We start from the raw sequence: 115,343 nt of genomic DNA, 5'->3' as shown, positions 1-115,343 counted from the left end.
ATCGCCGCCGCAGCCGTGTACTTGGCGTAGTCCGCGACGATCGGCTGACCGTAGCTGGCCACCGACTCGGCCTGGGACACGATGTCCAGGTTCCGGCCGGTGACCAGCTGCAGATCGGCCACCATGAACGGCTCGAGGCGGGCACCGAACTTGCTGCTGGTGCGCCGGACGCCCTTCGCCACCGCCCGCACCTGGCCGTGCCGCCGGGTGAGCAGCACGATGATGCGGTCCGCTTCACCCAGCTTGTGGGTGCGGAGGATCACCCCGTGATCGCGGTACTGCCGGGAGGCGAAGGAGGACGACCGGGCCACGGCGTCAGCTCAGTCCTGGTCCCGGACCGCGCGGTTGACGGCGGAGACGACGGCCTTCAGGGAGGCCAGCGTCGTGTTCTCGTTGATGCCGGAGCCCCAGAGCACCCGCTCCCCCACGGCCGCCTCGACGTACGCGGCGGCCTTGGCGTTGCCGCCCTCGGACAGGGCGTGCTCGGTGTAGTCGAGGACCCGGACGTCGATGCCGTCCTCGGCCAGCAGCGTCAGCAGCGCGGACAGCGGTCCGTTGCCGGTCGCGGTGCGGTGCTGCGCGACGCCGGCGACCACCAGGTCGATGTCCAGCGTCGTCGTCTCGTCCTCGGTGCGCGTGCTGAACGAGGAGATCGCGTACCGGCCCCACTCGGGCAGCGGCTCGCCGACGCGCTCGTGCTCGGCGGAGGGCAGGTACTCGTGGATGAACATCTTCCACAGGTCCTTGCCGCTGACCTCGCCGCCGGCGGTGTCGGTCAGGCGCTGGACGACGCCGGAGAACTCGATCTGCATGCGGCGCGGCAGTTCCAGGCTGTGCTCGTTCTTGAGCAGGTAGGCGACGCCGCCCTTGCCGGACTGGGAGTTGACCCGGATGACCGCCTCGTACGAGCGGCCGATGTCCTTCGGGTCGATCGGCAGGTACGGCACGCCCCAGACCATGTCGGCCAGGTCGCTGCCCGCGGACTGCGCGTCGGCGGTCATCGCCTCGAAGCCCTTCTTGATGGCGTCCTGGTGGGAGCCGGAGAAGGCGGTGAAGACCAGGTCCCCGCCGTACGGGGACCGCTCGGGCACGCCCAGCTGGGTGCAGTACTCGGCGGTGCGGCGCACCGCGTCCAGGTCGGAGAAGTCGATCATGGGGTCGATGCCCTGGCTGAACATGTTCAGGCCCAGGGTCACCAGGTCCACGTTGCCGGTGCGCTCCCCGTTGCCGAACAGGCAGCCCTCGATCCGGTCCGCGCCGGCCAGGTAGCCGAGTTCGGCGGCGGCGACGCCGGTGCCGCGGTCGTTGTGCGGGTGCAGGGAGAGGATGATGTTCTCCCGGTTGTACAGGTGCCGGCCCATCCACTCGATCGAGTCGGCGTAGACGTTCGGCGTGGCCATCTCGACGGTGGCCGGCAGGTTGAGGATCACCTGGTTGTCCTCGGAGACCTCGAACACGTCGGTGACGGCGTTGCAGATCCGCGCCGCGAACTCCAGCTCGGTGCCCGTGTAGGACTCCGGCGAGTACTCGTAGGTGATCCGCGTGTCGGTCAGCGTCTCCTCGAACTTCTTGCACAGCCGGGCGCCGGACAGCGCGATGTCCATGATGCCGTCCTCGTCCTGCTTGAAGACGACGCGGCGCTGCAGCACCGAGGTCGAGTTGTACAGGTGGACGATGGCCTGCTTCGCGCCCTGCAGCGACTCGTAGGTGCGCTCGATCAGGTGCTCGCGGGACTGGGTCAGCACCTGGATGGTGACGTCGTCCGGGATCCGGTCCTGCTCGATCAGCTGGCGGACGAAGTCGAAATCGGTCTGAGAGGCGGACGGGAAGCCCACCTCGATCTCCTTGTAGCCCATCTGCACCAGCAGGTCGAACATGCGGTGCTTGCGCTCGGGGCTCATCGGGTCGATCAGCGCCTGGTTGCCGTCCCGCAGGTCGACGGCGCACCAGCGGGGCGCGGTCGTCATCCGCTTCGTGGGCCAGGTGCGGTCGGGCAGGTCCACGGTGATCTGCTCGTGGAACGGAACGTAACGGTGGACCGGCATGCCGGACGGCTTCTGCTGGTTCTGCATCGGGTGTCGCCTCTTCTCCTGTCGCTGACCAGCCGGCGTGGGGCCCAGCGGGTCGGGAATGGGTCTGGCCAGACACAACTACTCCGCACCGGGGCGTCGGCCGTCTTCGAGAGCGTGGAGCTCGACCGAAGACTCAGACCCTGGCGCGGCAGCTAAGAAGGAGAAGTCCCTGAGGCACGTTTTCACCCTACACGCCGTGCGGACGCCCCCGTGAAACGTGACCCGGCAGCCGCGTCCGTGGCAGTCCCGGCACCCCGCCCGCAACCGACCGGGCCCGATCAGCACCGATCGGGAAAGGTTCCGCGGCCGGGATCAGTAGTTGCCGAACGCGGACTGGCACGTCACCTGGTCGGCGGTCTGGCCGTTCAGGTCGCCGAGATCCGAGCTGCTCGTCATCTTCGTGCCGGTGGTGAAGTCCTTGCCGATGTCCACACGGACGCCGGTGAGGTCCGCGGCCGGGACCACCTGGACCCGGCCGATGCCGAGGACGGTGGCGAGGGCGCGCGCCTGGTCCTCGTAGCCGGCGCCGTAGAACACCTGGGTGCCCGGGCGGGTCCCGCTGGCCGTCGCGGTCGTGGCCTGCGTGTACCCGGCCTTCGTCAGCGCCGCGGCGATCGCCGTCTGACGTCCACTGGTGCCCGAGACGTTGCGCACGGTGACGGGCACTTCGGCCCGCGCGGCCGCGGCCTGCTGGGTGTCGGTGGCGGATGCCGTGGCCGGTGCGCCGGCCGAGGGCGTCGCGGTCGCCGTCGGGCGGGCGGACGCGGAGGCGCTGGTACCGGCCGAACCGGAGGCACCGGCCGAGGCGTGGGCGGTGGAGGCGCTGGAGGCGCTCGGGGTGGGCGACGCCGTCCGGGCCGTCAGGTCCTCGTCGGCGCGCAGCCGAGTGAAGAGGGTGTTGGCGGCGCCTGCCTTGAGCTGGAGCCGGTTGGGGTCGGCGGCGTAGGGCTCCACCGGGGCGGTGACGAACGCGACGCGGGACAGGTCGACGTTCTGCAGCCGGGTGGCGAGGTTGATCAGCGCCGGGATCTGCGCGAGCTGGTCGTCGACCGTGAGGTTCTTCGTGATCGTCTCGGCGATCGAGTACAACCGCGGGATGTCGGTCAGCGTGCCTTCCGCCTTGACCTTGCGGACCATGGAGGAGAGGAAGCTCTGCTGGGCGCGGATCCGGCCCTCGTCGCCGCCATTGCCGAAGCCGTGCCGGGTGCGCAGGAACGCGAGGGCCTGGTCCCCCTCGACGGTGCTGACGCCGGCGGGCAGCTTGAGGCCGGAATCGGGGTCGTCGATCGCCTGGTTGACGCACACCTCGACGCCGCCCAGCGTCCGGGAGAGCTCGGTGACGGCGTTGAAGTCGGCCATCATGAAGTGGTCGATGTTCAGGCCGGTGAAGCGGTTGATGGCGGCCACGGTGCAGCCGGGGCCGCCGGAGGCGAGGGCGCTGTTGAGCTGGCCCATCGCCTTGGCGGCGTACTCCTTGCCGGAGTCCGGGTCCTTGCACCGCGGGATGGCGACCATGAGGTCGCGGGGGAAGCTGACCACGGTGACGCGCTTCCGGTCCGCCGAGATCTGCATGAGCATCATGACGTCGGAGTTGCCGGCGCTCGACGAGTCGGACGGGTTGCCGAACCGGGCGTCCGACCCGGTGCGGGTGTCGGTGCCGAGCACGAGGATCTGCATCGGCCGGTGATCGAGATCCTGGTCCGGGCCGGCGCTGGCCTCCGCGTCGAGGTTCAGGGGCTTGGAGAGCAGGTTGCCCTGCAGTCGCATCACCTGCACGCCCGCGAAGGCGACCCCGGCGACCATGAGCAGGGCGACGATGACGGCGGTGATCTTCAGCCCGCGGTGGCGGGGCTCCCGCCCGGCGTGCCGGCCGCGGCCGAGGTGCTTGGGCACGGGATGCCGGGCCTCGGCGCGCGTGGGGCCGGCGCCGTCGACGGGCGGGTGGGTGAGGGATTCGACCGGGTGCTCGTCATCGGCGACGTGGCGTCGGCTCACTACCCCACCTCCTGGCGGTCCGGCGTTCGGCACCAGAGCACGAACGGATCACGGGGACAGCATCGATCGGCCGCGAACGGTGCGGCCGCCCGGGTGCTCCCCACCCCCGGGCTCGCTGTATTGTGGCACACCGATCCGGGTGCGGGCTGATCATCCAGCCCGCCGGCGAGGGCCGTGGCGAGCATCACGGAGCGGCGGTGACCAGGGCGTTCAGAACCCCAACCGGGCCAGCTGCTTGGGGTCGCGCTGCCAGTCCTTGGCGATCTTCACGTGCAGGTCCAGGTACACCGGCGTGCCGAGCAGCGCCTCGATCCCCTTGCGGGCGGCGGTGCCCACGTCCCGCAGCCGCGACCCGCCCCGGCCGATCACGATGGCCTTCTGCGAGGACCGCTCGACGAACAGGTTGACGCGCACGTCGAGCAGCGGTCGGTCCGCCGGCCGGTCCTCGCGCGGCAGGATCTCCTCGACGACCACCGCGAGCGAGTGCGGCAGTTCGTCGCGCACGCCCTCGAGGGCGGCCTCGCGGACGAGTTCGGCGACCATGACGGCCTCGGGCTCGTCGGTCAGCTCCCCGTCCGGGTAGAGGGCCGGCGACGGGGGCATCGCCTCGATCAGCACGTCGGCCACGGTGGCCACCTGGAAGCCGTCGACCGCGCTGACCGGCACGATGCCGGCCCAGCCCTCGTCGCCCAGCGCGTCACGACCGAGCGCCTCGACGGCGACGAGCGCGTTGGCGAGAGCCTCCCGGCTGACCTTGTCAGTCTTGGTCACCAGCGCGTAGACGGGGCGGCGGCGCAGGCCGGCGAGCTTCTCCGCGATGAACCGGTCGCCCGGGCCGATCTTCTCGTCGGCCGGCAGGCAGAACCCGATGGCGTCGACCTCGGCGAGGGTCTCGGTGACGAGGTCGTTGAGGCGCTGTCCGAGCAGCGTGCGCGGCCGGTGCAGGCCCGGGGTGTCGACGAGGATCAGCTGCCCGTCGGTGCGGTGCACGATGCCGCGGATGGTGTGCCGGGTCGTCTGCGGCCGGGACGACGTGATCGCGACCTTCTGTCCCACCAGGGCGTTGGTCAGCGTCGACTTCCCGGCGTTGGGCCGGCCGACAAGGCTGACGAATCCGGCGCGGAAGGGCGCTCCGTCGCCCGTGCCGTCGCCCGCTTCCCGGCGGGGGTGCAGCGCGGACGGGGTCGGCCCGTCCTCGTGCCGGCGAGGCGTGGATCCGGACGGGGATGCGGGTCCGCGGCTCATCCGGCGACCTCCTGCTGGCTGGTGCTGTCGTGTCGGGTGCTGCCGTGACGGGTGCTGCCCGGTCGGGCGGCGTCGTGCGAGGCGTCCACGCGGTGGTGGTGCCCGGACGGGTCCTCGGCGGTCTCGGCCGGGGAAGGCACCGGCTCGGCCAGGCGCGCGATGAGGTGGGAGACCCGGTTGCGGCGTCCCTCGAGTCGTTCGGCGTACAGGTCGATGCCCGCGATCCGCGTCTCGCTGCCGACGATCGGGACCTTGCCGAGGGCCTTGCCGAGCAGGCCGCCCACGGTGTCCACCTCGTCGTCCTCGAGCTCCATGTCGAAGAGCTCGCCCAGGTCCTCGACGGCGAGCTTCGCCGAGATCCGGTACCGGCCGTCGCCGAGGTCCTCGATCTCGGGACGCTCGGAGTCGTACTCGTCGACGATCTCGCCGACGATCTCCTCGATCAGGTCCTCGAGCGTGACCATGCCGGCGGTGCCGCCGTACTCGTCGATGACGATGGCGACGTGCGTGCCCTCGCGCTGCAGTTCGCTCAGCAGGTCGGCGACGGGCTTGGACTCGGGGACGAAGCGGACCGGCCGCGCGACGGTGTCGACCGTCGCGGTGCCCGGGTCCGCCGTCTCCCGCATGCCCGCGCGCTCAGCACCGTAGACCGCGGCGACGACGTCCTTCAGGTACAGCACCCCGCGCGGGTCGTCGGTGCTCTGCCCCATCACCGGGACCCGGGAGTACCCCGAGCGCAGGAACAGGGACAGCGCCTCGCGCAGCGTCGCGCCGGTCTCGATCCCGACGATGTCGGTGCGCGGCACCATGACGGCGCGGACCTTCGTGTCGTTCAGGTCGAACACCGAGTGGATGAGCTCCGCCTCGTTGTCCTCGATCATCTCGGACTCGTTGGCCCGGTAGACCATCTCCCGCAGCTCGTCCTCGGTGAAGAACGCGGCGTCGGCCCGCGGTGCGCCCGGCGTCACGAGACTGCCGACGGAGATCAGCCAGCCGGGGACGGGGCCGAGGATCACGCAGAGGAAGTGGACGAGCGGGGCGGTGGCGGTGACCACGCCCACCGAGTAGGTGCGGCCGAGCTGGCGGGGTGAGACGCCGACCAGCACGAAACCGATCGCGGCCATCACGACCGTGCCGATCAGCCCGGCGACCCAGGGGTTGCCGATCGCGCCGAGCAGCAGCATGGCGACGGCGACCGCCGCGGCCATCTCGAACCAGACCCGCCAGAACCGGGTGGCGTGCATGTGCCGGGCCGGCTCGTCGATGATCTGCCGCAGGGACCGCGCGTTCCGGCCGCCGAGCGCCGCCTCGGCGTCGTGCCGCGGCAGGTAGGTGAAGGCGGCCTCCGCGGCGGCCATGATCGCCGCGCCGACGAGGACGACGACGACGAGGACGAAGAGCAGGGCCACGGTCACGAGTCGGTCTCCCGCGGGGAGGGTCGGCCGAGGTACTCGGTCAGGAGCGCGCGCTGCAGGGCGAACATCTCCGCCTTCTCGTCCGGCTCCTCGTGGTCGTACCCCAGCAGGTGCAGGACGCCGTGCGTGACCAGCAGGAGGATCTCGTCGTCGACGCTGTGGCCGCCGCGCGCCGCCTGCCGCGCGGCGACCTGCGGGCAGACCACGATGTCCCCGAGCAGACCCTCGGCGGACGGCGCGTCCTCGCTGCCGGGCCGCAGCTCGTCCATCGGGAAGGACATGACGTCCGTCGCACCCGGCTCGTCCATCCACTGCTGGTGCAGGGACGCCATCGCCTCCTCGTCCACGAGGACGATGGACAGCTCCGTCTGCGGGTGCAGGTACAGCCGGTCGAACAGGTGGCGGGCGAGGGCGAGGACGGCGTCCTCGTCGGCGGCCCGGGCCGATTCGTTGGAGATCTCGATGCTCACGACGCGGACTCCCGCGGCTCGTCCTGCTCGGTGACCTCGTCGTGCACGGGTTGGTCCGCGCGCGGCCGGTCGGTGCTCCGGCGCTCGCCGCGCGCCCGCTCCTCGTGGCGGCGGTGCTCCCGTCGCTCCCGCCCGCGCTCGTCGTCACGGCGCTGCCGCTCGTCCCAGCGGCTGTAGGCGGTGACGATGTCGCCGACGAGGCGGTGCCGCACGACGTCGGTGGCGTCCAGGGTGGTGAACGCGACGTCGTCGATCCCGTCGAGGATCTCCCGGACGACGCGCAGCCCCGACTGGGTGCCCTGCGGCAGGTCCACCTGGGTCACGTCGCCGGTGACGACGATGCGCGAGCCGAACCCGAGCCGCGTCAGGAACATCTTCATCTGCTCCGGCGTCGTGTTCTGCGCCTCGTCCAGGATGATGAACGCGTCGTTGAGCGTACGGCCGCGCATGTAGGCCAGGGGCGCGACCTCGATGGTCCCGGCCGCCATCAACCGCGGGATCGAGTCGGGATCCATCATGTCGTGCAACGCGTCGTAGAGCGGGCGCAGGTACGGGTCGATCTTGTCGCTCAGCGTGCCGGGCAAGTAGCCGAGCCGCTCCCCCGCCTCGACGGCCGGGCGGGTCAGGATGATCCGGTTGACCTCGCGGTTCTGCAGCGCCTGGACCGCCTTGGCCATGGCCAGATACGTCTTGCCGGTACCGGCCGGGCCGATCCCGAAGATCACGGTGTTCGCGTCGATCGCGTCGACGTACAGCTTCTGGTTCAGCGTCTTCGGGCGGATGGTCCGGCCGCGGCTGGAGAGGATGTTCTGCGTGAGCACCTGGGCGGGACGCGCCTCGCCGGCGGTCTCGAGCATGCTCATCAGCTGGCGCAGGGTCTGCGCCGACATCACGGTGTGCGCGGCGGCCATGTCCTTGACCTCGGCCAGCACCTCGGCGGCGCGGGTGACGGCGGCCGGATCCGGGCCGCTGACCTGCACGGAGTGATCCCGCACGGTCAGGTTGAGGCTGGGGTAGGTGCTCTCGATGATGCGCAGGGCCTCGTCCTGGGCGCCGAGCGCCTGGACCATCTGCTCCGGGGAATCGAAGTCGATGGTGCGCGACTCGGGGCCGGCGGGGCTGGTGACTGCGGGTGCGGTGAACTCGCTCATGGGTGCGGCCGAGGTGGCCTGCCGTCGCTCCTCACGGATGGGATGGGCGTTCGGGGCGGACCGCGGTGTCGATCGGGTCCGCCGCCGGTCCCGGCGGGTCCGCCGTCCACTGCTCCGGCGCACCGGACGCGCGGGTCCCGGCATGCTCGATTCTACGGCACGGGCCTCCGTGCCAGACTGGGGAACGGGGTGCGTACGGCCCGCGTTCGCGCTCGGTGGATTCCGCCGCATCGGTGCAGATCATGCTGCGGGGACCGTGGACGACAGGAGGTGGCTGCGATCGTGCTGCGACACCGCAACCCGCCGATGCTCCCCGCGCGCCTGGAGACACGCCGACGCTTCCGCCGGCACCTCTCGATCCGCGCCGTGATCGGCACGTTCCTCGCCCTCGTCCTGCTGGCGCCGGTGCTCTCGGCCTGCACCGCCATCTCGACCCCGCGCCCCACCGCCGAGGCCGGTGCAGACGGAGGCGTGGCGGAGGACCTGAGCCAGCCGACGGGGGCCGCCGAGTCGTTCGCCAGCACCTCGCAGGTCCCGGTCTACTGGCTGGGCGGCACGAGCGACGGCACCTACCTGTTCCGCGAGTACCGCCTGCTGCCGGCCGCGGGCGACTCGGTCTCCACCGCGGTCTCCGCGATGATGTCGGCGCGGCCGCTGGACCCCGACTACGACACGCCGTGGCGACCGGCGTCCCGCGTCGGCTCGGCGATCGGGGACAACAACACCGTGACCGTCGACGTCTCCTCGGACGCGTTCGGCGCCCAGCTCGGCCCGGAGGAGGCGGAGCTGGCCATCCAGCAGCTCGTGTACACCGCGACCGGGGCCGCGGCCAACGCCGGCCTGATCCCGACGGACCAGCAGAGCCGGGTGATCATCCTCGTCGACGGCCACACGCAGTACCGGGCGTTCGGGCAGATCACGCTGGGCGAGCCGATAAGCCGGCAGCCCGAGCGGGCCGCGCCGGTGTGGGTGATCGATCCGCAGGACGGGACCGTGGTGACCGGTTCGACGGTCCGCGCGGCCGGCCGCGTCACCAGCGTCGTGCACCGCATCAGCTGGGAGATCGGCCGGGCGACCGACGACGGCAAGGACGGCTACCGGCGGTACCGCACCGGAACGTCTCCACTGCAGAGCGACAGCGCCAACGGCGGCACGTTCTCCCTGGAGGAGAAACTCCCGCCCGGCAACTACCGGGTCACGTTCTTCGAGCCCGGCGACGGCGGATCGCAGCGGTGGGCGGACAGCAAGACCTTCACGATGCGCTGATGCCCCACCGGTCGGTGTCCAGCGGGTGGTGTCAGGTGGTGGACCAGCGGCCCAGCTGCACGGACGCGAGGGCGAGAGCGGCGGGGCCGGCTGTGGACGAGCGCAGGACGTGCGGCCCCAGCACCGCGGTGCGGGCGCCGGCCGCGGTCAGGGCGGCCAGCTCGTCCGGGCCGATGCCCCCCTCGGGTCCGACGATGAGCAGCACCCGGTCCGGGCCGGGTGCGGCGATCTCGGCGAGCACTGCGCTCAGCGGTGTCGCCGCGTCCTCGTGCAGGACGATGGCGGCGAGGCTGCCGTCCCGCGTGCCGGCCGCGATCCGGGCGGCCAGGGTGCGGGTGCCGGTCAGCTCGGCCAGCGCGGGGATCCGCGCGCGCCGGGACTGCTGAGCCGCGGCGCGGAGCACGCTCTCCCACTTGGCGGCGGCCTTCGACGCGCGTTCGGCCTTCCAGCGCACGATCGACCGGTCCGCCTGCCAGGGCACCACGACGTCGACGCCGAGCTCGGTGGCCGTCTCGACGGCCTGCAGGTCGCGGTCCTGTTTGGCGAGAGCCTGGACCAGTTCGATGACGGGCGCGGGCGCGGGTTCGACCACGACCGAGCGCACGCTCAGCTCCAGGGCGTCCCTGGCGGTGCCGATGACGACGCAGGTCAGACGGCGGCCGTTCCCGTCGCACACCTCGATCGTCTCCCCCGACCCGATCCGGCGCACGGTCGCCGCGTGCCGGCCCTCCGGCCCGTCCAGCCGCAGCCGGTCACCGGCCCGGACCGCGGTGAGGTCGGCAGCCGGGTAGAACACCGGGGCGCTCATGGTCGATCGGCCTCATTCTCGGTCGGCGGGGTCACGGGATCAGGTGGTCCTGGCGTCAGGGTGCGGGCGGTCGGCTCAGAGCCCGCCGAAGCGCTCCCGCAGCCGGGAGAAGACGCCGCTGCCGGCCGTCGCCGGCTTCGCGGCGGGCTTCTCCTCGTGCCGTAGGCCGGCGAGCCGGCGGAGCAGCTCCTCCTGCTCGTCGTCCAGTCGCGTCGGCGTCTCCACGTGCAGGTGGATGCGCACGTCACCGCGGCCACCCGAGCGCAGGTGCGTGACCCCGAGCCCCTTGAGCGTGATCACCTCACCGGACTGGCTGCCCGCCGCGATGCGCACGGGCTGGGCGCCGTCGAAGGTCTCGAAGTCGAGCACGGTGCCGAGCGCGGCCGCCGTCATCGGCAGCTGCAGCGTGGCGTGCAGATCGTCGCCGTCGCGCACGTAGGCCGGGTCCTTCGCCACCTGGATCTCGACGTACAGGTCGCCCTGCGGACCGCCGGCGACGCCGGCCTCGCCCTGACCGCTCAGCTGGATGCGGGTGCCGGTCGCGACGCCGGCCGGGACCTTGAGCGTGAGGCTGCGACGGCTGCGCACCCGGCCCTGGCCGGCGCACTCGTTGCAGGGATTGCGGATCACGGTGCCGAACCCCTGGCACGTGGGGCACGGCGCCGTCGTCATGACCTGCCCGAGGATGGACCGCACCGCGCGCTGGATCTGGCCGGTGCCGCGGCAGATGTCACACGTCTGCGGGGACGTCCCGGGCTCGCAGCACGAGCCCGAGCAGCGCTCGCACACGACCGCCGTCTCGAGCTCGATGGACGTGTTGGTGCCGAACACCGCGTCCTTCAGGCTCACACCCACGGAGATCAGGGCGTCCTGGCCGCGCCGCATCCGCGACGCGGGACCGGCCGCACCGGCACCCGCGCCGCCGAAGAACGTGTCGAAGATGTCCTGGAACCCGCCGAAGCCGGCGCCGCCGTACCCGCCGCCGCCGAAGCCGTTGGCGCTGCCGTTCTCGTTGCCGGTGGTGTCGTAGATCTGCCGCTTCTGCGGGTCGCTGAGCACCTCGTACGCGTGGCTGACCTTCTTGAACTCGTCGGCGGCCTCGTCCCCGGGGTTCACGTCGGGGTGCAGCTTGCGGGCGAGCTTGCGGTACGCCTTCTTGATCTCTTCGCCGGTGGCGTCCCGGGACACACCCAGGACCTCGTAATGACTGGCCACAACGTCCTTTCACATTCACTTCGTTCGGTGGCGCCGACGAGCGCAGCGTGCGCTCCGACGGCGAGCGTCAGCCCGCGAGGATGCGGGAGAGATAGCGGGCCACCGCGCGCACGGCGGCCATGGAGGTCGGATAGTCCATCCGGGTGGGGCCGACGACCCCGAGCCGGGACGCAGCGGCCGGCCCGTAGCCGGACGCGATGACCGAGGCCTCGCTGAGCGGCTCGTACGGGTTCTCGTGACCGATCCGCACGGTCACGCCCGCCTCGTCCTGTCCCATCTCCGACAACAACCGGAGCATCACGACCTGTTCCTCCAGCGCCTCCAGCACCGGCAGGATGGTCAGCGGGAAGTCCCGGGTGGCGCGGGCGAGATTCGCGGTCCCGGCCATCACGATGCGGTCCTGGCCGGCGAAGCCGACGAGGGAGACGACGGCGGCGGCCAGCCGGTCGAGCAGCAGCGTGTCCGGCCCGGCGTCACCGCTGCGCTCCCCCGTCTCGGCGTCGACGCCGGACGAGCGCAACCGGCCGAGCAGCGTCGGCACCTCGGTGAGCGGGCGCGCGTCGATCAGTCCGAGCAGCCGGGCCCGTGCGTCCGAGAGGTCCTCGACGGTCGCGGGCGCCCCGAGGGGCACCACTCGCTGCTCGACGTGACCGTTGCTCGTGATGAGCACGACGAGGGCACGGTCCTCGGCGAGGGCGACCACGTCGAGGTGGCGGACCCGCGCGCTGCCGATCGTCGGGTACTGGATGAGGGCGACCTGGTGGGTCAGCTGCGCCAGCAGCCGGGCCGTCTTCTCCATCACGTCGTCGAGATCGTTCGCCTCGTCCAGCAGGGTCTGGATGGCGCGGCGCTCGGCCGGGGAGAGCGGCTTGACGTCGGAGATCCGGTCGACGAACAACCGGTAGCCCGCATCGGTGGGCACGCGGCCCGCGCTCGTGTGCGGGGCGACGATGAGGCCCTCCTCCTCGAGCACCGCCATGTCGTTGCGGATCGTCGCCGAGGAGACGCCGAGCCGGTGCCGGTCCACCAGCGCACGCGAGCCCACGGGCTCCCGGAACTGGACGTAGTCCTCCACGATCGCGCGCAGCACGTTCAATCGCCGCGAATCGCTCACTGCCGCACCTCCTGTGGCGGTCTCGACGGTCCTCCTGCGCTCCGGCCGGACGCCGTTCCCGGCCCGCGGGCCGGCACCGGAGGGTTAGCACTCGGGATGCTCAAGTGCCAAGTCTAGTACGCCGACCCCGTTGCTAGTGTGGAGGCGCCCGCGGCCGCCCCGGCCCGGCGTCCGGAGGCTCGACCGCCGGACCGGAGCTGCCAGGAGGATCCGTGCACGACTACGGCTGGGGGCCGCGCGACCTGACGACGGAGAACACCGGACGGCAGTCCGGCCGCATCCGGCGGGACGTGGCCGCCGTGGAGGCGCGCCGGGGGCTCGTGCTCGAGGACAGCGCCAGCGGGTGGGTCGGTGAACTGCTGCGGGTCGAACGGACCGCCGGGATGATCGTCATGGTGCTCGAGGGTCGCGGAGGACGCACCCGCGCCTTCCCGCTCGGCCACGGCTTCCTGCTCGAGGGGAACCCGGTCGAGATCGTGGCGCCGACGCGCCCGGCGGCGACGGCAGCACCGGCCCGCACGGCGTCCGGTTCCGTACGAGCCGCCGCGAGCCGGGCCCGGGTCGCCCGGGCCAGCCGCATCTGGGTCGAGGGCAAGCACGACGCCGAGCTGGTGGAGAAGGTCTGGGGCGACGACCTGCGCGAGGAGGGCATCGTCGTCGAACCGCTCGGCGGCATCGACGACCTCGTCGAGGCGATTCGTGACTTCTCGCCCGGCCCGCAGCGTCGGCTCGGGGTGCTGGTCGACCACCTCGTCCCGGGCAGCAAGGAGTCCCGGATCGCCCGGGACGCGCTTCGCGTGCCGGGTGCGCCGGCGAACGTGCTCGTGGTCGGGCACCCCTATGTGGACGTGTGGCAGGTGATCAAGCCGGCGGTGCTCGGCATCGACGCGTGGCCCGTGATCGCGCGCGGCCAGGACTGGAAGACGGGCATCCTCGCCGGACTTGGCTGGCCGCACGCCGGCCCGATCGACGTCGCACGCGGCTGGCAGCGCCTGCTCGGGTCCGTGCACACCTACACCGACCTCGAACCGGCCATGCTCGGCCGGGTCGAGGAAGTCATCGACTTCCTCACCGCGACGGGCTGACCTGCACCCTCGTCCGCCCGGCGCCCGCATGCGCCCGACGACTACCCCATGGCCGGTGCTGCGCGGCGCGGGACCACGCGCCCGGTACACTGGACGCGGCGCGGACAGCCCCCGTGGCCGCGCCGGCCAACGAACGGGTGGGCCGTCGTCGAGGGCCCGCAGAGAGGCAGTCGTGTCGCAGACCCCCCGGCCGGAGAGCCCCGGTGCCAGCCACGGCCACACAGGCGACTACACCGGCGTCCCCGCCAACGCCCTGCCGCTGACGGCGACCGAGGACCGGCAGTGGGCCACGATGGCGCACTTCGGCGGCATCCTCGGCTGCATCCCCTCCCTGGTCATCTACCTCGTCTTCCGGGAGCGCGGTCCGTTCACCGCGCAGGAGTCGCACGAGGCCCTCAACTTCACCGTCCCGCCCACCGTGGTCGCCGTCGTGTGCAACGTCCTCGCCCTGATCCCCGTGGTCGGCTGGGTATTCGCCCTGATCGCGGCCGCGATCTGGCTCGGGGTGACGGTGTTCTCCGTGATCGCCGGCGTGCACGCCAACCGCGGCCAGCCCTACCGCTACCCGGTCAACCTGCACCTCGTCCGGCACTGACGCAGGCGGCCGGTACCGGCCGCCTCAGGCTCCGTCCCGGGCCGGCACGCCCTCGTCTTCGCCGCTCCGACCGCGCTGCTCCGCCGCCGCCGGCCTCGCGCCGGGTCAGTCCTCCAGCAGGCGCCGGACCACCGCGTCCGCCAGCAGCCGTCCCCGCCCCGTGAGCCGCAGCGTGCCGCTGAAGGCCGCGGCCGGTTCGATCAGTTCCTCGGCGATCAGCGCCGCCACCTGACGGCGGCCGACCGGGCCGAGCGAGTCGATGGGAAGCCCCTCGGCCAGCCGGGTGCGCAGCATGACGTCCTCGACGTGCCGGGTGTCCGGGTCCAGCGTCTCCCGGCCGGCGGCCGGTGACTCCCCCGCCGCCAGGCGCGACGCGTAGGCGGTGGGGTGCTTGACGTTCCACCAGCGCACGCCGCCGACGTGGGAGTGGGCGCCGGGCCCGATGCCCCACCAGTCACCGCTGCGCCAGTAGGCGACGTTGTGCCGGCAGGCGTGATCCGCGCCGCGGGCCCAGTTGCTCACCTCGTACCAGTCCATCCCCGCCTCGCGCAGCCGCGCGTCGGCGAGCTCGTACTTGGCGGCGTGATCGTCGTCGTCGACGTCCGGGACCTGGCCGCGGCGGATCCGCGCGGCCAGCCGGGTGCCCTCCTCGATGATCAGTGCGTACGCCGAGATGTGGTCCGGTTCGCAGGCCAGGGCCGCGTCCAGGGACTGCTCCCAGTCCGCCAGGCTCTCCCCCGGCGTGCCGTAGATGAGGTCGAGGCTGACGTCGAGCCCGGCCTCGCGCGCCCACGCCACCGCCTGCGGCACGTTGGCCGGGTTGTGCGTGCGGTCCAGGACGGCGAGGACGTGCGGGACGGCGGACTGCATGCCGAAGGAGACGCGGGTGACGCCGGCGGCGGCGAGCCGGGACAGGCTCTCCGGGGTGACCGAGTCCGGGTTGGCCTCGGTGGTGATCTCGACGTCGTCGGCGAAGGTCCAGTGGGCCCGGGCGGCGTCGAGGATGCGGATCAGGTCCTCGGCGGGCAGCAGCGTTGGGGTGCCACCGCCGAAGAACACGGTGTGCACGGGTCGGTCCCCGACCCCGGCGTCGGCCAGCACGGACGCCGCGAGGTCCACCTCGGCGACGGCGTGGGCGGCGTACTCGGCCTGGCTCCCGCCGCCCCCGAGCTCGGTCGCGGTGTAGGTGTTGAAGTCGCAGTACCCGCAGCGCACCGCACAGAACGGGATGTGCACGTACAGGCTGAAGGTGCGGTCCGCGGCACCGTCGGCGACGGCGGCGGGCAGCCGTCCGTCGGCGGGTGCCGGATCGGCGAGGGGCAGGGCGCTGGGCATGATCGGTGGTGCTGCTTCCGCTACTTCTTGGCCTTGTCCTTAGCGGCGCCGCCGTCGTCGGAGGAGAGCGCGGCGATGAAGGCCTCCTGGGGCACCTCGACGCGGCCGACCATCTTCATCCGCTTCTTGCCCTCCTTCTGCTTCTCCAGCAGCTTCCGCTTGCGGGTGATGTCACCGCCGTAGCACTTGGCGAGAACGTCCTTGCGGATGGCCCGGATGTTCTCGCGGGCGATGATGCGCGAGCCGATGGCCGCCTGGATGGGCACCTCGAACTGCTGGCGCGGGATCAGCTCACGCAGCTTGCCCGTCATCATGACGCCGTACGAGTAGGCCTTGTCCCGGTGGGTGATGGCGCTGAACGCGTCGACCTGCTCACCCTGCAGGAGGATGTCGACCTTGACCAGGTCGGCGGCCTCCTCGCCGTCGGCCTTCCAGTCCAGGGAGGCGTAGCCGCGGGTCCTCGACTTGAGCTGGTCGAAGAAGTCGAACACGATCTCGGCGAGCGGGAGCCGGTAGCGCAGCTCGACCCGGTCCTCGGAGAGGTAGTCCATGCCGCCGAGCTGGCCACGCTTGCCCTGGCACAGTTCCATGATCGCGCCGACGAAGTCGCTCGGCGCGAGGATCGTGGCGGAGACCATGGGCTCGCGGACCTCCGAGACCTTGCCCCCGGTGGGGAACTCGCTCGGATTGGTGACGACCACCTCCTTGCCGTCCTCGAGCGTCACGTCGTAGGGGACGTTCGGGGCGGTGGAGATCAGGTCGAGGTTGAACTCGCGCTCGAGCCGGTCGCGGGTGATCTCCAGGTGCAGCAGGCCGAGGAACCCGCAGCGGAAGCCGAAGCCCAGCGCCGCGGAGGTCTCCGGCTCGTAGACGAGGGCCGCGTCGTTGAGCTTGAGCTTGTCCAGCGCTTCCCGCAGGTCCGGGTAGTCCGACCCGTCCAGGGGGTACAGCCCCGAGAAGACCATGGGCTTGGGATCCTCGTAACCGCCGAGGGACTCCGTCGCGGGCTTCGCCAGGTCGGTGACCGTGTCGCCGACCTTCGACTGCCGCACGTCCTTCACGCCGGTGATGAGGTAACCGACCTCGCCGACGCCGAGACCCTTCGTGGCGTTCGGCTCCGGGGAGATCACGCCGATCTCGAGCAGCTCGTGGCTGGCCCGGGTGGACATCATCTGGATCCGCTGCCGCGGGGTGAGGGCGCCGTCGACGACGCGGACGTAGGTGACGACGCCGCGGTAGGAGTCGTACACGGAGTCGAAGATCATGGCGCGGGCCGGGGCGTCCGCGACGCCGACCGGTGCGGGGATCTCGGCGACGATCCGGTCCAGCAGTGCCTCGACGCCGACGCCGGTCTTGCCGGAGACGAGGAGGACGTCCTCGGGGTCGCCGCCGATCAGGTTGGCGAGCTCCGCGGCGTACTTCTCCGGCTGCGCGGCGGGCAGGTCGATCTTGTTCAGCACCGGGATGATGGTCAGGTCGTTCTCCATCGCCAGGTACAGGTTGGCCAGCGTCTGCGCCTCGATGCCCTGTGCGGCGTCGACGAGCAGCAGGGCTCCTTCGCACGCGGCCAGGGACCGGGACACCTCGTAGGTGAAGTCGACGTGTCCGGGCGTGTCGATCATGTTCAGGGCGTACGGGGTGCCGTCGACCTCCCACGGCATGCGCACGGCCTGGGACTTGATGGTGATGCCGCGCTCGCGCTCGATGTCCATCCGGTCCAGGTACTGCGCCTTCATGTCACGCGGCTGGACGACGCCGGTGGCCTGCAGCATCCGGTCGGCCAGCGTGGACTTGCCGTGGTCGATGTGCGCGATGATGCAGAAGTTCCGGATGATCTCCGGGGCAGTCTCGGCGGGCACCGGTGCGGTGCGTGCCAGCGGTGACACGAATAGCCCTCACTCAAAACGGATGGCGGACGGGTGGGTGTGGTACCGGGCCGTCGGCGGGACGGCGGTTCACCCTCCAGTCTCCCACGAAGCGCACGGGCCGCCGCCGCCGCGGCACACCGCGCGGCAGCCTCCCGTCCTGCACCGTCGGCTCTGCTAGACTTGACCGCTGTGTGTCCGTTGGTCGACGGGCACGACTCGGGTCGATCCGCCACTACGGTGCCCCACGCCGTTCTCCGTCTTCTCGACCCACTGCCCTCAGACCGCACACCCGTTTCCCGCAGGAAAGAGATCAGCACGTGGCCAACATCAAGTCCCAGAAGAAGCGCATTCTCACCAACGAGAAGGCTCGTCTGCGCAACAACTCCTACAAGTCGGAGCTGCGCACGGCTATCCGCGCCGTCCACACCGCGCTGACCGCCGGTGACAAGGAAGCCGCCACCTCGGCCCTGAAGAACGCCAGCAAGAAGCTGGACAAGGCCGTCAGCAAGGGTGTCATCCACAAGAACAACGCGGCGAACCGCAAGTCCTCGATCGCCAAGCAGGTCTCCAGCCTCTGAGCTGACGCGCCGAGTGTGACCATCGGCAGCGCGACCACACCGCGCCGGTGAGCACTGCTCACGCGAGAACCACGCTCACGCGAGGATGACGCTGTGGCCCGGACCGTCTCGGTCCGGGCCACAGCTGCATCCGGGTCAGTGCTGTCTGTCGGCCTCGGTGCTGGATCCCGGGACGGTGCTGTAGCGGGTCGGTGCTGTCTCTCGGGCCGCCGCTGCATCTCGGGCGGCTGCTGTGTGCCTGATAGGTGCGCCTGCTCGCGGGTCGGTGCTGCGAGCTCGCGAGCGACGCCGCGGCCGCTTCGCCGCCTGCTCCCACCGCGAACGGGGTTCCGCGTTCGGCCTCAGGCCAATGCCGGCCGGGCGGCCTGCGCCGGCCGGGGCCGGCCGGGGCCTCCGGCGAGTCCTGGGGCGGTTCCCTACTGCGGCCGGCCCGCGGCGATCAGCATGACGGCGCTCTCCACGGCGTACTCCGGGTCACGGGACTCGCCCTTGACCTGGGCGTCGGCGGCGGCGAGGGCCGTCAGGGCGGCGGCCAGGTGCTCCTCGGAGAATCGCGACGCCTCCCGCCGGGCCTGGTCGATCTGCCAGGGCGCCATGGACAGTTGACCCGCCAGTGCGGCGGAGGAGCCCCGCAGGCCGTACACCTTGGCCACGGCGCGGACCTTCATCGCGAGGGCGGCGACGAGCGGCACCGGATCGACGCCCGTCGCGAAGGCGTGACGCAGGGTGGCCAGGGCGCGCACGCTGTTGCCGGAGAGCGCCGCGTCGGCGACCTTGAACGCGGTGGCCTCGACCCGGCCGCCGTAGTACCGCTCGACCGTGTCCGCGTCGACCGTCGCCTCCGTGTCGGAGATCAGCTGCTCGCACGCCGAGGCCAGCTCTGGCAGGCTCGACCCGACCGCGCTGACGAGCGCCCGGACGGCCTCCACCTCGATCCGGCGCCGACCGGCTCGGAATTCCGCGGTGACGAAGTCCATCTTGTCGCTGTCCCGTTTGAGCGGCTGACAGTCCACCGTGGGCACCGCGGCCGCGCGCAGGGCGTCGAGAAGTCTCTTGCCCCGGGTCCCGCCGGCGTGCCACAGGACGAGGTAGACCTCCGGCTCGGGGTTCGCGAGGTACGCGAGGGCATCTGTGAGGAAGTCGTCCGTCATGCCGGCCAGGCCCGCCACCTCGATCAGGATGGTCTCCCCGAACAGCGACGGGCTCGCGATCATCGTGAGCTGGCCCGCGGTGTACGCGGTGGCGTCGAGCTGCTGGATCTGCAGGTCGGCCCCGTTCTCGCGCAGTTGCGCCCGGATGCGCTGCCGTGACCGCTGGGCGAGCAGGTCCTCCGCCCCGCTGAGCAGGACGACGGGTGCGGCGGCGGCCTCACGCCACGGGACGAGCGCGGCGGAAGCCTTGCCGCGGGAGGCGGCGGTGGTGCGAGCGGCCACGACGGCAGCCCTCCTCGGGATGAACGGTGCGGAGCGGACGGAGGCGGATCGGTCCGCGCCGGTACGGAACGGTGCGGTGCAGTGCGATGCGGTGCGGGACGGAACGGTGGGACGACGGCGGCGGACCAGGGTGCGGCGGTGACGAGCCACCGGGCTCGATCGCCCGAACGCCGGCGACACCTCGAGCATCCCACGGACCGCCGACATTTCGCTGGCCGGCCCGGTCGGGAGGCCAGGGATGGCCGGACCCTCGACCGTCCGCTGCGGGGACGAGCGTCCCACAGCGCGCCGATACCGTCGAGGCCGGCCAGTCGGGCGGCGACGTCGCCGGGTCCGGCACGTCGGGACCGACGCGTCGGGTCCGGCACGTCGGAGCAGCAACACCGACCGACCGTCTCCGGCCCCGCCCGCCACGCCGGTGGTGGTCCGAGCGCCGACCGCGGCCCGACGGCGCTCACGGCGGGAGCGCGGTGAGGACCAGATGGTCGCCGGTGCGACGCACGGTGACCGCGCCCTGCTGGTCGGTGCGCCAGACGACGGTGCCGAGACCGCGGAGGTGGTCGAGGATGCCGGAGGCCGGGTGCCCGTAGTCGTTGTCCCGGCCGACCGAGACGAGGGCCACGGACGCCCGGACGGCGTCGAGGATCGCGGTGCCCCCGTTGCGTGCACCGTGGTGGGCCACCTTGATCACGTCCACGCCCCGCAGCTCGTCCGTCGTCCCGCGGGCTCGGAGCAGGGCCGCCGTGCCGTCCTCCTCGAGGTCGCCGGTGAGCAGCACACGCAGGGGCGACCCGCCGGAGGTGGCGATGTCGACCCGCAGCACGACGCTGTTGTCGTTCTCGTCCCCGATGGGCCGCGGCGTCCGCGGCCACAGTACCGACCAGGTGATCGCCCCGATGGTCCCGTGGGCGGGTGCCACCAGGTGCTCGACCGGTGCGGGCACCCGGCGGATCAGCGTCGCGACGGCGGGGGCGAGGGTGGCGTCCGCGGCCGAGACGAGGTAACGGTCCACCGTGCGGCCGCGCAGTGCGTCGTCCAGGCCGCCGTAGTGGTCGTCGTGCTGATGGGTGAGCAGCACGGCGGCCAGACGGCGGACACCGAGACGGTCGAGGCAGCGCGCCATCGCCGGTCCGGGCGGCCCACTGTCCACGAGCATCGCCGTCTCCCGGTCCGCCCGCAGCACCAACCCGTCCCCCTGGCCGACGTCGCACATGGCCAGCTGCCACTGCCCCGGCGGTGGAACCGGGACGGCCACGGTGAAGGCCGCCGTCCCGGCCGCGACGACCGCCACGCCAGCGACGACGATCCCGGCGCGGACGAGTGCTCGTCTCATCGACAGATGTTGCCGGCGCCTCCGCTCCCCCGGTACCGACCGGGCGGCGCCGGCATCGTCACGCAGCGGCGGCCACCCATGCCCGCGTCGAGCGACTCCTGCGGCCCAGGAAGGCATACTCTCGCGGCCGTGAGCGGAGCGGCCCTGGATCGAGGGGCGGGGTCCGCGGCGACGGCGACCCAGCAGGAGGAGCGCACCGACGATGCCGGCGTCGGCGACCGCCAGCAGCGCCGCGCCGGGCAGCCCGTCCGGCCACGGCACCATCGCGGCGGGTGCGGCGGCGACCGCGCGGGCGGCGAGGGCGATGGCGTCCGCGCACCGGGCGGCCAACCACAGCGGAAGGAGGGACAAAGGCGCCCACAGCGCCCCGAGAAGCACCGCGATCGATCCCGCGACCGTGACCACCGGCACCAGCGGCGCCACCACGGCGTTCGCCGCGACACCCCAGGTGCTGACCGCCGGCTGGACGAGCACCAGCAGCGGAGCGCACGCCATCTGCGCCGCCAGCGGCACCGCCACCGCCCGGACGACCCCGCCCGGCACGCGAGGCAGCCGCAGCGCCGCCAGCACCACGGTGAGGGCGGCCTCGACCGGTCCGCAGAGGCCGATCAGGGCGCCCGTCGCCACCACCGAGAGGGCGAAGCCGAGGGAGGTGGCGAGGTAGGGGTCGATCAGGAGCAGCACGCCGACCGCGGTGCACAGCATCGCCACCGGCACCCGACCACGACCTGAGACGACGGCCACCGCCCCCACCGCACCCATGACGGCGGCGCGCAGCACGCTCGGATCGGGCCCGACGACCACCACGAACCCGGTCAGCGCCGCCCCGGCAGCCGGGACGAGCGACCAGCGGGGTGCGCGCAGCACGACGCCCAGACCGAGCACACACGCGAGGACAATCGTGCAGTTGGTCCCACTCACGGCCGTCAGGTGGGTCAGGGACGCCACGGCCATCGCCGAGCGCAGGTCCTCGCCCAGCGGCGCGCGGTCGCCGAGAACGAGCCCGGGCACCAGCTGACCGGCATCGGAGGACTGGGCGGCGCTCTGTTCGCGCAGCATCGCGCGGATCCGCGCGATGCCGGCGTCGATCGGCCCCGGAGCGTCAAGCATCCGGGGCGGCGCGCTCGCCCGCAGGAACGCCGCTTCTCGTGCTCCCGGCTCGGTCGGGGTGAGCGCCCCCGCAACGCTGACGCGTTGCCCGGGACGGACGGTGCCCCACCGGCGATCACCGAGGACGAGCACCGGGGTGGCGGCGGAGAACCGGACGCCGCGGGCCGTCGCGGCGGTGATGTTTCCGCGCACCAGGGTGAGCCCCTGCTGACGGCCGCGGTCGCCCGACGCGGCCAGGGCACGCGGTTCATCCGTGACCGCCAGCTCAGCCGTCACCGCGGTCCGACTCTCGATGGCTGCCCCGATGGGTCCGGCACGCGGAAGGTCGTGCGCTGCCCGTCCGGTGGTCAGCGCCGCCGACCCGAGCAGGAGCAGTGCCGCCGCCATCACGAGCAGCCCGGGGCGGCGCGAGAGTCGTCCGACCGGATTCCGGGAGAGCTTCCACGACGGCCCAGCCGCTCGCCTCGGCACACGATGGACCGGCACGCCGCCGCCTGCGTCGGCGACCGGGTGCCGTCGAATCAGCACCGCGGAGAGGACCGTGACGCCGAGCAGCAGGGCGGCGATGGATGCGGCCGAGGCGGCCAGCCAGATCGATGTCGGCGGATGCGTCACGGCAATGGCGGTACCGGCCCACACGACCGCGGCGGGCGCGACCAGTCGCAGGTCCCACCGCCGCTCACGCCGGCCTTGCTCCGGTGGTCGGAGCGGCGCAGGGCGTTCGTCTCGCCGGGTGCGCCATCCGGCGCCGGTGTCACGGGCGGAGGCCGGGCGGGCCGCTGGTCCCGACGACCTGGGCGGCCCGGTGGCCGTCCCGCGGTGCCGCCGCGTGCGCGATCCCGGGCCGCTGACACGGGCGGCGAGCGGGCGGTCCGGGTTTCCCTGCGCCGGCGGGTCGGTCTCCCGGTCCGGCCCGCGGCTGGCGGCCTCCGCCAAGCGCCGCCAGGGCGGTTCTGGGCTCGGTGTCATCCCGTGGTCACCAGCGGTCGCAGCTCGGCCATCATCTTCTCCCCGATGCCGGGCACGGCGTCGAGATCGTCCACACTGCCGAAGGGGCCGTGCTCGGTGCGCCACGCGACGATCCGCTGCGCCATCACCGGACCCACCCGCGGCAGTGCGTCCAGCGCGACGGCGTCGGCGGTGTTGATGTTCACCGGCGCGCTGGAGCTGCCGCTCGGCGCGCCACCGGCTCCCGCACCGGACGTCGCCGGAGGGGCGGCTGAGGTTGCCGCGCCGGCGCCCGGCGGCGGTGACCCGGCGCTCGGCACCTGCTCCCCCGCCGCCGGCACCCGGATCTGGGTGCCGTCCTCCACGCGGGCCGCCAGGTTGACCGCGTCCACCGCTGCCCCGGGCAACGCTCCCCCCGCCGCGGCCACCGCGTCCGCGATCCGGCTGCCCGCCGGTAACCGGACCACGCCCGGTCGGCGCACCGCACCGGCCACGTGCACGAGGACGACACCACCCGACGCCGGCGACGTCGTCCCTGGTGGCTCGGTGGAGGACATTGCCCCCGGACGCGTCGAGTCCTCGGCGGCGATCGAGGTAGCCGGATCGGACGGGACCGGGCTCGACGCGTCGGCTTCCCGCGACCCGGTGCGCGTTCCGGTGGACTGCCGTGCTGCCGCCGCCGAGGCGGCGATGGGCACCGGCTTCACCGTGATCTCCGTGCTGCCCGGCACGGCCAGGGCTCGCACGAGCAGCACCACGGCGATCACCGCGAGCACCACGGCGGCAGCCGACCCGATCCGCCAGGCCACTCGGCTCGTGACCGGACGTGATGCTCGCCGACTCGGCAGCGCGTCGACGTCCGGGTCGACTGCCCGGACCGCCTCGTCGCCGACAGCAGCACCGTCCCGGTGGTCGCCCAGCAGATGGTCGTCGTCATCCTGGTCAGCGTCCAGGTCAGCTTGTTCCGACAACGCTCGGTCCGGCCCGTTCCGATCCGGCCAGTCATCGTTGCGATCAGGTCGCCCCCGCCCGGCTCGATCCGGCCAGTCATCGGCGAGCTCCGCGCGAGCCCGCCGAGCCGGCTCCGGTCCCGACCGCTCCAGCTGCAGACCCAGCCCCGTCCGGCCCTGACCCGCACTGCCCCGCCGCACCGCAGCGTCGAGATCGATCTCGGCGTCGTCGGCGAACGGGACATCGTCGGCGACGGTGTCGCCGCCGACGCGTCTGATCAGTGCGGCTCCACGCACGCCGGGCTCGAGCCCACGCCCTCCCCCGCCCCAGGAAACGCGCCACCCGGCGTCCCGGCGCCGGCGGTGGCCGCTCCGCGCCCCGGCGCGGACGTCCGCACGCGACGGCAGCGGGTCGGACGGGGAGACGGGCATGGACCCACGCTAGGAACGTCGCCGCACCCCGCGGGACGCTCTCGCCCGGTCTGTGGATTCAGCCGATCGCCGGCGGGGCTGTGGAGGAAGAACCGGTGACGACTCCGAGCACCCCGAGGCCGACGTGTGCGGCGAGCACCGACGGCAGTCGCGACACCAGCGGCCGCACCCCGGTCTGCTCCGTGAGCCGCTCCGCCAGCTCCTCCGCCTCCGCGAGGTTGCCGAAGTGGTGGACGGCGCACTGCCGTGCGGACGAGGGCGGAAGGGCGGCGAGGTCGCCTGCCGCCAGCGCCTCCAGCCGCCGGATCGCCCGCACGGCCGAGCGGATCCGCTCGACGGGCACGACGACGCCGGCCTCGATCTGCAGCAGGGGCTTGATCGCGAGCACCCCGCCGATCCAGGCGGCGGCGCCCCCCACCCGGCCGCCGCGGCGCAGGGTGTCCAGATCCGGCACGTAGAACCGGACGCGGTGACGTTCGGATGCGCGTCGCGCAGCTGCGGCGACCGCCCCGGGCGAGGCCCCGGCGGAGGCCGCCACGCACGCGTCCCGGACGGCGAAGCCCAGCGCCATCCCGGCGGTGCCGGAGTCGATGACGGAGACCGGCACCGGGACGCGCCCGGCCGCCCAGCGGGCCGAGTCGACGGTGCCGGACAAGCCGGCGGAGAGGTGGATGGAGACGATGTGGCCGTACCCGGCCTCGGCGAGGCCGCGGTAGACCGCCTCGACCGCACCCGGTGACGGCCGCGACGTGGCGACCGCGCGGCCCGATGCCAGCGCGAGCTCGAGGGCAGCCGGCGGCCCCGGGGCGAGTGGCGAGCCGTCCACGGTGACCGGCAGGTCCAGCACCGTCAGGCCGTGCTCGTCCTCCAGCGTGGCGCGCAGGGCGTCGGGCAGGCCGGCCGCCACGTCGGTGACCACGGCCACCGACGGTCGGAGCTCACGCCCGGCGTCACTCAAGCGAATCGCTCCCGCCGGCTGCCGACCACGTCCGGCGGATCAGGCCGGGACGATGTTGACGAGCTTCGGCGCGCGCACGATCACCGTGCGGACCCCGCGGCCGTCCAGGAACCGGACCACCCCGTCGGCGGCCAGCGCGCGCTCGCGCAGGTCGTCCTCGCTGATGTCGACGGGCACCTCGAGCCGGTCGCGGACCTTGCCGGCGACCTGTACGACGGCGGTCACGGTCTGCTGCACGAGCAGCGACTCGTCCACGACCGGCCACGCGGCCTGGTTGACCGGCCCCTCGTGCCCGAGCCGGTGCCACATGTCCTCGGCGGTGTAGGGGCCGACCAGGCTGAGCAGGATCGCCACGGCCTCGGTCGCCTCGCGCACCGCGGGGTCGCCGGCGCCCGGGCCGGCGTCGATCGCCTTGCGGGTGGCGTTGACCAGTTCCATGGTGCGTGCGACGACGACGTTGAACTTGTGGTCGTCCAGCAGGGCCGCCGCGTCGGCGACGGTCCGGTGGGTGACCGCCCGCAGCGCACGGTCCCCGGCCGCCGGGTCGGTGCCCACGGGCGAGGTGACGTCCGAGGCCAACCGCCACGCCCGGGCCAGGAACTTCGCCGACCCGGCCGGCGAGACGTCCGCCCAGTCCACGTCGTCCTCCGGCGGGGACGCGAACACCATGGTCAGCCGGATGGCGTCGACGCCGTACTTGTCCAGCTGCTGGCTCAGGTCAACGCCGTTGCCCAGCGACTTGCTCATCGCGCGGCCGCCGTTGAGCACCTGCCCCTGGTTCAGCAGGGACGTGAAGGGCTCGACGAAGTCGAGCAGGCCCTCGTCGTGCAGGACCTTGGTGATGAAGCGGCTGTAGAGCAGGTGCAGGATGGCGTGCTCGACGCCGCCGACGTACTGGTCGACGGGGGCCCACCGGCGCACGGCCTCGGGGTCGAACGCCGCCTCGTCGTCGTGCGGGGACGTGTAGCGCAGCACGTACCAGGACGAGTCGACGAAGGTGTCCATCGTGTCGGTGTCGCGGCGCGCCTCACCACCGCAGGACGGGCAGTCGACCCGCACCCACGCCTCGTTGGACGCCAGCGGGGACTGGCCGTGCGGGGCCAGGTCCGCCCCGCGCATGTCGTCGGGCAGCCGCACCGGCAGCTGGTCGTCCGGAACGGGCACCTCGCCGCACCGCTCGCAGTGGATGATCGGGATCGGCGCGCCCCAGAACCGCTGCCGCGAGAGCAGCCAGTCCCGCAGCCGGTAGTTGACGGTCGCCTCACCGGTGCCGGCCCCGGCGACCAGCTCGACCGCGCGGGCGATCGCGTCGGCCTTCCCCAGCCCGTCCAGCGGTCCGGAATTGATCAGGGTGCCGTCGCCGGCGGTCGCGATGCCGGTGACGGCCGGGTCCTCGTCGCCGGTGTCCACCACGGCACGGACCGGCAGGTCGAACGTGCGGGCGAAGTCCAGGTCGCGCTGGTCGTGGGCGGGCACGGCCATGATGGCGCCAGTGCCGTAGTCGGCCAGCACGTAGTCCGCCGCCCACACGGGCAGCCGCTCCCCGCTGAGGGGGTTGACCGCCCAGCGCCCCAGGAACACGCCGGTCTTGGTGCGGTCGGTGGCCTGGCGTTCGATGTCGGAGAGGTGCTTGACCTCCTCGCGGTACGCGATCAGCATCTGGGCGTGCTCGTCCGTGACCAGCTCGGTGGCCAGGTCGGCGTCGGCGGCGACGACGAAGAAGGTGGCCCCGTACAGGGTGTCGGGTCGGGTGGTGAAGACGGGAACGGACCGCTCGGCCTTCGCGTCAGCAGCCTCGATCACGAAGTCGACGTGCGCGCCCGTGGACCGGCCGATCCAGTTCCGCTGCATGGCCAGCACCCGCTCGGGCCAGTGCCCGGTCAGCGCGTCCATGTCGTCGAGCAGCCGGTCCGCGTAGTCGGTGATCCGGAAGTACCACTGGTTCAGGGCCTTCTTCGTCACCGGGGTGCCGCACCGCTCGCAGGCGCCGTTGACGACCTGTTCGTTGGCCAGCACGGTCTGGTCCTTCGGGCACCAGTTCACCGGGGAGTTCTTCCGATAGGCCAGGCCCCGGCGGTACAACTGCAGGAACAGCCACTGGGTCCACCGGTAGTACTCCGGGTCGGAGGTGTGCAGCCGCCGGCTCCAGTCCAGGCTCAGGCCGTACCGCTTGAAGGAGGCCGCCTGGGTCTCGATGTTCGCGTAGGTCCACTCCGCCGGGTGGGCGTTGCGGGCGATCGCCGCGTTCTCCGCGGGCAGCCCGAACGAGTCCCACCCGATCGGGTGCAGCACGTCGTAGCCCTGGAGCCGCCAGTAGCGGGCGACGACGTCGCCCATCGCGAACGCCTCGGCGTGCCCCATGTGCAGGTCACCGGACGGGTACGGGAACATGTCGGCCACGTACCGGCGCTCCCGGGACCCGTCGTCGACCGGGGCGAACACGTCGTGCTGCTCCCACCAGGGCCCCCAGGTCGCCTCGAGGGCGGCGAAGTCCCAGCCGGCGGCCTGCGCGTCGCTGTGCTGCCCAGCGCCGTGCTGGTCTCCGTGCTGGTCTCCGTGCTGCGCACTCGTGTTCACGCTGGTCTCAGTCCTCCGGGGATCGACGGGTGGTTCGACGACTCTGTGCGGGCCCCGTTCCGGGCCCGGACACACAAAAGCCCCTCGCTGAGCAAGGGGCCGCTGTGCCTGACGTGACGGCGCTGCAGTCATGCAGGCCCCGTCGGCACAGCCTCTAGAGAAGTCGGAACGGCATGTCGTCCATGGTAGCGCAGCGGCCCGGCACCGGGGCGTCGAGCCCCGGTGCCGAGCCGCATCACGTCGCTGCTACTGGACGTCGTCGTCGACCCAGTCGAAGGTCTTCGTGACGGCCTTCTTCCACAGCCGCATCTGACGGTCGCGCTCGGAGGCGTCCATCTGCGGCTCCCAGCGCTTGTCCTCGGCCCAGTTGGCGGTCACGTCGTCCGTGCTCTGCCAGAACCCGACCGCCAGGCCCGCCGCGTAGGCGGCACCGAGCGCCGTCGTCTCGACGACCTTCGGCCGGACCACCGGGATGCCGAGGATGTCGGCCTGGAACTGCATCAGGGCGTCGTTGGCGACCATGCCGCCGTCGACCCGCAGGTCCTCCATGTCGACCCCGGCGTCCGCGTTGGCGGCGTCGAGCACCTCGCGGGTCTGGAAGGCCGTGGCCTCCAGCGCCGCACGGGCGATGTGGCCCTTGTTCACGTACCGGGTCAGGCCGACGATGGCGCCGCGCGCGTCACCGCGCCAGTACGGGGCGAACAGGCCCGAGAACGCCGGCACCACGTACACGCCGCCGTTGTCCTCGACCGTGCGGGCGAGCTCCTCCACCTCGGGCGCCGTCTTGATCAGGCCCAGGTTGTCGCGCAGCCACTGGATCAGGGATCCGGTGACGGCGATGGAACCCTCGAGCGCGTAGACCGGCTTGGCGTCGCCGAGCTTGTAGCAGACCGTGGTCAGCAGCCCGTTCTTCGACTTGACGATCTCCTCGCCGGTGTTGACGATCAGGAAGTTGCCGGTGCCGTAGGTGTTCTTGGCGCCGCCCTTCTCGAACGCCGCCTGCCCGAAGGTCGCCGCCTGCTGGTCGCCGAGGATGCCGGCGACCGGCGTCTCGCGCAGCAGCTGCGAGCTGTGCACCGTGCCGTACTCCTCGGAGGAGGACTTGATCTCCGGCAGCATCGAGGCGGGCACCCCGAACGCGTCGAGGATCTCCTGGTCCCAGGACAGGGACGCGAGGTCCATGAACATGGTGCGGGAGGCGTTGGTGACGTCGGTGATGTGCACGCCGCCGTCGGTGCCGCCGGTCAGGTTCCACACCACCCAGCTGTCGGTGTTGCCGAACAGCAGGTCCCCGGCCTCGGCCTTCTCGCGGGCCCCGTCGACGTTGTCGAGGATCCACTTGACCTTGGTGCCGGAGAAGTAGGTGGCCAGCGGGAGGCCGACCTTGTCCTTGAAGCGCTCGACGCCCCCGTCGGCGGCGAGCTCGTCGACGATCTTCTGCGTGCGGGTGTCCTGCCAGACGATCGCGTTGTAGATGGGCTTGCCCGTGTTCTTGTCCCACACCACCGCGGTCTCCCGCTGGTTGGTGATGCCGACGGCGGCGATGTCGTGCCGGGTCAGGTTCGCGCGGCTGAGCGCGATGCCGATGACCTCGCGGACGTTGGTCCAGATCTCCTCCGGGTCGTGCTCGACCCATCCGGCACGGGGGAAGATCTGCTCGTGCTCGAGCTGGCCGGTGGAGACGATGCTACCGGACTTGTCGAACACGATGGCGCGGGAGGACGTGGTGCCCTGGTCGATCGCCAGAACGTAGTCGGCCATGAGTGACTCCTGTCGTGGGTGGTGAACGGTGGGTTGCGGCTCAGGCCGCGGCGACGGCGACGTGGACGAGCGGGGCGATCAGACCGCCGAGGATGCCGCCGATGATCGGGCCGGCGACCGGGATCCACGCGTAGCCCCAGTCGCTGGAGCCCTTGCCCTTGATCGGCAGGAAGGCGTGGGCGATGCGGGGGCCGAGGTCACGGTTCGGGTTGATCGCGTAACCGGTGGGGCCACCGAGGGACGCGCCGATGCCGACGACGAGCAGGGCGACGGCCAGCGGGCCGAGGCCGCTCGGGTTGTTGCCGAAGCTGACGATGACGAGCACGAGCACGAAGGTGCCGATGATCTCGGTGATCAGGTTCCACGCGGTGTTGCGGATGGCCGGCCCGGTGGCGAACACGCCGAGCTTGTTGGCCGGGTCCGGCTCCTCGTCGAAGTGCTGCTTGTAGGCGGCCCAGGTGAGGACGGCGCCGAGGATCGAGCCGATCATCTGCGCGAGCAGGTAGAGCAGGGCGTTGCCGAACGTCTTGTCGATGCCGGGGGCGAAGGTCGCGGTGTCCGGGTTGACCCAGAGCCCGACGGTGACCGCGAAGTTCAGGTGCGCCCCGGAGGCGGCCGCCGCGTACACACCGGCGAACACCGCCAGACCCCAGCCGAAGTTGACCATCAGGAAGCCGCCACCGTTGCCCTTGGTGCGGGCGAGGGCGACGTTCGCGACGACGCCGCAGCCGAGCAGCAGCAGCAGCGTGGTGCCGATCAGCTCGGCCACGAATGCTTGTGGTGACACCGTTGACTCCTTCGTGGAAGCGGGCACGCCGGACGACGTCGTCCGGCGTGCGCGGGGTGGAACGGACATCCCCGTGGTGCCGGTGGGATGAGAAACCGGTGTGGTCCCCACCACATCTTGGAGTCAAGACGACGAGGACGCAACCGCAGCCGCCGTGTCGCAGCGTCCCACGAATACGCCGTCCACGTGCACGGATAGAGTCGTGGCCATGAGTTCAGCCCTCCCTCCGGTCCCCGTGACCCGTGAGATCACCCTGAACAACGGCGTCAGGATGCCCACCGTCGGCTTCGGCACCTTCCAGGTGCCCGCGGAGCACACCGCCGAGCTGGTCGGCTCCGCGTTCGAGGCGGGGTACCGGCACGTCGACACGGCGGCGCTCTACCGGAACGAGGCCGGTGTCGGCGCCGCGGTGCGGGAGGCGACGTCCGAGGTGGGCGACTTCCGGCTCGACCGGGAGGACGTGTTCGTCACGACGAAGCTGTGGAACGACCGGCACGACGACGCCCGGGCCGCCTTGGTCCAGTCGCGGGACGCGCTGGGGCTGACGACCGTCGACCAGTACCTCATCCACTGGCCCGTGCCCTCCGCCGACCGGTACGTGCACGCCTGGCGGCAGCTGGAGAGCCTCTACCACGAGGGTGCGGTGCGCAGCATCGGCGTGAGCAACTTCACCGTTGCCCAGCTGGAGCGGCTGCTCGCCGAGACCGACGTCGTCCCCGCCGTGAACCAGGTGGAACTGCACCCCTATCTGCAGCAGGACGAACTTCTCGCCTTCCACGCCGCGCATCGCATCGCGACCGTCGCCTGGAGCCCGCTCGGCCGGGGCGCCTGCCTGCACGACGCGGAGCTCGCCTCGATCGCGGGGCCGCTCGGCGTCTCCATCGCCCAGCTGATCCTGCGCTGGCACCTGCAGCGCGGCAGCGTCGTCATCCCGAAGGCCAGCAGCCGGGCGCGGATCGAGCAGAACGTCGATCTCTTCTCCTTCCGGCTCGACGACGAGACGATGCAGCGCATCGCCGCCCTGGATCGCAGCGAACGCGGCGGCCCGGATCCGGAGTCGGTCCGATGAGCGGCCGGCGGGAGACCGTGATTCTGCCGGACGGTCGGCGTGCCCCGGTGTGGTGGTACGAGCACCCGGCGGAGCCGGGAAACCCGCACCGCAGCGGTCGCCGTGATCCGTCGCGGACGGTGCTGCTGGTGCACGGCTTTCGCGGCGATCACCACGGTCTCGCCGGCATCGCGGCGGCCCTGGCCGAGGCATCCCCCGGCCTGCGGATCGTCGTGCCGGACCTGCCCGGTTTCGGGGCGGCGGACGCGCTGGCCGGCCGGCACGACGTCGCCTCCTACGCCCGCTTCGTCCGTCTCGTCGCCGAGGCGGTCGGCGACGGGCAAGCCCCGGCCCTGGTCGGCCACTCGTTCGGCTCGATCGTCGCGGCGCACGCCGTCGCCGCCGGACCCGACGCCTTCAGCACCCTGACCCTGATCAACCCGATCGCCGCCCCGGCCCTGGAGGGACCGCAGGCGCTGATGTCCCGGCTGGCCCAGCTGTACTACGCCGCCGGGGCCCGCCTGCCCGAGCCCGTCGGCCAGGCGCTGCTGCGCAACCGGATCATCGTGCGGGTGATGAGCGAGGTGATGGCGACGACGAAGGACCCGGCGCTGCGCCGGTTCATCCATGACCAGCACCGGCGCTACTTCAGCGCGTTCGCCGACCGTCGGGTCGTGCAGGAGGCGTTCACCGCGTCCGTGACCGGCACCGTCACGGAGGTGGCCGACCGGCTGCGCCTGCCCGTCCAGCTGATCGCGGGCGACGCGGACGACATCGCGCCGCTGGACACGCAGCATCGGCTGCACGCCCTGCTGCCCGGTTCCGAGCTGTCGGTGATCGCCGGCGTGGGGCATCTGACCCACTACGAGACGCCGGAGCTGGTGGCGGGGCTGATCGCCGATTTCCTGGACCGGCATCCCGCGGCGGACGCGCCGCCGCGTCCGGGCGGCAGCGCGGAGGCCGGGACATCGTCCGGCAGGACGACGGGGGCGGCATCATGAGGCTGCTGGTCGACGCGCGGTTCACCCGGATCGGGCGGCACGACGGCATCAGCCGCTACGGGGCGAGCCTGATCGCTGCCCTGTCCCGGCACACCGACGTCGTCATGCTCATCCACGACGAGCGGCAGCTCGAGCTGCTGCCGGACGTGCCGTGGGTGAAGGTGAGCAGTCCCCTCTCCCCCGCCGAGCTGCTGATCGCCGGAACGGTCAACCGGCTGAAGCCCGACGTCGTGTTCTGCCCGATGCAGACGATGGGCAGCGCCGGGCGCCGGTACGGGCTGATCCTCACGCTGCACGACACCATCTACTACGAGCACCCCACCCCACCGGGCTTCCTGCCCGCACCGGTGCGGCTGCTGTGGCGGCTCTACCACCGCGCCTACTGGCCGCAGCGGGTGCTGCTGAACCGGGCCGATGCCGTCGCCACGGTCAGCGCGACCACCGCGGACGCCATCGCCCGCCTGCGACTCACCCGGCGCCCGGTCACCGTGATCGGCAACGCCCCGCAGCCGGCGGCGTCGTCGGGTCCGCGTGACCCGGGCACGGCACCGGAGCGCTCGCTCGTCTACATGGGCGCGTTCCTGCCGTACAAGAACGTCGAGACGCTGATCGCGGCCATGGAGCACCTGCCCGGGTACACCCTGCACCTGCTCAGCCGGGTGCCTCCCGTCCGGAAGCGCGAGCTGACCGCGGCGGTGCCGGCGGGGTCGGACGTCGTCTTCCACGACGGGGTCAGCGACGAGGAGTACACGGACCAGCTGCACCGGTGCACGGCGCTGGTCACCCTCTCGCAGGCGGAGGGCTACGGGCTGCCGCTGGTCGAGGCGATGGCCGAGGGCACCCCGGTGATCGCCAGCGACATCCCGATCTTCCGGGAGGTCGGCGCCGACGCCGTGCGGTACGTGCCGCCGACCGACCCCGCCGCGGTCGCGGCCGCCGTCCGTGAGCTCGAGGACCCGCAGGTGTTCGCGGCGGCGTCGTCGCGCGGTGTGGAACGTGCGGCGGACTTCGACTGGGACGCCTCCGCCCGCGCCCTGCTGGCCCTGGCCGAGGACGTGGTGCGGCAGCGGGCCGGGCATCGGCAACGCCGGTCCGTCCTGACGCGACTCGGGCTCGGTCGCCGGGGCTGAACCCACCGGGATTCCCGGAACCACGGCCGACGGACGCCAGGAGCCGAGCTCGCCGACCGAGCGCCATCAGACCAGGTCGAGGCCGTCCAGACGCAGGTGCGCGGGGGCGTCCCGCTTGCCGGCCCACTGCCGGGCCCGGGAGGCCTTGAGTGCGGCGGCGACGACCGCCCCGTGCCGGTAGGAGAAGAAGACGAGCGCTCGCTCCTCGCGCTCCCCCGGCTCGGTTCCGACCGCCGGCGCGGGTCCCGGAGTCGAACCGACGAACGGCACCGGGCCGATCACCCGGCAGTCCTCCGGCAGGTCGGCTCGTTCGACCAGGTCCCGCACCGAGTCCGGGGTGCCGGTGACGGCGGCGACGCGGACGGCCGGGGGCAGTGACAGCTCCCGCCGCAGCGCGTACTCCCGCTCGGCGAACCCGGCCGGATCCCACCGCACCAGCGCGGCGACGGCGGCGGACTCCCCCGCCGTGACCACCACGACACCTCCGTCGGCGGCGCCCCGGACCAGTCCGGCCGCGCCGAACCAGCGCCGCACGGTCTCCTCCGCGGCCCGCAGCGACTCGCGTTCGAGCATCGCGTCACCGTCGAGCAGTAGGGCGGCCGCGTACCCGCCGGCCGCGACCGGTTCCGCGCCCGAGGTCGCGACGACGAGGGCGGGCTCGTCCGGCACTTCCGTGCGGATGTGGTCGCCGGACGAGGAGATGACCGGGACCTGCGGGAACGCACGCCCCAGTTCGTCGGCGGTGCGCAGCGCTCCCACGGCGATCATCCGCAGGGCGGTGGCGCCGCACACGGGGCACGCGTAGGCCGGGGCGCTGCGATGACACCACCGGCACACCGGCGGCGCGTGCCGACCGGCCACCGCGAGCGGGCCCGAGCAGTGGGGGCAGCGCGCCGGCTGGCGGCACCGCTGACAGGACAGCGCGGGAGCGTAGCCGGTCCGCGCCACCTGCACGAGCACGGGGCCCCGGGTCAGTGCGGCGCGTGCCGTCTCGTGGGCGAGCTGCGGGAGCCGGGCAACCCGGGCGAGGGGGTCACGCGCGGACTGGACACTGTCGGCGGTGCTGACGACGCGCGGGGCGGTCCGCCGGCGGGTGGCCCGGTCCGGGCTCAGCGGCTGCGCCCACCCGGTGGCGACCAGACGCTCGGCCTCGGTGCTCCGCCCGGATCCGGCCAGCAGGACGCCGGCACCGGCCCGGTCGGCCCGCAGCAGCAGCACCTCGCGGCTGTGCTGGTACGGCGCCCGCGGTTCGACGTGCAAGTCGTCGCCGTCGTCCCACAGGCACAGCAGGCCGAGATCGCGCACGGGCGCCCAGGCGGCGGACCGGGTGCCGATCGCCACGCGGGCGGTCCCGAAGCGCAGGGCCAGGTAGTTGCGGTACCGGGGCGTCGGGCCGTCGTCGGCGCTGAGCCGGACGACCGCACCGGCGGGCAGCCGGTCGGCCAGGGCGGTCTCCAGTCGGGCAAGGTCACGCAGGTCGGGGACGACGGCCACCGCGCTGCGGCCCGACGCGTGACAGGCGACGATCGCGGCGGCCAGCAGCTCCGGCCAGGCGTGGGGCCCGTGACCGGGGGCGGCGTCCAGGACGGCTCGCGGCGAACCGCCGGCCCGCACATGGTCCAGGAAGGCCGCACCGTGCGGATAGGGCGCGAAGGCCGGGTCCGGTGCGCCGCCGTCGGGCCTCTGCGATGCGACGCCGGGCGCCGTATCGGGCTGCGCGGCGGACTCTGCCGCGTCACCGGCATGTCTGCTGCTCGCGTCCGGGTCCGTCGTCGCGCTCGCGCCGCTGTCGCCGACGCGGCCGAGGGCGCTCTCGTCGCCGCTGGACCAGCGCAGGAGCTCGTCGGGCACGTCCAGGGCCTTCTCGACGGCGGCGACGCGGGACGGGACGGCGGCGCGCAGCACGTCCCAGGTGACCCCGGCGTAGCGGGCGGCGACGTCCCGGGCGAGCTCGAGCACCTCGGTGGTGAGGACGGGGACGGACGAGTCGACCCGCTGCAGCTCGGCGAGCCGTCCGCTCGGGTCGGGCTCGCGGACCCGGTCCACCACGAACCCGGAGCGGACCCGGCCCGAGAAGCGCACGGTGACGCGGCAACCGACGGTGACCGTCTCGCTCATCGCGGCGGGGATGCGGTAGTCGAAGGGTCGGTCCAGGTGCGGCAGCGGGCTGTCCACCACGACGCGGGCGATGTCGACCGGCTCGGCGACCGGTTCCGGCGCCGCCGTCCCGCGGGCGGGAGGAAGGTCGAGCAGCGCCGCCTGGCCGGAGTCCTCCTCCGGCGTGAATGCCGCCATCGAATGCTCCTTCCTGTGCGCCGCCTCGATCCGTGCGGTCCGCGACCGGTCGTCGTCGGACCGCCGCGTCAGTGTGTCGTCGTCAGCCAGTCGTCGTCAGCCAGTCGTCGTCAGCCGATGCACGTCGACGGGACCGATCGGCTCCCGGAACCGACACCGCACGCCCGGCACCGCACGCCCGGCGTCGAACGACGCGTGGACCGATCAGGATCAGTCCAGCATCGACCACCGACAGAACCGCTGGCGAGTCCGGTGCGCCGGACCCGACCGCCACACGCCGATCAGAGGCCGGCGGCGCTCCGCAGCGCGTCGGCGCGGTCGGTCAGCTCCCACGTGAAGCCCGGCTCCTCGCGGCCGAAGTGGCCGTGCGCGGCGGTACGGGCGTAGATCGGCCGCTTGAGGTCGAGGTCGCGGATGATCGCGAGCGGGCGCAGGTCGAACACGTCCTTGATGGCGCGCGTGATCCGGTCCGGGTCCGTCTTCTCGGTGCCGAACGTCTCGACGTACAGACCGACGGGGTGCGCCTGCCCGATCGCGTAGGCGACCTGGATCTCGGCCCGCGCCGCGAGTCCGGCGGCCACGACGTTCTTCGCGACCCAGCGCATGGCGTAGGCGGCGGAGCGGTCGACCTTCGACGGGTCCTTGCCGGAGAACGCGCCGCCGCCGTGGCGGGCCATCCCGCCGTAGGTGTCGACGATGATCTTGCGGCCGGTCAGACCGGCGTCGCCCACCGGGCCGCCGATCACGAACGGGCCGCCGGGGTTGATGATGTGCTTCGTGGCCGAGACGTCCAGCCCGGACGAGGCGAGCACCGGCTCGATGACCGCGGCGGTGATGTCCGCCTTCAGCTGCGCCTGGGAGTAGTCGCCCTCGTGCTGGGTGGAGACGACGACGGTGTCGACGGAGACCGGGGTCAGCCCGTCGTATCCGATGGTCACCTGGGTCTTGCCGTCCGGACGCAGCTGCGGCAGATCGCCGCTGGTGCGCGCGTTCGTGAGCCGCTCGGAGAGCCGGTGCGCGAGCCAGATCGGCATCGGCATCAGGACGGGCGTCTCCTCGCTGGCATAGCCGAACATCAGCCCCTGGTCGCCGGCGCCCTGCCGGTCCAGGTCGTCGACGTCCCGGCCCTCGCGCACCTCGAGCGACGTGGTCACGCCGCCGGAGATGTCCGGGGACTGCTCGCCGATGGAGACGGAGACACCGCAGTTGGCGCCGTCGAACCCCTTGTCGGAGGAGTCGTACCCGATGCGCAGGATGGTGTCGCGCACGATGCGCGGGATCTCCACGTATCCCGACGTGGTCACCTCGCCGGCGACGTGCACGAGGCCCGTGGTGACCATGGTCTCGACGGCGACGCGGGAGTCCGGATCGGCGGCGAGCAGGCCGTCGAGGATCGAGTCGCTGATCTGGTCGCAGATCTTGTCCGGGTGCCCGTTGGTCACGGACTCGGAGGTGAACAGGCGCAGATCGGAGGAGGTCACCTGCCCACTGTACTGGCTGGGATCCTTGCGAAAGTGCCCACGAGGAACACGGCGACATCATCCTTCGTACCGGTCGCCTCGGCCGTGTTCCCGTCCGGGGTGACGACGTGGACGGCGGTGCTGTCCTGCCCGAACACGGCGCCACCGGTGACCTCGTTGAGCACCAGCGCGTCGCACCCCTTGCGGGCCAGTTTGGCTCGGGCGAACTCGAGCGCGGTGTGCGTGTCGTCCCCGGTCTCGGCGGCGAATCCGACGATCACCTGGCCCGGCCGTGCTCGGTTCGCGGAGATCTCGGCGAGGATGTCCGGCGTCCGGGTCAGTTCGATGACGGGGTCGGTCCCGTCGTCGCTCTTCTTGATCTTGTGGGTCGCGAGGCTGCGCGGACGGAAGTCGGCGACGGCGGCGGCCATCACGACGAGGTCGGCGTCCGGCGTGGCGGCCAGCACCGCGTCGTGCAGCTGATCGGTGGTCTCGACCGTGACGAGGTCGACGCCGTCGGGCGCCTCGACCTGCAGGTTCGCACCGATCAGGGTGACGTGGGCACCGGCGTCCCGGGCGGCGCACGCGAGGGCGACGCCCTGCTTGCCGCTGGAGCGGTTGCCGAGGTAGCGGACCGGGTCCAGGGGTTCCCGGGTGCCCCCGGCGGTGATGAGGACGCGCCGGCCGGAGAGGACGCCGTCGGCCACAGCATCGCGGGCGGGCACGGGGCGCTCGGTGGAATCGGGCGCCACGAGGGCGATAGCGGCGGCGTGGATGTCGGGCGGGTCCGGCAGCCGGCCGGGACCGCTGTCGCAGCCGGTCAGCCGGCCCACGGCCGGATCGAGGACGTGCGCCCCCCGCGACCGCAGCGTGGCGACGTTGGCCACCGTGGCGGGGTGCTGCCACATCTGGGTGTGCATCGCGGGCACGAACAGCACCGGACACGTGGCGACCAGCAGCGTGTTGGTCAGCAGGTCGTCGGCCAGGCCGTGGGCGGCCCGGGCGAGCAGGTCCGCGGTGGCGGGGGCGACGACGACGAGGTCCGCCTCGTGCCCGAGGCGGACGTGATTGACCTGCTCGACGTCCTCGAAGACGTCCCGCGGCGCGGGACGGCCGGAGAGAGCCTCCCAGGTGGCGGCGCCGACGAAGTTGAGCGACGCGGTGGTGGGCAGGACGGTGACGTCGTGCCCCTCCTCGGTGAAGAGTCGCAGCAGCAGGGCGCTCTTGTAGGCGGCGACCCCGCCGCCGACGCCGAGGACGACCTTCACGCGCCGCCCCGGGTCACGCGGTGGGGTGGGTGTCGCCGAAGACGTCCGCGTCGTCCAGGGCGGAGGCGGCGTCCTGCACGGCCTCCGGGTCGACGGCCTTGCGCTCGAGCATGCCCCCGTCGATCTCACGCAGCGCGATGGACAGCGGCTTCTCGTTCAGCCGGGTCTCGACCAGCGGGCCGACGTACTCGAAGAGGCCCTCGTGCAGCTGCGCGTAGTAGGCGTTGATCTGGCGGGCACGCTTCGCACCGTAGATGACGAGCGCGTACTTGGAGTCGGTCGTCTCCAGCAGCGAGTCGATCGACGGGGAAATGATGCCTTCGGCGTGAGTGGTCACGGAATTCGTCTCCAGGTGTCGGGGTCACGGTCCGCCGGATGGGCCGGTGGCCGAGGATCGCGGGGCAGAACCGGTGGGCTGGGTCGGCAGGTGACGGTCAGCGGGCGGGCAGCCCCATCAGGCTGACGAGCTCCGCGGCGGCCCGCTCGACCCGGTCGTTGACCACCGTGTGGTCGAACTCGGGTTCTGCAGCGAGCTCCATTCTAGCGGTCTCGAGCCGGTGCTGCTGTTCCTCGGGCGTCTCCGTGCCGCGTCCGATCAGTCGGCGCACCATCTCGTCCCACGTCGGCGGCGCCAGGAAGACGAACGAGGCCTCCGGCATGGCGTCGCGCACCTGCCGGGCGCCCTGCAGGTCGATCTCCAGCAGCACGCTGCGCCCCTCGGCCATGGCCGCCTCGACCGCCGGGCGTGGCGTGCCGTACCGGTGCCGGCCGTGTACCACCGCCCACTCGAGCATCTGGCCGGTGGCGACCAGCTCGTCGAACCGTTCGGGCGTGAGGAAGAAGTAGTGCACGCCGTCCTGCTCGCCGGGCCGCGGTGCCCGGGTGGTGGCCGAGACGGAGAGCCAGACCTGCGGGAAGTGGTCCCGGATGTACGTGGAGACGGTGCCCTTCCCGACGGCGGTCGGACCGGCGAGGACGGTCAGGCGTGGCGTGCCGTCCTCGCCGGTCCCCGCGCGGTACTCGTCCCGGACCGCGGTCCGGTCGGTCCCCGGCGTCGCCGGTTCCGTGCTCGTCGCCGTCGGGAAGTCGTCGCTCACGATGCTGGGGCCCTTGTCCGGGCGCCGCCACCGGAGCAGGCGGAGCCCTGTGCGTCGTGGGACGCCCGCACCGACGGCCGGCGATCCCTAGTGAGTGGTGAGGTAGTCGATCAGGGCCTTGCGCTGGTGGACGCCGAGGCCCCGGATGCGACGGGACGGCGAGATGCCGACCTCGGCCATGATAGCCGCCGACCGTTTCTTGCCGACGCCGGGCAGGGACTCCAGCATCTCGCTGACCTTCATCCGGCCGATCGCCTCGTCGGCGGACCCGGAGTCGATCACGGAGGCGACCGAGGAGTTGCCCGTCTTCAGTCGTGTTTTGGCGTCGGCCCGCACGGTCCTCGCCGCGGTCGCCTTGTCCCGGGCACGCGCCCGCTCGTCGGTGGTCAACGGTTTCAGAGCCACGATTCTCTCCCGTACACGGTCCCGGCCGCCGGGACCGGCCTCGCGGGCCGACCGGCGCGCCTGGTGAATGGTCGAAACTAGCTCCGTGTCCCGGTTCCGCGAGTGCACCGGTCCACGGATGGAAGGCCCCCCATGTCGCGTCGTGCACGTAGTGTAACCCCCGCTCGCAGCCGAGAACAGGAGCAGGCTCAGCACCGTGCCCGCAGGTCAGCGCGGGAACGGCGGGAGTCGGTCGGGCGCGACGGTCAGGGCCGTCCGGCCAGCGTCCGCAGGTCCTCGGCGGTCCGATCGACCGCCGCTCGGACGGCCGTGACGTCCGGTCCCGCGGCGAGGATCTGACGGCTGGAGGACACCAGGGCCGCCGGGACGGCGGACCCGAACGTGGCGGCGACCTCGGCGACGCCCGCACCCTGCGCCCCGTAGCCGGGGACGAGGAAGGGACCGGCGACGGCGGTCAGGTCGATGCCCAGGCGCGCGATGGCCTCCGCGCCGACGGTCGCGCCGACGACGAGCCCCACGGGACCCCACCCGTCGGCGGACCGGCGGGCGGCGTTCTCGTCCGCCGCGGCCACGCAGATCCGCGCGGCCACCGACCCGCCGTCCCCGTCGTCGCCCGCGTGCTGGACGCCGGCGCCCTCCGGGTTCGAGGTCAGCGCGAGCACGAACACGCCGCGGCCGGTCACCGCGGCCAGGTCCAGGGCCGGGCGCATCGACTCGAAGCCCAGGTACGGGGAGAGCGTCACCGCGTCGGCGGCCAGCGGGGAGCCGTCGGCCAGCCAGGCCTGTGCGTACGCGGCCATGGTCGAACCGATGTCCCCGCGCTTGGCGTCGGCGATGGTGAGCACGTCGGCGTCCGCGGCGGCCGCGAGCAGCCGTTCGAGCACGGCCAGGCCGGCGGACCCGTGCCGCTCGAACAGGGCCACCTGGGGCTTGATCGCGGCGCACCGGCCGGCGGCGGCCTCGAGCACGGTGCGGGAGAACCGCTCCAGGCCCGCGGCGTCGTCGTCCAGGTCCCACGCGCTCAGCAACCCCGGGTGGGGGTCGATGCCCACGCACAGCGGACCGCGCAGTGCCATGGCCCGCTGCAGTCGCGGACCGAAGCCCAGCACGGCGGCCGCAACCGGACCCGTGCCGGGCAGCGGCTCGGGGACCGGCTCCGGGATGAGCGGCGACGCCGGCCCGGGGACCGGGTCAGGCACGGGCCGGCTCCTGAGCCGCGGCCGCACCAGAATCGGCACCGCCGGCCGTGGCCCGGGTCTCGGCGTCGCGCGCCGCGGCCAGCCGCGCCGCGTGCTCCTGCAGGCTGGCGACCGACCAGGTGTAGGTGCGCTGCGCCTCGATCGCCTGCACCGCGGCACCGAGCTCGGCCAGGGTCGTGATGACCGGGATCCCGGTGGAGGTGGCGGCGGCGCGGATCTCGTAGCCGTCCTCGCGGGCCGCTCCCCCGGTCGGCGTGTTGACCACGAGGTCGACGCCGCCGGTGGTGATCAGGTCGCCGATGGTCGGGGTGCCGGCCTCATCGGCGCCACCCTCCTTGCCGCCGATCTTCCGCACGGTCTCGGCCTTGATGCCGTTGCGGCGCAGCACCTCCGCGGTCCCCTCCGTCGCGAGCAGGGTGAAGCCGAGGTCCGCGAGCCGCTTGACCGGCATCACCATCGCCCGCTTGTCGCGGTTGGCGATGGACACGAACGCCGTGCCCTCCGACGGCAGCGCGTTGTTGGCCGCGGCCTGGCTCTTGGCGAAGGCGGTGTCGAAGTACGCGTCGATGCCCATCACCTCGCCCGTGGAGCGCATCTCGGGCCCGAGCAGGGAGTCGACGACGGTGCCCTCCGGTGTGCGGAACCGGCTGAACGGCAGCACCGCCTCCTTGACGGCGAACGGCGCGGCGAGCGGCAGCGCGGAGCCGTCGCCCTCGGCCGGCAGCAGCGCCGGACGTCCGGTGTCCGCGGCGCCGGCCCGAAGGTCGGCGATGGTCGCGCCGGTGCCGATCAGGGCCGCGGCCTTGGCCAGCTGCACCCCGGTCGCCTTCGAGACGAACGGCACGGTCCGGGACGCCCGGGGGTTGGCCTCGAGCACGTACAGCACGTCGGAGGCGAGGGCGAACTGGATGTTGATCAGCCCGCGGACGCCGACCCCATCGGCGATCGCCCGGGTCGCGGTGCGCACCCGGTCGATGACGTCGGAGCCCAGGGTGATCGGCGGGAGCACGCACGCGGAGTCGCCGGAGTGGATGCCGGCCTCCTCGATGTGCTCCATGATCCCGCCGACGTACAGGTCGGTGCCGTCGAACAGGGCGTCGACGTCGATCTCGATGGCATCCTCGAGGAACCGGTCGATCAGCGCCGGGTGGTCCTCGGTGATCTCCGTCGCGTGGGCGATGTAGCGGGCCAGGCCGGCCTCGTCGTACACGATCTCCATCCCGCGGCCGCCGAGCACGTACGAGGGCCGGACCAGCACGGGGTAGCCGATCTCGTCGGCGATCGACTTCGCGTCCTCGAAGCTGACGGCCGTGCCGTTCTTCGGGGCGGTCAGCCCGGCCGCGTCGAGCACCCGGGAGAACACGCCGCGGTGCTCGGCCGCCTCGATCGCCTCCGGCGGGGTGCCGAGGATCGGCACGCCCGCGGCCTGCAGCTGCTCGGCGAGCTTGAGCGGGGTCTGCCCGCCCAGCTGCACGAACACGCCGAGCAGGCCGCCGGTGCGGCGCTCGGCCGCGATCACCTCGAGCACGTCCTCGAACGTCAGCGGCTCGAAGTACAGGCGGGAGGAGATGTCGTAGTCCGTGGACACGGTCTCGGGATTGCAGTTGATCATCACCGTGTCGATGCCGGCCTCGCCGAGCACGAGGGAGGCGTGCACGCACGAGTAGTCGAACTCGATGCCCTGCCCGATCCGGTTCGGCCCGGAGCCGAGGATGATGACGGACGGCTTCGCGTGCGGCGCGATCTCGTCCTCCTCGTCGTACGCGGAGTAGTGGTACGGCGTGTAGGCGGCGAACTCGGCGGCGCAGGTGTCCACGGTCTTGAACACCGGACGGATCCCCAGTGCGTGCCGGATGCCACGGATCACGGCCTCCGACTGGTGGGTCAGCGTGCCGAGCTGGGCGTCGGAGAAACCGTGCTGCTTGGCGTGGCGCAACAGCTCCGGCGTCAGGCCGTCCGCCTCGCGGACCTCGGTGGCGACCTCGTTGAGCAACACGATCTGGTCGAGGAACCACGGGTCGATCGCCGTGGTCTGATACAGCTCCTCGATGCTCGCGCCGGCGAGCAGGGCGCGCTGCACCTGGTGGATGCGCGCCGTCGTCGGGCTCGCGGCCCCCGCGAGGGCCGCCTCCTTCTCCCCCGCCGCGGGCGGCCGGAAGTCGAAGGAGGAGCCGGTCTGCTCGAGCGAGCGCATCGCCTTCTGCAGCGCTTCGGTGAAGTTCCGTCCGATCGCCATCGCCTCGCCGACGGACTTCATCGTGGTGGTCAGGGTCGGGTCCGCGGCCGGGAACTTCTCGAACGCGAAACGCGGCACCTTGACGACGACGTAGTCCAGGGTCGGCTCGAACGACGCCGGGGTCTCCCGGGTGATGTCGTTGCGGATCTCGTCCAGGGTGTAGCCGACGGCCAGCTTCGTGGCGATCTTGGCGATCGGGAAGCCGGTGGCCTTGGACGCCAGCGCGGAGGACCGGGACACCCGCGGGTTCATCTCGATCACGACGACGCGGCCGGTGGACGGCTCGATCGCGAACTGGATGTTGCAGCCGCCGGTGTCGACGCCCACCTCGCGGATCACCGCGATGGAGACGTCGCGCAGCTTCTGGTACTCGCGGTCGGTCAGCGTCAGCGCCGGGGCGACGGTGATCGAGTCGCCCGTGTGGACGCCGACGGGGTCGAGATTCTCGATGGAGCAGACCACGACGACGTTGTCGTTGCGGTCGCGCATCATCTCCAGCTCGTACTCCTTCCAGCCGAGGATGGACTCCTCCAGGAGCACCTCGGAGGTCGGGCTGTACTGGATGCCGGCCCCGGCGATGCGGCGCAGGTCCGCCGCGTCGTAGGCGATGCCCGAGCCGAGGCCGCCCATGGTGAAGGAGGGCCGGACGACGACGGGGTACTTCAGGTCCTCGACGGCGGCGAAGGCCTCGTCCAGGCTGTGCACGATCGACGAGCGGGCCGACTCGGCGCCGCAGCGTGCGACGACTCCCTTGAACGCCTCGCGGTCCTCGCCGAGGTTGATCGCCTCGACGTTCGCGCCGATCAGCTCGACGCCGTACTTCTCCAGCACGCCGTTGCCGTCGAGGGCGATCGCGGTGTTCAGCGCGGTCTGCCCGCCCAGGGTCGGCAGCAGCGCGTCGGGCCGCTCCTTGGCGATGATCTTCTCGACCACCTCCGGGGTGATCGGCTCGACGTACGTGGCGTCGGCCAGCTCCGGGTCCGTCATGATCGTCGCCGGGTTGGAGTTGACGAGGATGACCCGCAGGCCCTCCTCCTTGAGCACGCGCAGCGCCTGGGTGCCCGAATAGTCGAATTCGGCCGCCTGCCCGATGACGATCGGCCCGGAGCCGATCACCATGACCGAGGTGAGGTCGTCGCGTCTGGGCATCAGTGGGAGTCCTCCGTGGTGGCGTGGGCGTGGGGCAGATCCGGTTGCGAGTCGCCGGTGCGGGCGGGGTCGTCGGCCGTGTCGGCGCCGGTGACCTCCTGGCCTTCCTTCGACGCCTCCATCAACGCCACGAACCGGTCGAACAGGTACGCGGCGTCGTGCGGGCCGGCGGCGGCCTCGGGGTGGTACTGGACCGAGAACGCGGGGATGTCCAGGCAGCGCAGGCCCTCGACGACGTCGTCGTTGAGGCACACGTGGCTGACCTCGACCCGGCCGTAGTCGCCCGCGGGAGCGGGCACGGGCCCGTCGAGCGGGGCGTCGACGGCGAAGCCGTGGTTCTGGGAGGTGATCTCGACCTTGCCGGTGCTGCGGTCCATCACCGGCTGGTTGATGCCGCGGTGCCCGAACCGGAGCTTGTAGGTGCCGAAGCCGAGCGCCCGGCCGAGCAGCTGGTTGCCGAAGCAGATGCCGAAGAACGGGATCCGGGCGTCCAGCACGCGACGCAGCAGGGCCACCTGGTCGTCCGCGGTGGCGGGATCGCCGGGGCCGTTGGAGTAGAACACCCCGTCCGGGGCCAACTCCTGCAGCTGCTCCCACGTGGTGGTGGCGGGGAGTACGTGCACCCGCACGCCGCGCTCGGCGAACCGGTGCGGGGTCATGGCCTTGATGCCGAGGTCGACGGCGGCGAGGGTGAACCGGACCGGGCCGTCCCAGCCGTGGTCGGCGGGCTCGATGACCTCGGCCTCGCTGACCGAGACGCTCTCGGCCAGGCGGGCGCCGGTCATCCGCGGGCTCTCGGCCACGGCGGCGGCGAGCTCGGCGACGGGCCGCTCGGCGGCCGGGCCGGAGAAAATACCGCCGCGCATCGAGCCGGCGTCGCGCAGGTGGCGGGTCAGGGCGCGGGTGTCGATGCCGGCGATGCCGACGATGCCCTGCCGGACCAGCTCGTCGTCGAGGGAGGACTCGCTGCGCCAGTTGGACGGGCGGCGGGCCGGGTCGCGGACGATGTAGCCGGCGACCTGGATGCGCACGGACTCGGCGTCCTGCCCGTTGACGCCGGTGTTGCCGATGTGCGGTGCGGTCTGCACCACGAGCTGGCCGGCATAGGACGGGTCGGTGATGGTCTCCTGGTAGCCGGTCATGCCGGTGGCGAAGACGGCCTCGCCGAGCGCCTGCCCGACGGCGCCGTACGAGCGGCCCCGGAAGGTGCGCCCGTCCTCGAGGATCAGGATGGCGGGTGTGGTCATGCGGAGGGTCCCCTGGTTCCGTTGGTGGGGTCGGTGGGATCGGTGGGGTGGTCGGCGTCCGGGGTGGTGCCGGCGGTGCCGCTGGAGCCGGCTTCGCCGGCAGTCGGCTCGGCGTCGGGCACGCCCCCGGGCGCCTCGCGTCGTCGCACGCCGGGCAGGGTGAGCAGCGCGTCGATCAGGGCCGTCTGCTCCCCCGCGTGACGGACGCGGAAGCCGGTGTCGACGCGGCGCGGGCCGAGCCGCCAGGTGAGCACGAGCAGTCCGTCACGCTCGACGAACTTGCCCGCCATGCCGGAGGTGGTGGTCACGGACTCGAGGTCGGCGGCGGGGATGACGACGTCGTCGGCACCCCGGCGGGCGATCAGCACGCCCCCGGGGTGGACGGTCAGTTCCCCGGCGGTGCGCACGCCGAGGCCGTGCACGGCGACCCGGTCGAGCCAGTCACCGGCGCTGGTCGTGACCACGTACATGCCCGCCGCCCCGGCCAGCGACGCGCCCAGATCGGCGGTCGTCATCGGCGCGGGTAGGTCGCCCTGCCGGGCCTGCCGGGCGCGCCAGCCGCGGCGCATCAGGGCGAAGACGACGAGCACCAACGCGATCAGCGCGATGACGGCGATGGCGCGGGTCATCGGGTGCCTCCGGCGCTCGCCGGGCTGGTCGACGGGCTGGTCAGCGAGCTGTTCAGCTCGCCGTCGAGCACGGTCGGGTGGCCGGCGAGGAACGTGGCGATCACCCGGCCGGGCAGCTCGCGACCGGCGAAGGGATTGTTCCGGCCCTTGGTGGCCATCGCGGCCGGATCGATCACGCGGCGCGCGGCCGGATCGACGAGGGTCACGTTCGCCCGCTCCCCGACCACGAGGCTGCCGCCCTGCCACGGCAGCTGCCCGATCCGGGCCGGGGTCTGGGACATGATCCGGGCGACGCCGGCCCAGTCCAGCATGCCGGTCTCGACCAGGGCCTCCTGGACGACGGAGAGCGCGGTCTCCAGCCCGGTCATGCCCATCGCGGCCTCCGCCCACTCGCACTCCTTCGCCTGGGCGGGGTGCGGCGCGTGGTCGGTGCCGATGACGTCGATCGTGCCGTCGGCGACCGCCGCCCGCAGCGCGGCCACGTCCTCGGCGGTGCGCAGCGGCGGGTTGACCTTGAAGACGGGGTCGTACCCGGTGACGGCCTCGTCGGTGAGCATGAGGTGGTGCGGGGTGACCTCGGCGGTGACGGCGATGCCCCGCTGCTTGGCCCAGCGGATCAGCTCGACGCTGCCGGCGGTGGAGACGTGACACACGTGCAGCCGGGAGCCGACGTGCTCGGTGAGCAGCACGTCGCGGGCGATGATCGCCTCCTCCGCGACGGCGGGCCAGCCGGTCAGCCCGAGGGTCGCGGAGACGGCGCCCTCGTTCATCTGGGCGCCCTCCGTGAGCCGCGGTTCCTGGGCGTGCTGGGCGACGACGCCGCCGAAGGCCTTGACGTACTCGAGGGCCCGGCGCATCAGCACGGGGTCGTGCACGCACATGCCGTCGTCGGAGAACACCCGGACCCGGGCACGGGAGTCGGCCATCGCGCCGAGCTCCGCGAGCCGGGCACCGCCCAGGCCCACGGTGACCGCGCCGACGGGCCGCACCTCGGTCCAGCCGGCGTCCCGGCCGAGCGTGAACACCTGCTCGACGACGCCGGCGGTGTCCGCCACCGGGTCCGAGTTGGCCATGGCGTGCACCGCGGTGAAACCGCCGGCCGCCGCGGCGCGGGAGCCGGTGAGGACGGTCTCGGCGTCCTCGCGGCCGGGCTCGCGCAGGTGGGTGTGCAGGTCCACGAAGCCGGGCAGCGCGACCAGCCCGTCGGCGTCGATGACGGTGGCACCGGCCGCCGACGGGGTGCCGGTCCCGGTGATGACCCCGTCCTCGATCAGCAGGTCGGTGCGGTCGCGGCCGAGCAGGCGGGCGCCGCGGACGAGATAGCGGCCGGAGCCGGCGGGCAGGGCACTGGCGTCGTTGACGGAGTCGGTCACGGCATCCTCACAGCATCGGAAGCGGAATCGGTGGCCCGGTCGGGAACCGAGCCGAGCGCGGGGTCGGCGGCGCCGGCCGCGCGGGGTCCGGTAGCGGTGTCCGCCCCGGCGGTCGCCCTGTCCGGCCCTCCGGGGGTCGCACTGTCCGGCCCTCCGGGGGTCGCACTGTCCGGCCCGCCGGCGAGCAGGTGGTAGAGCACGGCCATCCGCACGGAGACGCCGTTGCGGACCTGGGCGAGCACGGTGGACCGGGGCGAGTCGGCGGCCTCGGCGGCGATCTCCAGGCCCCGGTTCATCGGACCGGGGTGCATGATGATCGTCTCGGCAGCGGCACTGCCGCCGGCCCGTTCGCCGGCGGCGTCGACCGCGGCCAGCCGCGCGGCGTCGAAGCCCCAGCGGCGGGCGTACTCGCGGGCCGTCGGGAAGAACGCGGCGTGCATCCGCTCGGCCTGGACCCGGAGCATCATGACGGCGTCGACGCCCTCGGCGAGCACCTCGTCCAGGTCGTAGCTGATCCGGGCCGGCCAGCCGACCGCCCCCACGGGCAGCAGCGTCGGCGGCGCGACGAGGGTGACGTCGGCGCCGAGGGTGGTCAGCAGCCACAGGTTGGAGCGGGCGACCCGGGAGTGCAGCACGTCCCCGACGATCGCGACGCGCATCCCGGCCAGATCGGTGCCCGCGGGGTCGGTGCCGGCGACGGCGGCGCGGTGCCGGCGCAGCGTGAACGCGTCCAGCAGCGCCTGCGTGGGGTGTTCGTGGGTGCCGTCCCCGGCGTTGACGACGCCCGCGTCGATCCAGCCGGACCGGGCGAGCTGCTCGGCGGCGCCGGAGGAGGCGTGCCGGATGACGACGGCGTCGGCGCCCATCGCCTCCAGGGTCTGGGCGGTGTCCTTGAGCGATTCGCCCTTGGACACCGAGGAGCCCTTCGCGGCGAAGTTGATGACGTCCGCGCTCAGCCGCTTGGCGGCGGCCTCGAACGAGATCCGCGTGCGGGTCGAGTCCTCGAAGAAGAGGTTGACCACGGTGCGCCCGCGCAGCACGGGCAGCTTCTTGACCTCCCGCTGCTCCACCTCGGACATCCGCTCGGCGGTGTCCAGCAGCGCGATCGCGGTGGCGCGGGACAGGCCCGCGGTGCTCAGCAGGTGCTTCATCCCTCGATCACCACCTCGTCGACCGCGGAGCCGGCGCCGTCGAAGTTCGCTCCCGACGCGCCGTCGGTCTCGGTGAGTCGCACCCGGACCCGCTCGGCGGAGGAGGTGGGCAGGTTCTTGCCCACGTGATCCGCGCGGATGGGCAGTTCGCGGTGCCCGCGGTCGACGAGCACGGCGAGGCGGATGATCCGCGGCCGGCCGAGATCGGCGAGGGCGTCGAGGGCGGCACGGATGGTGCGGCCCGAGTAGAGCACGTCGTCGACGAGGACGACGACCTTGTCGTCGATGCCGGCGGGCGGCAGCGTCGTGGCGTGGGGGGTGCGGGTGGGGTGGCGGCGCAGGTCGTCACGGAACATGGTGACGTCGAGCTGGCCGACGATGGCGTCCGGGTCGACGCCGGGCTCGGTGGCCGCGATGCGCGCGGCGAGCCGGCGGGCCAGGGGGTGACCACGGCGGGGAATGCCGAGGAGGATGAGATCGTCCGCCCCCTTGTTCCCCTCGATGATCTCGTGGGCGATCCGGGTCAACGCCCGGTCGATGTCCGGGGCGGACAGGACCACCCGGGTCCTCGTCCGGCTCCCGTTCGGGGGCACACTCATCCGCTGCCTCCTCCTTCCCCGCCTCACAGGACGGTCATTAAAGGGTGGGTGCGGCGTCAACGCTACCACGGTGGCGCCCCTATTCTGGGGGGATGACGACCCCGGGCGGGCGGCCGGACCGCACCTACGATCCCTACGACCAGCAGCCCTTCGGGACCGGTCCGGGCGCCTCGTCCGGAGCACCCGGCGGCGCTCCGTCCGAGCGGCAGGACCCGGCGTGGACGGCCCCGGCCTGGCGGTCCCCGACGCGTCCGCAGTCCTCCCCCGCCCCCCGTCGGCCCGAGGCGGTCGCGCCCCTGTGGCAGGCCCCCGCGAAGCCCCGCCGCGGAGTGGCCGGCACCGTCGTGCTGGTGCTGCTGTTCGTCTTCCTGGCCGGTGCCGCCGTCGGCGTCTCGATGCTGCTGGTCTCCCGGCTGGGCGCGACGGCGTTCGTGATCTGCTGGGTGCTCGCGCTGGTGCCCCTGTCGATCGTGCTGCTCGCCGTGCGCTGGCTGGACCGCTGGGAGCCGGAGCCGTTCGTGACGAAGGCGTTCGCGTTCCTGTGGGGGGCGGCCGGCTCGATCGTCGTGACGATCACGCTCGGCGAGCCGGTGCGCCGGTATCTGAGCGCCGCGACCGACCCGACGACGTCGGAGGTGCTCGGCACCGTGCTGCAGGCCCCGGTCGTGGAGGAGTTCGCCAAGGGGCTCGGCGTGCTGCTGCTCGTCCTGCTGCGCCGCCGGTACGTGGACGGGCCGGTGGACGGCGTCGTCTACGCGATGCTCGTGGCCGCGGGCTTCGCCTTCACCGAGAACATCCTCTACTTCGGGTCCACCCTCGCGCAGGCGGGAGTGATCGACGGGTCCCTGGCGGCCATCTTCATCGGCCGCGGCCTGCTCTCCCCGTTCGCGCACACGATGTTCACCGCCTGCCTCGGCTTCGCCCTGGGCTGGGCATCCCGCCGTCGCGGCGTCCTGCCGGTGCTGCTGGCGTTCGTCCTCGGCCTGATCCCGGCCGTCGCCCTGCACGCCCTCTGGAACGGCGGGGCGACCCTGGCGGGCAGCTTCATCGGCTTCTACGTCATGATCGAGGTGCCGCTGTTCGTGCTCGGCATCGTCGGCGTCGTGCTGCTGGGCCGCGGCGAGGTGCGGCTGACCCGGGCGCGGCTGGCGGACTACGTGGCGGCCGGGTGGTTCACCCCGGCCGAGGTGCAGATGCTCGCGACGCCGGCCGGCCGTCGTCAGGCGATGGCCTGGGCGGGCGCGCGCGGGGCACGGGCCCCGATGAAGCGGTTCGTCCGGGACGCCACGGCGCTGGCGTTCACCCGGCAGCGGATCGTCGCCGGCGTCGACCGGGGCGGTCAGCAGGACGAGGAGCTCCGCCTCCTGCACGCGGTCACCGCGGCCCGCGGCGAGGTGCTCGCCACGGTCCGGTGACCGGGCGCGGTGCCGATCGTCAGGCGAGCAGCGTCGGCTTGAGCTGCTGCAGCCGGCCGAGCAGGCCGTTGATGAACGACGGCGAGTCGTCCGTCGAGAGTTCCCGCGCCATGGCGACGGCCTCGGCGACGGCCACGTTGTCCGGCACGTCGTCGTTGAAGAGCAGTTCCCAGGCGCCGACCCGCAGGACCACGCGGTCGACGGACGGCATCCGGTCCAGCGACCAGCCCTGCGAGTAGGTCGTGAGGTACTCGTCGATCTCGGCCTGCCGGGTGATCACCCCGTCGATGATCTGCTCGGTGTACTCCCCGTAGGTGGCCTCGGTGTTCCGCCGCCGCAGCGCGAGGATCTCCCCGGTCGGCAGCGACCGCTGCTCGGCCTCGAAGAGGATCTCGAAGGCCCGGCGCCGGGCCTTGCCGCGGGCACTCATCAGTTGACGCGGCCCAGGTAGTCGCCGTTGCGGGTGTCGACCTTGACGCGGGTGCCGGTCTCGAGGAACAGCGGCACCTGGATCTCGTAGCCGGTCTCCACGGTGGCGGGCTTGGTGCCGGCGGAGGACCGGTCGCCCTGCAGGCCCGGCTCGGTGTAGGTGATCTCGAGGACGACCGACGGCGGCAGCTCGATGTACAGGACCTCGCCGTCGTGCAGGGCGATCTGCACGGTCATGCTCTCGAGCATGAAGTTGGCGGCGTCGCCGACGGTCTCGCCGGGCACCGTCAGCTGGTCGTAGTCCGAGGTGTCCATGAAGACGAAGTCGGCGCCGTCCTGGTACAGGTACTGGTAGTCGCGCCGGTCGACGGTCGCGAAGTCCACCTTGGTGCCGGCGTTGAACGTCTTGTCGACGACCTTGCTGGTGCGGATGTTCCGCAGCTTGGTGCGGACGAAGGCACCGCCCTTGCCGGGCTTGACGTGCTGGAACTCGATGACGTTCCACAGGTTGCCCTCGAGGTTGAGGACGCTGCCGTTCTTGATGTCGTTCGTGGTAGCCACAGACCGCTCTTTCGAAGTCGTCTTCGTGATCGCCGACCCGGGGGCACCGGCGCTGCCGGCTTCCGACACGGGCACGGGTCGGCTGAAAAGCCACGGACCATCCTACAGGGCGGTCCGTCCCTCCGTGGTCGGGCCCGTCGTCAGCGGCGGTGGAAGAACGCGTCGACCCGGGTGGCGAACTCGTCGCGGTCGGTCGTCGGCCCCGGCGGTTCGGCCCGGGGCGGTGCGGTCACGGGGGCGAGGCCACGGTCGACGGCGGCCTTCGCCGCCCGCAACGACGCCGCCGAGAGGTGTTCCCAGCTCGCCAGCAGCGCGTCGAGCTCGGCCTCCAGGTCGGCATCGGCGGCCACCGTGGTGACGAGACCGATCCGCTGCGCGTCGGGCGCCGGCAACATCCGCCCGCTGTAGAGCAGGTCCTTGGTCCGGGACGGGCCCACCCGCACCGACATCCGGGTGGCGAACGTGACCGGGATCAGGATGCCGAGCCGGGCGATCGGCATGCCGATCCGGGCGGAGACGGCGGTGAGCTGCAGGTCGCACGCCAGGGCGAGCTGGCAGCCCCCGCCGGCGGCCGCGCCCTCGATCACCGCCACGGTGAGCATCGGCAGGTCCTCGACGGCCCGCAGGGCCCGCTCGACCGCCGCGAAGCTCCGGTCGACCTCGTCGGGACTCGCGCCGTGCCACTCGCGCAGGTCGGACCCGGCGCAGAAGTCCCCGCCACGGCCGCGCAGGACGACGGCGCGCAGCGACCGGCGCTCGGCGAGCCCCGCGACGACCCGCTCGAGGGCGACCCAGTCCTCGGTCCGCAGGGCATTGTGGTGCTGCCCGGATCCGACGGTGACGACAGCGACGGACCCGTCGTCCGTCACGCCGACCACCGCGGAAGCCGGCGTCATCGCGCCGTCATGCGCGGGTCGCCTCGTCGACGGGGTCCGCTCCGACCGCGGTGGCGGGGCGGGCCCGGGGCAGCAGCACGAGGGCGATCACGCTGATCACGGCGCAGATGATGATGTAGACGGAGATGGCGGTCGATCCCCCGGTGCCCTGCAGCAGCGCCGCCGCGATCAGCGGCGCCGGTCCGCCGGCGATCACGCTGGCCAGCTGGTAGCCCAGCCCCGCGCCCGTGTACCGGATGTCCGGGTCGAAGCTCTCCGCGATCAGCGCGGCCTGGGGTCCGTACTGGATGTCGTGCAGGATCAGACTGACGACCACGGCGATGCCGATCATCAGGGCATCCCCGGTGTTGAGCAGACCGAAGTACGGGAACGCGTAGACCGCTGTCGCGACGATGCCGATGCCGTAGACGAGCTTGCGGCCGAACCGGTCCGAGAGCCTGCCGAACACCGGGATGCTGATCAGCCCGATCGCGGCGGCGATGAGCGTGTCCACCAGGATCGCGTCACTGCTGAACTTCAGGTGCTTGGTCGTGTAGGTGATGACGAAGGTGATGAACAGGTAGAACGGGGCCTGCTCGGAGGTGCGGACCAGGGCCGAGAGGAGGATCTGCTTGGGCTGGCGGCGGATCGCCTCGAGGATCGGCGCGGTGACCACGTTGTCCTTCTTGCGCACCGCCTCGAACTCGGGGCTCTCGATGACGCGCATCCGCACGAAGAGGCCGACACCGATGAGGACGATGCTCAGGATGAACGGGATCCGCCAGCCGTAGGTGAGGAAGTCCGACCCGGTGATGCCGGAGACCAGGCGGACGACGCCGGTCGAGAGCACGAGGCCCAGCGGCACGCCCAGCTGGGGCCAGCTCGCCGCGAGACCGCGGCGCTCCTGGTGGCCCCACTCCATGGCGATCAGCACGGATCCGCCCCACTCGCCGCCGACGCCGATGCCCTGGACGATGCGCAGGAGGGTCAGCAGGATCGGCGCCCAGACGCCGATGGCCTGGTAGGTCGGCAGCAGGCCGATCAGCACGGTCCCGACGGCCATCAGGAACAGGGTGACCATCAGGGTGGTCTTGCGGCCGATCCGGTCACCGAAGTGGCCGAAGATCGCGGCGCCGACCGGGCGGGCCACGAAGCCGACGAACTGCGTTCCGAACGCGGCGATCACCCCGTTGAACGAGTCCTGCCCGCCGGGGAAGAACAACTGCGGGAAGACCAGCGCTGCCGCCGTGCCGTAGAGGAAGAAGTCGTACCACTCGATGGTCGTTCCGATGACGCTGGCCTGGGTCGCGCGGCGGGCGGCCTGGGCCCGGGTCACTGTCGGAGCACTCATCGTTCCTCCATCGTCGCGACTGACGTTCGCGAACTCGTATCATGGGTCACTGACCCATGATCTGGGTCACGCGACCCATGTCAACCGATGGCTCGGAGGATCTCCGCCGTCTCCCCGCCGCACGCGGAACGTACCGGCGACGCCGATAGCATGACGGGAACGACGCACCGACGAGGGAAGGTGGGCACGCCGTGCCGAGGGATGCGGGGGGAAACGCGGCGCCGCTGCTCGTGCTGGTGAAGGTGGCCGCGATCCTGCGGTGCTTCACCGTCGACGCGCCCGAGCTGACGCTCCAGGAGATCATCCGCGGTACCGGGCTCCCGGCCAGCACCTGCCAGCGACTCGTGCAGAATCTGCTGCGGGAGGGTTTTCTCGACAAGGACGAGGACACCTACCGGATCGGCATCCAGCTGGTGCGCTGGGCGGCCCCGGGCACCATCGGTCTGGACATCGTCCGGACCGTCCGGCCCATCCTGCACGCGCTGCGCGACGAGACGGGCGAGACGGCCTGCCTGTACGTGCGCGACGGCATCCACCGCACCGTGGTGGCGGTCGCCGAGACCCGGCACGTCGTGATCCGCCCGTTCCACGTCGGTCAGGTGATGCCGCTGCACGCCGGTGCACCGGGCAAGGTGTTCCTCGCCTGGGACCCCGGGGCGCGGGCGGCACTGGCGGACACCGAGCTCATGCGGTACACCGACCACACACCGCTGACGTGGCGCGAGCTGGACGACCAGGTCGCCCTCGCCCGGGAGCAGGGCTTCCTCGCCGCGTTCGGAGAGCGCCACGCCGACGTCGGTTCGATCAGCGCCCCGGTCTTCGACCACACGGGCGACCTCGCGGCGGTCCTCGGTGTCGGCTTCCCGCTGCAGCGCATCGGCCTCGAGGACGTGGCGCGGCTCGGTCCCGCGGTCGCGGACGCCGCGCAGCGGGCCAGCGTCGCGATGGGCTCGGCCACTCCGGCGCGGTGATCCGCGCCGGAGCCGATCAGTCCGCGATCTCCTGGAACGCGGTGAACAGCAGCGAGGTGTCCGGCACCTCGAGGATGCTCGGCCTGCCGAGGCCCTCGAGGACGATGAAGCGCAGCAGGTCACCGCGGGCCTTCTTGTCCCGGCGCATCCCGTCGAGCAGGGTCTTCCACCGGTCGCCGCGGTAGCTGACCGGCAGGCCGAGCAGTTCGAGGATCGTCCGGTGCCGGTCGGCGACGTCATCGGGCGTGCGTCCCACCAGCCGCCCGAGTTCCGCGGCGTACACGAGGCCGACGGAGACGGCGGCGCCGTGCCGCCACTGGTAGCGCTCGGCGAGCTCGATGGCGTGCGCGAGGGTGTGCCCGTAGTTCAGGTACTCGCGCCGGCCCGCTTCCTTCAGGTCGGTCGAGACGATGTCCGCCTTGACCCTGATGGCGCGCTCGATCAGGTCCCGCAGCACGTCCGAGCCGGGATCGGCGACCGCCTCCGGCTGCTGTTCGATGGTGTCGAGGATGACCGGGTCCGCGATGAAGCCGCACTTGACCACCTCGGCCAGGCCCGGCACCAGCTCGTTGCGCGGCAGGGTGGCGAGGGCGTCCAGGTCGGCGAGCACCGCGGCCGGCGGGTGGAACACGCCGACGAGGTTCTTGCCCTCGGAGGTGTTGATGCCGGTCTTGCCGCCGACCGCCGCGTCGACCATGCCGAGCAGGGAGGTCGGCAGGTGCACGACCTTCACGCCGCGCAGCCAGGTCGCGGCGACGAAGCCGGCGACGTCGGTGACGGCGCCACCGCCGACCGAGACGATGGCGTCGGACCGGGTGAAGTCGTTCTGTCCGAGGACCTGCCAGCAGAACGCGGCGACCTGGATGTGCTTGCCCTCCTCGGCGTCCGGGATCTCCGCCAGCAGGGCGGTGTAGCCGGCGTCGAGCAGCTGCTGGCGCACGGTCTCCCCCGTCGCCCGCAGGGCCCGCGGGTGGATGATGAGCACGCGGCGCACCCGCTCGCCGAGGACGCCGGGCAGGACGCCGAGCAGGCCACGGCCCACGTGCACGTCGTAGGTCTCGGCCGGGGTGCTCCCGGTGACCTCGATGGTGGTGGTGGCGGTGCTCACGCGTTCTCCTCCCAGTGCAGCAGGCGGTTGTTCAGTTCGATGGCGATGTCCTGGATGGGCCGTCCCGGCACGTCCAGGGTGATGTCGGCGAGCCGTTCGAAGGTGGGCCGCCGGGCCTCGTACAGCTCGGACCAGCGGCGCTGCGGGTCCGGGCGCAGCATGGGCCGGGTGAAGGTGCCGGTGATCCGGGGCAGCACCGTCTCCAGGTCCGTCTGCAGGTAGACGACGACGGTGTCGGCCAGGGCGTGCGCGACGGCCGGGTTCATCGGGGCACCGCCGCCGACGGAGAGGATCTGGGCGCCGCTGTCGGTCCCGGAGGCGTTGGCGTGCACATCATGGGCGGGCAGCCGGTGCTCGCCGAGCAGGTCGCAGATCACGTCGCGTTCCAGTTCCCGGAACCGCTCCTCGCCCTGCTCGAGGAAGATCTCCTGGATCGACCCGTGCCGGCTGACGATCACCTGGTCCGCGTCGATGAAGGTGTAGCCGAACAGGTCGGCCATCCACATGCCGAGGAAGGACTTGCCCGCGGCCATCGGGCCGATGATGACGACGGGTTTGAGCAGGGCGGCCGGATGACCCGGATGGCCCGTCATCCGGCGGCGCCATCGACGGTCGCGTCGACAGCGTGCGCGTCGTCAGCGTGCGCGTCGAGACCGGTGTCGCCGTGGCCGACGGAGTCCAGCGCGGCGGAAACGGCGTCGAGGAACGCGGTCAGGTTGCGGCGGGTCTCGGCGATCGAGTCGCCGCCGAACTTCTCGGCCACCGCGTCCGCGAGCACGAGGGCCACCATGGCCTCCGCGACGACGCCCGCGGCCGGGACGGCGCACACGTCGGAGCGCTGGTGGTGGGCCTTCGCCTCCTCCCCGGTCGCGACGTCGATGGTGCGCAGCGCGCGGGGCACGGTCGCGATGGGCTTCATCGCGGCGCGGACGCGCAGGGTGTCGCCGATGCTCATGCCGCCCTCGATGCCGCCGGCCCGGTTGGTGGAGCGGACGATGACGCCCCGCTCGTCCCGGACGATCTCGTCGTGGGCGGCCGAGCCACGGCGGGTGGCGGTGGTGAAGCCGTCGCCGACCTCGACGCCCTTGATCGCCTGGATGCCCATCAGGGCGCCGGCGAGGCGGGAGTCCAGTCGGCGGTCCCAGTGCACGTAGCTGCCGAGGCCCGGCGGCAGACCGTAGGCGAGCACCTCGACGACGCCGCCGAGGGTCTCCCCCTCCTTGTGGGCGGCGTCGACCTCGGCGACCATCGCCGCGGAGGTCGCGGGGTCGAAGCAGCGCAGCGGGTCCGCGTCCAGGGTGTCGACGTCACCGGGGGCCGGGACGGGCGCGTCCGCGGGGGCGGCGACCGTGCCGACGGCCACGGTGTGGCTGACCAGTCCGATGCCGAGCTGGTGGAGGAAGTTCGCGGCGACCGTGCCGAGAGCCACGCGGGTGGCGGTCTCCCGCGCGCTGGCTCGTTCGAGCACGGGGCGGGCCTCGTCGAACCCGTACTTCTGCATGCCGGTGAAGTCGGCGTGCCCGGGGCGGGGCCGGGTCAGCGGTGCGTTGCGGGCGAGTCCGGCGACGGCCTCCGGATCGACCGGATCGGACGCCATGATCTGTTCCCACTTGGGCCACTCGGTGTTGGCGACCTCGATCGCGACGGGGCCGCCCTGGGTCAGGCCGTGCCGGACGCCGCCGAGGACGCGCACCGCGTCCTTCTCGAAGCCCATCCGGGCACCCCGCCCGTAGCCGAGCCGGCGTCGGGCCAGCGCCGCCTGGATCTGCGCGGTCGTCACCTCGACACCGGCGGGAACGCCTTCCAGAATGCCGACCACTGCCGGCCCGTGTGATTCTCCCGCGGTCAACCAACGCATGACTGCCATCCTTTCACGCGTCGGAGCGCTCACCCGCGTCGGGGCAGGCCCACCGCGTCACACATGGCATCCACCAGCGTCGTCTCGTCGGTTCCCACCGGTGCCCCGGCCACGAACCGGTCCGGGACGAAGAGACGCACCTGCTCGACCGCCTGGTACAGCAGCATCTCCAGTCCCGGGACGATGACGCCGCCGGCCCGCGCCCAGTGGTCGGCCAGCGCCGAGGGCCACGGATCGTAGGCGGCGTCCAGCAGCACGGCACCGGGACGGACGGGGGTGTGCGCCTGGTCCATGGCGGCGGCGAGGCCGTCCGCCCCGCGCGGGGGCAGGGTGGCGACGACGAGGTCCGCCTCGGTGAGCCGGTCGACGGCGTCGTCCCAGTCGCAGAAGGTCAGCTCGACGCCGAGCCTGCGGCCGACCCGGCGGACGTTCGCGGCGCGGGAGGAGTCGCGGACGAAGACGTCGACCTCGCGGGCGTCCAGATCGGCCATGGCGGCGACGGCCGCGGTGGCGGTGCCGCCCCCGCCGAGGATCGCACCGCGCAGCCCCGAGCCGGCGCCGGCATGGGTGACGGCGTTGACGATCCCGGCGACGTCGGTGTTGTGCCCGGTCAGTTCCCGGGCCCCGGTGGGCCCGGACATCGTCACCGTGTTCACGACGCCGAGCGCCTCGGCCCGGCCGGAGAGCCGGTCGACGCGCTCGGCCGTGCCCGCCTTCAGGGGCATCGTCACGGACAGGCCGGTCCAGCCGTCCTCGGCGCGGACGCGGGCGAGCACGTCGTCGAGCTGCTCGACGGTCGTGTCGATCGCCCGGTAGTCCACGGCGACCTCGAGCACGCGGTACGCGGCCGTGTGCATCGGCGGGGACATCGAGTGCCCGATGGGGTGCCCGAGCACCGCCGCCGTGCGCCGGGACGGCGTCCCCGGCAGCGCTGACGTCGGCGTCGCGGGGCCGGCGGCGTCAGCCGTGCCGGCCCCGGACGGGTCCGGTGCGCTCAGTCGCACTTGCCGGGGTGGGCGCCGCACCAGGCGGTGTACTCGTCCACGTTGCGCTGGTGCTCCTCCAGCGTCGTCGCGTACTTCGTCTCCCCGGTGTCCAGGTTGACGGTCACCCAGTAGAAGTACGGCACCTTCTGCGGGGTCTTCGCGGCGGCGATCGCCTTGGCCCCGGGTGATCCGATGGGCCCGACCGGCAGCCCGGGATTGGCGAAGGTGTTGTACTTGTTGCTCGTGTCCTGCTTCTCCTCGTTGGAGATCTGATAGCTGCGCCGGTTGAGGCCGTAGCTGACCGTGGCGTCCGAGTCGAGGCGACCGGCGGTCTCCTTGTTGTCCGGGCCGAGCCGGTTGTAGATCGCGCCGGAGACCTTGCCGTAGTCGGCCTCGCCGGCCTCCGCCTCGATGATCGACGCGATCGTGAGCAGGCGGTACTGCTCGTTCGCGTCGGTGACGCCGGCGTCGGTGAGCGACTTCTTCGTGCTGGCCACCATCTGGTTGATGATGTCCTTCGGCTTCGCGTCCAGGGCGAACCGGTACTCACCCGGGTGCAGGTACCCCTCGAGGCTGGGCGCCTTCGCCGGCAGCCCGAACTGGCGCGGGTTCTTCGCGAGGGCCTGGAACTGGGCCACCGGGAGGCTCGTCGCCTTGGCCAGGATGGCGAAGACGTCGCTCTGGCGCAGGTTCTGGTTCACGGCCGCGTAGTGCACGGCGCTGGTCTTCGTGTCCAGCATCGCGGCCAGGGCCTCGGAGGCCTTCATCTCCTTCTTCAGCTGGTACTGGCCCGGCTGGATGAACTTGCCCCCGCCCTCGTTCTGGAGCGCCTCGTTGAAGGCCTTGGAGCTGGCGATGACGCCCTGCTGGACGAGGGTGGCACCGATCGCCTGGTTGGTGTCGCCCTTGGCGACCGTGACGATCGCGGAGTCCTTGCCGGGGCCGGGGTAGTCCGGGGTCTGGAACCGGGCCATGAACGGCAGCACGAGCGTCGTGGTGAGCACGACGATGGCCGCCGTCACGAGCGCGACGGCGGCGAGGACGACGACGGTGCGACGACGACGTACGCGTCGCGGCGGCCGGGCACGGCGATCGCGGGGCCGGCTGTCGTCGTCGTCGGGGCCGAAGCCGGGGATGGCGTCCAGGGAACCGGTGCTGGTGTCCTCGGATCGGCCGTGGGAGAGATGGCTCACGAACGGTCTCCATCATCGGGCGGGGTCTCCGCCGGGGTGGTCGGGAGGACGAGTTCACCAGGGTGTCGGCCCGCGCGCAGCCCGTCCAGGGCCTGCTGCAGGATACCGATGGCGGCGACCTGGTCGACCCGGCTGCGGTGCTTCTTCATCGGCAGGCCCGCGGCATGCAGGGAGCGGTGGGCGGACACGGTGGTCAGTCGCTCGTCGATGAGCCGCACCTCCACCGAGGGGGCATCCGGCCCACGCTGATCCGCGAGTCGGTCGGCGAGGCGCTGGGCGTAGTCCCGGGCCATCCGCGCACTCGATCCTTCCTCCCCCGCGAGGGTGCGCGGCAGTCCGACGAACACGCCGACGGCGTCGCGCGCCAGTATCTCGCCCACAATAGTCGCAATGTCGCTCTCGGCACCCGTGTCGCGGGGCACCGTGGCGACCGGTGTCGCGAGGATCAAGTGCGGGTCGCTGGCGGCGACGCCCACGCGCACGGCGCCGACGTCCACGCCGAGCCGCACGCCCGTGACGACGGCGGGCTCATCCGGACCGGTCACGCACGTCCCGCCACGGCGTCGCGGACGGCGGCCAGCGCCGCCGGGATCCTCGCGGCGTCGGATCCGCCGCCCTGCGCGATGTCGTCCTTGCCGCCACCGCCGCCGCCGAGCACGCCCGCCGCGGTGCGCACGAGCGCACCGGCCTTCACGCCGGCGGTGCGCGCGGCCTCGTTGGTCGCGACGAGCACCTGCGGCCGGTCCTTCGCGACGCCGGTGAGGGCGACGACGGCGGGGCCGGACCCGAGCCGGGAGCGCAGGTCCAGCGCGAGGGTGCGCAGGTCGTCGGCACCGGAGACCTGCCCGGCGTCGTGCGCGATCAGGCGCACGCCGTCGACGTCCTGCGCCCTGTCGACCAGGGCCGCGGCGGACGCGGCGAGCGACGCGGCGCGCAGCCGGTCGAGCTCCTTCTCCACGGCCTTGAGCCTGGTCAGGGTCGCGGCGAGCCGCTCGGGCAGCTGCGGGGAGGGCACCTTGAGCATGTCGGAGAGCTCGGTGACCAGGGCCCGCTCGGCGGCCATGTGCCGGAACGCCTCCATGCCGACGAACGCCTCGACGCGGCGGTTGCCGGAGCCGACGGACTGCTCGCCGAGCAGGGTGAGCGAGCCGATCAGGGACGTCGAGTCGACGTGCGTGCCACCGCAGAGCTCGCGGGACCAGGCGCCGTCGATCTCGACGACGCGCACGGTGTCGCCGTAGTTCTCGCCGAAGAGGGCGGTGGCGCCCAGCGCCTTCGCCTCGGCCAGCGGCATCACGCGGGTGATGACGTCGTGATTGCCCCGGATCGCGAGGTTGCTGACCTCCTCGACCTCGCTGCGGGCGGCGGCCGACATCTGCTCGCCCCATGCGAAGTCGAACCGCAGGTAGCCGGCCTTGTTGAAGGAGCCGCGCTGCAGGGCCTCGGGCCCGAGCACCTGGTGCAGGGCCGCGTGGACGAGGTGGGTGCCGGTGTGCGCCTGCTCGCCGGCTCGGCGTCGCTCCCGGTCCACGTCGGCCGTCGCCACCGCACCCGGGTAGACCTCGCCCTCGCGGACGATCGCCTTGTGCACGCTCAGCCCCTTGACCGGGGCCTGCACGTCGGTCACCTCGAGGACCCAGCCGTCACCGGTGATCAGGCCGGTGTCGGCCGCCTGGCCACCGCCCTCGGCGTAGAACGGGGTCTCCTCGAGAACGATCTCGATCTGCTCGCCGGCGCGGGCGCTGCCGCTGAGCACTCCGTCGCTGATCAGGCTGCGCACGCGCGACCCGGTGGTCAGCTCGTCGTAGCCCGTGAAGGTGGTGCCACCCTCGGACAGCAGGTCCCGGTAGACGCTCAGGTCCACGCCGCCGGACTTCTTGCCCTTGGCGTCGGCGCGGGCGCGGTCGCGCTGCTCCGCCATCAGCGTGCGGAATCCGGTCTCGTCGACGCTCAGCCCGGCCTCGGCCGCCATCTCGAGGGTCAGGTCGATCGGGAAACCGTACGTGTCGTGCAGGCTGAACGCGTCCTGGCCGGACAGCGGGGTGCCGGCAGCGCGGGAGGCCGAGACGGCCTCGTCCAGCCGGGCCGTGCCCGAGGCGATGGTGCGCAGGAACGCCTTCTCCTCGGCGTACGCGATGCGGCTGATCCGCGCGAAGTCGGCCTCGACCTCGGGGTAGGTGCCCTTCATGGCGTCCCGGGAGGCGGGCAGCAGCTCGGGCAGGCAGGGCTGCTCGACGCCGAGCAGGCGCATGGCACGCACCGCGCGGCGGATCAGGCGCCGCAGGATGTAGCCGCGGCCCTCGTTGGAGGGCGAGACGCCGTCGGCGATGAGCATCAGGGCGGACCGGACGTGGTCCGCGACCACGCGCAGCCGCACGTCGTCGTCGTACGACGGGTCGTTCCTGTCCTCGGTGGAGGTGTACTCCTTGCCGGACAGGCGGGCGGCGGCGTCGAGCACGGGACGGACCTGGTCCGTCTCGTACATGTTCTCGACGCCCTGCAGGATCATGGCGAGCCGCTCGACGCCGAGACCGGTGTCGATGTTCTTCTTCGGCAGCTCCCCGAGGATCGGGAAGTCGTACCCGCTGCCCTCACCCCGCTGGTACTGCATGAACACGAGGTTCCAGATCTCGATGTACCGGGTGTCGTTGGCCTCCGGGCCGCCGCCGACGCCGTACTGCTCACCGCGGTCGTAGAAGATCTCCGAGTCCGGGCCGGCGGGGCCGGGCTGGCCGGTGTGCCAGTAGTTGTCCTCCATGCCGAGGCGCTGGATCCGCTCGGCGGGAACGCCGATCTTGTCCTGCCAGATGGAGGCCGCCTCGTCGTCGTCCAGGTACACGGTGACCCAGAGCCGCTCGGGGTCCAGCCCGAAGCCGCCGTCGGCCACCGGGGTGGTCAGCAGCTCCCACGCGAACGTGATCGCGCCTTCCTTGAAGTAGTCGCCGAAGGAGAAGTTGCCGGCCATCTGGAAGAAGGTGCCGTGGCGGGCGGTCTTGCCGACCTCGTCGATGTCCAGGGTGCGGATGCACTTCTGCACGCTGGTGGCCCGCGACCAGGGCGGAGTCTGCCGGCCGGTCAGGTACGGGATGAACGGCACCATGCCGGCGATGTTGAACATCACGGTCGGGTCCGACGAGACCAGCGACGCCGAGGGCACCACCTCGTGCCCGCGCGTGGCGAAGAACGACTTCCAGCGATCGGTGATCTCGTGAGTCTTCATGGTCGGAGGGCGGTCCTTCGCGTGGTCGGGATGAGGAGGGGTCAGACGGTGGGCGGCTGCGGCGGCACGGTGCCGCCGGCGCCCTGGCGCGCGTCGCGTGCGGTGCGACGGCGCTGCCCGAGGGCGGCCAGCCGACCGAGGGGCGTGCCGATCAGGGCGGCGACGCTGGCCGAGAGGGCCGAGAGGCTCGCGGCGGTGGCCGCGAGGTGTCGGGAGATGTCGTCGACGCGGCGCAACTGCTCGTGGGTGGTCACGACGGTGCCGGTGACCTCCTGCAGCAGGGGCGTCGTCTCGTCACTGACGCCACGGATGGCGCGCCGCGCCTCGTCGAACACCGCGCCGAGCTTGAGGATCGGGACCGCCAGGAGGATGACGAGCACGGCGAAAACGCCGGCGGCGATCAGCCCGGCGATGTCACCACCAGTCATCGTCTCTCCTCGGGTCGTGCGGACGCCTCTGCCCTGCGCTCTCGTGTGCCGTCCGCTGCGACGGCGACGGCCCCGGTCCACTCTAGATCGTGGGCCGTGGAGCGACGAACAGTGGCGGGTGGCCCGGAGCACGAACAGCCCGCGGCGTGAGCCGCGGGCTGTTCGGGTGCTTCGTGGGAGTGCGGGTCAGCGAGCGTAGTACTCGACGACCAGCTGCTCCTCGCAGGTCACGGGGACCTCGGAGCGCTTCGGGCGCCGCACGAGGCGGGCCTGCAGCTTCTCCAGCGAGACGTCCAGGTATCCCGGCAGCGTCGGCAGCACGTCGCGGTGTGCACCCGCGGCGGCGACCTGGAAGGGGGTCATCGTCTCACTGCGCTCGTGCACGTGGATGGTCTGACCCTCCTTCACGCGGAACGAGGGGATGTCCACGCGACGGCCGTCCACCATGATGTGGCGGTGGGTGACCATCTGGCGGGCCTGAGCCATGGTCCGGGCGAAGCCGGAACGCAGGACGAGGGCGTCCAGACGCATCTCGAGCAGCTCGATGAGGTTTTCACCGGTCAGGCCGCTGGTGCGGCGAGCCTCGACGAAGACCCGCTCCAGCTGCTTCTCGCGGATGCCGTACTGGGCGCGCAGGCGCTGCTTCTCGCGCAGGCGGACCGCGTAGTCGGAGTCCTGCTTGCGGCGGGCACGACCGTGCTCACCCGGCGGGTACGGACGACGCTCGAAGTACTTGGCGGCCTTCGGCGTCAGGGCGATCCCGAGGGCTCGGGACTTGCGCGCCTGGCGGCGCACACGTGCTTGTGCAGTCACGTCTACCTTTCATGGTTGCGGTGGCCGGCCGAGACGCAGAAACTGCGGATCGGTCGACTCATGTCTGTGTGGTCTGGCCTCCGTCGCGGTCCGGTCGGCGCGTCGCCGGCGACCTGGGTCGTCGATGTCGTTCCGTCCGGCCGTGGAGCGGAGAGCGTGGAGCAGCCGCTACCCGTGCTACAACCGCCACGCGCCCATGGATTCGGGCCCGGTTCATCACCGGGTTCGAACGCCAGGAGGTGTGGTGGCTTGCCAGCCAACCGGTCCATCCTACCCCACCGGCCCCGTTCCCTCCGCCGGGGCGGGACGGTCCTGATGACGCGTCAGTTCCGTCCGCGCAGGATCTGCCTCAGCCGGTCCAGGCGGGCCCCGATGTCGCGCTCGACGCCGCGATCGGTCGGCTGGTAGTACTCGCGTCCCACCAGGTCGTCCGGCGCGTACTGCTGGGCGGCCACCCCGTGCGGGGCGTCGTGGCTGTACCGGTAGCCCTTGCCGTGGCCGAGTTGCTTCGCCCCCGGGTAGTGCGCATCGCGCAGGTGCGCCGGCACGGACTGTCCCCGGCCGGCGCGGATGTCGGCGATCGCGGCGTCGATGCCGAGGTAGGCGGCGTTGGACTTCGGCGCGGTCGCGAGGTGGACGACGGCCTCGGCGAGGACGATCCTGCCCTCGGGCATGCCGATCAGCTGCACGGCCTGGGCGGCGGCGACGGCGGTCTGCAGCGCGGAGGGGTCCGCCATGCCGACGTCCTCGGACGCGGAGATCACCAGGCGCCGGGCGATGAACCGGGGGTCCTCCCCCGCCTCGACCATCCGCGCCAGGTAGTGCAGGGCGGCGTCGACGTCGGAGCCGCGGATCGACTTGATCAGCGCGCTGGCGACGTCGTAGTGCCCGTCCCCGGCCCGGTCGTAGCGCACGGACGCCTTGTCGAGGGCCTGCTCGGCGTGGTGGAGGGTGACCGCGATGGGACCGTCCTCGTCCTCCTCGGCCCCACCCGCGCGTGCCTCGACGGCCTCGGCGAAGGCCACGCCGGCCGCCGCCTCGAGCGAGGTCAGCCCCCGCCGCGCGTCGCCGCCGGCCAGGCGCACGAGGTGATCCATCGCGTCGTCGTCGACGGCGACGGTCCCGTCCAGGCCCCGCGGGTCCGCCACCGCGCGGCGCAGCAGGCCGGTGATGTCCTCGTCCGTGAGCGACCGCAGGGTCAGCAGGAGCGAGCGGGACAGCAGCGGGGACACCACGGAGAAGGACGGGTTCTCGGTGGTGGCGGCGACGAGCACGACCCACCGGTTCTCGACGCCGGGCAGCAGCGCATCCTGCTGGGCCTTGTTGAACCGGTGGATCTCGTCGAGGAAGAGCACGGTCGTGGTGCCGTGCAGGTCCCGGTTGGTCAGGGCGTCGTCCATCACCTTCCGCACGTCCTTGACGCCGGCGGTGATGGCGGAGAGTTCGACGAAGCGGCGGCCGCCGGCGCGGGCGATGACGTTCGCGATGGTGGTCTTGCCGGTCCCGGGAGGCCCCCACAGGATCACCGAGGAGGGGCCGGTGGGGCCCGCCTGGCTGCCGGAGAGCACCCGCAGGGGTGAGCCGTCACGGAGCAGGTGCTGCTGCCCGACGATCTCCTCGACGCTGCGCGGGCGCATGCGCACGGCCAGGGGCTGCCGCTCACGGCCGCGTCGCGGGGCGACGACGTCGTCGTCGGACTCGTCGTCGGAGGCGGCGCTGAAGAGATCCTGCACGTCCTTCAGGCTACGTCCCCGCACCGACGGAAGCCGACGCGCCGCCGGCTCATCGGACCGACGACGCACCACGGACCGGCGGAGGGCGATGCCTCCGCCGGCCCGTGGCAGGCCTGCCGGATGTCAGCGGCCGGTGACCGCCTGGACGCCGAGGTCCGGGTTGTCGGTGAACACGTTGTCCAGCCCGGCATCGAGGAAGGTGCGGATCTCGCCGACCAGGTCACCGGGGGACGCCGGGTCGGTCCCGCGCCGGAAGTCGGCCGGCAGGAACTGGTTCTCGCGCCGGAAGGTCCAGCCGGTCACCGTGAGCCCCGCCCGGTGCGCGTCCCGGATCGCCGCGGTCGGCGTCCCGAGGGTGCCGTCGGCGTTGCGCGGGATCATGACGTCCTTGCAGAAGCTGACGTCGTCGGCGTAGCGGGCGATCTGCCGCAGCCCGGCCGCCGTGATCAGTTCCGCATAGCTGCGCGGGGTGCCGGCGGCGGTCAGGTCGAACGGCCCGCCCGAGCAGTCGACGAGCTGGCTCAGCGTCACCGGGGTCTTCCGGTTCAGTGCCTTGAGGTTGCGGGTCTCGAAGCTCTGGATGATCACCGGGGCGTGCGGGCGGTTCAGCTCCGCCGCGGTCAGCTCCGCGACCAGGCGATCCTCGAGCGGCAGCCCGAGGGAGGCGAAGTAGGTCGGGTGCTTCGTCTCCGGTGCGACGCCGACCTGCTTGCCGGCGCAGGTGCGCGAGTGGCGAGCCAGGTCGAGGACCTCGGCGAGGGTCGGCACCCGGTACATCCCGTTGTAGACGGTGTTCTGCGGCCGCACCTTCGGCAGCCGCTCGACCGCGCGCAGGGTGCGCAGCTCGGCGAGCGTGAAGTCCTCGGTGAACCAGCCGGTCAGCTTCGTCCCGTCGACGGTCTTCGTGGTGCGCCGGTCGGCGAACTCGGGGTGGCTCGCGACGTCGGTCGTGCCGCTGATCTCCGGCTCGTGCCGGTCGACGAGGACGCCGTCCTTCGTGGTCACCACGTCGGGCTCGATGACGTCCGCGCACTGCCGGATCGCCAGCTCGTAGGCCGCCAGGGTGTGCTCGGGCCGGTAGCCGCTCGCACCGCGGTGGCCGATCACGGTGGCCGTGTGCGCCGGAACGGAGACCCGGGCGGCCGGGTCGATGACGATCATCTCGGTGTCGTCCGGCGTGCCCGGGTGCCGGGCCGCGTTGCCGGGGTAGTTGTTGTCGTTGGCCAGCATGAGGGTGCCGTTGCGCAGGGGCACGAGGGTCTCGACGGACTGGTAGCTGAAGGCGTAGGTGTCACCGGTCCCCCAGCCGCCACCGGCGCTGATGCCGGCCGGATCGGTGATCCGCAGCAGATCGGCGACGAGGGTCTTGGCCAGGCCGCCCGTGCCGTCGTTCTTGCCGAGCTCGACCCGGTAGATCCGCTTGGTGACGGCCGCATCCCCGTCGAAGTCGTCCCGCTCGAGGATGAGCAGGCTGCCGTCGCGGGTCATCTGGGCGTCGCCGACGAGGTTGTCGTCGGTGTCCACCCGGTAGGTCCACGTGCGTCCCGTGTAGCGGCCGGTGCGGGTGTCGATCTGCGAGATGATGCGGGCCCGGGGATCAGCGGCCGTGGTGGTCGACTTCTCCAGCACCGGGTAGAGGAACCTGCCGTCGGGCGACGCCGCCATGCCCTCGAAACCGCCACTCGCCCTGGTGGCCGGGGCAGTGCCGCCCAGGTGCGGGTTCTGCGGCGAGCCGCCGCCCGGGAAGGACAGGGGTGCCTGCAGCAGCCGGCCGCGCGCGTCGACGTGCAGGACGAAGGGGCCGAACTCCTCCCCGATCCAGAAGCTGCCGTTCGCGCCCTTCTGCAGGGACTCGATGTCGAAGTCGCCGCCCGTGAGCTGCCGCCCGGCGCTGCTCTCGTTGACGATCGGGAAGCCGGCCCGGTGACGCGGGTCGGCGAGGGTGACGGAGCGGAGCACCTCCACCTGGCCGGTCCCTCCGCCGGCCTTCTTCCAGTGGGGCTTGACCAGGTAGATCCGCAGCAGGAAGTCCGCCGAGTTGGTCTTCGCGCCGAACCCGTTGTCCGGCATGGCCCAGAACGTCCCGTCACCGTTGTCCACGGCGGCGGAGAAGCCGGGGATGACCTGGCCGGCGAACGGACCGGTGCGCCCGTTGACCGGGCCGTTCGGAGTGGCCTTCGCGCCGGACGGCGGCCCGGGCTCCAGGTGATCGGCGGACAGGATGGCGCGGGCGAGCAACCGCGGCGCGGTGGCCCTGCCGGTGGGCTGCGGCCGGCGAGAGTCCTGAGAGGCCCTGTCGGCCGTCGCGGGCGCCTTCGCGGCCGGTGCGGCCTGGGCGGGACCGGCGGCGACGCCGGCCAGGGCGGACGCCGCGACGACGGCGGCGAGCGTGCCGCCGGTGACCCGGCGGAGGAGACCGCCGGGATTTCGGCGGGGACGAGCGGGGGTGATCTGATCCATGGTGCGCTCCTGGGGGAATCGCGGATGATGATGACCGTCCGATCCCAGCACCACGGGGTGGCCGCGGGGAAGCCCCGTCGTGACGTCAGGGTGAACGGGGGACGCCGGCATCGCCGCATCGCGATCGAGGTCGCATGCGAGACTGCCGGGATGCGAGCCGTCCTGCAGCGAGTGAATCGGGCCCGGGTGACCGTCGACGGCGCCGTCGTCGGCGCGATCGAGTCACCGGGACTGCTCGTGCTGCTCGGCGTCACGCACGAGGACACGGCGCAGACGGCGGCGACCATGGCCGAGAAGTGCTGGCGGCTGCGCATCCTCGACGGCGAGGTCTCGTGCGCCGACGCCGGCGCCCCCCTGCTGGTCGTCAGTCAGTTCACGCTCTACGGCGACGTCCGCCGGGGTCGGCGCCCGTCCTGGAGCCGCGCGGCCGGGCGTGAGCACAGCGAGCCGATGTACGAGCGGTTCGTGGCCGAGCTGCGGGACCGGGGCGCCCGGGTCGAGACCGGTGTCTTCGGCGCGACGATGGACGTCGAGTCCGTCAACAGCGGCCCGTTCACCGTCCTCGTCGACAGCGCCGAGCTCGCCTGATCGGTCACCACGAGCGTCCTCGCCCGTCGCGTCGGGCTGCGGCCACGCCGAGCGGCGGCCCCCTCGCCTCTTGACGAGCCACCGAGGACGGGTGAGCATCGTGCATCGAGTGACGCGCCGGGGGGCAGCGATCCGGGTCGAGACGTGGGGAGACTGCGTGGCGCGACGGAGCGGCACCATACTGAACGGCGCCCTGCCGAATGGTGCCATGACCGCTGTCCTCGCGGCCGGACTCGCGGTCGCCCTCTCCGGGTGCACGGCCATCACGGAGCAGCCTCGCGTGCAGGATGCCGTCGCGGTCGATGCGGCGGCACCGGCGACCACCTCGGCCTTGAGCGGGAGCTGGGCGACCGGGTACCCGCGACTGACCGACCTGGTCGAGGCCGCCGACGTCGTCGTGATCGGGACGGTGCTGCCGGGAGGCCGCACGACCGTCATCGAGGGCCTGCCCTACCTGGACGTCCGCGTCGCCGTCACCCGCTGGGTCGCCGGTCGCGCCGGGGTGACCGGCACCCTGACGGTCCGGCAGACCGGCGGGGTCATCGGCGGACGGGAGGTCTCCGTCGAGGGTGATCCCGTGATGCATGCCGGTGAGCGGGCGATCTTGTTCCTCGATCGGGCCGTCGACGGCCGGCGGGCGGTGCTCGGCGGCCCCACGGGGCGGCTGGTCATCGACGACGACGAGCGGGTCCGGACCCTCCCCGGCACCAGCCTCACCGAGGCCCTGCCCGACAGGCTCAGCGCCGTCGTCGCCGCCGTCCGAGCCGCACCGCCCTCCCCCACGACGACGCCAGCTCGTCGTTAGATGTCCACCGAGCCCCCTCATCGGGGCCGGATGCTGCATCTCTCGACGAGCTGGCGGGTGGTGGGCTATTTCTCGGTGTTCCCGGAAGGCTCGGTCTTGATGCCGGTGCCGCCCTCGGGCTCGTTCTTCGCCGCCTGCGACTTGGGCTCGGGCTTGGCATCGACGCCGGCCTCCTTGCGCTGCTCCGGGGTGATCGGGGCGGGCGCGGCGGTCAGCGGGTCGTACCCGCCGCCGGTCTTCGGGAACGCGATGACCTCACGGATCGAGTCGTAACCGGCCAGCAGCGCGACGACGCGGTCCCAGCCGAACGCGATACCGCCGTGCGGCGGGGCGCCGAACTTGAAGCCCTCGAGGAGGAAGCCGAACTTCTCCTGCGCCTCGGCCTCGCTCAGACCCATCACCGCGAACACGCGTTCCTGCACGTCGCGGCGGTGGATACGGATGGAGCCGCCGCCGATCTCGTTGCCGTTGCAGACGATGTCGTAGGCGTAGGCCAGGGCCGAACCCGGGTCGGTGTCGAACGTGTCCACGAACTCCGGCTTGGGCGACGTGAAAGCGTGGTGGACGGCGGTCCACGCGCCGTGCCCGACGGCGACGTCACCGGAGGCGACGGCGTCGGCGGCCGGCTCGAACAGCGGCGCGTCGACGACCCACACGAACGCCCAGTCGCCGTCCTTGATGAGCCCCGTGCGGTGGCCGATCTCGACGCGCGCCGCGCCGAGCAGCGCGCGGGAGGACTTGGCGTCGCCCGCGGCGAAGAAGATGCAGTCACCGGCGGAGGCACCGACGGCGTCGGCGAGGCCGGCCCGCTCGTTGTCGGTCAGGTTCTTCGCGACCGGGCCGGTCAGCTCCCCGCCCTCCTGCACGAGCACGTAGGCCAGGCCCTTCGCGCCACGCTGCTTGGCCCACTCCTGCCAGGCGTCGAGCGTGCGCCGCGGCTGGGAGGCGCCACCGGGCATCACCACGGCACCCACGTACGGCGCCTGGAAGACGCGGAAGGTGGTGTCCTTGAAGAAGGTGGTCAGCTCGGTCAGCTCGAGGTCGAACCGCAGGTCCGGCTTGTCCGAGCCGTACTTCGCCATCGCGTCGGCGTAGGTCATCCGCGCGATCGGCAGCGGGATCTCGACGTCGATCAGCTTCCACAGCGCCGAGACGATCTGCTCGCCGAGGGCGATGATGTCGTCCTGCTCGACGAAGGACGCCTCGATGTCCAGCTGCGTGAACTCGGGCTGCCGGTCGGCGCGGAAGTCCTCGTCGCGATAGCAGCGGGCGAGCTGGTAGTACTTCTCGATCCCGCCGACCTGGAGCAGCTGCTTGAACAGCTGCGGCGACTGCGGCAGGGCGTACCAGCTGCCCGGCGCCAGCCGCGCCGGCACCAGGAAGTCGCGGGCACCCTCGGGCGTGGACCGGGTCAGGGTCGGGGTCTCGACCTCGGTGAACCCGTCGTCGTGCAGCAGGTCCCGCGCGACCTTGTTGGCTGCCGAGCGCAGCCGCATCGCCGCGGCGGGGCCGGGGCGGCGCAGGTCGAGGTAGCGGTGGCGCAGGCGCGCCTCCTCGCCGACCTCGACGTGTTCGTCGACCTGGAACGGCAGCGGGGCGGAGGTGTTGAGGACGACGACGTCGTCGGCCATCAGCTCGACCTCGCCGCTGGGCAGCGCCGGGTTCTCGTTGCCCTCGGGCCGGCGCTCGATCACGCCCGTGACCTGCAGGACGAATTCGTTGCGCAGGCCGTGGAAGACGCTCTCGTCACGGACGACCACCTGGACGATGCCGCTCGCGTCCCGCAGATCGACGAACGCGACGCCGCCGTGATCCCGCCGGCGGGCGACCCAGCCGGCGACGGTGACGGTCTGTCCGATCTGCTGGGCCGACAGGGAGCCGGCCTCATGGGTGCGCAGCACAGGGGTCCTTCCGAAGAACGAGGGAAATGTCCGGTCGAGTCTACCGACCGCGGGGTGGAGGGGGTGGGTCAGGCGCCGGGGACGACGCGCGGCAGCAGGTCGTCGGCGGGCGGGGTCCAGATCTGCGGGTCGGCGGCCACCTGCTCGCCGGAGCGGATGTCCTTGACCTCGTGCCGGACCGCGCCGTCGTCGTCCACCGAGGTGAACCAGACGAAGGGGATGCCGCGGCGGTCGGCGTACTTGATCTGCTTGCCGAACTTCGCGGCGGTCGCGGCGACCTCGGTGGGGACACCACGCGCCCGCAGGAGCGTGGCGACGTCGTCGGCGGCGGCCCAGCCGTCCTCGTCGGCGAGGCTGACCAGCACCGCGGTGGGCACCGGTCGGCTCGCGACGGCGAGCTTCTGGGCGAGCACGCGCGCGAGCAGTCGGGTGACACCGACCGAGAGGCCCACGCCGGGGAAGCGGCGGTCGCCCTTGACGGCGAGGGCGTCGTAGCGGCCGCCCGAGCAGATCGAGCCGAGCGACTCGTGGCCCACCAGCACGGTCTCGTAGACGGTGCCGGTGTAGTAATCGAGGCCGCGGGCGATGGACAGGTCGGCGACGACCCGGCCCGGGGCGCGACGGCTGGCGAGCCCGATCACCTCGGCGAGCTCGGACAGGCCCTGCTCGAGCAGCGGGTGCTCGACGCCGAGCGCGCGGACCTGCTCGACGAAACCGGTGTCCGGGGTGCGGATCGCCGCCAGGCGCAGCGCGGCGCGGGCCTGCTCCTCGGTGGCACCGGCCGTCTCGACCAGTTCGGTGACGACGCCGCTCTCGCCGATCTTCTCCAGCTTGTCGACGGCGCGGAGCACGGCGGTGGGATCAGTGAGGCCGAGGCCGCGATAGAAGCCCTCGGCCAGCTTGCGGTTGTTGATGCGGATGACGAAGTCACCGATCGGCAGCGCGTCGAGCGCCTCGGCCGCGATCAGGGCCATCTCGACGTCGTACACGAAGGGCAGGTCGCCGTCGCCGACGACGTCGATGTCCGCCTGGGTGAACTCGCGGGCCCGGCCCTCCTGGGGCCGCTCCCCGCGCCAGCACTTCTGGATCTGGTAGCGGCGGAACGGGAAGGAGAGGTAGCCGGCGTTCTCGACGACGTACCGGGCGAACGGGACGGTCAGGTCGAAGTGCAGGGCCAGCTGCTGCGGGTCGGTGCGGCCGCCGCGCTCGTCGTCGTCGGCCTGCAGCCGGCTGACGGCGTAGACCTCCTTGTCGATCTCGCCCTTCTGCAGCAGCGAGCCGACGGTCTCCACGGCACGGGTCTCGAGCGAGGAGAAGCCGTGCAGTTCGAAGGTGCGGCGCAGGCTGTCGAGCACGTGCAGCTCCACCACCCGTTCGGCCGGAAGGAGTTCCGTGAAGCCGGACAGGGATGCTTGACGGGCCATGGAGCGGCAACACCTTTCGATTCGCGACGTCGGATCCGATGACATGCCGGGGCATGCCATGGCGCGCCTGACAGTCTATTGCGCGCGGCCCATCCGCTCCCAACCGTGCTGCTCTGGGGGCCGACGGACCCGGGGAAATCTCCTTCACGACGCCGATGCGACGCCCGACGCTGTGACGCTAGACTCAGGCTTCTGAGTCATGTCGCCGGTGCCTGTCTTCGGCAGTATCCGCCCGTCCGGGTGCCGGTGCAGATCCGAGAAGGAAGTTTCAGCGGTGACACACAGTCAGCAATCCGACGAACGCAGCGTCCGCCCCGACGAGCAGCACGAGGAACGGTTCGACGCGACCGCGGAGCCCACGGGCTCGTCCGCCGCCGTGGACGGTGCTCAGCCCTCCACCGGCGGCAGCACCCAGCCCCCCAGCGAGGCCGGCGCCCAGCCCTCCGCTTCGGCTGAGGAGCCCACGGCGATCGGCACCTCCCCTGAGCCGGACGCCGGGGAGACCGGGTCCAGCGATCTCCCGGACACCGGTCGCCACGAGAACGACCAGCCGACCACCTTCACGGAGGACACGGACGCCGCGGACGGAGCGGAGCCGCCGGCCGAGTCGGTGCCGGCTCCTGCCGAGCCCGCCGTTCCTGCGCCCTCAGCTCCCGACTCGACGCCGGCCCCCTCGGCTCCGGAGTCGACGCCGGCCCCGGCGTCCGAGCCGACGCCGGAGGCCGCACCGCAGGGCGACGACCAGCCGGTGGATCCGACCGCCGACGGCGAGGGCGAGTCCTCCTCCCTCGAGCAGCCGAGCGCCGACCCCGGCGACCCGTCCGCGGCCGCCGAGCCGGGCGTCGCTGCCGGCAGCGACGCCGGGTCCACGACGGTGAGCGACGCCGAGACCCCTGCCGCCGCCCCAGCGACGGCGGAGACCGATGCGTCCACGGGGTCGGCCGCGGAAGCCGTCGCCCCGGCGTCCGCTGCGGGCCCGAGTGCCGGTCCCGCCGACCACGCCGCGACGCCGACACCGGGTGCGTCCGCGCCCCGGCCGCCGGCACCGAAGCCGGGCGTCCCGCGCCCGGGTCCCCGGGCGACCCCGCGGCCTGGTGCACCCACCCCGGCCGCCGCCGCCGGCTCCCGTCCGGAGACGTCGTCCCTGCCGGTCATCGCGCCCCCGACGCCGTCCATGACGCCCGAGGAGGCCGCTCGCTGGGGTCGCGTCGACGCCGACGGCACCGTGTACCTGATCGTGGACGGGCAGGAGCAGACCGCCGGGCAGTACCCCGGTGCCCCCGCCGAGGAGGCCCTCGCCTACTTCGTGCGCAAGTTCGACGAGGTGCGCGGCAAGGTGGAGCTGCTCGAGCAGCGCGTCTTCGCCCACGCCCCGAGCACCGACATGCGTCGCACCATCGATCACGCCCGCGAGCAGCTCGCCGAGCGGTCCATGGTGGGCGACGTCCGTGACCTGGAGAAGCGCCTCGACGTGCTGGTCGAGAAGGTCGCCGCGCTCGAGGGCGAGGAGAGGAAGGCGCACGACCAGGCCCGGCAGGAAGCGGTGAGCGCCCGCGAGGCGATCGTCACCGAGGCCGAGGATCTGGCGGGCAAGGACCCCTCCACCGTGCAGTGGAAGGCCAGCAGCACGCGGATGAACGAGCTGTTCGACGCGTGGAAGACCGCACAGAAGAGCGGCGTCCGGCTCCCCCGCAGCGCCGAGGACGGCCTGTGGAAGCGGTTCCGCACGGCACGCACCACCTTCGACAAGCATCGCCGGGCGTTCTTCTCGCAGCTCGACGACACGAACGCGACCGCGCGGCGGGAGAAGGAGAAGCTGATCGCCGAGGCGGAATCGCTCGCCGGGTCGACCGACTGGGGTGCCACCGCCGGCGAGTACCGGCGGCTGATGGACCGGTGGAAGGCCTCGCCGCGAGCGAGCCGGAAGGACGACGACGCGCTGTGGGCTCGCTTCCGGGCCGCGCAGGACTCGTTCTTCTCGGCGCGGTCCCAGGCGAACGCGGCCGTCGACGCCGAGTTCGGGGAGAACCTGAAGGTCAAGGAGCAGCTGCTGCGGGAGGCGCAGGGGCTGCTGCCGGTCACCGATCTGGCGGCGGCGCACAAGGCGCTGGGTTCGGTCCAGGAGCGCTGGGAGGCCGCGGGGAAGGTGCCGCGCGGCGACATGCACCGGATGGAGTCGGGCATCCGCGCCGTCGAGGAAGCCGTCCAGAAGGCCGAGCGTGAGCACTGGCGTCGCACCGACCCCGAGACGAAGGCCCGCACGAACAGTGCGCTGAGGCAGCTCGAGTCGACGATCGCTTCCCTGCAGGACGACCTGAACGCCGCCGAGGCCGCCGGCGACGGCAACCGGATCGCTCAGGCGCGGCAGGCGCTGGAGGCCCGCCAGCAGTGGCTCGAGACGCTGCAGCGTTCGGCCCAGGACTTCCGCTGAGCTGACCCGGCGGCCCGACCGGGTCGCACGCGCACCACGGCCGACGGCGCCGGTGCACCCGCTCGCGGATGCACCGGCGCCGTCGTCGTCGGTGGACAGGTTGTCTTCCTCCACAGCCGATCATTCCCAGCCCGTTGTCCACAGCCGGGACGGGCGCCGGCGCTGATCGCCTGCCGCGGGCTGACACTGACGGCATGACCACGGTGCCCCTGCTCCGTCCCGGCCGCCCCTTCCGGGCGGAGGAGCTGACGATCATGACGCGCGACGGCGTGCTGCGCCGCGTCATCCGGGACGTGCACGTGGCCGTCGGGATGCCCGAGACGCTCGCCCTGCGGGCCCTGGCGCTCGACGCCCTGCTGGACCCCGTCTACCGGCGGCGTGCCCTCGTCTGCAGGGCGACCGCGGCCTGGCTGCACGTCGGGGGTCCGCCCCCGCCGGTGCTGGACGTGCTGCTGGATGCACGCCGCCGGGCTCGGCGGGCGCCGCCGGGCATGACGGTGCACGAGACGGTCTGCGCGGGAATCGACGCGGCGGTGATCGCGGGCGTGCTCACCACGTCCCTGCCGCAGACCGTTCTCGACCTCGCGCAGTACGGGCGGGCGGAGGATCTGGCGGCGCTGCAGGCGACGGTGAGGGCGTTGACGCCGGACGGGCGCGTGCAGGTGCGTGAACGCCTGGCGGCCCTGCCGCGACGTCCCGGCCGGACGGTGGCCCAGGGCCGGCTCGACGTGCTGCTTCCCGCGTGAGCCGGTGGCCCGACGATCGGGCCGGGCCGGATCAAGTCAGGCCAGGTCGAGCCGGATCAGGTGAGGCGCGCGCCGCCCGTGGTGCGGTGCACGTCGTACACCCCGTCGATCTTGCGGACCGCCGTCAGCACGTGGTTGAGGTAGCGCGGGTCGCCCATCTCGAACGAGAACCGGCTGATCGCCTGCCGGTTGGAGGAGGTATGCACCGTCGCGGAGAGGATGTTGACGTGGTTCTCGGAGAGCACGCGCGTGACGTCGGAGAGCAGACTCTTCCGGTCGAGCGCCTCGACCTGGATCTCGACGAGGAACACGCTGGACTGGGTGGGCGCCCACTCGACCTCGACGAACCGCTCCTGCTCTGCGCGCATGGGACCGAGGTTGGAGCAGTCCGCCCGGTGCACGGACACGCCGTGCGCCCGGGTGATGAACCCGACCACCGGGTCGGGCGGCACCGGGGTGCAGCAGCGGGCGAGCTTGGCCCACACGTCGCCGACGCCCTTGACGAGGATCCCCGAGTCGGAGAACCGGGGACGCTCGGGAGCGGTCGCCGAGATGGTCTCCGACACGTCCTCCTCCGCACCCTCGTGGCCGCCGATGGACTCGACCAGCCAGTCGACCACACGCCCGGCGGAGACCTGGTTGTCACCGATCGCCGCGTACAGCGCCGAGATGTCGGCGTGGCGCAGCTCGTCGGCGGCGGCCACCAGCAGATCGTGGGTGATCAGTCGCTGCGGCAGGCGGCGCTTGCGCATCGCCTTCGTGAGCTGATCCTTGCCCTTCTCGATGTTCTCCTCGCGCCGTTCCTTCGAGAACCAGGCGCGGATCTTGTTCCGGGCCCGCGGGGACTTGACGAAGTTCTGCCAGTCCTGGCTCGGGGCGGCGCTCTCCGCCTTCGAGGTGAAGATCTCCACCCAGTCGCCGTTCGCGAGCTCGCTGTTCAAGGGCACGAGCTTGTTGTTCACCCGGGCACCGATCGTGCGGTGTCCGACCTCGGTGTGCACCGCGTACGCGAAGTCGACCGGTGTCGATCCGGCGGGCAGCGACATCACCTCCCCCTTCGGGGTGAAGACGAACACCTCCTTCGCGTTGATCTCGAAGCGCAGCGAGTCGAGGAATTCATTGGGATCCGACGTCTCCTGCTGCCAGGCGACCAGGGAGCGCAACCAGTTCATGTCGGAGCTGTCGCGGCCTCCGGAGGCATCGGTGGCGAGCGTGCGGTCCTTGTACTTCCAGTGCGCAGCGATGCCGTACTCGGCGCGCTTGTGCATCTCGTGCGTGCGGATCTGGATCTCCACCGGCTTGCCGCCCGGCCCGATCACCGTCGTGTGCAGCGACTGGTACATGTTGAACTTCGGCATCGCGATGTAGTCCTTGAACCGGCCCGGCAGCGGGCTCCACCGCGCGTGCAGCGCACCGAGGGTGGCGTAGCAGTCCCGGACCGAGTCGACGAGCACACGGACGCCGGTCAGGTCGTAGATGTCGTCGAAGTCGCGACCCTTGACGATCATCTTCTGGTAGATCGAGTAGTAGTGCTTCGGGCGTCCGCTGATCGAGGCGCGGATCCGTACGGAGCGCAGATCCTCGGCGATCTGGGCACTGACGGAGGCCAGGTTCTTCTCCCGCTCCGGGGTGCGGTCCCCCACCAGCCGGACGATCTCCTCGTACACCTTCGGGTACAGGGCGGCGAAGGAGAGGTCCTCCAGCTCCCACTTGATCGTGTTCAGGCCGAGCCGGTGGGCCAGGGGCGCGAAGATCTCCAGCGTCTCCCGCGCCTTCCGGGCCGAGGACTCCGGCGAGACGAACCGCCACGTCCGGGCGTTGTGCAGGCGGTCGGAGAGCTTGATCAGCAGCACGCGGATGTCCTTGGACATCGCCACGATCATCTTGCGCACCGTCTCCGACTGCGCGGACTCACCGAAGGTGACCTTATCGAGCTTGGTGACGCCGTCCACGAGGCGGGCCACCTCCTCGCCGAACTCCCTGGTCAGCTGCTCGATGGTGTACTCGGTGTCCTCCACCGTGTCGTGCAGCAGGGCGGCGGCCAGCGTGGACCCGGTCATGCCGAGTTCGGCCAGGATGGTGGCGACCGCCACCGGGTGGGTGATGTAGGGATCGCCGCTCTTGCGTTTCTGGCCGCGGTGAGCGCGTTCGGCGACCGCGAAGGCTCGCTGGATGAGGTCGAGATCCTCGCGTGGATTGTTCGAGCGGACGGTGCGCATCAGCGGCTCGAGGATCGGCGAGTAGGACGCGTTCGACCGTCCGGTCAGGCGCGCGATGCGGGAGCGGGTGCGCTCACGGCGCCCGGCCACCGGGACGGTCGTGGCGGGCCCGGGATGGGCGCCGGCCGGATCGCGGGGCGGGGCCGTCGGTGTGGTCTCCAGCGTGACGGGCGCGCCGGACTGCACGGACATGGAGCCGGGGGTCTGACTCTTCTCGGACACGGCCACCTCCCTAACTCGGGCAGCGGGGGAACGGCCGCCGACGACGTGGGACGGTCGGGCGCGTCACCGCGCCGACCGTCCGCGAGAACGGTGGTGACAGTTTATGCCCTCGCAACGCAAACGTTTACTCTGCGGCGTTCGGCGCGACTCGCGGCGCCCGGGCGCCCCCCGACCGCCGTGCGTCGTCACGCAGCGGGCCGGACGAGCGAGCAGGTGGGGACGACCCGACGAGCCACGCTGAGCCGCGGACGGCCCGCGACGGCCGGCACCGGGCGAGCCGGTGCCGGCATCGTCAGGCGGTGGCGGTCGTCGCGCGCCGGTCGGCCACGCGCTCGGCCTGGTGCACCAGCTCGGTCTCCCGCGACCGCAGCGCGGCGTAGAGCGGGGCGGCGATGAACAGCGTGGTGAGCGTGCCGAGGATGATGCCGATGAACAGCGAGAGGGACAGGTCCTTCAGCGTGCCGGCGCCGAGCAGGAACGCGCCGATGAAGAGGATCGCCGCGACCGGCAGGATCGCCACCACCGAGGTGTTGATCGACCGGACCAGGGTCTGGTTGATGGCGAGGTTAACCTCCTCGGCGAAGGTGCGCCGGGTGTTCGTGGCGATGTCGTCGGTGTTCTCGCGGATCTTGTCGAACACCACCACGGTGTCGTACAGCGAGTAGCTCAGCACCGTCAGGAAGCCGATGATCGCCGACGGGGTGACCTCGAAACCGCTGAGCGCGTACAGTCCCGCGGTCACCACCATGACGGTCATCAGACCGCCGAGCGCGCCCACGGACATCTTCCACGTGCGGAAGTAGAACGCCATCAGCACGGCCGCGATCACGACGAAGATCACGAGGCCCTGCAACGCCTGCCGGGTGACGTCCGCACCCCAGGTCGGTCCGACGAAGTTGGACGTGACCTGGCCCGCGGGCACCTCGTACGCGCTGCGGAGCGAGTCGCGCACCTGCAGCGTCTGGTCGTCGGTGAGTCGCTCCGTCTGCACGCGCATGGTGCCCGGCGCGATGTTGGTGACCCGCGCGTCCTTGCCGCCGGCGACCGAGTCGACGGCCTTCTCCCCGCGGTCGATGTCGGTGTGCGTGGTCCCGGAGACCGTGAACTCGGAACCCCCACGGAACTCGATGCCGAGGTTGAAACCGCCGCCGATCACCGGCACCAGGATGGAACCGATGATCGCGATCGCCGCGATCAGGAACCAGATCCGGCGCTTGCCGACGAAGTCGAAGGATCGTCGACCGCTGTAGAGGTCGTTGCCGAACCGGGAAAAACTGATCATCACTCGTCCTCTCCGACAGCGGTGCTGCCGGCACGATCCTGGGAGGCGCGGGCCCCGACACTCTGTTCGGCCGCGCGGCGCTCGGCGATGGTCATGCGCCGCTCCGCCTCGCGACCGGCACCGGCATTGCGGCCCTTGCGCGCGACGGTGCTGCTGCCGGCTCCGACCCCGGCCAGCACGGGCTCACGGAACCGGCCGGCACCACGGTAGAACGGCACCGCCCCGAGCCGCTCCGGGTCCAGCCCGGACCAGCGGTGACCGCCGCCGAAGAAGCGGGTGCGTGCGAGCAGCACCATCGTCGGGTGGGTGAACATGAACACGACGATCAGGTCCGCCACCGCGGTCAGGCCCAGGGTGAAGGCGAACCCGCGGACGTTGCCGACCGCCACGAAGTAGAGCACGACCGCGGCCAGCAGGTTGACCGCCTTGGAGGCGAGCACCGTCCGCTTGGCCCGCTTCCAGCCGTGGTCGACGGCGGAGATCACCGATCGGCCCTCGCGCAGCTCGTCACGGATGCGCTCGAAGTAGACGATGAAGGAGTCCGCGGTCTGGCCGATGGCCACGATCAGGCCCGCGACGCCGGCCAGCGAGAGCCGGTAGTTGGCGGTCCAGCCGAGGATCGCGATGGCGAGCCAGGTGAGCACGCCCGCCACCACGAGGGAGGCGATCGTGACGAAGCCCAGCAGCCGGTACTGGAACAGCGAGTAGACGCACACCAGGGCCAGGCCGATCAGGCCCGCGATGATGCCCATCATCAGCTGCTGGCTGCCCAGGGTCGCGGAGATCTGCTGCTCGCTCTGGATCTCGAAGCTGATCGGCAGGGCGCCGTACTTCAGCTGCTCGGAGAGCGCCTTCGCGGACTCCTGGGTGAAGTTGCCGGTGATCTGCGGCTTGCCGTCGGTGATGACCGCCTGCGTGGTCGGCGCGGACAGCACCCGGCCGTCGAGGACGATGGCGAACTGATCCCGCGGCGACGCGTTCTTGAGACCGAACAGACGCTGCGTGACGGTGCGGAACTTGTCGGTGCCGGGACCGTTGAACTGGATGTTGACGGCCCACTGGCCGGTGTTGGCACCGTTCGCGCCCGTCGTCTGGCCGAAGCTGGCCGTCTGGATGTCCGCGCCGGGAACCTCGACGGGGCCGAGGATGTACTTGCCGCCGGTGGCCGCGTCGCACGCGATCGCTGGCTTCGTCGGGTCGGTCGGCGGCTGCTGCTTCGCCGCGGCCTCGGGCCGGCAGTCCTTCGCCTCGAACGCCCGGTAGACCGCCCCGGTGATCCAGTTGGTGTCGCTCGCGTTGGTGGGCTTCGCCTTCGGCTTCGGCAGCGCCGCGTCCTTCGCGCGGTTCGCACCGGTGACCGGGGCGCCGTCGCCGACCTGGAGCACGGGGCGGAACGTCATGTCCGCCGACGCCTGGATGAGTTCGCGGGTCTGCGCGCTCGGCGTACCGGGCATGCTGACCACGACGTTGCGGCCGGACTGGGTGCTGATCTCGGCCTCGGCGACGCCGGAGCCGTCGACGCGCTGGCGGATGATCTCCACCGCCTGGGCGAGCTGTTCCTCGTTGATCTCCGTGCCCGACTGGGTGCGCGGTGCGAGGATCATCTCGGTGCCGCCCTCCAGGTCGAGGGCGAGCTTCGGTGCGGCGCTCGCCTGACCGGTCAGCGCGCCGCCGGTCAGCACCGCGCCGAGCGCGATGAAGAGGACGGCCAGCCAGATGATGGTGCGACGGGCACCGGACACCGTCCGGTTCGTGCCAGCCCGGTTATTTGCCATGGGGGGAGGTTCTCCTGCGGACGCGACACCCACCCGCGGGGTGAGCGCGGTGCGGTGGGTGCCGGCGTGGTGTCAGCGGTTGTTGTTGTCGTTGCGCTCGTTGAGACGGCGCAGCGTCTCCTCGGGCGTCTCCGCGCGGGTGGCGGGCGCACCGTAGCCGACCGAGTCATCGTCAGCATGCGCGTCGGCAGGCGCGTCGACGCGCGGACGCTCCGGATCGATCGAGGCGTCGAACGGCTCGGCGGCGGGGGTCTCACCGGTCTCGACACCGGCGGCGGTCGCCCCGGCGTCGGCACCGGCGGGCGCTGCCGGGTCGAGGATCTTCGTCACGGACTGCAGGTGCACCGTGGCGGTGTTGCCGGGCGAGAGCTCGAGGACGACCTTGTTCTCGGCCGCGTCCACGGACAGGACGGTGCCGAACAGGCCGTAGCTGGTCATGACCTCCTGGCCGGGCGCCATCGACGACTTGCGCTCCTGCGCCTCGGTCTGGGCCTTCTTGTTGCGGCGGAACATCGTGAAGATCAGGAAGACCAGCACGACGATCATGATGAGGAAAAGGGGATCCACGGTCCTGAGAGTCCATTCGTCGAGTACAGGATCACGCCGTCCAGCGGCGAGCACCCCTGATGGTCGCACGGCAACCTGAACGGGCGCGCAGTGGCATCACGAGTGTCGGGCCAGTCTAGGCCACCGGGCAGGAGCCCGCTGGGGCGGCGCGCTGACGTGCACGCATCCGTCTGGACCAGTGCACCCGCGTACCCACGGCGCCGGCGCGGAGCCGGTCAGTCGTCGAGCCGGTCAGTCGTCGAGCCGGTCAGTCGTCGACCGAGTCAGTCGTCGAGCTCGTCCCCGCGGAAGAGCGGTGCCGTCCCGCCCGCGGAGGGAACGTCCTCGTCCAACCGTGCCGAGAGGGACGCCGCGGCATAGCCGGCGGGCGGTTCGATGCCGAGGTGCTCGTAGGCGGCGGGCATGGCGATCCGCCCGCGCGGCGTGCGGCCGAGCAGGCCCTCGCGCACCAGGTAGGGCTCGGCGACGGTCTCGACGGTCTCGGTCTCCTCCCCCACCGCGATGGCGAGGGTGGACAGGCCGACCGGTCCGCCGTGGAACTTGCTCACGAGGGCGTGCAGCACGGCCCGGTCGAGCCGGTCCAGTCCCCGGGCGTCGACCTCGTACATGTCCAGCGCCGCGGAGGCGGACCGGGCGTCGATCTGGTCGATGCCGTGCACCAGGGCCCAGTCGCGGACCCGGCGCAGCAGCCGGTTGGCGATGCGTGGGGTGCCCCGGGAGCGCTTGGCGATCTCGGCGAAACCGGCGGAGTTGACCGCGAGGTCCATCAGCCCGGCCGAACGCCGCAGCACCCGTTCGAGCTCGTCGACGGCGTAGAACTCGAGGTGTCCGGTGAACCCGAAGCGGTCGCGCAACGGCCCCGGCAGCAACCCGGCCCGGGTGGTGGCGCCGACGAGGGTGAACGGCGGCAGATCGAGCGGAATGGCGGTGGCGCCGGCGCCCTTGCCCACGATGATGTCCACCCGGAAGTCCTCCATCGCCATGTACAGCATCTCCTCGGCGGGCCGGGACATGCGGTGGATCTCGTCGAGGAACAGCACCTCGCCCTCGCTGAGCGAGGAGAGGATCGCGGCGAGGTCCCCGGCGTGCTGGATGGCGGGGCCGGACGTGATCCGCAGCGGGGCGTTCATCTCGGCGGCGATGATCATGGCCAGCGTCGTCTTGCCGAGACCGGGCGGGCCGGAGAGCAGCACGTGGTCCGCGCTGCGGCCACGCAGCCGCGAGGCCTCGAGCACCAGGGAGAGCTGCTCGCGTACCCGCTTCTGCCCCACGAAGTCGTCGAGGCTCTTCGGCCGCAGCGCGGCCTCGATCATCCGCTCCTCGGGCTCGCCGTCGGCGGAGACCATCCGGGCTCCCGCGTCGGCGCCGGGGATCTCAGCCACGTCCGGCCGCCACGGTGTCGTCGTCGGCGGTGGCCGTGGTCGCCGTCCGGGCGCCGCGCGATCGGCTCGTGCGGGTTCCGGCGGTCGGTGAACCGGTGCCCGTGGTACCGGCGCCGCCTCCACGCGGGGCGCGGGGCGCTCGGCCGGTGTCCTGACCGAGCCACCGCAGGGTCAGGCGGAGGATCTCGGCGACGTTGCCGCGCGCCGCGACGTCGGGCTCGTCCGCGGTCGCGGCCTCGAGCGCCGCCGTGGCGTCCTTCTCGGTCCAGCCGAGTCCGGTGAGGGCCTGGAGCACCTGCGGCTGCCACACCGGGCCGGCCGATGTCGCGGCCGTGTGGGTGGCACCGGTGGGCACCAGCTTGTCGGCGAGTTCGAGCACGATGCGGCGGGCGCCCTTGGGCCCGATGCCGGGCACCTTGCTGAACGCCTTGTCGTCCCCCGAGGCGGCGGCGACGCGGACGGCCTCGGGGTCGTGCACGGCGAGGACGGCCAGCGCGAGGCGGGGGCCCACCCCGCTGACGCCGAGAAGGGTCTCGAACACCTCGCGGTGGTCGGCGTCGGGGAAGCCGAAGAGCGTCATCGAGTCCTCGCGCACGACCATCGACGTCGCGACGGACGCGGTCTCCCCCGTGCGCAGCGAGGCGAGGGTCTGCGGGGTGGCGTTGACGAGCATGCCGAAACCGTTGACGTCGATCACGGCGGAGGTCAGGCCGACGTGGGTCACGGTGCCGCGCAACGAGCTGATCACGGGTCACTCCTGCCGGGTCGAGGCATCGAACATATCTACGAACACCCTACGGGAGCGGACCGACGGCACCCGGCATCACCACGCGCGTCGCGTCGGGACCCGGTCCTACCGGTGTCGGCGGCCGTGACCGGCCTGGCGGGCGCTGGCCTCCGCCTGCACCCAGAGCTTCTGAGCCGCCGTGAGGCTGCCGGCGGGCGTCCGTTGTCCCGCCCGGGCCGCCGCGGCCGCCCGCGACTCGGACCCCGAGGCGGCGGACGACGTGGCGACGGCGCTCAGACCGGACCGCCACGCGTGGGTGATGGCCAGGGCCAGGGCGTCGGCGGCGTCCGCGGGCGTCGGCGCCTCGGGCAGCCGGAGGATGCGCACCACCATGCGGGCGACGGACCCCTTGTCCGCCTGCCCGTTGCCGGTGACGGCGGCCTTGACCTCGGTCGGCGTGTGCAGGCCGACGGCGATCCCCCGGCGGGCGGCCGCGGCAATGACGACACCGGAGGCCTGCGCCGTGCCCATCACGGTGGAGACGTTGAGCTGGCTGAACACCCGCTCGACGGCCAGCACGTCCGGGCTGTGCCGGTCGAGCCACTGCTCGACGGCCACGTCGATGGCAAGCAGCCGACCGTCCAGCGGGGTGTCCGCGGGGGTGCCGACGACGCCCACCTCGACGAGGGTGGCGCGGCGGTTCGCGGTGACATCGACGACGCCGAGCCCGCAGCGGGTGAGGCCGGGATCGACCCCGAGGACGCGCAGGCTCACGCCGTCGGCCGTCCCGTCAGTCCTCGGTGTCCAGCTCGGCCAGAACGGCCTCGCTGAGGTGTGCGTTGGAGTAGACGTTCTGTACGTCGTCGAGCTCCTCGAGAGCGTCGACGAGGCGCAGGAACTTGCGGGCAGCATCGCTGTCCAGGTCCACCTGCATCGACGGGAGGAACTCGGCCTCGTCCGTCTCGTACTCGATGGACGCCTCGGTCAGGGCGGCGCGGATGGCCGGCAGGTCGCTGGCCTCGGAGATCACCTCGAAGCTCTCGCCCTCGTCCTTGACCTCCTCGGCACCGGCGTCGAGCACGGCGAGGAGCACGTCGTCCTCGGCCAGGTCGTTCTTCGGCAGGCGGACGACGCCCTTGCGCGTGAAGAGGTAGTTGACCGACCCCTGGTCGGCCACGGTGCCGCCGTTGCGGGTGATGGCCACGCGCACCTCGGAGGCGGCGCGGTTCTTGTTGTCCGTCAGGCACTCGACCAGCAGCGCCGAGCCCTGCGGGCCGCGCGCCTCGTAGAAGATCTCCGAGTAGTCGATCGTCTCGCCGGTCAACCCGGCACCGCGCTTGACCGCACGGTCGATGTTGTCGTTGGGGACCGAGTTCTTCTTGGCCTTCGAGACCGCGAGCTCCAGCGCCGGGTTGCCGGACGTGTCCGGGCCACCCATGCGCGCCGCGACCTCGATGTTCTTGATGAACTTGGCGAACGCCTTCGCGCGGCGACCGTCGATGACGGCCTTCTTGTGCTTGGTGGTCGCCCATTTGGAGTGGCCCGACATGCCTACGCTTCTCCTCTGATGATCCGGATGAACAGGTCGTGGATGCGCCGCTCGCCGGTGACCTCCGGATGGAAGGACGTGGCGAGGAGCTTCCCCGACCGCACTGCGACGATTCTACCGGCCGTGTCCTGTACCTCCGGGTCCGTGGGACCGTCGGGGTGCTGGGCGGGCGCGTCGGACGGCGTGCGGGCGAGCACCTGGACGCCGTCGCCGACGTCCTCGGCCAGGGGGGCGCGGATGAAGACGGCGGGCACGTCGCCCACGTCGGTGAAGTCCAACGTCACCTCGAAGGACTCCCGCTGGCGGCCGAACGCGTTGCGCCGCACGGTCATGTCGATGCCGCCCAGGGTGCGCTGCGGGTCGCCCTGCCGATCCCGGGCCGGGTCGGCGACGCGGTCGGCGAGCATGATCATGCCGGCGCAGGAGCCGTAGACCGGCAGACCGCCGGCGATGGCGTCCTGCAGCGGCGCGGCGAGGTCGAACGCCCGGGTGAGCTTGTCCATCGTGGTGGATTCCCCGCCGGGGATGACGAGCCCGTCGAGGCCGTCGATCTCCCGGGGCCGGCGCACGAGCACGACGTCGGCGCCCAGTTCCGTCAACACCCTCGCGTGCTCCCGCACGTCACCCTGCACTGCCAGTACGCCGATAGCCACCTCGCCATCCTAGGAGCGTGGACGGCCGCTCCCGGGCACGGGTCCCCGGTCGCCCCGCGGACGGGCGGCGTGGGGACGCCTCAGTCGGTGGTGTTCGCGACCCGGTAGGCGGACCACTCGGGGCCGGCCTGCGCGAGCGCCTGCGGCTCGATGAAGCACGCCGTCGCCCAGACGTCCACCCACGTCAGGTCCGGCCCGACGACGGTCACCGACGTGGGGCCGCCGGCGGCCGGGGCGCCGGTGCGCGGGTCCGTGATGTGGTCACCGCGTGCCGCGGTGCCGGAGGTGGCCAGGGCGCCCTCGGTCACGGTCACCACGGTGGCGAACGCGCCCGGCGTGCCCGGCTTCTCGACGCCGATCCGCCAGTGCGGGTCGACGAGGGAGGCCGCCGGCCCGCGACCGCAGACCAGGTCGCCCCCGGCGTTGATGCTGAAGGCGATGCCCGGGACCCCGCGCAGGTGCGCGGCGGCCCGCTCGACCGCCCAGCCCTTGACGATGCCCGTCGGGTCCCAGCCGCGAGTGCCGTCCGGCCCGGTCAGGTCGGTGGTGAACAGGCCACCGGTGGCGGCGGCGGTCCGCTCGGTGAGGCTCCGGACCTCGGCGAGCCACGTGTCGGCCGCGTGGGCGAGCTCGCCGCGCCGTATCCGGCTCAGCTCGCTGTCCGGGCGCCACAGGGAGAACACGGCGTCGGCGCGCTCGAGGTCGGCGAACAGGGCGTCGACCGCGTCGTCGATGTCCCGACGCGCCGGGTCGACCGCCCGGACATGCACCGAGACGGGCAGTCCCATCACCTGACGCACCCAGGCCCGGACCGTGCGGACGCTGCCGGGCAGCACCGCGGGCAGGCCGAACGGGGCGGCGGCGATCGCGGCGCTCACGAGAGGTGGGCCTGGTCGAGGGCGGACTGCAGGCTGCTGATGTAACCGTCGGAGGTCACGGTGGCGCCGGAGATCATGTCGATGTTCGCGCTCTGCGCGGTGACCACCTCCTGGTTCAGGGCGGGGATCGCGACGGCGTTGATCTCCTGGTCGCGCCCGTTCTCCTGCGGGTAGACGACGGCCTCGGCGGCGGTGACCTTGCCGTCCTTGACGGTGATCTGCACCTGCACCGGCCCCCAGCGGGTGTCGACGGCGTCGCCGGTGTAGGTGCCGGACGCCGTCGAGCTCGAGGTTCCCGAGGAGGATGACGATCCCGAGGTGCCGGACGACGACGAGGAGTCGCTCGATCCCGCGGCCGTCCCGGAGGACGAGCCCGAGTCCGTCGAGCCGGACCCGGAGGACCCGGAGGACGTCGACGAGCTGCCCGACCCGGTGGATCCCGAGCCGGCCGACGTCGTCGAACGCGTCGTGTCCGGGGCGATCGCGGCCGACGCGGAGACGGCGCTGGTCGAGGTGCGGTAGCTGAAGAGGAGGACGAAGACGGTCACCGTGACGGCGGCCCAGAGGACGATGCGGCGCATGAGGGGAACTCCTGGAAGGAAGGGTGCCGGAGAAGGCGGGGTCAGTACTGGAAGCGTTCGAGGTGGATGCGGTCGGCGGGGACCCCGGCGTCGAGCGCGGAGGCCCGCACCTGCTCCATCCAGTCCGGCGCCCCGCAGATGAAGACGTCGTGCTCGGCGATGTCGGGGCACAGGTGCAGCAGGGCGCCGGTGTCGTCCCACGCGTCCGCCCAGCCGGGCAGCCAGCTCTCGCGGGCCCGATTGCGCGGCCCGGCGAGCCGCACGTAGCGCGCTCCGCGGCGTCGAGCGTTCGCGTCGATCGAGGCGGCCAGCGTGGGGTCCTGCTCGTTCCCGACGCGGTGCAGGACCGTGATGTCGCCCGGCGCCTGGGCCATCCCCTCGAGCAGGGACTTCATCGGCGCGATCCCGATGCCGCCGCCGATCAGGGTGACCTTCCGCTGCGTCCGCACGCCCGGGTGCAGCCGCCCGTAGGGGCCCTCGATAAGCACCCGGGTGCCGGGCCGCAGCCGGGCAAGGCGGGCGGTGCCGTCCCCGGCCCGGCTGGCCGTGAACTGGAGGGTGGCGCCGTCGGGTGCGGCGGAAAGGGAGAACGGGTGGGCCCGCGTCCAGCCCGGGCCGTCGAGGAAGCGCCACTGGAAGAACTGACCGGCCTGCGCCTTCAGCCGGGCGACACCGGGGCCGCCGACGACGACGGTCGTGGTGGTCGGCGACTCGGGGCGCACGTGCACGACGCGCAGCGGTGATCGCAGCGAGCGCCACAGCGGGACACCGATCCGGTAGACGAGCACCGCGCCGGCGCAGACGATGTACAGCCCCCACCAGAAGACGGTCGCGATGGGCGAGGACAGGAAGTCCTGCCCGGTCCACAGCTGGTGCGGCAGCGCCAGCCCGACGCCGAGGTAGGCGTAGAGGTGGATCAGGTGCCACGACTCGTAGCGCAGGCGGCGGCGCGCGGCCCGGTAGGACGTCACGACCACCATGCACAGGGCCGCCGTCCCGGCGATCGCGAGCAGCATCCCCGGGTAGTTCAGGGTGAAGTCGACGATGGTCCCCCACAGCCCGGCGGGCGAGCCGGCCGCGTACCCGAGGGTGATGAGGACGATGTGGGCGAGCATCAGGGTGAAGGACGTGAACCCGACCAGCCGGTGGGTCCGCGCCAGGGCGTCCTGGCCCCAGGCCTGCTCGAACCACGGGATCCGCGCCATCAGGAACACCTGGACCAGCAGCAGGGCCGAGGCGATCAGCCCGGTCAACCGGCCGGTGGACATCAGCGCCCCGGCGAGCGTGCCGAGCAGCTGGACGCCGCCGCCGGACACCCACAGGGCGACCACGATCAGCAGCACCGCCCACATGGCCAGCACCGACGCGTCGCGCCACCACAGCGGAGGGTGGGAGACGGCGCCGACCGGCACGACGGGGGCGCGACGGGGGCGCATCGGGCCGTCGGGGACGCCCCGCCGGCCGGTCCTCGTGCGGGTCGTCTCGCCCGTCATCGTCGCCGTCATCGTGCCCGGAGCGGCCGGTGCACCCGTCCCCGGCCCCGTCGTCGCCGGCTCGATCGTGCGCAGCTCGATCGTCCGCTGAGGGCGCGTGGGCTGTTGTGTGGTCATGTCACCACTGTCGAGCGTCGGGCTAGTACGGCGATGTCGTCCACCTGTGCGGAACCTGTGCGAGTCACGGGACGGCGCAGCACCGCGCCCCGCTAGCATGGTCAGCTGAACCGTCAGCTTGAAATCGTGCGTCTTGAGGATGAGGTCTGTATCTATGTGTGGAATCGCCGGTTACTACGGTTTCGGTGACGACCGGGACCTGCTGGGGGCCATGAACCAGTGCATCGTGCACCGCGGTCCCGACGGCGAGGGTTACGCCACCGAGGGCCAGGTGGGCCTCGCGCACCGCCGGCTCTCCATCATCGACGTCGCGCACGGCCAGGAGCCGATGTACAGCGCCGACGGCCAGGTGGTGCTGATCTACAACGGCGAGGTCTACAACTACCTCGACCTGCGCGCCGAACTGGAGGCCCTGGGCCGGACGTTCAGCACCGTCTCGGACACCGAGGTCGTGCTGCAGGCCTATGAGGAGTGGGGCGACGACGCGTTCGACCGCTTCAACGGCATGTTCGGGTTCGCCATCCACGACCGCCGCAACAACCGGCTGGTCCTGGCCCGCGACCACTTCGGCATCAAGCCGCTCTACTTCGCGTCCTTCACCGAGGGCGGCGAGAAGAAGCTGCTGTTCGCCTCCGAGATCCGCCCGATCCTCGCCGCCGAGAAGCTGGAGCGGAAGGTGAACGAGCGGATCCTCTACCGCTACCTGCAGTTCCGCATCCACGACGAGGAGGCGGCCACCTTCTTCGCCGGCATCGACAAGCTCCTGCCCGGGCAGAAGCTGGTCCTGGACACGACGACCGGTGAGCACGAGGTCTCGATGTTCACCCGGCTCGAGCAGGAGCTGGAGGAGCTCTCCTCCGTCGAGCGGCCCTACGACCAGGGCGTCATCGACGAGTACCGCGAGCGGTTCACCGAGGGCGTGCGGCTGCGGCTGCAGTCCGAGGTGCCGGTCGGCACCGCCCTCTCCGGTGGCCTGGACTCCTCCGCCGTCGTCGTGACCATCAACAAGCTCATGCAGGAGAAGGCCGCCGCGACCGACTCGCTCGGCGCGAAGCAGCAGACGTTCTCCGCCGTCTTCCCCAACTCGATCAACGACGAGGAGAAGTACGCCGACGCCGTCCTCGCCAGCGTCGAGGGCAACGTCGACAGCCACAAGATCCTGCCGAAGGCGCACGAGTTCGCCGAGGACCTGATCGACTTCGTCCGCACCCAGGAGGAGCCGATCATTTCCTCGGGCCCCTACGCCCAGTACCGGGTGATGCAGAAGGCGTCCGAGACCATCACCGTGCTGCTCGACGGGCAGGGTGCCGACGAGATGATGGCCGGATACATCCCCTACTACTTCGCGTACCTCGGTCAGCTGCGCAAGAACAAGCAGTGGGACAAGCTGGCGAAGGAGATGGCCAACGCCACCGACATCTTCTACCGGCTCGGCCGCTTCCGTTTCCAGTCGAAGCTGACGCTGAAGAAGGACGTGGCCATCGGCTCGCTCCTGAAGAAGGAGTGGACCAGCCGCTTCGCCGGTGAGACCTACCGGGTGATCGGGGACAACCTCAAGCTGCGCCTGATCGACGACCTGTTCCGCAAGTCGCTGCCCTCGGTGCTGCGGTACGAGGACAAGAACACGATGCGCTGGTCGCTCGAGGGGCGTGTGCCGTTCCTCGACAAGGAGGTCGTGAAGTTCCTGTTCTCGCTCTCGGACGAGGCGATCATCAAGGACGGCTGGAACAAGCGGATCCTGCGCGACGCGACCCGCGGCCTGCTGCCCTCGATGATCAGCGACCGGCGGAACAAGATCGGTTTCACCACCCCCGAGGCGGAGTGGTTCAAGCTGATGAAGGAGCGGATCTACGAGATCTTCCTCTCCTCATCCTTCGAGGACCGGCCGTACTGGGACCAGGACGCCGTGCTGTACGCGTTCGAGGAGTACCTGCAGGATCGCAACGGCGCCTCGACCATGGTGTTCTGGCGGCTGCTGAACGTGGAGCTGTGGCTGCGCGAGTTCATCGACGGCGCGCCGGCCCCGAAGGCCGGCAAGGTCGACAAGACGGACTACGAGCCGAATCCCGGCAAGCAGCTCGAGCTGACCGTGCCGGGCGGCCACACGTTCCGCCGCTACCCGCTGCGCACCGACATCTTCTACCGGGACACCGACTTCGAGCCGGCCGTGCTGGGCTACGTGTCCCGCTTCGTCGACGGTCTCGGGGACGCCGGTGACGACCACGCCACCGCAATCAACAACTCCCCGTGGTACCTGTTCGTCTCGGAGAAGATCGTCGCGATGACCCAGGGGCGTTCCATCCCGGTGTGGGACATCAAGGTCTCCCCCGCCGCCCGGATGCTGTCGAAGGCCGTCGTGCGCAACCCCGGCGGCATCGGCCTGGCCAGCCCGTGGTCGATGCAGCTGGCGATCGACGAGGTCGGCCTGCCGCGTATCCTCTACGCCTCCGCCCGCTCCGTCGTCGGCAAGTTCCAGGGCAAGAAGGGCGTGTTCTACGAAGTGGCCGGCGGCAACATCAACGCCATCGACGGCGCCGCCGGGTACCAGGTGGGCACCTCGACCCACTCGGTCAAGCTCGCCCCGAAGGACCCCGACGCCGTCGCGGCCCGGCTGTCGCAGCTCGTCCGGGAGACCGTCCCGGCCCAGTACGCGGCGACGTTCGCCGGCACGGCCATCATGGACGCCAACGACCTCGGCGTCGTGTGCCTCGGGCAGGACACCGACCTGGACAGGGCCACCGTCGAGGCGATCTTCAAGGACAACCCGCAGGGCCAGACCACCGAGCAGACCCCGATGTCGATCGTGGTCTCCCGGTAGTCACGCGTTCGACGTCAGACGCTCCACATCGAAGGGCGGGATCCGGTGCGCCGGGTTCCGCCCTTCGTCGTTCTCGGGTGCCTCGGTCGTTCCGGGTATCGCCCGGTGTCAGCGGTGCAGCGAGGCGGGGGCGCGAAGGGCGTCGCGCACGGGGGCCCGCAGCAGCGGCACCCGGGCGAGCACCAGGCCGGCGATGATCGCGCCGAGGCCGCCCATCGTCATGTCCCCGATGGTGTCGTCGTAGGTGACGTAGATCTGGGCGGTGATGAAGGTGCGGCCGAACCACTCGACCATCTCCCACACCGCGCTCATTCCCAGGCCGATCGCCGCGGTGAGCACGACGGGCGCGATCGCCCGCACCCCCGCGGCGCGCGGTGTCGCGACGATGCCGAGCTCGGCGAGCAGCAGGTAGGCCGCCGCGCTGACGACGCCGGTGCAGACCAGGTGCACCGGGATGTCCCACCAGTCGACGGTCGTGTACAGGTCGACGACGTTGCTCCACCCGGCCACCAGCAGCGCCGTCCCGTGCACCAGGTCGAAGCCCGAGCGCACCCCGAGAAAGCGCGGGGCCACCAGACCGGGCAGCACGAAGGCGAGGATGCCGGCGTCGGTCAGGCTCCAGCCGATGCCGGCGACCACGATGCTGAGAACGCCGATGACACGCAGAGCGTCGGCGAGGATCTCGCCCAGCGTGGCGGGCGGCCGCAGGAAGTTCTCGATCATGACGACGCGCCCGGCCCCGCTACGCCCGACTCTGCCGCACCCGGCAACCGCACAACGACCTGCAGCGGCAGGTGGTCCGAGGGCCACACGCCGTCGGGACGGTGCGCGTTCAGCCCGGCCCGCGAGACGTCGATGTCCGGCGTCGTGACGATCCAGTCGATCCGCCGCCCGCCGGCCCGGGGCTGACGGTAGTTGGGAAAACTCCCCCAGGGCGGTGTCACGCGGACGGCCGCCTCGCGCCAGGCGTCCTCGAGCGCGTCGTCGGCCAGCAGCATCTCGATCGCGGCCGAGCCCTGACCTGCGTTGAGGTCCCCGGTGATGACCGCCGGCAGCCCGTGGCCGGCGACGGTCTTGCGCACCGCCTCGGCCGACCGGACGCGAGAACGCGGCGCCAGGTGGTCGAAGTGCGTGTTGACGGCGAGGAACGTGACGCCGGTGGCCCGGTCCCGCAGCTGGGCGATGACCATCACGCGGGGCACCAGGTTGCCCCAGGACGTCGAACCCGGCTCGTCCGGGGTGTCGGAGAGGGCGGCCTGTTCCCAGCTCACCAGCTCGACCCGGTGCGCGTCGTAGTACAGCGGGCACCCCTCGCCGGTCCCGTCGGCGCGCCGCCCGTGCCCTACCCGGCTGTAGCGCTCGCCCAGAGCCTCGCTGAGCGCGTCCGCCTGGTCGGACATCGCCTCCTGGATGCCGAGGACGGTGGGCCGTTCAGCGGAGACGAGCGCCTGCACCGCCGGCCGCCGTCGCGTCCACCGATCCGCCCGCCGCGGGGTCATGCTCAGGCGCCGGCGGATGTTGAAGGTCATGACATGCACGTCGGGGGGCACCGGCGGCCCGATCAACGCGTCACTCATGACTCCACGGTACGACGGGAACCGCCCGATGTCTCGGTAGTCGAGACGTCAGGTGGTCGGTGCCGCTCGGTGCGATCCTGCTAGCTCGTTTCCGCGCTGCCGGAGGCTCCGCAACGACCGGGCCGGCTGCCGGTCCTGCGGCCAGTGCACCACGACGGTGCGCATCCCGCGCCGCAGGCGGTGGGCGAAGGCGCGGCCGCTGAAGAAGGGGCGCATCGACATGCCCATCGAGGCCGTCGGCAGGTAGCGGATGCGGTGGCGTTCGCCCAGGTGGAAGGCCAGATCGAGGTCGTCGTGCAGCAGCGGATCGTCCCGGTGCACCGTGTCGCGGATGTCGCGCCAGGCGGCCCGGCGCATCCCGAGATTGGAGCCGAAGAGCGGGAGGTGCCCGAGCGCCGGGATCGAGGCCAGGGCATAGGCGCCCAGATAGACGACCGCCAGGGAGGTGCGCAGCGACGGGGGGCCGTCGATGAACCGCGCGGGACCGGTGAAGGCCGCCACCTCGGGGTGGGCGGCGAAGGCATCGACCATCGTGGCGATCCACGTCGGGGCCGGCAGGCAGTCGGCGTCGAGGCGCAGGATCAGGTCGCCGGTGGCGGCGTCGTAGCCGGTGGCGCTCGCGGCAGGAATGCCCGGGGCGCGGCACGGGAGGACGCGAGCACCGGCGCGACGGGCGATCTCGGCGGAGTCGTCGGTCGAGTTGTTGTCGATCACGACGATCTCGTCGGCGCGCCGCGACTGCAGGGCGAGGGCGTGCAGGCACACGGCCAGGGCGACGGCGTCGTCCTTGACGGGAATGACGACGGAGACGGTGAGGGGGTCGGCCCGCTTCAGGTCAGCCATGGATCGATCACCGTCAATCCCTCGATGTCCCGGAAATCTTTGACGTTGCGAGTCGCGAGGTCAGAGGCCAGAGCCAGGCAGATTCCGGCGATCTCCGCATCGGCGAGGCTGATCGTCCGTCCAGCCGCTTCAGCTTTGACGAGAAGCCGCGCGGTCGCCCGTGCCGCGGATTCGTCATACGGCAACACGCCATCGGCGTGATGATCGATGATCGACTGCCAGCGGCGGGCCAGATCATCCCGCCGGTGGCCCTGCGGCAGCCGCCCGATGCCTCGCTCGATCTCCTCGACCGTGATCGCGGTGATGCCGACCTCATGACGAGCCAAGGCCTCGGACCAGGCGACCACGGCACCGTCGGGCTCGCGCCGCATCAACTCCGAGACGACGTTGGTGTCCGCGATGATCACCCGAGATCCACTGGCCGCGGGAGATCAGATCGACGGGCCGGCTCGAGGTCGACGGCGTGACGCACATCGAACTGTTCGAGCACCGCCGTCAGGATATTTCCCTGCGTCTGCCCGACGGCACGGTCGAGGATGTCCCGAACCTCTGCCTCGACAGACCGGCCGTTTCTCGCAGCCCGCTCGCGCAGCTTGTCATGGGTGACGCCCGCCAGTTTGCGGACCGTGATCGTGGACATCGGCACCTCCAGAAGATGACAGCAATGCTATCAAACGACGAGTTGGGTGGACCTGGTCATTTGCACTTCGTGAGTTGTTGTCAGTGGTGAGTGGCACGTTGATCAGGGTCAGGTAACACGTAGGAAGGCGCCGCGACATGTGGGACGCACTAAAATCGATTCCGGCATCGATGAGGAGCTGGCAGGACAATCGAGAGCAGGTCTACAACGTCGTCGCAACTCTGGCGGCAACGCTGGTCATCTCGGCAACGGTGACGGGGTCGCGGCCCTCAGATGTTGTCGCCGCGGTCGCCGACAGCGTCGGTTTGACGTCCGTGGATGTGTGGCTACGATCTGGGGCTCCCCCTTTCATCTCCGCCAGCATGAGGCAGCTGCATGACGGCATGGTGATCGCGACGGTGCTTCTGTTCGTGTTTATGGCGCTCGTGCCGGTCATGCAGACACGTCATGATGACGAGCAACTCCTGGGGTTGCGGCTCATTCGCCTGCTGGGGTCGCCTGCCGCGTCGACTCTGTGGATTCTCTTGCTCATCGCAGCTCAGCATGGAAGCCTGCGGTCGGATCTCGCCGCTTGGCGGAGCACCCTGTCGGCGATAGCGGCTTGGGCGGTGGCCGGAGTCATCCTGGCGTGCGTCGCCTATGCTTCTGCGCGTCGCTCTCGCGCCCAGGACCTCATTCGGCCCCTACTCGCCGCTCCGATCCGCGCGTCCTGGCGCCTTCTCCTGGGTGCCTCCACAGCTCTCATCGCTGTCCTCCTGGCTGCCATCGCCTTTCCGCTTGCGGTGGCAAGCTGGATGTGCGCTCTCGAATCGGACAGTGCTCGCCGTTCGCGGCGGCAAGCAGATGAGACACTCGCGCAACTCTGGCAACCGCCTTCTGGCGCGAAGCCGATGGCGTGAGTGAACTCCTTGGTTGGTCGGAATGGTGTCGTCGTCAGGCCACTCCGGCGGGCACCGCATTCGCCTTGACGCCGCGCAAGATGCCGACGATCTCGATCACTTCGGCGTCCGGGAACAGCATGTCGGGTCCGGTCGGCGCGTAATCCGTGAACGGCGACTCGAACAGCCGTTTCGGCTCGACAACGCCGTTCGCCGTCAGCTCGTCGACGATCACGAGAGCATCGCCTTCAACTCGGCCATGCCCTGCGCGATCTTCGCCTCGAGCTTCTCGATGTCCGCGATGATGTCCAGCGGCGCCCGGTGCTCGATCTCGTCGTACTCGATCTCCTTGTACCGGTTGAGCGAAAGGTCGTAGCCCTGCGCCACGATGTCGGCCTTCGGGACGCAGAACGATTGATCGGTCCGTGCGCGGTCGCGCTCCGTCGTCGTCCGGTTTCCCCATCGCTGGAGCACATCGGGCAGGTCGTTCGCCTCGACAGGGTTGCGCTTGTCGTCGAGCGAGAAGCCGCCGCCGCGCACGTCGTAGAACCAGACGTCGTCGGTGCCGCCGGAGTCCGTGCGAGTGAAGAACAGGATCGCGGTCGACACCCCGGCGTACGGCTTGAACACGCCGGACGGCAGCTTGACCACCGCGTCGAGCTTCTGCTCTTCCACCAGCATGGTGCGCAGCTTCTTGTGCGCGGTGGACGAGCCGAACAGCGCGCCGTCGGGCACGATCACCACGGCCCGCCCGCCAGGCTTGAGCAGATTGAGGAAGAGCATCTCGGTCTTCTTGGTCTTGATCACCCGCTGGAGGTCCTTCGACGTCGACTCGTAGTCGAGCGACCCAGCGAACGGCGGATTGGCGAGGATCAGCGAGTACTTCGCCGTGTCCGCGGCCGCTCCCTCGGAGAGCGAGTCGCGGTAGCGGATGTCCGGTGACTCGACGCCGTGCAGCAGCATGTTCATGCTGCCGATGCGCAGCATCGTGGAGTCGAAGTCGTAGCCGTGGAACATCGATCGGTGGAAGTGCCGACGTTGGGTGGCATCCGTCAACGCGTCAGGATGCGTTTTCCGCACATGCTCGGAGGCCGCCACGAGGAAGCCGGCCGTGCCGCACGCCGGGTCGCAGATCTCGTCCGTCGGGGTCGGCGCCGTCATCGCAACCATCAACTCGATGATGTGCCGGGGCGTGCGGAACTGACCGTTGACCCCAGCGGAGGCGATCTTGGAGAGCAAGTACTCGTAGAGATCCCCGTTGGTGTCCCGGTTCTCCAGCGGGATGGTGTCGATCATGTCGACGACCTTGCTGAGCAGCGCCGGCGTGGGGATGGTGAACCGTGCGTCCCGCATGTGCTCCGAGTAGGTCGAGTTGTCGCCACCGATCTGCTGACCCAACTGCTGCAGGAAAGGGAAAACCTCGCGGCTGACGACCCGGTACATTGTCTCGGCGTCGTCGTCGCGGAAGCGCGACCACCGCAGGTGGCTCTGACCAGGCAGGAACGTCGGATCCTCAATCACCCCACCGGTGAAGCTGGCTTTCTTCTCGGCCAGCTTCTGCAGGTCGTCCAGCCGGCGGATGAACAGCAGATACGTGATCTGCTCGATCACCTCCAGCGGGTTCGAGATGCCGCCGGACCAGAACGCGTCCCAGACTCGGTCGATGGTGCTCTTCAGTTCCCCAGCGATCACAACGGTCCAATCTAGCGGAGACCGGGTGCCGGACCGGCTAGCCTGACGCCACCCCACGACAAGTCGAGCCAGGAGACCACCCATGACCACGAACCGCATGCCCGACATGACCCTGACCAGCGCGAGCGCCTTCGTCGCGGCCTCCGGCCTCGTCGTCGACGACGTCACCGACACCACCGTGCGGGGTCATGCCGACCTCGGTGAGGACCAGCACACCCCGTGGGGCGTCGTGCACGGCGGCGTGTACGCGACCATCGTCGAGAGCGCCGCCAGCATCGGCGCGAGCCATGCCGTCGCCGATCGCGGCGAGTTCGCCGTCGGCGTCCACAACGCGACCGACTTCCTCCGGCCCAGCACCGGGTGCCGGGCGACGGTCGAGGCCGAGGCGCTGCACCAGGGACGGACCCAACAGCTCTGGCAGGTCGTCATCACCGACGCCGGGACGGGCAAGGTCCTCGCCCGCGGTCAGCTGCGGGTGCAGAACGTCCCGCTGCCGACCGCACCACCGGCGGCAACGCCGTGACCCTCGCCGCCGTCACACGCCCCCGGTTCCGTCAGTGGCCTGTGGCACAGTGGAAAGCATGACGACCTCCTCGCCGACCACCACCCCGGTCGCGCAGCCCAACCCGCTGCTGACCGTCTCTGCGCTGCCCTACGGCCTGCCCGACTACGGCGCCATCGTGCCCGAGCACTACCGGGAGGCCATCGAGGCCGGCATCGCGGCGCGACGCGGGGAGATCGAGCTGATCGTCACCAACCCCGAGCCGGCCACCGTCCAGAACACGCTCGTTCGCCTGGACACCGCCGGTCAGCTGCTGCGCCGCGCTGCGCTGGCGTTCCTCACCGTCCAGCTCGCCGACGCGACCCCCGCCATCACCGATCTGGCCGCCGCGCTCAAGCCGGCGATGCAGGCCGCCGACGACGACGTCGTGCTCGACCGTGGCCTGTACGAACGCATCCGCGCGGTCGACCTGACCGACGCCGACGACGAGACGCGTCGCCTGGCGGAGGACCTGCTGCGCGACGCCGTGCACCGCGGCATCGAGCTGGACGACGCCGCCCAGCAGCGGGTGCGCGCGATCAACACGACGATCGCCGAGCTGACCACGGAGTTCTCCGCCCTGGTCCAGCAGGAGGGCAACGACGCCGCGGTCCTGGTCGACACGGCCGAGGAGCTCGACGGCCTGTCCGCGGACGACCTCGCCGCCGCCGCGCAGGCCGCCGAGGAGGCCGGGCACCCCGGCCAGTACCTGATCACGCTGATCCTGCCGTCCAACCAGCCGGTGCTCTCCGCTTTGACCGACAGCACGACGCGGCGGCGCATCCACACCGCCTCCGTGAACCGGGGCCTCGGTGCGCAGGCGGACAACAGCGCCGAGAACGGGGGCGAGGCGCCCACGTCCCGCACCGACGTCACCCCCATCGCCGCGCGCGTGGCCGCCCTGCGCGCCGAGAAGGCGCAGCTGTTCGGCTTCGCCAACTACGCCGAGTACGCGGTCGAGAACCAGACCGCGCCGGACTATGCGAGCGTGCGCGCCATGCTCGAGCGCCTCGCTCCGGCCGCCGTGCGCAACGCCGGCGCCGAGCGGGACGCCCTGGCCGACGCCGCCGGTACCGCCGTCGAGGCCTGGGACTGGTCCTTCTGGTCCGACGCCGTGCGCCGCGAGCGGTACGGCGTCGACGGCGCCGCCCTGCGCCCCTGGTTCGAGCTGGACCGGGTACTCACTGACGGCGTGTTCTTCGCCGCCCACGAGCTGTACGGCCTGAGCTTCACGGAGCGGACCGACCTGGCGGGCTACCACCCGGACGTGCGGGTATGGGAGGTGCACGACGCCGACGGCGCCGGGCTCGGTCTGTTCCTCGGCGACTACTGGACCCGGCCCACCAAGAACGGCGGCGCCTGGATGAACCCGATCGTCGAGCAGTCCCGCCTGCTCGGGGACAAGCCGGTGGTCGTCAACAACCTCAACCTCACGAAGCCGGCCCCGGGCGAGCCCGCGCTGCTGACCCTCGACGAGGTCACCACGTGCTTCCACGAGTTCGGCCACGCGCTGCACGGCCTGCTCTCGGACGTCACGTACCGCCGGCTCAGCGGCACCGACGTGCCCCGGGACTTCGTCGAATACCCTTCGCAGGTCAACGAGATGTGGATGCTGTGGCCCGAGGTGCTGGCCAACTACGCGCGCCACCACCGCACCGGTGAACCGCTGCCGGCCGAGACGGTGGAGAAGCTGCTGGCCGCCCAGCAGTGGGGCGAGGGCTTCGCCACCACCGAGTACCTCGGGGCGGCGCTGCTCGACCTCGCCTGGCACGAGCAGACCGACACCGAGCCCGTCGCGGACCCGCTCGCCTTCGAGCAGGAGGCGCTGGCGCAGGCCGGGCTCGCGGTCGAGGCCGTGCCGCCGCGGTACCGCACCGGCTACTTCAAGCACATCTTCGCGAGTGAGTACGCCGCCGGGTACTACTCCTACATCTGGTCCGAGGTGCTCGACGCGGACACCGTCGAGTGGTTCCGCGAGAACGGCGGCCTGAGCCGCGAGAACGGCGACACGTTCCGCCGTGAGCTGCTCGGGCGCGGCAACAGCAGGGACCCCCTGGCCTCGTTCCGGGCGTTCCGTGGCCGCGACGCCGCGGTGGACCCGCTGCTGGCCCGCCGGGGGCTCGATTGATGACCGGCCGGCACGAGCGCAGCGCCCCCGCACCTGCTCGCAGGCCTCAGAAGACGTCGTCCGCGAGCGACGGTGAGCAGCGGGATCAGGCGCCCGACACCGCGCCGGCCGAGGTGCCCGTCGGCCCGTCCGACCGGGACATCACGCGCGCCGTCGAGACCCTCTACGCCCAACGGATGCCTGACTGGGAACGGGCGCGGGTCGGTGCCCAGCGGGTGCTCACCGAGGTCGCCCGCGCCACCACCGCGGGCGGGGACGCGAGCCGGCTCGACGTCAGTCAGTTCCGGATCAAGGACCGCCTGCGCGCCGCGGACAAGATGCGTCGCGTGCTGCGGGACGAGCCGGACCTGGCGCCGTATGTGCGGACCGACCCCGAGCGGGTGGTGCCCGACGTCGTCGGCCTGAAGGTGCTGTGCAAGACCCCGCGCGACCTCGCCGACGTCGTCGACGCCCTGCAGCAGTACTGCGCCTCGCCAGAGACCGACGTCTCCCTGATCCAGGTGCGCGACTACGTCAGCGCCCCCAAGGAATCCGGGTACCGGGCCTTCCACCTGCTGATGCGGGTCCCGATCGCGGACGCCGTGGGCCCGGACGCCGTGAGCGTCGAGGTGCAGGTGAAGACCCGCCTGCAGGACGCGTGGAGCGAGCTGACCCACGAGGACATGTACAAACCGGGCGGTGCCCTGAAGCCGGACCGGTTCCACACCTCGGTCGCGCGGGCGATGGCCGGGCTGCTCTCCGAGGTGGACACCCTGGCGGACGAACTGGCCACCGAGCTGGACGCCCGCACCGAGGGCGGCGAGGAGCGCCGCGAGGCCGTCGTCATCGACGGTGAGGCCGCCAAGCACCGGGGCCGGCGCACCGTCACGGTCCGCACGACCGGTGCGCGCTTCGCGCTGGCCGTCGACGCGGAGGGCCGGCAGGGCCTCATCCCGGCGCTGCGGATCAAGGAACTGCTCGGCAGCGACGCCCGCATCGACGTGGACGACCACCTGCAGGTCGACGACGTGCTGACGGTCGACGTCGAGGAGAACAGCAAGGGCCTCTACTACTACCCCGTGGAGCTGCCGGCCCAGGACTGACACGCAAGGGTCGCCGGCGGACGCCGCGGACCGACCGCCGGCGGATCCGGCGGGCCGGCTGTCAGCGGACCAGCGGGTCGGTCGCCGCCGGACCCGGTTGAAACGTCAGCCGGCGCGGACGCCAGTCGATCCAGCGCGTCAGTCGGTCCGGACCCCGATGTCGAAGCCCTGCGCCTGCAGCCGGGTGGCCAGCGCCTCGCCGAGCGCGATCGACGGGGTGAGGACCCCGCCGCGGCCGGCGTCGCCCTCCCCGGCGGCCAGAGCCAGGGCGGTCTGGCCGAGCATCACGGCGGTGCCGTCGTACCCGGGGTCACGGCGGGCGCCGACCCGGGAACGGACGGTCACGCCGCTGGTCGTCTCCGCGACCGCTTCGAGCAGGAACCGCCCGTTGGCGCGTGCCTGCTCGCTCGGGCCCTCCCCCGCCGCCGGGAGCAGTCGGTCCCACACCGGGTCGAGCGCCGGCACGGCGAGGGCCGCGAACCCGAGCGTGAGGAGGCGCCGCAGCGTGCGTGCCCGCAGCGAGCCCTTCAGGCCGCGGCCGGTGTCGGTCACCTCGCGGTAGCGGAACCGCTGCCCGTAGGCGCCGCCGGTCAGGGCGTTGCTGCGGCGCACCACGGGCTCGTTGTAGCTGGCCATGAAGAACGGGCCGAACCAGACGCCGTCATCCTCCACGCCGAAGCGGGAGCGGCTGCTGCGCCGGTCGGTGCGGGTGGAGCCGGCGGGATCGAGGGCATGAGGATCCAGCATCGTCCGCGCCGCGGCGCGATCGGCACGGGCCTCGGCCATCTGGTTGCGCGCCGAGGCGACGGTGCCCCCGCTGGCGCCGCCGCGCATCCGGCGCACGTGCGTGGTCACGTCGGTCAGCTCCCCCAGCCCGTGGGCGTGGGCGTACTCGGCCGCCCGGGCGACGGACAGATCCGAGGGGATCGAGTCGAACCCGCAGGAGTGGACGATCCGGGCGCCGGTCCGCTGCGCCGTCTCGTCGGCGGCGTCGATGCTGCGGCGGACGAAGAGCACCTCCCCGGTCAGATCCGCATAGTCGGTGCCCGTCTCCGCGCAGGCGCGCACGAGCGGCAGGCCGTGGGTCGCGTACGGGCCGACGGTGGAGACGACCACGCGGGTCCGCTCGGCCATCGCCCGCAGCCCGGACTCGTCACCGGCGTCGACGACGATGATCGGCCAGGCGGCCGCCGTGGCGGACAGACCCGACCGGACGTCCTCCAGCCGGGCACGATTGCGGCCGGCCAGGGCGATGCGCACCGGGGAACCGTCGCCGTCGGCGGCGTGATCCGCCAGGTGGGCCGCGGTCAGTCGCCCGACGAAGCCGGTGGCCCCGAAGAGGACGATGTCGAACTCGCGGGGCGCACGCGTACGAGAAGCAAGGTCAGCTGCGCGCCCGGTCTGACGGTCGGGCTGGGTGTCGGTCATCGGTCGCTGGTCTCCGTGTCGTGGTCGGCGTCGAGGCTGAGCGGGGAGGAGGCGGCGTCCTCGACCGCGGTGTCGGGAGCGACGACGTCGTCGGGTCCGGCCGTGGACTCCGAACCGGCCGGTCGCGCGGCGGCGTCGCCGTGCGAGGCCCAGAACGCCTGGATGAGCCGGGCGAACTCCTCCGCCCGCTCGACCTGCGGCAGGTGACCGGTGTCCGGGAAGACGTGCAGCGTCGCGTTCGGCAGGGCGGTCGCCACCGACTCGGAGTGCGCGATCGGCAGGACGAGGTCCTTCTGTCCCCACAGCACGAACGTGGGGAGGTCCAGCTCCACCATCCGGGCCAGCAGCCTGCGGCGCCACCGGGGACGCACGCCCCAGAGATTGCCCATGTGCCCGAGGGTCTTGAGCATCACCTCCGCACCGTGGGCGCGCTGGGCGAAGCGCATGCCCCGGTCCAGTCGCTCCGGCGTCACGAGCTCGCGGCTCACGTACAGACCCCGCTCGGCGTTGTAGATCTGCTTCGTGTTGGGGCGGTTGAGCAGATACCGGCCGAGGGGCCGGATCGCCATCAGTCGCAGGGCCGGGGTCACGGTGCGGCCGAAGCCGGCGCTGTCGGCGAGCACGAGGGTGCGCACGCGTTCCGGTGCGAGGGCGGCGAGCTGCATCGCCACCGCTCCCCCCATGGAGTTGCCCACCACGTGGGCGCGGTCGATGCCGAGGGCGGTCATCACGCCGAGCACGGCACGCGCCATCGTCTCCATCGTGTTGGGCGCCGACGGCGGCCCGGACTCGCCGAACCCGGGCAGGTCGACGCTCGTGACCCTGAACTGGGAGGAGAGCAGCTCGTGCTGTTCGTCCCAGTCCTCCAGGCTGCGGGCGATGCCGTGCACCAGCACGACGTCGGGGCCCTCACCGGTCGTGCGGTAGCGCAGATCGGCGCCGTCGACCGTCATCCGTGCCATCATGCGACCACTGTCTCACTCGACGCGGCGTTCGCGGAGCCGGACCGGGCGGCGGGCGGTGCGTCCGGCCGGCGGGGGACCCCCGGCGACCGGCTGAAGCGCAGACCGCGCCCGGCGATGCGGCCCCACCGGAACATCGCCAGGTCGAGCAGGTAGTTCTGGTTGATCCGCCACGGCGCCGTCGGCCCCTGCCGGGGCAGCACGTCTACACTGCGGTTGATGTATCCGGAGTTCAGGTCCAGCAGCGGCCGACGCGATGCGGCGGGCACCGGCGGGGCGACCGGGACGACGACGTCGGCGCGGCGCCGCTGCATCCGGCTGAGGACCCGGACGAGGAACCGGTTGACGAGGTCGATCTTCAGCGTCCAGGACGCGTTGGTGTAGCCGATCGCCAGCGCCAGGTTCGGAACGCCGTCGAGCATCGCCCCCTGATAGGTGAGCCGCTGGGCCGGGTCCACGGTCTGCCCGTCCACGCGCAGCGTCATCCCGCCGAGCAGCTGCAGACGCAGACCGGTGGCGGTGACGATGACGTCGGCCGGCAGGGTACGGCCCGAGGTCAGACGGATGCCATCGGCGGTGAACCGGTCGATGCCGTCGGTGACGACCTCGGCCTTCCCGTCGCGGATGGTGCGGAACAGGTCGCCGTCGGGCACCGCGCACAGCCGCTGGTCCCACGGGTTGTACGGGGGCAGGAAGTGGGTGTTGACGTCGTAGCCCTGCGGGAGCTTCCGCGTCACCGCGGTGAGCAGCTGCTTCTTCATCACCTCGGGCCGGCGCCGGCTGAGCTGGTAGCTGGCCATCTGGATCAGGACGTTGCGCCACCGCAGGACCGGCTCGACGACGGGCGTCGGCAGCCGGCGCCGCAGCTTCACCGCGGTCCGGTCCTTCGAGGGCAGGCTGAAGATCCAGGTCGGCGTGCGCTGCAGCATCGTCACGTGGGCGCCGAGCTTCGCCAGCGCGGGCACGAGGGTCACCGCGGTCGCGCCGCTGCCGATGACGACGACGTGGCGGCCGTCCGTGTCCAGGTCCTCGGGCCACTGCTGCGGGTGCACGATCCGGCCGGCGAAGTCGGCAGCGCCGGGGAACTCGGGCGTGTAGCCGGCGTCGTACCGGTAGTAGCCGGCGCACACGTAGAGGAAGCCGGCGGTCATCGTCGTCGTCCGCCCGTCCCGCTCCACGGTGACCGTCCACCGGCCGGTGCCGGAGTCGAAGTCGGCGCCGACGGCACGGTGACCGTAGCGGATCAGCCGGTCGACCCCGCGCTCCCGGGCGGTGTCACGGATGTAGCCGAGGATGTCGGGACCCGAGGCCAGCGCGCTCGCCTCCCGCCACGGCCGGAAGGAGTAGCCGAGGGTGAGCATGTCGGAGTCGGAGCGCACGCCGGGATAGCGGAACAGGTCCCAGGTGCCCCCCATGCCGGCCCGCGCCTCGAGGATCGCCATCGACCGGTCGGGGAACCGCTCCCCCAGCGTCACCGCCGCGCCGATGCCGGAGAGGCCGGCGCCGATGATGAGCAGGTCGACGTGCTCGGTGCGGCTGTCGCGGTGGGCCTCGCCCTGTTCGCCGGTGAAGGCGGTGGCGGCCGGACTGGACTCGGTACGGGACGACGTCGTCATGACGCCACGCTATCAACACCCTGTCGACAGTTTCCAGAGGGCGGAGGTTACCGGCTCGTAGACTGGCGGCATGACCACGCCATCTGCAGACCTGCCGGTCGGCCGACGACGTCGCTCCCGTCCCCACGGCGACGAGCGCGAGAGTCGGATCCTCGCGACGGCCGAGACGCTGCTGGCCGACCGGTCCCTGCTGGACATCTCCATCGGCGAACTCGCCGCGGGTGCCGGCATCTCCCGGCCGACGTTCTACTTCTACTTCGCCTCGAAGGAGGACGTGCTGATCGCCCTCGTCGAGAACGTGGTCGACGAGGCCGAGGCCACCGTCGGACTGCTGTTCTCCGGGCCGCCCGCGGAGCAGGCCGCGCGCTGGCGGGGCGTGATCCAGGGCTACCACGACGTGTTCGGGCGGCACCGCCGGTTGAGCGAGACCCTGATCGAAGCACGCCACGCGTGGCCGAAGCTCTCCGCCGTGTGGGCCGGGGTGCAGGAGTACTGGGTCGAGAACACGGCGCGGGCGATCGAGTCCGAGCGGGCTCACGGCAACGCCCCCGCCGGGCTGCCGGCCCGCGACCTCGCCACCGCCCTGCTCCAGCTCAACGAGCGCGTCATCCAGGCGGATCTGGCGGAGGAGCCGTTGCGACTGGCGAGCGACGCCGTCGTGCCCACGCTTCTCCACCTGTGGCACACCGCCATCTACGGGGCTCCGCCGGCCGATTGACCCCCTGGGTGACTCCGCCGGTCACCCGCGCGGCTATATGTGGACAGCGTTCACATCGTCGCCTAGGCTCACGGTGACATCGCTCATCGCCGACAGGAGCCCCTCGTGAACCTCAAACTCGAACTCGTCCCCGTGCCCGTCGCCGACGTGGACCGGGCCAAGACGTTCTACGTCGAGAAGCTCGGCTTCAACGCCGACGTCGACGTCACCCCCGCCGACGGCGTCCGCGTCGTGCAGGTGACGCCGCCGGGATCGGGTTGCTCGATCGGCTTCGGCACCGGCCTGGAGGCCTACACCGGGGAGCCGGGCTCGGTGCGCGCGCTGCACCTGGTGGTCGAGGACATCGAGGCCGCGCGGGCCGAGCTGGTGGGCCGCGGCGTCGACGTCGGACCCGTGCAGGACGTGGGCGGCGGGGTGCGCTACGCGGGCTTCGCCGATCCGGACGGCAACACCCTGGAGCTGCAGGAGATGGCCTGGCGTCGCGGCGACACGTTCTGAGTCCCCGCGCACGGCCGGCCTCGGAACGCGCTCGGTCCCGGACTGCGCGACGCCGTCCGGGACCGAGCGCGAGCGGTTCGGGTCAGCCGAGCGCGCTGACGAGCGACTTCGCGAAGGCCACGCCGTGATCGTCCTGCTCGTCGCCGGGCGTCACCACGACGACACCAGGGTTCGCCTTGAGGTAGCAGACGTTCGACTTGCCGGCGGTCTGGCCGCAGAAGCCGGAGCCCACCGCCGTCTTGTCCTTGACGATGGAGGCGACGGACGCGGTGAAGTCCATGCCGGCGCGGTACTCGACGGTGGTGAAGTTGCCGTCGTTCTTGTACATCGTCGCCGGGCCGGAGCCGGCCGTGTCCTTCGTCCAGTCCCCCACGGCCGAGGGCAGCTTCTGCGCCTTCGCCCCGGCGATCGGGGCGGACGAGACCGGACCGGCGGCCGCGACGGAGGAGCTCGACGACGCGCTCGGCGAGGCCGAGGCGGACTCCGACTCCGTCGATGACGCGGAGGCCGACTCCGACTCCGAGCTCATGGCGGACGCGGACGCCGAGTCGGACGCCGACGGCGTCGACGACATGGAGGCCGAGTCGGACGCCGAGGCCGAGCTGCTTGCCCCCGCCGACGAGCCGGAGCTCGTCGAGCCGGACGAACACGCCGTCAGAGAGCCCAGGGCCAGAACCGCACAGACCGCGGCGGGTGCGAGATATCGCTTCACGAGCCAGTTCCTTTCACAAGCGTCGGCGCCCCGCGATCGCGAGACGCATCAACGCGGTCCCCCCGAAACCGGACCGGTGACCCTTGCACGATAGCGGCATCCGCGGCCGTCGTCGCAGGTCACATGCGAGAAGGCGGCCGGAACGTTGCCGTCTCGGCCGCCTTCTCGGTGCCGTGCTCCTCCTACGGACCGGTCACCAGCCGCGCTCGGAGAGCCGCGTGAACGACGTGCCCTGCAGGTCGGCGGGGTTCTGGCCGGCCTTCGACGCCGGCGGGACGTTGAGCCCGACCATGGCCTCGCCGAGGCCACGGGACACGTCGGCGATCACGGACGGGTCGTCGTGGAAGGTCGTCGCCTTGACGATGGCCTTCGCGCGCTGCTCCGGGTTGCCGGACTTGAAGATGCCGGAACCGACGAACACGCCGTCGGCGCCGAGCTGCATCATCATGGCCGCGTCGGCCGGGGTCGCGATGCCACCGGCGGTGAACATGACGACGGGCAGCTTGCCGGTCTCGGCGATCTCCTTGACCAGGTCGTACGGCGCCTGCAGCTCCTTGGCCGCGACGTACAGCTCGTCCGGCGCCATCGACCGCAGCCGGTTGATCTCGGCGCGGATGGTGCGCATGTGGGTGGTGGCGTTGGAGACGTCGCCGGTGCCGGCCTCGCCCTTGGAGCGGATCATGGCCGCGCCCTCGTTGATGCGGCGCAGCGCCTCGCCGAGGTTGGTGGCTCCGCACACGAACGGAACCGTGAAGGCCCACTTGTCGATGTGGTTGGCGTAGTCGGCCGGGGTCAGCACCTCGGACTCGTCGATGTAGTCGACGCCGAGGGACTGCAGCACCTGCGCCTCCACGAAGTGGCCGATGCGGGCCTTGGCCATCACCGGGATGGAGACGGCCTCGACGATGGAGTCGATCATGTCGGGGTCGCTCATGCGGGACACGCCGCCCTGGGCGCGGATGTCGGCGGGCACACGCTCGAGCGCCATCACGGCGACAGCGCCGGCGTCCTCGGCGATGCGGGCCTGCTCGGCGGTGACGACGTCCATGATGACGCCACCCTTGAGCATCTCGGCCATGCCCCGCTTGACGCGGTCCGATCCGGTCACGGGGGTGGAAGTGGTCTCACTCGTCACAGCGGTTCGTTCCTTCGACTCGATCAGTGATACGCGCGCGGACCGATGAGGATCCGGCGATGATTCGCGGCACCGGCGATCACGCCGAGGGCCACATCGAGGGTAGGACATGCGCCCACCGCGACGCGCGTCCCGCACCGGTCCACGGGCACACGGGTGGCCCGCTCGCGACAACGCGGTGACAGTCTGGCCCGCGACGCCGGGATCAGGTCCCGGCTGCCTCCCACGACCGCAGGAAGGTGGCGACGTCGGTCGGCTCGACCGCGAGGTGGGCGTTGTCGCGATGCTGCAGGGTGCCACGGCCGGTGAACATGTCCCGGATGTACTGCATGCCCTGCCACGCGGGGAAGACGGCGTCGGAGTCCCGGTCGAACAGCCGGGCCGCCGCGATCATCCCGCTCAGGGTGCGCACGCCGCCGAGGCTGGAGAGCCGGTACGGCACGCCGGCGATCTCCCCGCTGACGCGGGCCAGGTCCCGTGCGGTCAGCGTGTCCCCGACGAAGCGGACGAACCGGGGCTGATCGGCCTCGCGCAGGGCGATCTCGGCGGTCACCGCCGCCGTGTCGTCGCGCGTCGTGAAGTCCAGCGGCTGGTCCGCGTCGACCCAGTAGAGCACGCGACGCAGGCGCGGCTGCAGGATGGGCATCGGCCCGGTGAGCAGGTCCGTGAAGGCGCCGACCAGCACGCTCGTCGTCGCGATCGGCGCGCGGTCCGCCCGGCCGGCGAACTCGCGTCGCAGGTCGATGTTGCGGTTGTCGCCCAGTCGGGTGCGGGTCCAGTCCAGGCAGTAGTCCGAGGGGATGAAGCGGCGCACCCCCGCCTCCACGGCGGCATCGACGAGGGCGGACTGCCGGTCGACGATCACGTCCCGCAGGCCGTTCCAGGCGCTCACGACAACGTCCGTGCCGGTCAGCGCGTCGGCGACGGATTTCCTGTCGGCCCAGTCGACGGGCACGGGCGTGGCCCCGAGGCGGGCGGTCTCCGCCGTACGCGCCGGGTCTGCGCCGGCGCCGACGAGCATCCGCACCTCGGCGCCGCGGTCCAGCAGCGCGCGGACGATGCGGCCGCCCAGATCACCGGCCGCACCGGCGACGGCGACGGTGCGGTCTCGCGGCCCGGTGCCCGGGGTCGGCTGCGGAGTCTCGGCCATGGGCCCATCCTGCCATTGCCGCCGGAGCACGCGGCTCCGACGAGTGGTCAGGCGGCGGTCTGCCGGCGGACGGCGTGGATCCGCTGGCCGAGCGTCGCGGCGGAGGCGACGGCGAGCAGCACCAGCACGACGAGGAGGAACACCGGCGGCAGGCCCAGCCCGGTGAACCCGGTGAAGACGAGGACGGCGACGAGTCGCTCGCTGCGCTCGGCGATGCCGACGTCGGCGGTCGCGCCGATCGCCTCCGCGCGGGCGCGGGCGTAGGGCACGAGGCTGCCGAGCACCAGGCAGAACAGCGCCGCGACGGCGATCGCCGGATTCACTCCCCCGGTGAAGTACCAGATGACGACGCCGGCGAAGATGCAGGCGTCGGCCACCCGGTCCAGGGTCGAGTCGAGGAACGCCCCCCACTCACTGCGCCGGTCGAGGGCACGCGCCATCAGCCCGTCGACCACGTCCGAGAACACGAACAGGGTGATGACGATGGTGCCCCAGAACAGCTGCCCGAGCGGGTAGAACACGAGCGCGGCAGCGCTGACGCCGACGGTGCCGACGACGGTCACCGCGTCCGGCGAGATGCCCCGGCGCACCAGGAACTGCGCCAGCGGCATGAACAGCCGCGCGAAGAACGCCCGGGCGTATTTGTTGAGCACGATCAGCCTCGACGGAGGTCGGAAGCCACGTCGTCGGATGCCACGTCGGAGCCCGCAGGGCCGGAAGCACCCGCGGCGTCAGGTGCCGCGGCGTCCGCCCGCTGGGCGGCGAACCGTTCCGCCACGCCGTCCCATGCCTCGTGCAGCTGGCGCCACTGTTCACCCAGGGTCTGGGTGATGGCCTTGGTCTGGGCGATGATCGGCATGAAGTTGCCGTCCCCGGCCCAGCGCGGAACGACGTGCTGGTGCAGGTGCGCAGCGAGGCTGCCTCCGGCCACCTGTCCGAGGTTCAGGCCGACGTTGAACGCCTCCGGGTGGGCGACGTGCCGGACGACCTCGATGGCCGTCCGGGTCAGCGTCTGCACCTCGACGAGCTCCTCGTCCGTCAGGTCCGCCAGGTCCGCGACGTGCCGGTAGGGGTTCACCAGCAGGTGGCCCGGGTTGTACGGGTAGAGGTTGATCATCACGAAGCAGGTCTGCCCGCGGTGCACGATGAGGGACTCCTCGTCGCTGCGCTTCGGGGCGTTGCAGAACGGACAGCCCGCGTCCTTCGGCTTCTCCTCGCCCGTGATGTAGGCGAGGCGGTGCGGAGTCCACAGGCGCGCGAAGGCGTCCGGATCCCCGGCGAGGGCGAAGTCGTCGGTGACTGCCGCGTCGGCGGCCGCGGTCCCGGCGGCGTCCCCGTGCCCCGAAGCCCGCCGGCCCTCCTCCGTCACGAGTTGACCCGGTCGCGGACGGTGGTGACGATCTTCTCGATCGCCTCGTCGATCGGCACCCCGTTCTCCTGGCTGCCGTCGCGGTAGCGGAAGGAGACGGCGCCGGCCTCGGCGTCCTCCCCGCCCGCGATCAGCACGAACGGCACCTTCTCCTTGGCGGCGGTGCGGATCTTCTTGGGGAACCGATCGGTGCCGTCGTCGAGCTGGGCGCGGATGCCCTGCTTCTTCAGCCGGGTGACGATGTCGGCCATGTAGTCCGCGAATGCCTCGGCGACGGGGATGCCGATCACCTGCACCGGTGCCAGCCATGCCGGGAACGCGCCCGCGTAGTGCTCGGTGAGCACGCCCATGAACCGCTCGATGGAGCCGAACTTCGCCGAGTGGATCATCACCGGCTGCTTGCGTGTGCCGTCGGCGGCCTGGTACTCGAGACCGAACCGCTCGGGCTGGTTGAAGTCGTACTGGATGGTCGACATCTGCCAGGTGCGGCCGATCGCGTCGCGCGCCTGCACGGAGACCTTCGGGCCGTAGTAGGCGGCGCCGCCCGGATCCGGCACCAGCTCCAGGCCGGTCTCGCCGCACACGTCGGCGAGGATCTGGGTCGCCTTCTCCCACTGCTCGTCGGAGCCGATGAACTTGCTGGACTCCGGGTCGCGCGTGGAGAGCTCGAGGTAGAAGTCGTTCAGGCCGAAGTCCCGCAGCAGCCCGAGCACGAAGTCGAGGAGGTGGCGGATCTCGCCCGGCGCCTGCTCCTCGGTGACGTAGGAGTGGGAGTCGTCCTGGGCGAAGCCGCGCACGCGGGTCAGCCCGTGCACGACGCCGGACTTCTCGTACCGGTAGACACTGCCGAACTCGAAGAGCCGCAGCGGCAGCTCGCGGTAGGAGCGCCCGCGGGACCGGTAGATGAGGTTGTGCATGGGGCAGTTCATCGCCTTGAGCCGGTACTCCTGGCCCGGCTTGGTGATGTTGCCGTCCTCGTCGCGCTCCTCGTCCACGTGCAGCGGCGGGAACATCGTGTCCGCGTAGTACGGCAGGTGGCCCGAGGTGTGGAACAGACCGTCCTTGGAGATGTGCGGGGTGCCGACGTACTCGAAGCCCTCCGCGACGTGCCGGGCGCGGACGTAGTCCTCCATCTCGCGCTTGATGATGCCGCCACGCGGGTGGAAGACGGGCAGACCGGAGCCGAGCTCGTCCGGGAAGGAGAACAGGTCCAGCTCACGGCCGAGCTTGCGGTGGTCGCGCCGCTCTGCCTCCGCGAGCCGCTCCTGGTACGCCTTCAGGTCCTCCTTGGACCCCCACGCGGTGCCGTAGATGCGCTGCAGCTGCGGGTTGTTCTCGTTGCCGCGCCAGTAGGCGGCCGCGCTGCGGGTCAGCGCGTAGGCGTTGCCGATCAGCTTGGTGGTGGGCAGGTGCGGCCCGCGGCACAGGTCCTTCCAGACGGTGTCGCCGGACTTGCGGTCCACGTTGTCGTAGATGGTCAGGCCGCCCTCGCCGACCTCCTGAGCGGCGCCCTCGGCGGCTCCTTCGGCGTTCGACTTCAGGCCGATCAGCTCGAGCTTGTACGGCTCGTCGGCCATCTCGGTGCGGGCCGTCTCGTCGTCGACCTCGCGGCGCACGAACGACTGGGACGCGTTGACGATGCGCAGCATCATCTTCTCGAGGGCCTTGAGGTCCTCCGGGGTGAACGGCTCGGCGACGTCGAAGTCGAAGTAGAAGCCGTCGGTGATGTGCGGGCCGATGCCGAGCTTCGCGTCCGGGCGCAGCTGCTGGACGGCCTGGGCCATGACGTGCGCGGTCGAGTGGCGCAACACGTTCAGCCCGTCCGGCGAGTCGATGGTCAGGGGGATGACGACGTCGCCGTTCTTCACCGGGGTGGCGAGGTCCTTCAGTTCCCCGTCGACGCACATGACGACGACGTCGCGCCGATCCGCGAACAGCTCGGTTCCCGTGGTGTCCGTGGTGACCACGACCTCCTCGGTGTGCTGCGACGCGAGGGCGGACGGGGGGTTCTGGACCACGGGGTGTCTCCTTGGATTGTCGGCGTCACGGTTCACGGCACACGACGCCGCAACCCGCCGTTCTCCAGCGTAGCAACGGCAGACCCGGCTCCGGTGACGATCCGGCTCCCTCGGCCGGCGCTCCCCCGGCCGATCGACCGGCTGGCATGATCGACACTCGTGAAGCCTCCTGTTCTGATCGTCGGCTGCGGCGACCTCGGCACCGAGACCGGCCTGCGGTTCGCCGCCGCCGGCCACCGCGTCACCGGCTGGCGGCGGCACGCGTCCGTGCTGCCTCCGGCCCTGCACGGGCAGGCCGCGGACGTCACCGACCCGTCGTCGCTGCCGCCGGTGGACCCGGCCACAGGCATCGTCGTCATCGCCCTCACGCCGGGGTCGCGGGACGCGACCGGATACCGGTCGTCGTACCTGGAGGGGACCCGGGCGACGCTGGCCGCGATCGATGCCGCCGGCGCACGACCCCGGGTGCTGTTCGTGTCCTCGACGTCGGTCCTCGACGCGGACGACGGTCGCACGCTGGACGAGACGGCACCCGCCTCCCCGGCGAGCCCGACCGCGGCGGTGCTCGCGCAGACCGAGCGCCTGGTGCTCGACGTGCCCGGCGGCGTCGTCCTCCGGCTGGCCGGCGTGTACGGACCGGGCCGGACCCGGTTGATCGACCGCGCGCGCAACGGTTCTGCCGGTGACGCGAGGCACTGGACCAACCGGATCCACCGGGACGACGCCGCGTCCGCGCTCGTGCAGCTGGCGTCGCTGCCGGACCCGGCGTCGATCTACCACGGGGTGGACGACGAGCCGGCGCCGGAGGCCGACGTGCTCGCCTTCCTGGCCGGAGAACTGGGCATGGCCGCTGAGTCCGGCGAACCCGCCGACAACGCCGCGGAGCACGACCCGGCGTCCGGCAAGCGGTTGCGCAACAGCCTGCTCCGCGGCACCGGCTGGGCGCCGACGTACCCGTCGTACCGAGAGGGCTACCGGGCCGTGATCGCCGGCGAGGGCAGCCGCCACC

General features: G+C 71.9%; 96 protein-coding genes and 3 pseudogenes (2 of these 99 cut by a window edge). 22 read left to right on the top strand and 77 right to left on the bottom strand.

Features of this window, described 5'->3' with window-relative positions; all coding sequences use genetic code 11:
* The 7 genes from recO to BGP79_RS03265 all read right to left on the bottom strand — a co-directional run.
* Nucleotides 1–311, bottom strand: the 5' end (the start) of a protein-coding gene (gene recO / locus BGP79_RS03295; protein WP_076693168.1) for a DNA repair protein RecO. It extends 445 nt beyond the left edge of the window; 311 of the gene's 756 nt are visible here — the first part of the coding sequence; it begins with the start codon at nucleotides 309–311; the stop codon falls past the left edge of the window.
* Nucleotides 312–320: 9 nt separating this feature from the next.
* Nucleotides 321–2,072, bottom strand: coding sequence for a 2-isopropylmalate synthase (gene leuA, locus BGP79_RS03290; RefSeq protein WP_076693167.1), 1,752 nt, complete (start codon nucleotides 2,070–2,072; stop codon nucleotides 321–323).
* A gap of 312 nt (nucleotides 2,073–2,384) precedes the next feature.
* Entirely contained in the window at nucleotides 2,385–4,067 is a 1,683-nt protein-coding gene (locus BGP79_RS03285; RefSeq protein WP_076693166.1) for an LCP family protein, read from the bottom strand.
* Nucleotides 4,068–4,277: 210 nt separating this feature from the next.
* Nucleotides 4,278–5,312, bottom strand: a complete 1,035-nt coding sequence (gene era, locus BGP79_RS03280) for a GTPase Era (protein WP_083701508.1) — start codon at nucleotides 5,310–5,312, stop codon at nucleotides 4,278–4,280.
* On the bottom strand, nucleotides 5,309–6,727 hold the full coding sequence (locus BGP79_RS03275) for a hemolysin family protein (RefSeq protein WP_076693165.1): 1,419 nt from the start codon (nucleotides 6,725–6,727) through the stop codon (nucleotides 5,309–5,311). Before BGP79_RS03275 ends, era begins: the two co-directional genes overlap by 4 nt.
* The gene (gene ybeY, locus BGP79_RS03270) at nucleotides 6,724–7,197 is read right to left on the bottom strand and encodes an rRNA maturation RNase YbeY (RefSeq protein ID WP_076693164.1); all 474 of its coding nucleotides are present in this window, start codon (nucleotides 7,195–7,197) and stop codon (nucleotides 6,724–6,726) included. The genes BGP79_RS03275 and ybeY overlap by 4 nt, the downstream gene beginning before the upstream one ends.
* A complete protein-coding gene (locus tag BGP79_RS03265; protein ID WP_083701507.1) occupies nucleotides 7,194–8,348 on the bottom strand; it encodes a PhoH family protein in 1,155 nt (384 codons plus the stop codon). The genes ybeY and BGP79_RS03265 overlap by 4 nt, the downstream gene beginning before the upstream one ends.
* Nucleotides 8,349–8,618: 270 nt before the next feature.
* On the opposite strand from BGP79_RS03265, the gene BGP79_RS03260 reads away from it, so the two are divergent.
* On the top strand, nucleotides 8,619–9,614 hold the full coding sequence (locus BGP79_RS03260; protein ID WP_083701506.1) for a GerMN domain-containing protein: 996 nt from the start codon (nucleotides 8,619–8,621) through the stop codon (nucleotides 9,612–9,614).
* A gap of 31 nt (nucleotides 9,615–9,645) precedes the next feature.
* On the opposite strand, the gene BGP79_RS03255 is transcribed toward BGP79_RS03260, so the two are convergent.
* The 3 genes from BGP79_RS03255 to hrcA all read right to left on the bottom strand — a co-directional run bounded on the left by BGP79_RS03255 (nucleotide 9,646) and on the right by hrcA (nucleotide 12,751).
* The gene (locus BGP79_RS03255; protein WP_076693163.1) at nucleotides 9,646–10,422 is read right to left on the bottom strand and encodes a 16S rRNA (uracil(1498)-N(3))-methyltransferase; all 777 of its coding nucleotides are present in this window, start codon (nucleotides 10,420–10,422) and stop codon (nucleotides 9,646–9,648) included.
* A 75-nt stretch (nucleotides 10,423–10,497) separates the two neighbouring features.
* Complete coding sequence (gene dnaJ, locus BGP79_RS03250; protein WP_076693162.1) at nucleotides 10,498–11,637, bottom strand: molecular chaperone DnaJ; 1,140 nt, start codon at nucleotides 11,635–11,637, stop codon at nucleotides 10,498–10,500.
* A 67-nt stretch (nucleotides 11,638–11,704) separates the two neighbouring features.
* Nucleotides 11,705–12,751 (bottom strand): heat-inducible transcriptional repressor HrcA, encoded by a 1,047-nt coding sequence (gene hrcA, locus BGP79_RS03245; RefSeq protein WP_076693161.1) that lies wholly within the window; start codon nucleotides 12,749–12,751, stop codon nucleotides 11,705–11,707.
* 212 nt (nucleotides 12,752–12,963) lie between these two features.
* Here hrcA and BGP79_RS03240 point away from each other — a divergent pair, with 212 nt between their 5' ends.
* Entirely contained in the window at nucleotides 12,964–13,836 is an 873-nt protein-coding gene (locus BGP79_RS03240) for a DUF3097 family protein (RefSeq protein ID WP_369800150.1), read from the top strand.
* A gap of 172 nt (nucleotides 13,837–14,008) precedes the next feature.
* Nucleotides 14,009–14,431, top strand: a complete 423-nt coding sequence (locus BGP79_RS03235) for a DUF4870 domain-containing protein (RefSeq protein WP_076693160.1) — start codon at nucleotides 14,009–14,011, stop codon at nucleotides 14,429–14,431.
* A 105-nt stretch (nucleotides 14,432–14,536) separates the two neighbouring features.
* On the opposite strand, the gene hemW is transcribed toward BGP79_RS03235, so the two are convergent.
* Nucleotides 14,537–15,766, bottom strand: a complete 1,230-nt coding sequence (gene hemW, locus BGP79_RS03230; RefSeq protein ID WP_076693159.1) for a radical SAM family heme chaperone HemW — start codon at nucleotides 15,764–15,766, stop codon at nucleotides 14,537–14,539.
* 20 nt (nucleotides 15,767–15,786) lie between these two features.
* A complete protein-coding gene (lepA, locus tag BGP79_RS03225; RefSeq protein WP_076693158.1) occupies nucleotides 15,787–17,652 on the bottom strand; it encodes a translation elongation factor 4 in 1,866 nt (621 codons plus the stop codon).
* 299 nt (nucleotides 17,653–17,951) lie between these two features.
* Between lepA and rpsT the strand changes: the two genes are divergently transcribed.
* Nucleotides 17,952–18,212, top strand: a complete 261-nt coding sequence (rpsT, locus tag BGP79_RS03220; protein ID WP_076693157.1) for a 30S ribosomal protein S20 — start codon at nucleotides 17,952–17,954, stop codon at nucleotides 18,210–18,212.
* A 416-nt stretch (nucleotides 18,213–18,628) separates the two neighbouring features.
* Here rpsT and holA read toward each other — a convergent pair whose 3' ends face one another.
* The 7 genes and pseudogenes from holA to BGP79_RS03185 all read right to left on the bottom strand — a co-directional run bounded on the left by holA (nucleotide 18,629) and on the right by BGP79_RS03185 (nucleotide 30,501).
* A complete protein-coding gene (gene holA, locus BGP79_RS03215; protein ID WP_076693156.1) occupies nucleotides 18,629–19,645 on the bottom strand; it encodes a DNA polymerase III subunit delta in 1,017 nt (338 codons plus the stop codon).
* A gap of 454 nt (nucleotides 19,646–20,099) precedes the next feature.
* The gene (locus BGP79_RS03210) at nucleotides 20,100–22,703 is read right to left on the bottom strand and encodes a ComEC/Rec2 family competence protein (protein WP_158067110.1); all 2,604 of its coding nucleotides are present in this window, start codon (nucleotides 22,701–22,703) and stop codon (nucleotides 20,100–20,102) included.
* Between the two features lie 350 nt (nucleotides 22,704–23,053).
* A complete protein-coding gene (locus BGP79_RS16685) occupies nucleotides 23,054–24,007 on the bottom strand; it encodes a ComEA family DNA-binding protein (RefSeq protein WP_198928407.1) in 954 nt (317 codons plus the stop codon).
* A 469-nt stretch (nucleotides 24,008–24,476) separates the two neighbouring features.
* Nucleotides 24,477–25,376 (bottom strand): DegV family protein, encoded by a 900-nt coding sequence (locus tag BGP79_RS03200; protein ID WP_076693153.1) that lies wholly within the window; start codon nucleotides 25,374–25,376, stop codon nucleotides 24,477–24,479.
* 39 nt (nucleotides 25,377–25,415) lie between these two features.
* Nucleotides 25,416–27,943: pseudogene (leuS, locus tag BGP79_RS03195) on the bottom strand (leucine--tRNA ligase).
* Nucleotides 27,944–28,199: 256 nt separating this feature from the next.
* Nucleotides 28,200–29,714: a glycerol kinase GlpK gene (gene glpK, locus BGP79_RS03190; RefSeq protein WP_076693151.1), complete on the bottom strand. Its 1,515-nt coding sequence runs from the start codon at nucleotides 29,712–29,714 to the stop codon at nucleotides 28,200–28,202.
* 40 nt (nucleotides 29,715–29,754) lie between these two features.
* A complete protein-coding gene (locus BGP79_RS03185; protein WP_076693150.1) occupies nucleotides 29,755–30,501 on the bottom strand; it encodes an MIP/aquaporin family protein in 747 nt (248 codons plus the stop codon).
* Nucleotides 30,502–30,709: 208 nt separating this feature from the next.
* Between BGP79_RS03185 and BGP79_RS03180 the strand changes: the two genes are divergently transcribed.
* Genes BGP79_RS03180 through BGP79_RS03170 form a run of 3 tightly spaced genes read left to right on the top strand, consistent with a single transcriptional unit; the run spans nucleotide 30,710 to nucleotide 33,680 of the window.
* Nucleotides 30,710–31,570, top strand: a complete 861-nt coding sequence (locus BGP79_RS03180) for an aldo/keto reductase (RefSeq protein ID WP_076693332.1) — start codon at nucleotides 30,710–30,712, stop codon at nucleotides 31,568–31,570.
* The gene (locus BGP79_RS03175) at nucleotides 31,567–32,550 is read left to right on the top strand and encodes an alpha/beta fold hydrolase (protein ID WP_076693149.1); all 984 of its coding nucleotides are present in this window, start codon (nucleotides 31,567–31,569) and stop codon (nucleotides 32,548–32,550) included. The genes BGP79_RS03180 and BGP79_RS03175 overlap by 4 nt, the downstream gene beginning before the upstream one ends.
* The gene (locus BGP79_RS03170) at nucleotides 32,547–33,680 is read left to right on the top strand and encodes a glycosyltransferase family 1 protein (protein ID WP_076693148.1); all 1,134 of its coding nucleotides are present in this window, start codon (nucleotides 32,547–32,549) and stop codon (nucleotides 33,678–33,680) included. The genes BGP79_RS03175 and BGP79_RS03170 overlap by 4 nt, the downstream gene beginning before the upstream one ends.
* Nucleotides 33,681–33,746: 66 nt before the next feature.
* Here BGP79_RS03170 and BGP79_RS03165 read toward each other — a convergent pair whose 3' ends face one another.
* From BGP79_RS03165 to pyrR, 13 genes are all read right to left on the bottom strand, one after another.
* The gene (locus tag BGP79_RS03165; RefSeq protein WP_076693147.1) at nucleotides 33,747–35,975 is read right to left on the bottom strand and encodes a hypothetical protein; all 2,229 of its coding nucleotides are present in this window, start codon (nucleotides 35,973–35,975) and stop codon (nucleotides 33,747–33,749) included.
* A 281-nt stretch (nucleotides 35,976–36,256) separates the two neighbouring features.
* Nucleotides 36,257–37,456: a methionine adenosyltransferase gene (gene metK, locus BGP79_RS03160; protein WP_076693146.1), complete on the bottom strand. Its 1,200-nt coding sequence runs from the start codon at nucleotides 37,454–37,456 to the stop codon at nucleotides 36,257–36,259.
* Nucleotides 37,453–38,703, bottom strand: a complete 1,251-nt coding sequence (gene coaBC / locus BGP79_RS03155; protein WP_076693145.1) for a bifunctional phosphopantothenoylcysteine decarboxylase/phosphopantothenate--cysteine ligase CoaBC — start codon at nucleotides 38,701–38,703, stop codon at nucleotides 37,453–37,455. Before coaBC ends, metK begins: the two co-directional genes overlap by 4 nt.
* Nucleotides 38,704–38,716: 13 nt before the next feature.
* Entirely contained in the window at nucleotides 38,717–39,040 is a 324-nt protein-coding gene (rpoZ, locus tag BGP79_RS03150; RefSeq protein ID WP_076693144.1) for a DNA-directed RNA polymerase subunit omega, read from the bottom strand.
* A gap of 97 nt (nucleotides 39,041–39,137) precedes the next feature.
* The gene (gene gmk / locus BGP79_RS03145; protein ID WP_076693331.1) at nucleotides 39,138–39,686 is read right to left on the bottom strand and encodes a guanylate kinase; all 549 of its coding nucleotides are present in this window, start codon (nucleotides 39,684–39,686) and stop codon (nucleotides 39,138–39,140) included.
* 201 nt (nucleotides 39,687–39,887) lie between these two features.
* On the bottom strand, nucleotides 39,888–40,205 hold the full coding sequence (gene mihF, locus BGP79_RS03140; RefSeq protein ID WP_076693143.1) for an integration host factor, actinobacterial type: 318 nt from the start codon (nucleotides 40,203–40,205) through the stop codon (nucleotides 39,888–39,890).
* Between the two features lie 245 nt (nucleotides 40,206–40,450).
* Nucleotides 40,451–41,344, bottom strand: coding sequence for an orotidine-5'-phosphate decarboxylase (gene pyrF / locus BGP79_RS03135; RefSeq protein ID WP_076693330.1), 894 nt, complete (start codon nucleotides 41,342–41,344; stop codon nucleotides 40,451–40,453).
* 52 nt (nucleotides 41,345–41,396) lie between these two features.
* Nucleotides 41,397–44,789 (bottom strand): carbamoyl-phosphate synthase large subunit, encoded by a 3,393-nt coding sequence (carB, locus tag BGP79_RS03130; RefSeq protein WP_076693142.1) that lies wholly within the window; start codon nucleotides 44,787–44,789, stop codon nucleotides 41,397–41,399.
* A complete protein-coding gene (carA, locus tag BGP79_RS03125) occupies nucleotides 44,789–46,036 on the bottom strand; it encodes a glutamine-hydrolyzing carbamoyl-phosphate synthase small subunit (RefSeq protein ID WP_076693141.1) in 1,248 nt (415 codons plus the stop codon). The genes carB and carA overlap by 1 nt, the downstream gene beginning before the upstream one ends.
* The gene (locus BGP79_RS03120; protein WP_076693140.1) at nucleotides 46,033–46,665 is read right to left on the bottom strand and encodes a hypothetical protein; all 633 of its coding nucleotides are present in this window, start codon (nucleotides 46,663–46,665) and stop codon (nucleotides 46,033–46,035) included. Before BGP79_RS03120 ends, carA begins: the two co-directional genes overlap by 4 nt.
* A complete protein-coding gene (locus BGP79_RS03115) occupies nucleotides 46,662–48,038 on the bottom strand; it encodes a dihydroorotase (RefSeq protein WP_369800149.1) in 1,377 nt (458 codons plus the stop codon). Before BGP79_RS03115 ends, BGP79_RS03120 begins: the two co-directional genes overlap by 4 nt.
* Nucleotides 48,035–49,189: an aspartate carbamoyltransferase catalytic subunit gene (locus tag BGP79_RS03110; RefSeq protein ID WP_076693139.1), complete on the bottom strand. Its 1,155-nt coding sequence runs from the start codon at nucleotides 49,187–49,189 to the stop codon at nucleotides 48,035–48,037. Before BGP79_RS03110 ends, BGP79_RS03115 begins: the two co-directional genes overlap by 4 nt.
* Nucleotides 49,186–49,788 carry a bifunctional pyr operon transcriptional regulator/uracil phosphoribosyltransferase PyrR gene (pyrR, locus tag BGP79_RS03105; RefSeq protein ID WP_076693138.1) on the bottom strand — a complete coding sequence of 201 codons (603 nt, stop codon included), beginning with the start codon at nucleotides 49,786–49,788 and terminating at the stop codon, nucleotides 49,186–49,188. The genes BGP79_RS03110 and pyrR overlap by 4 nt, the downstream gene beginning before the upstream one ends.
* 92 nt (nucleotides 49,789–49,880) lie before the next feature.
* Here pyrR and BGP79_RS03100 point away from each other — a divergent pair, with 92 nt between their 5' ends.
* Nucleotides 49,881–51,203, top strand: a complete 1,323-nt coding sequence (locus BGP79_RS03100; protein ID WP_076693137.1) for a PrsW family intramembrane metalloprotease — start codon at nucleotides 49,881–49,883, stop codon at nucleotides 51,201–51,203.
* 19 nt (nucleotides 51,204–51,222) lie between these two features.
* Here the strand turns inward: BGP79_RS03100 and nusB are convergent, their stop codons facing one another.
* The 4 genes from nusB to BGP79_RS03080 all read right to left on the bottom strand — a co-directional run bounded on the left by nusB (nucleotide 51,223) and on the right by BGP79_RS03080 (nucleotide 54,419).
* Nucleotides 51,223–51,633, bottom strand: coding sequence for a transcription antitermination factor NusB (gene nusB / locus BGP79_RS03095; protein WP_076693136.1), 411 nt, complete (start codon nucleotides 51,631–51,633; stop codon nucleotides 51,223–51,225).
* Nucleotides 51,633–52,193: an elongation factor P gene (gene efp, locus BGP79_RS03090; protein ID WP_076693135.1), complete on the bottom strand. Its 561-nt coding sequence runs from the start codon at nucleotides 52,191–52,193 to the stop codon at nucleotides 51,633–51,635. The genes nusB and efp overlap by 1 nt, the downstream gene beginning before the upstream one ends.
* 140 nt (nucleotides 52,194–52,333) lie before the next feature.
* Nucleotides 52,334–53,089, bottom strand: a complete 756-nt coding sequence (locus tag BGP79_RS03085; RefSeq protein ID WP_076693134.1) for an enoyl-CoA hydratase/isomerase family protein — start codon at nucleotides 53,087–53,089, stop codon at nucleotides 52,334–52,336.
* Between the two features lie 7 nt (nucleotides 53,090–53,096).
* Complete coding sequence (locus BGP79_RS03080; RefSeq protein WP_076693133.1) at nucleotides 53,097–54,419, bottom strand: MFS transporter; 1,323 nt, start codon at nucleotides 54,417–54,419, stop codon at nucleotides 53,097–53,099.
* Nucleotides 54,420–54,610: 191 nt separating this feature from the next.
* On the opposite strand from BGP79_RS03080, the gene BGP79_RS03075 reads away from it, so the two are divergent.
* The gene (locus BGP79_RS03075; protein ID WP_076693132.1) at nucleotides 54,611–55,390 is read left to right on the top strand and encodes an IclR family transcriptional regulator; all 780 of its coding nucleotides are present in this window, start codon (nucleotides 54,611–54,613) and stop codon (nucleotides 55,388–55,390) included.
* Nucleotides 55,391–55,406: 16 nt separating this feature from the next.
* Here BGP79_RS03075 and aroB read toward each other — a convergent pair whose 3' ends face one another.
* From aroB to BGP79_RS03020, 11 genes and pseudogenes are all read right to left on the bottom strand, one after another.
* Nucleotides 55,407–56,498 (bottom strand): 3-dehydroquinate synthase, encoded by a 1,092-nt coding sequence (aroB, locus tag BGP79_RS03070; protein ID WP_076693131.1) that lies wholly within the window; start codon nucleotides 56,496–56,498, stop codon nucleotides 55,407–55,409.
* Nucleotides 56,495–57,091 carry a shikimate kinase gene (locus BGP79_RS03065; protein WP_076693130.1) on the bottom strand — a complete coding sequence of 199 codons (597 nt, stop codon included), beginning with the start codon at nucleotides 57,089–57,091 and terminating at the stop codon, nucleotides 56,495–56,497. The genes aroB and BGP79_RS03065 overlap by 4 nt, the downstream gene beginning before the upstream one ends.
* The gene (gene aroC / locus BGP79_RS03060; RefSeq protein WP_198928406.1) at nucleotides 57,088–58,365 is read right to left on the bottom strand and encodes a chorismate synthase; all 1,278 of its coding nucleotides are present in this window, start codon (nucleotides 58,363–58,365) and stop codon (nucleotides 57,088–57,090) included. Before aroC ends, BGP79_RS03065 begins: the two co-directional genes overlap by 4 nt.
* Before the next feature lie 20 nt (nucleotides 58,366–58,385).
* Nucleotides 58,386–59,360, bottom strand: a complete 975-nt coding sequence (locus BGP79_RS03055) for a shikimate dehydrogenase (RefSeq protein ID WP_233121029.1) — start codon at nucleotides 59,358–59,360, stop codon at nucleotides 58,386–58,388.
* Nucleotides 59,351–60,535 (bottom strand): endolytic transglycosylase MltG, encoded by a 1,185-nt coding sequence (gene mltG, locus BGP79_RS03050; RefSeq protein ID WP_076693129.1) that lies wholly within the window; start codon nucleotides 60,533–60,535, stop codon nucleotides 59,351–59,353. The genes BGP79_RS03055 and mltG overlap by 10 nt, the downstream gene beginning before the upstream one ends.
* On the bottom strand, nucleotides 60,532–61,080 hold the full coding sequence (gene ruvX / locus BGP79_RS03045) for a Holliday junction resolvase RuvX (protein ID WP_076693128.1): 549 nt from the start codon (nucleotides 61,078–61,080) through the stop codon (nucleotides 60,532–60,534). The genes mltG and ruvX overlap by 4 nt, the downstream gene beginning before the upstream one ends.
* Nucleotides 61,077–63,755: an alanine--tRNA ligase gene (gene alaS / locus BGP79_RS03040; protein ID WP_076693127.1), complete on the bottom strand. Its 2,679-nt coding sequence runs from the start codon at nucleotides 63,753–63,755 to the stop codon at nucleotides 61,077–61,079. The genes ruvX and alaS overlap by 4 nt, the downstream gene beginning before the upstream one ends.
* Nucleotides 63,756–63,807: 52 nt before the next feature.
* Nucleotides 63,808–64,183: pseudogene (locus BGP79_RS03035) on the bottom strand (DUF948 domain-containing protein); the annotation flags it as partial.
* Between the two features lie 186 nt (nucleotides 64,184–64,369).
* On the bottom strand, nucleotides 64,370–64,996 hold the full coding sequence (gene rpsD / locus BGP79_RS03030; RefSeq protein ID WP_076693125.1) for a 30S ribosomal protein S4: 627 nt from the start codon (nucleotides 64,994–64,996) through the stop codon (nucleotides 64,370–64,372).
* Between the two features lie 323 nt (nucleotides 64,997–65,319).
* On the bottom strand, nucleotides 65,320–66,729 hold the full coding sequence (locus tag BGP79_RS03025; protein WP_076693124.1) for a replication-associated recombination protein A: 1,410 nt from the start codon (nucleotides 66,727–66,729) through the stop codon (nucleotides 65,320–65,322).
* Between the two features lie 123 nt (nucleotides 66,730–66,852).
* A complete protein-coding gene (locus BGP79_RS03020) occupies nucleotides 66,853–69,189 on the bottom strand; it encodes an esterase-like activity of phytase family protein (RefSeq protein ID WP_083701497.1) in 2,337 nt (778 codons plus the stop codon).
* Nucleotides 69,190–69,339: 150 nt separating this feature from the next.
* On the opposite strand from BGP79_RS03020, the gene dtd reads away from it, so the two are divergent.
* Together dtd and BGP79_RS03010 are read left to right on the top strand one after the other, a co-directional pair.
* Complete coding sequence (gene dtd, locus BGP79_RS03015) at nucleotides 69,340–69,777, top strand: D-aminoacyl-tRNA deacylase (RefSeq protein WP_076693326.1); 438 nt, start codon at nucleotides 69,340–69,342, stop codon at nucleotides 69,775–69,777.
* A gap of 208 nt (nucleotides 69,778–69,985) precedes the next feature.
* On the top strand, nucleotides 69,986–70,582 hold the full coding sequence (locus tag BGP79_RS03010; protein WP_076693123.1) for a hypothetical protein: 597 nt from the start codon (nucleotides 69,986–69,988) through the stop codon (nucleotides 70,580–70,582).
* Nucleotides 70,583–70,647: 65 nt separating this feature from the next.
* Here the strand turns inward: BGP79_RS03010 and aspS are convergent, their stop codons facing one another.
* On the bottom strand, nucleotides 70,648–72,483 hold the full coding sequence (gene aspS, locus BGP79_RS03005; protein ID WP_076693122.1) for an aspartate--tRNA ligase: 1,836 nt from the start codon (nucleotides 72,481–72,483) through the stop codon (nucleotides 70,648–70,650).
* 68 nt (nucleotides 72,484–72,551) lie between these two features.
* Nucleotides 72,552–73,907 (bottom strand): histidine--tRNA ligase, encoded by a 1,356-nt coding sequence (gene hisS / locus BGP79_RS03000; protein WP_076693121.1) that lies wholly within the window; start codon nucleotides 73,905–73,907, stop codon nucleotides 72,552–72,554.
* A gap of 874 nt (nucleotides 73,908–74,781) precedes the next feature.
* Here hisS and BGP79_RS02995 point away from each other — a divergent pair.
* Together BGP79_RS02995 and BGP79_RS02990 are read left to right on the top strand one after the other, a co-directional pair.
* Complete coding sequence (locus BGP79_RS02995; RefSeq protein ID WP_076693325.1) at nucleotides 74,782–76,338, top strand: DUF349 domain-containing protein; 1,557 nt, start codon at nucleotides 74,782–74,784, stop codon at nucleotides 76,336–76,338.
* Between the two features lie 194 nt (nucleotides 76,339–76,532).
* Nucleotides 76,533–77,084, top strand: a complete 552-nt coding sequence (locus tag BGP79_RS02990; RefSeq protein ID WP_076693120.1) for a hypothetical protein — start codon at nucleotides 76,533–76,535, stop codon at nucleotides 77,082–77,084.
* Nucleotides 77,085–77,140: 56 nt separating this feature from the next.
* On the opposite strand, the gene BGP79_RS02985 is transcribed toward BGP79_RS02990, so the two are convergent.
* The 12 genes and pseudogenes from BGP79_RS02985 to BGP79_RS02930 all read right to left on the bottom strand — a co-directional run bounded on the left by BGP79_RS02985 (nucleotide 77,141) and on the right by BGP79_RS02930 (nucleotide 90,529).
* Complete coding sequence (locus BGP79_RS02985; protein ID WP_076693324.1) at nucleotides 77,141–79,495, bottom strand: bifunctional (p)ppGpp synthetase/guanosine-3',5'-bis(diphosphate) 3'-pyrophosphohydrolase; 2,355 nt, start codon at nucleotides 79,493–79,495, stop codon at nucleotides 77,141–77,143.
* Nucleotides 79,496–79,817: 322 nt separating this feature from the next.
* Nucleotides 79,818–80,807 carry a protein translocase subunit SecF gene (gene secF, locus BGP79_RS02980; RefSeq protein ID WP_076693119.1) on the bottom strand — a complete coding sequence of 330 codons (990 nt, stop codon included), beginning with the start codon at nucleotides 80,805–80,807 and terminating at the stop codon, nucleotides 79,818–79,820.
* The gene (gene secD / locus BGP79_RS02975; protein WP_076693118.1) at nucleotides 80,807–82,582 is read right to left on the bottom strand and encodes a protein translocase subunit SecD; all 1,776 of its coding nucleotides are present in this window, start codon (nucleotides 82,580–82,582) and stop codon (nucleotides 80,807–80,809) included. The genes secF and secD overlap by 1 nt, the downstream gene beginning before the upstream one ends.
* A gap of 72 nt (nucleotides 82,583–82,654) precedes the next feature.
* A complete protein-coding gene (gene yajC / locus BGP79_RS02970) occupies nucleotides 82,655–83,149 on the bottom strand; it encodes a preprotein translocase subunit YajC (protein WP_233121027.1) in 495 nt (164 codons plus the stop codon).
* Between the two features lie 263 nt (nucleotides 83,150–83,412).
* Complete coding sequence (gene ruvB, locus BGP79_RS02965; protein ID WP_076693323.1) at nucleotides 83,413–84,495, bottom strand: Holliday junction branch migration DNA helicase RuvB; 1,083 nt, start codon at nucleotides 84,493–84,495, stop codon at nucleotides 83,413–83,415.
* Between the two features lie 172 nt (nucleotides 84,496–84,667).
* Nucleotides 84,668–85,279, bottom strand: a pseudogene (gene ruvA, locus BGP79_RS02960) (Holliday junction branch migration protein RuvA); the annotation flags it as partial.
* Between the two features lie 105 nt (nucleotides 85,280–85,384).
* A complete protein-coding gene (ruvC, locus tag BGP79_RS02955) occupies nucleotides 85,385–86,032 on the bottom strand; it encodes a crossover junction endodeoxyribonuclease RuvC (protein ID WP_076693116.1) in 648 nt (215 codons plus the stop codon).
* A 16-nt stretch (nucleotides 86,033–86,048) separates the two neighbouring features.
* Complete coding sequence (locus tag BGP79_RS02950; RefSeq protein ID WP_076693115.1) at nucleotides 86,049–86,807, bottom strand: YebC/PmpR family DNA-binding transcriptional regulator; 759 nt, start codon at nucleotides 86,805–86,807, stop codon at nucleotides 86,049–86,051.
* Nucleotides 86,808–86,809: 2 nt separating this feature from the next.
* A complete protein-coding gene (pdxT, locus tag BGP79_RS02945) occupies nucleotides 86,810–87,460 on the bottom strand; it encodes a pyridoxal 5'-phosphate synthase glutaminase subunit PdxT (protein ID WP_076693114.1) in 651 nt (216 codons plus the stop codon).
* 80 nt (nucleotides 87,461–87,540) lie between these two features.
* Nucleotides 87,541–88,338, bottom strand: coding sequence for an FAD:protein FMN transferase (locus BGP79_RS02940; protein WP_233121026.1), 798 nt, complete (start codon nucleotides 88,336–88,338; stop codon nucleotides 87,541–87,543).
* Nucleotides 88,335–88,919, bottom strand: a complete 585-nt coding sequence (locus tag BGP79_RS02935) for an FMN-binding protein (RefSeq protein ID WP_076693113.1) — start codon at nucleotides 88,917–88,919, stop codon at nucleotides 88,335–88,337. Before BGP79_RS02935 ends, BGP79_RS02940 begins: the two co-directional genes overlap by 4 nt.
* A 41-nt stretch (nucleotides 88,920–88,960) precedes the next feature.
* Nucleotides 88,961–90,529, bottom strand: a complete 1,569-nt coding sequence (locus BGP79_RS02930) for a ferric reductase-like transmembrane domain-containing protein (protein ID WP_233121025.1) — start codon at nucleotides 90,527–90,529, stop codon at nucleotides 88,961–88,963.
* Between the two features lie 154 nt (nucleotides 90,530–90,683).
* Between BGP79_RS02930 and asnB the strand changes: the two genes are divergently transcribed.
* Nucleotides 90,684–93,347, top strand: a complete 2,664-nt coding sequence (gene asnB, locus BGP79_RS02925; protein WP_076693112.1) for an asparagine synthase (glutamine-hydrolyzing) — start codon at nucleotides 90,684–90,686, stop codon at nucleotides 93,345–93,347.
* Nucleotides 93,348–93,455: 108 nt separating this feature from the next.
* Here the strand turns inward: asnB and BGP79_RS02920 are convergent, their stop codons facing one another.
* From BGP79_RS02920 to BGP79_RS02900, 5 genes are read right to left on the bottom strand one after another with little or no spacing between them, the layout of a single operon-like run.
* Nucleotides 93,456–94,070, bottom strand: a complete 615-nt coding sequence (locus tag BGP79_RS02920; protein ID WP_076693111.1) for a hypothetical protein — start codon at nucleotides 94,068–94,070, stop codon at nucleotides 93,456–93,458.
* Nucleotides 94,067–94,924, bottom strand: coding sequence for an endonuclease/exonuclease/phosphatase family protein (locus BGP79_RS02915; RefSeq protein WP_076693110.1), 858 nt, complete (start codon nucleotides 94,922–94,924; stop codon nucleotides 94,067–94,069). The genes BGP79_RS02920 and BGP79_RS02915 overlap by 4 nt, the downstream gene beginning before the upstream one ends.
* Nucleotides 94,925–94,972: 48 nt before the next feature.
* On the bottom strand, nucleotides 94,973–95,767 hold the full coding sequence (locus BGP79_RS02910; protein WP_076693109.1) for a glycosyltransferase family A protein: 795 nt from the start codon (nucleotides 95,765–95,767) through the stop codon (nucleotides 94,973–94,975).
* Entirely contained in the window at nucleotides 95,755–96,174 is a 420-nt protein-coding gene (locus tag BGP79_RS02905) for a type II toxin-antitoxin system VapC family toxin (protein WP_076693108.1), read from the bottom strand. The genes BGP79_RS02910 and BGP79_RS02905 overlap by 13 nt, the downstream gene beginning before the upstream one ends.
* Nucleotides 96,171–96,407 (bottom strand): hypothetical protein, encoded by a 237-nt coding sequence (locus tag BGP79_RS02900; RefSeq protein WP_076693107.1) that lies wholly within the window; start codon nucleotides 96,405–96,407, stop codon nucleotides 96,171–96,173. Before BGP79_RS02900 ends, BGP79_RS02905 begins: the two co-directional genes overlap by 4 nt.
* A 137-nt stretch (nucleotides 96,408–96,544) precedes the next feature.
* Between BGP79_RS02900 and BGP79_RS02895 the strand changes: the two genes are divergently transcribed.
* Entirely contained in the window at nucleotides 96,545–97,306 is a 762-nt protein-coding gene (locus tag BGP79_RS02895; RefSeq protein WP_143588273.1) for a hypothetical protein, read from the top strand.
* Nucleotides 97,307–97,340: 34 nt separating this feature from the next.
* Here BGP79_RS02895 and BGP79_RS02890 read toward each other — a convergent pair whose 3' ends face one another.
* Together BGP79_RS02890 and BGP79_RS02885 are read right to left on the bottom strand one after the other, a co-directional pair.
* Entirely contained in the window at nucleotides 97,341–97,520 is a 180-nt protein-coding gene (locus tag BGP79_RS02890; protein ID WP_076693105.1) for a hypothetical protein, read from the bottom strand.
* The gene (locus BGP79_RS02885) at nucleotides 97,517–98,977 is read right to left on the bottom strand and encodes a class I SAM-dependent DNA methyltransferase (RefSeq protein WP_076693104.1); all 1,461 of its coding nucleotides are present in this window, start codon (nucleotides 98,975–98,977) and stop codon (nucleotides 97,517–97,519) included. The genes BGP79_RS02890 and BGP79_RS02885 overlap by 4 nt, the downstream gene beginning before the upstream one ends.
* An 82-nt stretch (nucleotides 98,978–99,059) precedes the next feature.
* Here BGP79_RS02885 and BGP79_RS02880 point away from each other — a divergent pair, with 82 nt between their 5' ends.
* From BGP79_RS02880 to BGP79_RS02870, 3 genes are read left to right on the top strand one after another with little or no spacing between them, the layout of a single operon-like run.
* Nucleotides 99,060–99,500: a PaaI family thioesterase gene (locus BGP79_RS02880; protein WP_233121024.1), complete on the top strand. Its 441-nt coding sequence runs from the start codon at nucleotides 99,060–99,062 to the stop codon at nucleotides 99,498–99,500.
* Nucleotides 99,501–99,558: 58 nt separating this feature from the next.
* Nucleotides 99,559–101,646 carry a M3 family metallopeptidase gene (locus BGP79_RS02875; RefSeq protein ID WP_076693103.1) on the top strand — a complete coding sequence of 696 codons (2,088 nt, stop codon included), beginning with the start codon at nucleotides 99,559–99,561 and terminating at the stop codon, nucleotides 101,644–101,646.
* Nucleotides 101,646–102,728 carry a GTP pyrophosphokinase family protein gene (locus tag BGP79_RS02870; RefSeq protein WP_083701494.1) on the top strand — a complete coding sequence of 361 codons (1,083 nt, stop codon included), beginning with the start codon at nucleotides 101,646–101,648 and terminating at the stop codon, nucleotides 102,726–102,728. The genes BGP79_RS02875 and BGP79_RS02870 overlap by 1 nt, the downstream gene beginning before the upstream one ends.
* Before the next feature lie 138 nt (nucleotides 102,729–102,866).
* Here the strand turns inward: BGP79_RS02870 and BGP79_RS02865 are convergent, their stop codons facing one another.
* The 3 genes from BGP79_RS02865 to BGP79_RS02855 are packed head-to-tail and all read right to left on the bottom strand — an operon-like array spanning nucleotide 102,867 to nucleotide 106,734.
* Nucleotides 102,867–104,156: a trans-acting enoyl reductase family protein gene (locus tag BGP79_RS02865; protein ID WP_083701493.1), complete on the bottom strand. Its 1,290-nt coding sequence runs from the start codon at nucleotides 104,154–104,156 to the stop codon at nucleotides 102,867–102,869.
* Nucleotides 104,153–105,121: an alpha/beta fold hydrolase gene (locus BGP79_RS02860; protein ID WP_083701492.1), complete on the bottom strand. Its 969-nt coding sequence runs from the start codon at nucleotides 105,119–105,121 to the stop codon at nucleotides 104,153–104,155. The genes BGP79_RS02865 and BGP79_RS02860 overlap by 4 nt, the downstream gene beginning before the upstream one ends.
* Complete coding sequence (locus tag BGP79_RS02855) at nucleotides 105,118–106,734, bottom strand: NAD(P)/FAD-dependent oxidoreductase (RefSeq protein WP_083701491.1); 1,617 nt, start codon at nucleotides 106,732–106,734, stop codon at nucleotides 105,118–105,120. The genes BGP79_RS02860 and BGP79_RS02855 overlap by 4 nt, the downstream gene beginning before the upstream one ends.
* Nucleotides 106,735–106,804: 70 nt before the next feature.
* On the opposite strand from BGP79_RS02855, the gene BGP79_RS02850 reads away from it, so the two are divergent.
* Both BGP79_RS02850 and BGP79_RS02845 read left to right on the top strand, forming a co-directional pair.
* Complete coding sequence (locus tag BGP79_RS02850) at nucleotides 106,805–107,452, top strand: TetR/AcrR family transcriptional regulator (protein ID WP_076693101.1); 648 nt, start codon at nucleotides 106,805–106,807, stop codon at nucleotides 107,450–107,452.
* Nucleotides 107,453–107,557: 105 nt separating this feature from the next.
* Entirely contained in the window at nucleotides 107,558–107,950 is a 393-nt protein-coding gene (locus BGP79_RS02845) for a VOC family protein (RefSeq protein ID WP_076693100.1), read from the top strand.
* 82 nt (nucleotides 107,951–108,032) lie between these two features.
* Here BGP79_RS02845 and BGP79_RS02840 read toward each other — a convergent pair whose 3' ends face one another.
* Nucleotides 108,033–108,479, bottom strand: coding sequence for a hypothetical protein (locus tag BGP79_RS02840; RefSeq protein WP_143588272.1), 447 nt, complete (start codon nucleotides 108,477–108,479; stop codon nucleotides 108,033–108,035).
* Here BGP79_RS02840 and BGP79_RS16315 point away from each other — a divergent pair.
* Nucleotides 108,478–108,756, top strand: a complete 279-nt coding sequence (locus BGP79_RS16315; protein WP_143588271.1) for a hypothetical protein — start codon at nucleotides 108,478–108,480, stop codon at nucleotides 108,754–108,756. The genes BGP79_RS02840 and BGP79_RS16315 overlap by 2 nt on opposite strands.
* A gap of 99 nt (nucleotides 108,757–108,855) precedes the next feature.
* Here the strand turns inward: BGP79_RS16315 and pdxS are convergent, their stop codons facing one another.
* The 5 genes from pdxS to thrS form a co-directional block, all read right to left on the bottom strand.
* Nucleotides 108,856–109,797, bottom strand: a complete 942-nt coding sequence (pdxS, locus tag BGP79_RS02830) for a pyridoxal 5'-phosphate synthase lyase subunit PdxS (RefSeq protein WP_255363055.1) — start codon at nucleotides 109,795–109,797, stop codon at nucleotides 108,856–108,858.
* Between the two features lie 205 nt (nucleotides 109,798–110,002).
* A complete protein-coding gene (locus tag BGP79_RS02825) occupies nucleotides 110,003–110,947 on the bottom strand; it encodes an NmrA family NAD(P)-binding protein (RefSeq protein ID WP_076693097.1) in 945 nt (314 codons plus the stop codon).
* A gap of 47 nt (nucleotides 110,948–110,994) precedes the next feature.
* Nucleotides 110,995–111,600, bottom strand: a complete 606-nt coding sequence (gene pgsA, locus BGP79_RS02820) for a phosphatidylinositol phosphate synthase (RefSeq protein ID WP_076693096.1) — start codon at nucleotides 111,598–111,600, stop codon at nucleotides 110,995–110,997.
* Between the two features lie 2 nt (nucleotides 111,601–111,602).
* A complete protein-coding gene (locus BGP79_RS02815; protein WP_076693095.1) occupies nucleotides 111,603–112,316 on the bottom strand; it encodes an HIT domain-containing protein in 714 nt (237 codons plus the stop codon).
* On the bottom strand, nucleotides 112,313–114,334 hold the full coding sequence (gene thrS, locus BGP79_RS02810) for a threonine--tRNA ligase (RefSeq protein WP_076693094.1): 2,022 nt from the start codon (nucleotides 114,332–114,334) through the stop codon (nucleotides 112,313–112,315). The genes BGP79_RS02815 and thrS overlap by 4 nt, the downstream gene beginning before the upstream one ends.
* Before the next feature lie 159 nt (nucleotides 114,335–114,493).
* Between thrS and BGP79_RS02805 the strand changes: the two genes are divergently transcribed.
* Nucleotides 114,494–115,343 carry the 5' portion of an NAD-dependent epimerase/dehydratase family protein gene (locus BGP79_RS02805; protein ID WP_233121023.1) on the top strand. Its footprint extends 5 nt past the window's final position, so the window shows 850 of its 855 coding nt (coding positions 1–850); the start codon lies at nucleotides 114,494–114,496; its stop codon lies beyond the right edge, outside the window.

This window comes from Tersicoccus sp. Bi-70 (assembly GCF_001968825.1).
GTDB lineage: Bacteria > Actinomycetota > Actinomycetes > Actinomycetales > Micrococcaceae > Tersicoccus.
Note: the sequence above shows the minus strand (reverse complement) of the source record. Positions and strands in the feature narration are given on the sequence as shown.

Bases quoted from the DNA above. Each gene is read 5' to 3' on its own strand.
- leuA (WP_076693167.1), bottom strand. From the start codon at position 2,072: ATGCAGAACCAGCAGAAGCCGTCCGGCATGCCGGTCCACCGTTACGTT.
- era (WP_083701508.1), bottom strand. From the start codon at position 5,312: ATGAGCCGCGGACCCGCATCCCCGTCCGGATCCACGCCTCGCCGGCAC.
- BGP79_RS03265 (WP_083701507.1), bottom strand. From the start codon at position 8,348: ATGAGCGAGTTCACCGCACCCGCAGTCACCAGCCCCGCCGGCCCCGAG.
- BGP79_RS03255 (WP_076693163.1), bottom strand. From the start codon at position 10,422: ATGAGCGCCCCGGTGTTCTACCCGGCTGCCGACCTCACCGCGGTCCGG.
- hemW (WP_076693159.1), bottom strand. From the start codon at position 15,766: ATGCCCAGCGCCCTGCCCCTCGCCGATCCGGCACCCGCCGACGGACGG.
- glpK (WP_076693151.1), bottom strand. From the start codon at position 29,714: ATGGCCGACTACGTTCTGGCGATCGACCAGGGCACCACGTCCTCCCGC.
- BGP79_RS03180 (WP_076693332.1), top strand. From the start codon at position 30,710: ATGAGTTCAGCCCTCCCTCCGGTCCCCGTGACCCGTGAGATCACCCTG.
- BGP79_RS03175 (WP_076693149.1), top strand. From the start codon at position 31,567: ATGAGCGGCCGGCGGGAGACCGTGATTCTGCCGGACGGTCGGCGTGCC.
- BGP79_RS03170 (WP_076693148.1), top strand. From the start codon at position 32,547: ATGAGGCTGCTGGTCGACGCGCGGTTCACCCGGATCGGGCGGCACGAC.
- BGP79_RS03165 (WP_076693147.1), bottom strand. From the start codon at position 35,975: ATGGCGGCATTCACGCCGGAGGAGGACTCCGGCCAGGCGGCGCTGCTC.
- carB (WP_076693142.1), bottom strand. From the start codon at position 44,789: ATGCCCAGACGCGACGACCTCACCTCGGTCATGGTGATCGGCTCCGGG.
- carA (WP_076693141.1), bottom strand. From the start codon at position 46,036: ATGACCACACCCGCCATCCTGATCCTCGAGGACGGGCGCACCTTCCGG.
- BGP79_RS03120 (WP_076693140.1), bottom strand. From the start codon at position 46,665: ATGACCCGCGCCATCGCCGTCATCGCGCTGATCGCGTTGGTGCTCGTC.
- BGP79_RS03110 (WP_076693139.1), bottom strand. From the start codon at position 49,189: ATGAAGCACCTGCTGAGCACCGCGGGCCTGTCCCGCGCCACCGCGATC.
- pyrR (WP_076693138.1), bottom strand. From the start codon at position 49,788: ATGAGTGTGCCCCCGAACGGGAGCCGGACGAGGACCCGGGTGGTCCTG.
- BGP79_RS03100 (WP_076693137.1), top strand. From the start codon at position 49,881: ATGACGACCCCGGGCGGGCGGCCGGACCGCACCTACGATCCCTACGAC.
- nusB (WP_076693136.1), bottom strand. From the start codon at position 51,633: ATGAGTGCCCGCGGCAAGGCCCGGCGCCGGGCCTTCGAGATCCTCTTC.
- BGP79_RS03085 (WP_076693134.1), bottom strand. From the start codon at position 53,089: ATGACGCCGGCTTCCGCGGTGGTCGGCGTGACGGACGACGGGTCCGTC.
- BGP79_RS03080 (WP_076693133.1), bottom strand. From the start codon at position 54,419: ATGAGTGCTCCGACAGTGACCCGGGCCCAGGCCGCCCGCCGCGCGACC.
- BGP79_RS03065 (WP_076693130.1), bottom strand. From the start codon at position 57,091: ATGACGGGCCATCCGGGTCATCCGGCCGCCCTGCTCAAACCCGTCGTC.
- aroC (WP_198928406.1), bottom strand. From the start codon at position 58,365: ATGGCAGTCATGCGTTGGTTGACCGCGGGAGAATCACACGGGCCGGCA.
- alaS (WP_076693127.1), bottom strand. From the start codon at position 63,755: ATGAAGACTCACGAGATCACCGATCGCTGGAAGTCGTTCTTCGCCACG.
- BGP79_RS03020 (WP_083701497.1), bottom strand. From the start codon at position 69,189: ATGGATCAGATCACCCCCGCTCGTCCCCGCCGAAATCCCGGCGGTCTC.
- dtd (WP_076693326.1), top strand. From the start codon at position 69,340: ATGCGAGCCGTCCTGCAGCGAGTGAATCGGGCCCGGGTGACCGTCGAC.
- BGP79_RS03010 (WP_076693123.1), top strand. From the start codon at position 69,986: ATGACCGCTGTCCTCGCGGCCGGACTCGCGGTCGCCCTCTCCGGGTGC.
- hisS (WP_076693121.1), bottom strand. From the start codon at position 73,907: ATGGCCCGTCAAGCATCCCTGTCCGGCTTCACGGAACTCCTTCCGGCC.
- BGP79_RS02990 (WP_076693120.1), top strand. From the start codon at position 76,533: ATGACCACGGTGCCCCTGCTCCGTCCCGGCCGCCCCTTCCGGGCGGAG.
- BGP79_RS02985 (WP_076693324.1), bottom strand. From the start codon at position 79,495: ATGTCCGTGCAGTCCGGCGCGCCCGTCACGCTGGAGACCACACCGACG.
- secF (WP_076693119.1), bottom strand. From the start codon at position 80,807: ATGATCAGTTTTTCCCGGTTCGGCAACGACCTCTACAGCGGTCGACGA.
- secD (WP_076693118.1), bottom strand. From the start codon at position 82,582: ATGGCAAATAACCGGGCTGGCACGAACCGGACGGTGTCCGGTGCCCGT.
- ruvB (WP_076693323.1), bottom strand. From the start codon at position 84,495: ATGGTCTCCGCCGACGGCGAGCCCGAGGAGCGGATGATCGAGGCCGCG.
- BGP79_RS02950 (WP_076693115.1), bottom strand. From the start codon at position 86,807: ATGTCGGGCCACTCCAAATGGGCGACCACCAAGCACAAGAAGGCCGTC.
- BGP79_RS02935 (WP_076693113.1), bottom strand. From the start codon at position 88,919: ATGCGCCGCATCGTCCTCTGGGCCGCCGTCACGGTGACCGTCTTCGTC.
- BGP79_RS02930 (WP_233121025.1), bottom strand. From the start codon at position 90,529: ATGACCACACAACAGCCCACGCGCCCTCAGCGGACGATCGAGCTGCGC.
- asnB (WP_076693112.1), top strand. From the start codon at position 90,684: ATGTGTGGAATCGCCGGTTACTACGGTTTCGGTGACGACCGGGACCTG.
- BGP79_RS02920 (WP_076693111.1), bottom strand. From the start codon at position 94,070: ATGATCGAGAACTTCCTGCGGCCGCCCGCCACGCTGGGCGAGATCCTC.
- BGP79_RS02915 (WP_076693110.1), bottom strand. From the start codon at position 94,924: ATGAGTGACGCGTTGATCGGGCCGCCGGTGCCCCCCGACGTGCATGTC.
- BGP79_RS02910 (WP_076693109.1), bottom strand. From the start codon at position 95,767: ATGGCTGACCTGAAGCGGGCCGACCCCCTCACCGTCTCCGTCGTCATT.
- BGP79_RS02900 (WP_076693107.1), bottom strand. From the start codon at position 96,407: ATGTCCACGATCACGGTCCGCAAACTGGCGGGCGTCACCCATGACAAG.
- BGP79_RS02895 (WP_143588273.1), top strand. From the start codon at position 96,545: ATGTGGGACGCACTAAAATCGATTCCGGCATCGATGAGGAGCTGGCAG.
- BGP79_RS02880 (WP_233121024.1), top strand. From the start codon at position 99,060: ATGACCACGAACCGCATGCCCGACATGACCCTGACCAGCGCGAGCGCC.
- BGP79_RS02875 (WP_076693103.1), top strand. From the start codon at position 99,559: ATGACGACCTCCTCGCCGACCACCACCCCGGTCGCGCAGCCCAACCCG.
- BGP79_RS02870 (WP_083701494.1), top strand. From the start codon at position 101,646: ATGACCGGCCGGCACGAGCGCAGCGCCCCCGCACCTGCTCGCAGGCCT.
- BGP79_RS02865 (WP_083701493.1), bottom strand. From the start codon at position 104,156: ATGACCGACACCCAGCCCGACCGTCAGACCGGGCGCGCAGCTGACCTT.
- BGP79_RS02860 (WP_083701492.1), bottom strand. From the start codon at position 105,121: ATGATGGCACGGATGACGGTCGACGGCGCCGATCTGCGCTACCGCACG.
- BGP79_RS02855 (WP_083701491.1), bottom strand. From the start codon at position 106,734: ATGACGACGTCGTCCCGTACCGAGTCCAGTCCGGCCGCCACCGCCTTC.
- BGP79_RS02850 (WP_076693101.1), top strand. From the start codon at position 106,805: ATGACCACGCCATCTGCAGACCTGCCGGTCGGCCGACGACGTCGCTCC.
- BGP79_RS16315 (WP_143588271.1), top strand. From the start codon at position 108,478: ATGGCGGACGCGGACGCCGAGTCGGACGCCGACGGCGTCGACGACATG.
- BGP79_RS02840 (WP_143588272.1), bottom strand. From the start codon at position 108,479: ATGAGCTCGGAGTCGGAGTCGGCCTCCGCGTCATCGACGGAGTCGGAG.
- BGP79_RS02825 (WP_076693097.1), bottom strand. From the start codon at position 110,947: ATGGCCGAGACTCCGCAGCCGACCCCGGGCACCGGGCCGCGAGACCGC.